The following is a 90,117-nucleotide window of genomic DNA, read 5'->3' as shown; positions in this document are numbered from 1 at the left end:
TTAAAAAATTAATAACCGAGCAACCAAGTAAAAGTCATTATTCGAGAGGAGTAAAAGTATTGGCTTGGGGAAAAACAAAACTGGCTGTCAGAAAGAGTTAAGTTAAACTAAAGTTCAAATAAACCATTGCCCAGCGTTACCTAAATCCACCTTTGAAATTGTCTCAATTTAGTTTCGCACATAAAAAGATATATAGATCATATGATCTTTTTTCATATGTTGTAGGTAATTCTAAATTTCCCTCTTGCCAATGAGATATTTTGAGTTGATTATAGTGTTACTTCTGCTGTCCATTAAGTCATATTCTCAAAAGCTAGATGACTTTCCGACAATACCAATTCAATCAAAATTTACTTTAAAGATTGTCCCTAACAACTCTGGAAGTTTCAATTATAACCTAAGGGAACTTGAATCCATAGATTCAGATTTAAACTTGGGAGAGGTTAACACATTGTTGAGTGATAGTTTACCAAAAGATGAAGTACAAGGTGTTTTTGGTTTAGGAGATTTTGGAAATACTAAAAGCACTCTATTAATTATTAAAACTGGGAATGAAAATTTTTTGGATTACGAACTATTCATTGACACCAAGAACAATGGAAAGTATAAACAAACTTCCACAGAACCCATTTACCACTTTCCTAGTATGGAAGTCTGGCAAAATCGGATTTATTCTATTAAAATCAAAAACATAAAAAAGTCCGACCAAGTTCTAATTGGAACAAACACAAAATTGGACACAATTTGTAAGGGTAAATATGACCTAACTGAAGGAAATAGAATATTTGAAAATCAAATTGATTATATTCTAAATCTTGTTTCAAAGGAAGAAAAGCGTAACTCTGAAATCGAAAGGATTATAAAAGTTGAAGATTCCATTCAGTCATCAATTTCATCTTCTTGGGGATGGGGAGATAAATTACTAATAAGTGTTGAAGGGCGATATATGGACGGCTACATAAACAGCAGAAAAGTAAAGCAACCTATGGTTTACGAATTTACTGAGTGCCCAAACCTTAAAAGATATATTGGCTATTACTATACTAAAAGCAAAAAAGACGTTAAAATGGTCGTACAAACTTGGAAACTAAGGAGAGTCAATGGCTGGTACTCCAGGGACTATGAAAGTGTTGCATCGGATTTTCGAGAGAAGCACAATTTTTTAAAGAATACTTTGAGCAGTAGAATGTCCATCGATAAAGGCGACCACCCCAATCACGAATCTGCGCTATATTCAATTGACTGGTTTAAAAAAGATAATACTACTGCTAAGCTGGCATTTTATATTGATGAGTCAGATAAAAGCTATAATTTGAATTTATACATTTTCAAAAATGACTGAAAATTACTTATAACAAAGAACTGAGTTAACAAAAGTTCAAATAAACGATGATAGAGCAAATACTTGATTTAATTATAGAGTTCATTAAGGGAAATACTAGGTTAGGAATAATACTTGCTGTCTTAATGATTGTTATAATTGTCAGTGTTTCAATTTATCTTAAAGTTCAGTAAAACGATAACCATTTGCAAATGAATAATATTCGAATAGTAACATTAATACAGCTCTACGTATAATGGATATATGATCAATGATCATATACAATTGTTACCCAACATTTGACATAACATTGAGCATAGTACTTCGAAATATAAATTGGACTAAAAAAAGTGGAATTCTAATTATAGTATTTTGCTTGATTACAATGCTATTGGCACAAATAGTAAAAGAATATCGAGGAACTTGGATTTATAGATATGGAGCACCTACACTATTATTCGCATTTTATGGAGGCGTTTTTCTCTCTTTTATAAATACAACATTCTTATTCATTAAGCACAAATCTAATCTTAAAGATAATCTGATTTGGATTTTTTTAAGTGCAATTCCATTTTTATATATCGGAATAATGATGACAATTGCAATGACAAGAACTATTGATTAAATGAATATAAGTTTTGACCTTGACAGTACATTAATTCCGAACGGAAAGGAATTTGAAACTGAAAATAGAAGCGGAATTGCTAAACTTTTCGGAATTGAGGAAATAAGAAGAGGAACACGTGAATTAATTTCCGATTTGCAGAATCAAGGACACAAAATTCACATTTATACCACATCGTTTCGTAGCAAAAGAAAAATAAGACAGACTTTAAAATATTATGGAATAAAAGTAAACAGAATCGTAAACGAAAAACAAAATCGGAAAATTTTAAAATCTCGGAACATTAACTCATCGAAATTTCCGCCAGCATTTGACTTTGATTTGCATATTGACGATTTAAAAGGAGTTGGAATTGAGAGTGAGAGATTTAATTTTAAAGTAATTATTGTCAAACCGACTGATAAAAATTGGATTGAAAAAATTAAAAACGGAATAAAAAACGTTGGGTAACAACGTGTATAAAACATAGCTAGTAAGTGCTAAACTGAAAGGTTTGTACTTATTTACAAAGACCGCCAAATTTTTAAATTTGGCTTTTAAAAAAGAAAAAGTAAAAACAAAACATAAAATTCGGCTCCGTGTTAATCCGAAAATTTAGCGTCTTTTTGCACGCTACGTTTCATACACAAGACCGTTGTAGCACATTCAGCTAAAGCTGACTTTTGTTGCTACGTGCCATGCACTCCCGCCCCAAAAGAAATGTCCTCCAACGACCCGCTAAACCAAATTACAGCCCTTAGCTGCCCATCGAGGGAAAACCAAGCACGGGGCAAACAATCCAAACCCCGTGGTGCACCAACAGGGGCTAAAAGTAATTTGGCCCCGATATTTTTGTTCCCAATACCGCAAAAACCGACAAGATACGGCCGACAAGCGGCCTCCTTGACAGCCCGTCAAGTGCGATACACCCCACACCAAGGAAACCTTCGCACATGACAGTCGAACGATTTTGCTATATTTCCACAAAAATCCCGGAACTACGTTTAGCGGGTCGTTGAAAGTTCAAATAAAGGATAACCATTTACAAATGAATAATATTCGAATAGTAACATTAATACAGCTCTACGTATAATGGATATATGATCAATGATCATATACAATTGTTGTAAGCAATTAAACCAAACCAGATAAAAAGAGTCTAAGCTGAAGATAAATTAATAAAATATGAGAAATCTATTTAAATTATTTACAGTAATCCTCTTGTTTTCATGTAGCAAAAATGAAGAACAGATTAACCCAGATACTCCTCAAGAACAGGTTAATCAAGATGCTCTTGTGTCAGCTTTTTTTGGACTTGATAATGCACTACCAAGTCTATTGTGTAATCAACTAGGAAGCCTGTTAGATGGTATGCCTGTTAATTTTAAATTTCCATTAGATGCATCCAGTTTATCGGAAACTGATTTTGAAGTTGTAGATAGCCTTGGAAATAAACACATCCCAATGTGTGCTCTTTTAGCACCAGCTAATGAAAATGGAGAAAATCGAACAGTGCTATTGATAGGTGAGTTTGGAACCGCTGTTACAAATCCACCCGTTGAGGTAAGAATTGTGGGGGATTTATTTACAACTGATACTTTTTCAGGAGAGTCCGCTTGTTCAGAAATCCTAAATCTAAATGGAATCATTACCACGAATGTTATTCCGCTCGCTGATGGCCCAAGTCTATTTTTTGCCCAAAAAATTGATGGTACTCTGAATGAATGTAGTTCAGGAACACAAACGATTCAAGTTGCATGGAATGGTGGCATTACACCGTTTATAAGTGGTGATACCGAATCTGACTTATTTCAATACTATATTGGTTATTCTGATAGTTCGGGAGTTCTAATTCCACATGTACCTATTTCGATAGCAGATATAAATGACAACGACAACTTTCATCAACTTTGTTTTTCTACAAGTGATGAAATTGTTAAAATTTCAATGATGGCTAACACGGTCGAAGACCCAAACCAAGACCCAAATTTATACAGTGAAATTGATGTTAGTTCCTGCACTCCTTAGACAAGAATTGAAGAGAGCCTTCAAGTTAATAAAATATAACTGCTTACAACAATGTATATGCGATAATGCTCCCTATCGGTCGCACTACGCATATACTAACCGTTGTAGCACATTCAGCTAAAGCTGACTTTTGTTGCTACGTGCCATGCACTCCCGCCCCAAAAGAAATGTCCTCCAACGACCCGCTAAACCAAATTACAGCCCTTAGCTGCCCATCGAGGGAAAACCAAGCACGGGGCAAACAATCCAAACCCCGTGGTGCACCAACAGGGGCTAAAAGTAATTTGGCCCCGATATTTTTGTTCCCAATACCGCAAAAACCGACAAGATACGGCCGACAAGCGGCCTCCTTGACAGCCCGTCAAGTGCGATACACCCCACACCAAGGAAACCTTCGCACATGACAGTCGAACGATTTTGCTATATTTCCACAAAAATCCCGGAACTACGTTTAGCGGGTCGTTGTACATAATTTAAAACCGATGCTTAGAAACTTAGTAGCTATAATATTGATTTCAATTTTCATCACCAGCTGTGGTGGTGACGACTACTATAACATTGCGACTTTTCACGCTAAGAGTGGTGATTACGAAAAGGCAATAGAATATTTTACAAAGGCGATTGACACTAACCCCAAAGACGGGGAAGCATATTACCAAAGAGCTTATTGTCGCCAGACCATAGGTGGAGATAACGAACTTATAATTGCTGACTATACCAAATCATTGGAATTTAAACCAAATGACCACGAAGCTTATATGAATCGTGGAGTAGCGAAAATGGCGATTGGTAAAAATTCGGAAGCTATTGTAGATTACATAAAGTCAATTGAAATCAATCCTAAATATTCAGTTGTCTATGCAAATCTTGGAAATGTGTATAAATTGAATTTCGACAATGATAAAGCTTGTGAAAATTGGAACAAGTCCCTTGAGCTTGGGAATGAAAATGTTAGGGAAAGAATCGAATTAAATTGTAAATAAAAACTGTGTACAACAACACCTAAACTGCATTAAAACGCAGCTTAGCCAAAACGTTGGAGCACATTCAGCTAAAGCTGACTTTTGTTGCTACGTGCCATGCACTCCCGCCCCAAAAGAAATGTCCTCCAACGACCCGCTAAACCAAATTACAGCCCTTAGCTGCCCATCGAGGGAAAACCAAGCACGGGGCAAACAATCCAAACCCCGTGGTGCACCAACAGGGGCTAAAAGTAATTTGGCCCCGATATTTTTGTTCCCAATACCGCAAAAACCGACAAGATACGGCCGACAAGCGGCCTCCTTGACAGCCCGTCAAGTGCGATACACCCCACACCAAGGAAACCTTCGCACATGACAGTCGAACGATTTTGCTATATTTCCACAAAAATCCCGGAACTACGTTTAGCGGGTCGTTGAAAGTTCAAATAAAGGATGACTCAAACATTGCTTTTTATTTTAGTTGTTGCCATTGGCCTTTTTTATGCTATTAAGCATGGAAAAAAGGCTAAAAAAGATATTGAAAAACATGACAAAGAGAAAAGAACAAGATAGTCTATTGAGCATCAGCTGGAGAACAGATTAACAATAGAATTGTTAAATATAAAGTTCAAATAAACGATAATTCTTAAGAATGAAATTTGAAGAGGAAAAAGAAAAGTTGCTTCTTAAATTGGATTCAGTTATTAAAAACCATCCAAATAATGAAGTGTTAGAATCTCTAAGAAGAATTTTAAATTCATACTATTCTGCCTCTCAATTAAATGGAGTTTTAGGCAGAATCGTTGTTGACAGCTTAGATTACAATATTGAAATTGGAGAAGATTTAATCAAATTCGAAGAATGGTTTTCAAACTAACTAATAGTTTAAAAAGAGGAATGAAAGCAATTAGAATTATCGAATGGAGAACTTAATTGGAGCTATAGTCTTGTTAATCGTTGGTGGTGTTGAAGGCTTCCCTGTTTTTCGGACAGTATAAAAATCAACTATTTTTATATCATGAAGAAGAGCAGATTTACAGAGACACAGATCGTTGCGATGTTGCAACAGTACGATTCGGGAATGAAGGTCACGGACATCTGTCGTGACAAGGGCATCACCACGGCCACTTTTTACAGTTGGAAGAAGAAGTACGGGGGCATGGACGCACAGCAGCTCAAGGAGCTAAAGTCGTTACAGGAAGAGAACAGGAGGCTCAAGGCGATGTACGCCGACCTGAGCCTGGACCACCGTATACTTAAGGACATCATCGAAAAAAAGCTCTAGGGCCTTGCTCGCGCAGGGAACTGGCGGAGGGTATCGTCAAGGAGGAGGGCCTGAGTATATCGAGGGCCTGCATGATAGTATGCCTCTGCCGGTCGATGTGGTACTACAGGAGCCGTCGCGACGATACCGAAGTGATCGACAAGCTGACCGAACTGGCCGAGGCCAAGCCCAACCGTGGCTTCGACTGGCTCTACAACCGCATCCGCAAGCAAGGCCATAAATGGAACCGCAAACGTGTACTGAGGGTCTACCGTCTGTTGGGCATGCAGCTCAGGAGAAAGACCAGGAAGCGCTTGCCCAAAAGGATAAAGGAGCCTCTGGAGGTGCCCGATGCACCGAGGGAGGTATGGAGCGCGGACTTCATGTCCGACAGCCTTGTAACGGGAAGGAGCTTCAGGGTATTCAACCTTATGGACGACTTCAACAGGGAGGCACTCTGCATGAAAGGGAACTTCTCCATGCCGGGGGTACGGGTCGTGGAGTACCTCAGGGAGGCCATAGAGGTATACGGCAAGCCTTTGGCCATCCGGGTGGACAACGGTCCGGAGTTCCTCTCCAGGGTGTTCGTGAACTATTGCGAAGTGGAGGACATCGAGATAAAATACATACAACCGGGGAAACCGAGCCAGAACGGGTATATCGAAAGGTTCAACAGGACCTATCGCGAGGACGTGCTGGACGCGCACCTGTTCAGGGACATCGCGGAAGTGAACATGGAGACCGAACGCTTCAGGGAGGAATACAACCGGTTCCATCCCCACAAGTCGCTGGGCAGGAGCAGCCCGAAAGAATTTTTAGAGGAATTTTCAAAGGGGCATGCCCCTTTGAAAGACCATTTTGTTTAATTTACCGCTGCACGAAAAGGGGTAAGTCTTCAGTGTGTTTTTATTCGTTGGAATTTACTTGCGCAATTTTAGTCATAGAATACAAACGAAGGGGATAAAAACAAAGGCTAAAATTGTAGATTTTGTTGAAGAAAAAATCAAGGATTCTGACGGTAACTCAAATATTTATCATTTCCCAATAGTAAGATTCACTGATAGAAACGGAATTGAAACCTCCCAAAAATTGGACTCAAGTGAAAAGCCACAGAAAATCAATGAGTCAATAGATATAATCTACTTGAAAAATGGCAATGAATATGAAGTAATGGTCAATAGTAAATTTTGGAAATCATATTTCCATTTGATTTTCATTCTTGGTGGGTTGTTGTTTTCTGGGATCGGTATAATATGGTTGATAAACAAAATATGAATTATGATTATCTTATCCATTTAAAGTTCAAATAAAGGATGGACAATTCACGATTAAGATACGGTAATGAATATTATTTTAAGAGTGGATATTTATCCAATGATGCCGGCTACTTGGATATTTGCAATCCTGCTTCTTGCTCATCACAAACACTTTATCAGGTAACTACAACAAGTAACCCTGAACGAGATAATTTCACAGGTCGTTGGCAAATACTTTCAACCACGAAGTTACCAACTGCTGCTTTTATTTCATTTGGTGATATAGTACACCTGAGGAATGGACATAACAATTGGCAGGGGGGATTCCTTGATATTTGTAATCCTGCAAAGTGTGCGTCTGACACATTGTATAATGCAACAACAGCTAGTACCACAACCAGAGGATATGGCACAGGTAATTGGGTTATAAATTCGGTTGATGGTAAACCCATTGGAACTCCTATTAGGCTTGGTGACCGGATTTACTTTGAAAGCCGATATGAATCGGCATTTGGTGGTTACTTAGATGTTTGTGGCCCGGCCAATTGTAGTAAAGAGTCAATATATAATGTCACAACTTCAAAAATATATAACAGGGATAATGGTTCGTCAATCTGGATACCATGCTTACCCGTTTATTCGTCATTCAGTTACGATGGTTTTGAGAATAGCCGAGCAGCATATCTAAGGAACTTAACCGATCCTAATACTATTTCAGCAAAAATCATTACATCTTTAAACAGCAATTCTAACACTATTGATCCTTCTTGGATAGAGGCTGTACACGCTCCAGGATACTATAGGGCTGAATTTGTTTTTGAACTTGGTTATGATATCTTCGATGCTTTTTTTAATAGTCCTGGAGGAGTTAGAGGCCAATTCTCTCTAGGTGTACAAAAGGGACGTAATTTCACTCATGGAATTATGTTAGGCGCATTTAATTCAATCAAGGCACGCTACGAGGAAAAATATCCGAAAGATTATTTTAAATGCATGGCTACCCTCATGCAGCCAAAAGCCAAAATTTGGATGGTTGAAGCTGAGGCGGGATTACCTGATCCAACTAAAGAGCAAATATTTAATGTCCCAAAATGGCTTGAGTATAAAAATACAGCTTCAAGCCATGACCCTATTTGTTCACAAGTCAAAATCTCTGACCCGACAGAAATACAGAATCTAGCTACATGGGGCATGGTAGCCCCAAAAAGAAAGAAAATAAGGTTCATGGGTGTTTTTATGAATAGTGAAGGGAAAACGTGGGAGCAGCCCTGGAAAGAGCGTCGAGGGTTACAAGTTTCACAATTCGGATTTAGTTAGGAAATAAAAATTGATAGAAAAGTTTAATAAAACCATTCATTAAATGTCCATATTTGCTAAATATGGATAAATTTTGTAGGTTTATGTCAAAATGGGTTTGTTATGAATATCAGTTTTACAAAAAAACAGGAAGAATATATTGCTAAGCAGGTGGCCACGGGCGAATATCAAAACAATAGTGAGGTTATTCGTGATGCCATTCGTCTGCATAGAATTTATCGGGACAAGGTCATCGAAGATCTTAGAAGGGAGATAGAAAAAGGTTGGAACGGGCCCGATAGCCCCAGAACAATGGATGATATTATATCCTCAAAGAAGAACGGGTGATAAAAGACTACGTTCTATCGCAGGAAGCGGACGATGACATTGAGGATATTTTCGAATACGGGCAATACAAATTTGGTGACTCCCAGGCAATCGAATACCTAGTCGGCCTGAACAATCATTTCAAAGCAATTGCCAAGAACCCTGATATCGGGAAGGAAAGAAAGGAGATTAAGGATGGGCTTTTCAGTTTTCCTTACATCTCTCATATAATTTTCTACCGTAAAATGAACGGATACATACGTATAGTAAGAGTACTCTACGGCGGAAGGGATTTGGTAAAGTTTCTAACTTAAAAGTTCAAATAAACGATTCAATAAATTGGACATCGTAGATGATCAGTTTGTTGCTACTAAAAATCCCAAATATTTATGAGATTGTCCAAAACAATCTTAATATGTTAGACACTCTAATCCCTAAGAAGCCCAAAACACTTGCACAAATTCAATCCAAATCTCAGGAGATTGGCTTTACCATGCCATCTGATGAGTTGACAGGAGCTCTTCTTAGGACACTTGTAGCTTCTAAGCTTAATGCAAATATCCTTGAGTTGGGTACCGGTGTGGGTCTATCTCTGTCATGGATAGTAGATGGGCTGGGTCAACATTCAAAGGTTACAAGTATTGATAATGACCCAAGTTTGGTGACCTTGGTGCAAGATTTTTTCAAAGAAGACGCTCGGGTAAAGATAATTTGCGATGATGGCGGTCAATGGATTAGAAACTATAGTGGGACAAAGTTCGATTTGATATTTGCTGATGCATGGCCCGGAAAGTATAGTGAATTGGAAGAAATCCTGGATTTGATAGTCCCTGGTGGATTTTATCTAATAGATGATATGGTTAGACAGCCTAACTGGCCTGATGGACATGATAAGATTGCCAATCAATTAATTAGTAAATTGGAAACTAGAGATGATTTCTTAATGACTAAAATGAACTGGTCCACTGGAATCATCATGATGACAAAGAAAGTAGACCCCTAAAAGTTCAAATAAAGGATGATAATGAAATTTCTTGTTTGTATAGTACTTGTTTTATGCCAAACAACTTTTGGCCAAAAATCAAATGTTGTTTACGGTGATGACTTCAGCTTTGAATTGATAAAGGCAAAAAAAGAACCAAAAATAACAACTAATTCCACGAACTACAATGTATATGCTAACAGCAATCAAAAAAAAGTAAGGTTGGTTTTTAAAGTAAATTCGAACTCCGGGAAAAGAGTACAGCTTGACCCAAATAAGTTTTATTTGCTTGATGAAAAACGTAGAGAAAGGCGTAGACCTATAGATGTAAGGCTTTTGAATTTATCGGAGTACCAAGGATTTCCCCGTCTTCTCCATGAACCCTTAATAGATAAAGATTATCAAATTTACCTACTTAAATACAAACCAGAAATAAGAGATACCTTCAAGGATTATAGCATATCAGGATATAAGGATTGTGAAGCAAAAATTTCCATTGCTCCAAATTCCACTATATTCAAAAAGCAAAAACCGAAAACTATCACATATTACTATGGATACAAAAAATTAAGTTCTAGAAGAGTAGGTTTGTCTTTTAATGTTGGAAAAGATTTTAAAAAAGGAAAAGTCTACTTTGGTGAACAGTTGTTATCCGAAATCCATATTGAATGAATTCTTAAATATGACCATTTCCATTAGAATCATTCTAAGTTCAAAAAAAGGATTCTCCTTGTGGAAAAAGAAGCCAACACATTTTCGTTGGAAAGGGTTGTAGCAATGGTCTTTACGCGGTCTGGTGAAGATGGATGCTAGCGGGATTCTGGTCCAAAACCGTAGACAGCACCACCCAACGAGGTCGAGCGTCCTAAGCCCTTGATTCCTTACAAGAAATAAAAGAAATCATTTGTCTAAAATTTGGGCTGCAGGATCCTGATCCGGAAACGGGCCATCAAAATTTGTAGATATTTTTGCTGCCGTCACGAGCTGCAGAACGTCCGGGGCAACTCTTTTGTAGATTTTTTAAAGCGAACGGAAAATTCTATAATCGAGCTGTGGTATCAACACCAATGTTCAAAGTTTCTTAAGGGAAAACCATAGAAAAATTAAGGGTTCCGTATAACTAATTTTGAGCAATTATCAGTATATTGGACTCTCCCCCAGTACTTTACTTCCCAAGTCATAATCCAGGTTCGTGGCTGTTTATTAATTGTTGAAATACAAAATAGTATACATTATGAAAACAAAACTTATTTAGTGGCTATTATGATTTTATGCTCCATTAATTGCAGAAAAAATATTCAAGACGAAGCCGACGATTATGTATGGGATGATGAAATAGAACTCGAAGAACTCTCAAACGCTTTGACTGCCTCATTTGTTACATTTGAAAGAGATTCAACTTGGGCAGAATTGGGAGACGAATTCAATGCAATGGATTCAATTTTGATTCAGAATGGGAAAATAGGTGATGCTGCTCCCCCTCCACCAGCGCCCCCAGTACCACCGGAAGTTTACACAATTCCTCAAATGCGTAAAGGGCTGGAAGCATTGAAAATGGTTGTCAAAATATATGATGGCAAAAATCATGCAGGTGTAAATATTCCTGGATTCGGAGGGTTGAAATTGGATAAGTCTCAATCTAATCTGAACATTTGCTATGTTGAAACAAAGGTGGTTGATATTACTGTTTATGGCATTGGGTATTCTATTCACTATCTATTTAACAAAGTAAAGCGGGGAATTGAAATTAAGAACTTGGCCAGTGTAGCGGCCTCGGCCCAATTACAAAACAATAAAACATCTGTATCTTACAGTTTACAATCTTTTGGAATAACAGGTAATGAGTTGGCCAAATTCTTTAAGCCGGAAGTAAATAGCAATTTCGATGTGGAGGGTTTTGCTTTGATACAATCAAAAATTGATGGCATTCATAATGTTATAACCGATACATTGCTGTCTGCCAGAACAAAGTTCACACCAGAAATTCTGGATTTCCTTGTACCGGATAATCTTTAATTTAAAGACCGATATCTAATGAAATACCCTAGCAACAACTTCATCCTTTTTACATCGTTTCTGTTAGCGGGCACTACTTTTCTTTTGGGTCAATCATTCAGTGGCCCGGGCTTTCATGTTGGATGTACACCCCATGCATTCACGGGCGCTCCATTACTTTCCGGATTTAAATTTGATTTTAATCATAGTGACCATCACTTGTTGTACATGGGCATAAGTCCAATGTACGAACATGTCAATTACTCAGTTGCGGGTGATACAAGAAATAATGTCTGTGCTAAATATTCTGACAATTTTGTAACGGATAATGATGATTTTACATTTATGGCCGACTATTATGAGGAAAGTAGGCAAGGAGTGATCGTCCAACATGTTGAAGGGGACTCTGATGGAGGTGCGTGCAGCTTTAATCTTAACGGGCCATCCAATGACCATACATTTGTGTTGATTGGTTTTGAATTCCATTTCACGGAAAGTCTCGGATCTATCCTTTCGTATTGGAGGCCTGCATATAAGGACCATCATTTGGGAACAGTTTCTATTCAGCCTGATCGTGCGCAAAATGAACTTACTGTCCGGTATACGGACAAGAATGTAGACGACCCGTATCACTTCGACATTTGGTATGCCTGGGTTCCAAATGAATATATTGAAACAATGGCAACAGTAAGTGATCAACGGGTGAAAGGCAATTCACAACGGGCCATTGATTCACAGGGGGTAGTAGTATTAAGAGGCTTTACGTTGACATTTGGAACCCTTGAAAACCCGGGAGGAAAAGACCACCACATCGATGAAGTAGGTGTAATGGCAAACCACACATTTGAACCCAACGAAAATCCTTCCAATATCACTGCTTTTTTTAATGATAAAAATGACGACGATAAGTTCGATTGGTCCGTGGATTATGCAATTATTGATGAAAACACTGTCCCGTCATTTCCTTGGACAATTGCCCCGATTGATGATATTGCAGTTGAAGCACTAAACATAAATTCAACTTTGCCTTTGGACGATTTGTTAAGTGATGATTTTAATATAAACATTGGAATGGATGAGGTTATAGGAAAGATTGATTTTATTCGTTCCATCAAGAAAAAGGATTTGAAATTATCGTTGAATAAATCTGATAGAACCAATACAAGTATTGTTCGTAAAACTGCTTATATCAATGGTGTTGGAACGATTGAAGAAATAGTTGAAGGAAAAAGAACTATAAATAAGATTAATTGCTTACGTATTTATGAACTACAACAAAATCAATGGAAACTGGCTAGTATAAGAATAACTAGAATATAGGCTTGAATTTACTTTTATTCAAGAATCTTAGCAAACTGTTGTGGTAATCTGTAAAGTTCAAGATTTTGCATGTCAATAGTTTCTCTATCGAGGTGTAGTGAAAATAATGATGAGCAAATCCAATAAATCCAACTTTTGATGCTCGACAAGAAAATCTATAGATATACCAATGTAGAGTTGGATTAAGTATATGAAGAATTGAAATATAAATGTGTAATATTTGACTGTGATGGAGTCCTCGTCGACAGCGAAACTATATCTGCATCCGTTTTGGTTAAAATGGCCAACAAATTAGGCGCAAAGATGAGTATAGGCTCTGTTCTTGAAAAGTTTGCCGGAAAATCGCTAAGAACTTGCCTTGGTTATGTCGAAGATAGGATTAACCATAAATTACCTGAAGGATTTGAACAAGAATTCCGTAAAAGAACTTTTGAAGAATTTAGTGCAGGTTTAAAACCAATTGATGGAATTCACAATTTATTGGAAAAGATTACTGTTCCCTATTGCGTTGCTTCTAGTGGTCCTCTTGAAAAAATCAGGCATAATTTAAGGTTGACTAATCTTATTGAAAAGTTCGACGGAAGAATTTTCAGTTCCTATGAAATTGGCAGTTGGAAACCCGACCCGGGCATTTTTCTTCACGCTGCTGGGAAAATGGGTTTTAATGTGGAACATTGTGCTGTAATTGAGGATAGTTTAGCTGGAATTAAAGCAGCAAGGAAAGGTGGATTTGATGTGTTTGGTTTTGTAACGAACGACAATATGGAAATCTTTCAGCAGGAAGGCGCCGTAGTCTTTTCAGAAATGAATAAGCTAGTTCGACTGCTTATGAAGGTTTAATTAATCAGAACAAAGTTCAAATAAAGGATTCAAAACCAATCAGCGACAATTTTAGATTGAATGAACAAATTAGATTACAGCATATCATTAAGAGCAAAAGGCCTTGGCTCAGAGGAAATAAAAAAGAGAATGGAAGAGAAGGGATTTGCTGATTCTGAAATACAGTATTATTCAAAAAAATCGGATGAAATATTTCTAAATCAGTCAATTCACTATAAAGGATTGAAGTCAAAAGGAAGCAACAAAAACACCCTTAATATGATATCTCTAGCCCTTACTCTTTTACTCTTATTTAGTGTGTTTTTTGGTTATATAAAGATAGGTTTGCTGGGGCTGGTTATTTTATGGAGTATAGTTGGATTTGTTACACGCAGAAAATAATAGAATAGTTCAAATAAAGGATCCGATACAAATGTAAAAATACCAGTATAGAGTTACCGTTAATTCAAAACGTTCCGAATCCAGCCTTAAACATTCTGTAGATGAACAAAAATGAGATTCCCACAGTGGACGACTGAGAGTCCATATTTTTTGAGGTTAAATCACATTTTGCCCGCTTGTTTCCATAATCAATTCTTTTTCAGAGTGTTGGTTGAAATTGCTTATTTTTAAAAGATAAACCGACCTCTATGAAATCCTCATCGCTCTATATAATATTTGCATTTCTCATGGCATCCATTGCCAATGCCCAACATACCAAAACACTTGATAGCTTACTCAAAGTATACCAAAGTCAAGCTGAAGACACATCCAAAATCGGCACCATTAAACTTCTTTTTGACAGTTACTTGAACAATAACCTAAATGAAGCAGAGAAGTACGTTATTGAAGAGCTGGAGTTATCCCAAAAACTCGATTACAAAAAAGGGGTGGGAATGGCCTACTTGCATTTTGGGGTATTAGACGAATATCGCTCCCACCTGGATTCGGCCAAAATAGATTACACCAAAGCCAGAATCATTTTTCGAGATGTTGGACACCATGGATTAGAAGCGGTAGCCATCAGAAATTTTGCAGGCGTAGAATACAATTTAGGCAATTATGATGAAGCGCTTAAGATTTTAGACGAGGGTATAGCTATCTTAAACAAACATAGCAGTGATAGCACAGCATTAATTCCATTTTACCATAATAAAGGGTTGATACATAAATTTAAAGGGAATTACAGAATTGCCACACAGCAGGTTATCAAAGAACTGCGGATTCTTGAAAAATTGAACAGGCCTATCCAAAAGGCCGATGCTCTGAATTTGCTGGCAAGCACAGAAAGCATTCAAGCCAATTACGAGAAAAGTATTGAGTATAACCTGGAGGCTCTAAAAGTATACCGAGAATTCAATGATAAATTATTCGAAGTCAATGTATTAAATGACATTGGTCTCAATTACTATTCGCTTGAAAATTATGAACAGGCTATTGCGTATTTGGGAAAAGCCCTAGAGGTAAACAAGGTCATTAAAAATCAAAGTCTCAAATCTACTGTTCTAACCAATTTGGGAAATGCGTATGCCAAATCGAATCGACCAAGTGAAGCCATAGACTATATCTCTAAAGGAATTGAAACTGCCGAAAAAATTGGAGCCAAAAACAAAATGGTGGAAGGGTATAATGCCTTGGCAGCAGTACATGCTGGGTTGAACAACAATAATTTGGGAATTTCTTATTATTCTAAGTCCATTGAACATATTAATAAAGGGGGGTCGAAAGTAAATCTGAGTAATGCTTATAAAGGGAGGTCAGAGCTCTACGCCAAGATAAATAACCACAAAATGGCCTATGATGACCATTTATACCACAAACAGTTAAGTGATTCCATATATAACAACACCAAATCACAGCAAATAGGGGAACTTAAGACGATATACGAAACAGAAAAAAAAGAGCAGCAAATTGCCATCCAAGAAAAGGACATCGCCGTTTTGGAGAAAGAAGCTCAAATAAGTTATCAGCAAAAATTACTCTTAGGAGGTGGATTGGGCCTTGCACTAATTGTACTGGGCCTGGGCTTCTATGGCTTTCATCAAAAGGTTAAAAGAAACAAGCTGGAAAAAGAAAAAGTTGATGCCCAATTGGCTTTTAAAAAGAAAGAACTTACCACCCACGCTCTTCATCTTGCGAAAAAGAACGAAGTGCTGGAAAACTTAAAGCAAAGGGTAACTGAGATACAAGAAAAAGAAACGTCAAGCGATTACCGAGAGCTTATCAGTACCATTACTTTTGACCAACAAGACGATAAACATTGGCAAAGCTTTACCCAATACTTTGAGGCGGTACATAAAGATTTCTCCAAAAATGCTGCAAAGACCTATCCCACCATCTCCAAAAGTGAACTGCGGCTCATGGCACTCATTAGAATGAATCTTTCTTCCAAAGAAATCGCCAATATTTTGAACATTTCCGGTGAGGGCATTAAAAAAGCCCGCCAACGCCTTCGCAAAAAAATGAATCTAGAACGTCAAGATTCTTTGGAAACCACTATTGCGGCGCTCTAATCACTAGAAGCTACCTCCCATTAACCCAATAAAATAAGGCTTTACGGGCTTGTCCCCTTTTTGTCCCCACAGCATTTTTTTATACTGAAAACCAGCGCTTTAAGTTTGAAATGTCATTGAAAACCAATCTAAGCAATGACAACCGTTTTGTGGTCTTGCTCGGTTAAGGGTTCCGGACAGTTGCCGAGCGAGTCACACAAAATCCAATCAAGTTTAACCCACAAAACAAAAGGATTATGAAAACCAAAAACGCTCTTTTTCAGAAATTAGGTCTTTTGCTCATACTTGTGTTAACCCTATCATGCGGTAGCGAAGATATTGAAGATGTTGTAGTGCCAGACCCAACTGACCCAATTGGAGTAGAACCATGTGATGACCCTTGCGCCAATCCCGACAAATGCCCTGACAAATGCGAAAACCCGGCCACGGGCCTTAACCAAGAATCATTTGTGACAGAGGGTACTGTAACCGAAACGGATGATGGTTATATGCTAGAGGGTAAATTGACCATTCCATTGGACTCCATCGGCGAAGTTGTATTCGAAAATGCCGATATCGATGTCTCGTTTAATGATGATGGTACATTAAAAGGTTTAACCGGAAATGTTGAAGTACCTCCGCTGGAAAACTTTTTTGAATTCGCACAACCGCTCCAGGCCGATATTGGATTCTACTCCGGGAAATATCTAAATGAAAACCGCAATTATGAAATTGTTCTCAAGGACGATAGATCGTATTTTGTTTTCAACATACAAGCCAATATTGAGCTTAAAATTGGAGTCAATGATGATCCCAACGCTACCAAACCCCTTTCAATAAGCCCGGGAAGTGCCGGTATAGCCCTTATAACGGATTATACAGATCCAATGTTCTTTTTCTCTATTGGAGGTGGAATTGCTGGCGGGGATGGAGAAGACAACAACAATAACGGTGGTGATAATAATGGAGGAGATAATGGTAATAGTAGTAATGATGGTAGATTGTTAGGTGTTAGTTTTGGGGGTTCTTTTGGGGGTAATATCGTTTACGAACCCACTAATCCGGTTGATGATGTGGTAAGCTTTGGTGCCAAAACCGTGGTGGGTGGTTCCGCCTCTCTCTTCAAAATAGTCGAGATGAGCGGACTCTTGTATGAGAACAAAGGTTTTAGCATTGATGCTGATTTACAAGACCCTTTGTCTTCTGATATTGGCGTTGGTTATCGCTCTGGTTTCAACGGAAAGATGGACCTAGCACTTGAAATTAATTCGTTCATCTCCTTTGGTTTTCCAATAGCCTCAGGAAGTGCAGCTGTGGTTGCCGAAGCTTCTACCAATAATGGCATTGAAGCTAGGGCATTTATTAACGGGGAAGTAGACCCGGATCTATCATGGTATCCGAGTTTTATCCCTATTAAACCCGATGGTAGTTTGAGTGCAGATGGTTATGTAAACCAAAATGGAGTTTTTGATATTGGTGTTCAGGGAACCTTTAGTATTGAAACGCCAAACAACCAACAGGGCATTGAAGGCTCCATGCGTTTCTCCAATCCTGCGTTTGAAATTGGTGGCAAGTACTTTAAAAACAACAAAGAATGGTCCGTAAATGCGGCCATAAAAAAGGAAGAAAGTGAAGTTGTGGTAAGCGCACCGACTGATTTTATTTCTGGCCTAGATGTGGAAATATCCCAAAGAATTGATTCGACTTTGACCGTTGCCCAAGATGCCCTTGCCAATTTGGAAAAAGCTGTCTCTGACTATGAATTTGAGTTGAGCCTACGAGGGTTACGACAAGTTTTACCAGGAGTAATCTCGACGGCTTTACAAACGATAGATGATAAAGTAGCTGAAGGGATTGCTGAAGGGCGCAGAAGGGCCGCAGAAGAAGTGTCCAGTAGAGGCGCTGTATATTGCAGTGATAATATTCCAAGTATTGTCAACGGTATTGTTAAGCCATACAGAGATGCCTTGATTCTCATGAGAAACGCCGTAAATAACCAAACTGACAATGACCAAACCAGGGTAGAATTGGAAGCATCATTAAGGCAATTAGCAAGTTTGGATCGTGTGAACAAAACGGTAACAGCTACCATTACTTGGGGCTTGCCTATTACTGCATGCGCGGTCCCGTTTACCAGCAACCGCAATGTTACCTTAGATTTTCAGGTATTGACCAATGAACAAGTCAACCAGTTGACCTTGGCTGCCGATAATGTGAAGTTCATTGCAGAAACCAGTGATATTATGATCAGTGCCCAGGCTATTTTTGATGCTGTGCCAACTCAAGAAATACTTGATCGTCTTGACAAGTTGAAACAAGATATTGCCAATCAGGTAAAATCGTATTCAGATTTTGCAGGGGTTGGATTCATTAAAAACCATAATAGCAACGAATTTATCTTCTTTATTGAACAAGGTGGGGAACGAACAAATGTGGCAAGTTTTAATCTTTTTGACCCCAAATCCATTGTCAAAATATTGGTTCCAGATTTATAGGCTAAAGTTTTTGAATATGTGGAGTCATACTAAACTAAATTCGCTTTGTTGTCTGATTGCTCACCAAAATCCAATAAAGACAATTATGGAAATGTTAAATTTTGTTAAAAGGTGAGCCGTGCGGTGAGTCCAAAAATGCACCCTCTGGCAACCCTTTAATACAAGGCATTTTCAAGAAAAGTTCGAGTCCCGTCCAGACCGCAAAAGCCTTCAACTTTGTTGAAGGCTTTTTTATTTGTAACTCTAAATGTTCCTTTTAATTATTCATCCAATAGTTCAAGGGTCACCAAATATGCACAATGGTCCGAGGCATAGGTATCTGCAATTACTTTCTTATCGACCACACGCCATCTATTTTTTGGATAGAACATAACATAATCAATTTTAACCTGTGGATTATCCGAAGGAAAGGTCGGTTCAGGGTTCTTTTTATCGTATGTAGCTTGCCACATTTCTTCCAAGGTGTTGATGGGACCACTGCCCGGCTTCGCATTTAGATCTCCAACCAAAATTGTTGGGTACTTATTCAAAGAAAATACTTTGTTGATTTTTTTAGCTTGTATTTCTCGGCCTTCATTGGTCTCATGGGCAAAATGCGTTCCTACAAATGCAATGGTATCCTTTGAAGGCAATTCCGCAACAACTTCAATTGCCGTTCTTGGCTCCTGTCCATCCAAATATGGTAATGCGACATTTCTAGTACTCAAAAAGGAATGTTTGGACAAAACTCCCTCCCCATATTCCCCGCCATCATAATACATGGCTCGGGCAAAAATTGGGGTCATTTTAGTCCTCCACCCCAATTCTGTAACCAAGTCATACTTTTTTGATCTATTCACTTTATAATCTACCTCTTGCATGGCCACAAAATCTGGATTCGCATCTTTTATAAGTTTTGCCAATGCATCCAAATTAAAATCCCCTTTTGTGGTCCTTCCTCCCAAAATATTAAATGACAATACTTTAACTCTCTTATCAGTATCCTCTTTTTTGGTTTGGGATTGTACCTGTAACAGCGTCAATCCCGCAAGGACAGCTACAGCTATCTTAAATTTCATTTGTTTCATTTATATAAAAACAATTATTTATTCGAACTATATTTTAAGATATCCATCAATCGCGAATCGATATTTTTTGATTCCGATATAGATGCAGCCTTGTTCAATTCCTTGTTATAGATAGCCAATACTAACGCGGCATTTGAGTTTTCTCCTGACATATTCTTGAGTTTCGACAACAATTCTTCTTTCTTGCTGTTCTTTTTCAATTTGTCAAGAGACAATAACTTGAAAAGCGTATTTGTGCTTGCCATATTGTTGTTTTTATAATTGGCTACAAGCTCAAAATGTGTGTTCGCTTCATTTTGTTTACCCAGTTTTTCATTACATAGTCCTAACAAGTAGTTTGACAATCTATCATCAGGATTATAGGGAGTTCCCACTCCCAAATTTTCTGGCCAAGCTTTTGATGCTTCTAGAAGTTTAGCCGCCTCGTCAAACTGATTTTTATCCATATACTGTTTTGCCAAATAAATATGGGCCGCATTATATATGTTTTTGCTTTCCGAAGCGTGTTCGAATGGAAGAATATTCAAACTCCCCAGCACAGCAATTGCTTTTGAGTAATTGCCCGTAGCAACCAAACCTTTGGTATAACTTAATCCAACATTATAGTTGCCATCAAATTTTTTAACCGCCTTTTTTCCAACTGCGGTCGCTTCTTGATTTTTATCATTTTCCAGATAAAATAGGATGAGATCATCCCAATTTTTCCAATAGTTTTTATTCAAATCCAAAGCGGTATTGTAATCCTTTAATTTACTTTCATAGGAAGCGTTGTTTAAAGCTTTCGCCCTAAATTTGTAAAAGGCGTCGTTGTCAGGTAGATCTCCACATTGCTTCAAAAGGGTCTTTGCTTTATTCTTTAGTCCTACTGCCAAATAGTTCTGCGCCAAATAATATTTAAACTTCCAATCCTTGTTTTTGGAAACGATCCACTCAAGAGTTGGCACCATTTCTTGACGGTACGGAAATACAAAATTGGGTGACCCCTTTGCCATTTCTTCAATCAAGGAAGCACTCTTGGCTACATTCTTCTTGTCTAATAAATGGGCTAAAAGCATTTTAGATTTGCTATCATCGGTGTTTACATTCAATAATTCAATTGCTGTCTCCTCTTGTCCCAAATTCAAATATGCCAACGCCAGTTCCAGTACCGACTCACTCCCAAATTCATTCTGAACCTGTTTTAAAATGGAATTTGGCGTTCCTCCATCAAATTGTATTTTCTCGAATGCAGCGAAATGGTTTATTGGGCTGATTTTGGAAACTTTTTCGAGTTGTTTGGTAAACGCCTCCTTATTATTTGTGTTTCTGAAAGCCACCAATAAAACCTGTCTTGCGTTTAGGTTAAATTTATTATAGGCCAAGGCTTTTTTGGCATATTCTGTGGCCTTTTTGACATTGTCCCCATGAAGATATATCTCTGCCATTTGCGCATAGGCAACGGAACGATATTGAATGGACCTTGCGGCCCAACCTAGGTGTTCCAGCGCATTAAGGGCATCGTTTTGAGCCCAATATGAGATACCCACCATATAATTGGCTGCGGGATTGTAAGTGTCGAGCTGCAATACGGTGTTGGCATGGCCCAATGCTTTTGCATATTGTGTTTTTCTGTATTCAGCTTCCGCCAAAAGTATCAAAGCTCTTGGATGAGTTGTATCCAGTTTCAACAATTCTGATAGTTTTTTATCAGCCAAATCATATTCGCGATATTTCATGGCCTCCGAAGCTTCATGGTACAGTTTTTCAATATCAGACGCCTTTATTTCCGGATTATACACGAAATCTCTTTTGAGTAAAGTCTTATTTACAGAAGTGTAGTGTAGTTTGTCCTTCCCTAAAAAGATTTCCAATTTATCGGCATCCTTACATGCAAAGGTTTTTTCAAAAACCTGCATGGGAACCATTTCTAAATTTTCAGTAGAAACTTCTTCTCCATTGATAACAACTTGTAATGGTTCATTAAATGCCTGAAGGGCATTGATTCCCAGAGTAGCATTGTCCCCATTACGCTCCACATTTAACACCCCATATTCAGATGCAGCCTCCATTCCACCAATTTCCTTAATGGGAAACCAGAGTTCTTGCCATGAATCCATTACATAGGGGTCAAAATTAGCTTGTGAAACTGGGTTTTCTGCCCCTGGAAAATATTGATTAAACAATCGTCCTGCTTGAAACTCGATATACTGACCGTCGGTATCCGTAAGCAAGTCTTCCCATATACCGCCAGATCTTGAGAGTGCCCAAAGCCATAACTTCTGCCCTGGCATTTCTTCGTAAGGCGATAAATGTCCAAATCCAACATTGCTATCATGGTAGTATCCACCAAAATAGTTTTTATAGTCTCCGACGATGTGATAGGATTTTGATGGACCAAAATTATTGTTCTTGTACATGGACAAGTCTCTTCCTTTGTCATCAATGGGCCATTTTTGCCATGTTCCGTTATGCTCCAAATACCCATTTCCGGGGATAAAGAATTCCAAATCATCGGTAGCAGGTGCTGCACCCGTCATCCAATTGTAGTACGATTGGTTTAAAGGTGTGCCATTATACCACGAAGCATTGGTTTCAAAATAGGCTTTGTCATTTTCAAGTCTGATCTCTACTTGCCAATAGGTTCTGCTTGGCAAATCTAGATTCCCCACTATACAACTTACACTGCCGTCGTCATTTGTTTTTGTAGCGTAATCAACTGGAGTTGCCGTTGAAGGGTGGTGGCCTATTATTCCGAAATTGAATTCTATCCCACCAGAAGTCCAAGGTCCCCTCATCGAGATATTTCGGAATTTGACTACCTCGTTGCGATACAAAAATTCGTTGCCGGTGCTTTTCTCGATTGCCCCCCATACTTTACCTCCAATCTCAGGTAATACATACACCTCAATGTAATCGTTCTCCAGCTTGACAACCTTCCAACCTTTTTTTTGGGCGGTATGAGAATATCCTTCAAACTTAAAGTATGGGAATATTTTTGGGTTCTCTGTCAAAATCGGCACTGGATTTGGGGTTCCAAAGCCATAAGTGTCCAACTGTCTTACTTCTTCGGTAATGGTAGCTGACTGTGACAGTAATAAACAAGGCAAAAAAAGTAGTATTGCCAGTACACTGTACATTTTTGAGGTTAACAAACCCATGGTCTGTTCTAATTGCGTTCTCATTTAATAATTGGTTTAAATTGTCATTTTGTTGAAATCAATTCCAAACTCATCAGTAGAGGCAGATGGTCCGAAGCCACGGATTCTTGTACGGCACGGACATCGACAACCTTCCATCTATTTTTTGGTCTTGGAAGTATGTAATCAATTTGTATTCTGGGTTCTGTTACTGGAACTGTAAATAGATCCTTGCCCAAACTTTCATAGCTCCAACCTTTTTCTTCAAGAAGCTGGATAGGTTCGGACTTTGGGGTTACATTTAAGTCACCTGTTAAAATAGCCAGGGGTACCTGCTCAGTGAAAAAAGCCTGTTCTATAACTTCAACACTTGCCTTTCTCGCTACTTTGGAACCAATGGTCTCCAAATAGTCAAAGTGTGTGTTTACAAACCTTATTTTTTCTTCTTTTCCGGATTGTTGTGATATATCTATATCGACACACATGGCCTCGTATCTACTGCTACTCGCACTTGGAATGGAGATATTTCCCATATATTTCATAGGATGTTTGGATAGAATGGCATCGCCATAAAACAACTGGGATTCTGGAACGGGAATTCCCAACAACCGATAGAGGTTTGGTGGTTCTATTTCGGTGGAAGCGCCAAAGACACCTTCCATACCCGTCAAGGCTGCAAGTTCGGCCACCATGGTTGAATCACTCACTTCTTGCAGTCCAACAATATCAGGTTGAAGTTTATTAATTACACTGGCTATACGCTGAATGTCTTTGGCCGAATCCATTCCCACACCATAATGAATGTTGTAGCTGAGCACTTTGATGATTGTTTTTTCTCCTTTTCCGGATTGGCCACAGGAGAACATAAATACACTCATCAAAACCAGCATTAGCATCAGCTTTCTGCGTTTTTGATTTTCCATCAAAACAAAATTCATTTCGTATTGGTTTTCAGTTCTGAACGAACTTTCTGGTTGTTATTATACTGCTGAGCAGTGGGTTATTTATGCAAAGTATAGACTTCAACTGGGGCATTATTTTTGACGAAAACCACAATTTTGTTATCGCCCTCCAAACTCAAAAGAGCCAAATCACGGACTTCACCGTCAACATTTAACCCGCTCCCTGCTGCATCCGTACCCGTGAAACTTCCTTTTCCATCACCCAAAAGTAAAGTTCCCTTACTGGCATCATACCTTCCATATTTTACCCTTGTACCAAAAAAGTTTCCTCCTAAAAGAACATCTTTGTGACCATCTCCATTGAAATCTTCGGAAAGAATTCCATAAACTGGGGATAATTGTGCTTCCTTAGGCAATTCGGTTAACTGAAATTGATTATTACCTAAATTTTCCAAGTACCCGCTTTTGAAATTCTTTGCCTGTAACATTATGCTATTTTCCAATTCTTGGGCCGAAAAAATATCTGTGATCTTTTCGTTTGCATAATCTTCGTAGCTCACATATTTATTTTTTAGTCCATTCAATTGGTCGACCAAATCATCTTTAGAGAAAACTGGAAATTCTTCTCCCATAGTATAGGCACAGAGTATAGGGTCCAATGACCCATTATTGTCAAAATCTTTTACGTACAATGAAACGGGTTCTGAAATTGAAGCTTTTAGCTGTGAGTTCAAACCAAAATTTCCGAGAACAAAATCCATGTCGCCATCGGCATCAAAATCGTCGGCTATGATACTATTCCAAAGTCCTTCTGAATTTTTGGTGCCACTTGCTTCACTTATTTCGTTCAGTTTGTTTTCAGAATTGATGAATATTCTGATAGGCATCCATTCACCCACTACTATAAGATCTAGCTGATCATCTGAATTAAAATCTGTCCAAACAGCATCTGTAACCAGTCCAGGGTTCTCCAAATCTGGATTTATCTCACTGGTTTTATCTTCAAAATTGCCATGGCCATCATTAATCAAAATGTAACTTCTTGGTGATGTCGGGTATTCTCCCGGAACCAGCCTTCCTCCAACAAACAAGTCTAAATTTCCATCATTATCAAAATCGCCAGAAAGTACGCATGAACCACTGGTCAACATTTGTGGCAGTGCATCAGCCTTTTTTCTAAAATTACCTTTCCCGTTATTAATATAAATCCTGTCTTGTAGTTCAGTGTCGTTTTTGTCAAAGGCATTACCTCCACTTACAACATAAAGATCAAGGTCTCCGTCTTTATCTGCATCAAAAAATTCTGCTCCAATGTCCTCTGAATTGATATCTTCTGATAGGAAATTGTTGTTCTGAGCTACAAAATCACCACTCTTGTTTTGCAGGAATATTTGTCCCAGACTTCCTTTTGCCCCTCCAATAAAAATATCATCAAGTCCATCGCCATTGATATCTCCTTGGGTGATTTTTGGTCCCTGCGTTGACAATTGATGAGGCAACAAACGTTCTCTTTTAAAATCATTATACTCATTTTCAACATGTTGATAGGGTATAAGACTATCTGTTACGGAAGCAAAGAAAGAACCTGATTCTTCACTTATTTTACTTTGCAGAATTGTAACAGCGTCACTGTTTGAAAGCTCTTGTATAGTATTTGCTTTAATGTTTTGCAACACCTGAACCTTACCATCGGGCCAATTGATTTTCAATTTTTGTATCACCGTGTCTTTTCCAAGTCCAAAAATGAGATTATAGGGCATTGAGGATTGGTATCCTCTGCTAGGCATCATTTCTTGGACCATGGTATTCCCATTATGTTCTAATTTTATTTTGGCACCAATTCCAAATTTGTTTCGCTCACTACCCTTAAGTTTTATTTTCAGGTAGTTGTTATTCTTGATCAGTTCACTGTTATTTCTATATACAAATGCTTTTTCATCAATATTGTTCACGATAAGGTCAAGGTCACCATCATTATCTAAATCGCCATATGCCGCACCATTTGAAAGTGATTTTTGGTCCAATCCCCATTCAGTGTTCATTTTGTCAAAGGTCAAATCGCCATTGTTGTGGTACATATAGTTTTCCACAACTGCGGATGGTATATTTTCCAATAGTTCGGAAATAGCCGTGCGCTGACCGGTCTTGTTTTCATTCAATTTTTCTTGGACCGCGTAGTTGATGAAGTCCATATTGGTATAGTCACGTTTATACCCATTGGTAATGTAGACGTCTTTATATCCATCATTGTCAAAATCGGCAATCAACGAGGCCCAGCTCCAATCGGTATTTGAAATACCTGAAAGCTGCCCTATCTCAGAGAATGAATTACCCTGATTGTTCAGTTGCATCATGTTCCGCATGGTTTGATTGTGGAAACCCGATTTCTCCAAAAGACTATGTTTCTCGTAATTGTCCGGTCCGGAAACCATTTTTTGCCTGTAGTTATCTTCGGGCAACATATCCAAAGTGATGATATCGGTATAGCCATCATTATTGACGTCAGCGATATCACTTCCCATGGAAAAAAGTGATGTGTGACCCAAATAGTTTTCCAAACTTTCGGTAAACGTTCCATCTTGATTGTTTAGATAGAGATAATCTTGTTCGTTGTAGTCATTGGACACATACATGTCCAACCATCCATCATTGTTCAGGTCGGAAACGGAGATACCCAATCCAAATCCTAGCACATTAGAGATAAGTCCAACTTCTTCGCTCACATCTTCAAAGTATCCGTTCTCGTTTTTATAGAGTTTATCGGAATATGCGCTGTTCTTGCGATTTTTCAATTTGTATGTGATACGATCAAATCCGGCATATTCTTGGGTAGAATGGTTCAATACATAAAGATCCAGGTCACCATCGTTATCATAGTCAAAAAATGAAGCTTGTGTGGTATATCCTGAATCGTCTACACCAAACTCCCTGGACTTCTCGGTAAAAGTTAAATCGCCGTTGTTGATAAATAGTAGGTTCTTTCTCTTGTTTGGATCCTTGGCAGCAGACCGGCATACATAAATGTCCAATAGTCCATCGGCATTTACATCGGCCATGGCCGTACCGGTATTCCATAATCCTTCAGCAAATACTCCCGCCTTTTTTGCAATTTCCTTAAATTTAAAATTACCTTGATTGAGATAAAGGTGACTCCCCACCATATTGCCGGTAAAATAAATATCCAACAACCCATCGTTATTGATATCGCCAATGGCAACGCCTCCTCCATTGTAGAGATAACCGTACTCCAACACATTGAACTGCTCCGTTTCTTGAAGCCTATTCATGAAATTAATACCAGTGGCATTAGAATCTAGTTGTGTGAACATAGTATCGGGTTGACTATTTTCACAGGACAGCTGGATAACCACCAGCAATAGCAATACAAACGCTTTAACAAGGGTATTTTTCATATCTATAAATAGGGTAATACTATGTTATCCCAGCAGTTGAATCTTTGTTGGGCAAGAACAATACAAGAGAAAAAAAATACCAATGCTAAAAATCACATTGGTATTTTCACTACTTAAACCTAACTCAAACTATTTATTTTTTATCCCACCATACTTTGGTGTTGTTTTTATCGCCTCCTGACATTTCAGGAAGAGCAATAGCAGCACTAACAGCATCGCCATTGGTATCGAACTCACTTTGAACATAGACCATTCTTCTCATGATCTCATCTACCCCAACATCGGGGTTTTGTGATTCAACTCTAGCGTATTGTTTTGGATAACCTGTTCTTCTAAGTTCAGCCCAAGCTTCCCATCCGTTAGGATATATAGCAATCCATTTCTGGGTAATAATTTGCTCCAGTTGTCTTTCTGCTCCACCACCTGCGTCAAATGCAATAGGAATATCAGTAACAGGTGTAGTACCTGCATCATAAAGTACTGGAACATTTGCACTGGTGATGTATGCATCAATAGCTGCGCCATCGGCCCCAGTTTTCTGGGTCATGGAAGCTCTGATACCATCTTCATAAAGACTTTGAGCTGTTCCACCCATTGACCATCCTGCAAGAGCACCTTCAGCTCTTAAAAAGAACATTTCGGCGGCATTCATGATTTCATACGGTGGATTTTCACCTCCTTTAGCCACATCGATAAACTTGGTAGCCAAATCGGAATGTCCTGCATTCTTACTAGTTTCCAAAGAAACTCTGGTCTGGCCATTTAAAAGGCCTTCATAAGGAATACCATCTCCATCAGAATCTCCATCAACGGCAGGTGCAAAGTACTCAGGCATACGTGGATCATCATATCCTTTAAGGATACTTTCCATGGTAGCACTCATACGGAATTCACCCCAATCTGTAATGGTTTCCAATGGATTTCTATTGGTATCATCAACAGATACGAAAGCATTATCCGCATTGTCAGTAATTACTCCCGCATTTATAGCTTTTTCAGCTTCAGCCTGCGCTCTTCCAGGATCAGCAAACCTGATTCGCATAGCCAATCGTAAACGAAGACTATTGGCAAATTTCAACCATTGAGCAGCACTACCTCCATATATCCTATCTCCTGATGTGTATGATGATCCGCCTGCATTTGCTTGCAGCTTAGCGACCGCGTCATCCAAAGTCACAAAAAAGTCATTGTACATAGATTCTTGAGAGTCATAAGGAACCGAAAGTTCTCCATTACCAAAAGCGGAGTAAGGAACAGGGCCCCAATAATCGGTTATCCTATGATAGGCATGAACCCTCCATATCTTTGCCAAGGCATTGCCAACATCATTACCATCCGCTTCAGATAAATCTTCCACTAGTTTAATTTGAGGTGCTGCTTGGCCGTAAAAAGAACCCCAGGCCAAATCTGCCCATCTACCTACTTGTACGTAACGATCAGAATCGAATCCAGAGGCAGTTGTAGCAAAATACTGGCACCAGATATCAGAAAACAAATTCTGTGAGATCTGGAAACGCCAATGCAAACCATTAACCGATACATACTGTGCTTGCGCAAAAACCTGTCCCTGTAAAAGATTATTTCCTGGGAGCGCATCTTGAGTTAAATCGAGAGGGTTAGTATTGGTGTCCGCAAAATCACTGGTACAGCCCGCAAGCAGTATACTCAATGAACTTAAATAACAAATTTTTCTAATTAATTTTTTCATGTCTTTTTCTTTTAAATTTACAACTTTTTTAATTTAGAATCCTACTTTTAGGTTAAGACCTAAACTTCTTGTAGCCGGAGGGGCAAATGAACTGAATCCATCAACATTAACACCCGTCCCAGTTGTTATTTCCGGATCGACAGTTGCATTATTTGAAAAGAAAAACAAGTTTCTTCCCACTAAGGATATTTTTGCAGATTTAATTGGAGTTTTATCCAAGAAAGTTTGTGGAAGTTTATATCCAAAGGTCATCTCTCGCATTCTAATATTGGATGCGTCCTCAACAAAGGCCTCACCTGCTGGGGAATTTCTTCCGCCAATTTGCCCCCAAAATGCTTCTGCAGTAACCTGAGTGGTATTCGGCGTGCCATCGGCATTCACCACTTCAAAATTCGGGAATACGTTTTGGCCAAATACCAGGGAACCATCTCTGCCCGGTAAGGTTCTAGCCAAGGCTCCATCGGAAGCCAAAATGGCATTGGTAAATGTACCTACAGACCCCCCCTGACGAATATCAACCAAGAAACTAAAGCTAAAGTTTTTGTAGTCAAAACTATTAAAAATCCCTCCGAGCCAATCTGGGTTAAAGTTACCAATCAAAACGCTTTGTCCCGTAGTAACTTGAGGTAAACCATCAGCGGTAACCAATACTCGGCCCTGGGCATCACGCTCAAAACCTCTGGAATAAACATTTCCCCAAGGATCTCCCACATTCAGTTCAAACCTTCTAAAGAAATCACCTCCAAAACTTAAGGTTTCCAATCCTTCGGCTAACTCAAGTACCTCACTGTCATTTTTGGTGAAGTTAGCAGTAATGTTCCAATTGAAATCTGCGGTACGTATTGGATTTGCGGTAATAATAATCTCAACACCTTTGTTTTGAATATCAGCACCATTGACAAATCTAGTCACAGAACCTGAGGCCTGAGGAACCTGCTGTCCGAACAACTGATCAATACTATTCGACTTATAATAGTTGAAGTCAATACCTAATCGGCTATCCAAGAATCGTGCATCAAACCCAAGTTCAATTGATTCTGTTCTTTCTGGGCGCAAGTCTGCATTAGGAAGTTGAGGAGAAAGCTGTATGAACCCTCCAGGTTGAAGCAAAGCTCCTCTTACCAACTGAAATGGATTTGTGTCATTACCAACCTCCGCATAGTTTGCCTTCAACTTTAAGAAGGAAATAGCTTCTGGCAAGTCCATCAAATCAGAAAGTACGGCACTTACTCCAACAGAATAATAATCAAACCTATTTTCATCTACAGGAAGCGTAGAGCTCCAATCACTTCTATATGTCAAGTCCAAAAACAATGCGTCCTTATAAGAACCCTGACCATTAGCATATAATGAGTTGACCTCTAACTGCTGTAAAAGTTGACTTGCTGTTAAATTTTGAGCATTGCTGATGGCAAAAATATTGGGTGCATTTAACCCTCCATTGCTAGTCGCAACGGACTTACTATTGGCCTGCCTATGGTTTCCTCCAAGGTTTACGTTAAAGGCAAAGTCATCATTGATTTGTTTATTATAACTTAAAAGAAAATCAGTATTCCATTCTAACGAATTAGAATTATTTGTCTGATATTGACCATTATCTGCTATGATATAGGAATCATTAAAATCCCTATCTTCTCTAGAGGCGGAAGTTTGATCAACAGCAGTTCTTACCAACAGATCCAAATCATCTGTCAAGTGATAGGTCAAGTTTAAGTATCCCAAGACTCTGTTGGTAATAATCTCGTTTAAGTTTCTATTGATTGTCCAATACGGATTCGCTCCTCCATTATTCCCCGGATCCCAATAGTTCTGTCTTGCATTGCCATTAGCATCCACATATTCAAAAACCTGAAGATCCTGTGTTCTAACATTACGAGGTATTCTATACGCATGTCTTAATGGATTGGCGAAGGATTCACCAGTGTCCAATTGATTGTCAACATTGGTCCTTATGTAATTGATTCTAGCACTTAAATCCAATTTACCTTCAATAATCTCATTGTCAATTTTGAAGTTGGCATTATGCCTATTCAATTCATTTCCTTTAACTATACCTTTTCTGTCATCGTAGGTATATCCAAAGAATGTCCGCACCCTTTCATTACCTGAACGTACGGAAACATTATAAGCTTGGTTAAATCCTGTTTCAAAGAAATCTTCTACATTATCTGGCTGTGCATTAAATGGCAATTGACCTGTGATATCTGGACTTGGAGACCAGTTTGCTACTGAGCCACCACCAAGGGCTGGACCGAATGATAACAGTGAAGCAGGATTATATGTGCCACTGCTACCTTGACCAAATTGGTTTTGGTAATCAAACATAACGTTTGCAGTCTCGGCTGTAGTTGTTGCACTAAAGTCTATTGAAAAACCACCTGCAGTTCCTGATTTTGTAGTAATGATAATAACACCGTTGTTTGCACGAGCTCCGTAAAGTGCTGCAGCATTTGCACCTTTAAGAACGTTTATAGAGGCTACATCATCTGGGCTGATATCTGCGATATCTCCACCTAATGGCACACCATCTACAACATACAAGGCCTGGCTACTTCCTGCAATGGAACGGTTACCTCTTAACACTACTTTTGAAGCACCACTTACACCATTACCTGACCTTTGAATGGAAAGTCCTGCAACTCTACCTGAAAGGCTATTTACCAAGTTTTGCTGTGGTCTTGCTTCATCAATACCATCGGTTTCAACAGTTTGGGTGGCATAGGTAAGTGACTTTTTTTCTCGCTTAATACCTAACGCTGTAACCACAACTTCGTCCAATTGACTTGCATCTTCTTGCAATACAACATCAATAGTGCTAGAAGCTCCAACAGTAATGCTTTGTGATAACATTCCTAAATAAGAGAATACTAAAACGGAGCCTTCGGATACTTCAATAGTATAATTTCCATCAAAATCTGTTTGTGTACCATTACTAGTTCCTTGTTCTAAAATACTTACTCCTGGTAATGGTCCGCCATCTGAGGCAGCGGTCACTGTTCCCGTAACTGTTTTTTGTACTACTTCTTTTTCCACGATTGCCGGAATTTCTTTTTCCGGTCTTGGAGTAACAGCAATTGTACTGTTTATTCTCCTAAAGTTTAAAGAAGTTTCTTTACTTATTTGCTCCAACAAGTCATACACAGAGTGTGACCCTTGGGCAATAAGAAATTTTGTTTTTCTGTTCACGTCTTTCTCATCATAATTGAATTTGAAAGCTGACTGGTTCTCGATTTCTTCAAAGACATCCAAGACCTTTACTTGCCGAACGGATTCCCACTCGAGGTAGATGTCTTTCATACTTTGCGTATACCCTTCGTTTGCCATGGCAAAGTAGCAGAATATTACTTGCAAAATAAATATCCTAGAGAGCATAGCGATTGTTTTAGATAGTTTAAATTTCATACTTTTACATCGGTTTAGTTGATATTCTTTAATTGAACTTTTGATGATAAGTTTGTCTCCATCGAAAGTGCCATTTTCTTTGGAGCAAACTTGTTTTTTACGGGTAATTCTTCATTTTCATATGTTTAAGTGTTAGTAGTTTTTATTTAAAAATTATTTTTACTGCTCTTTCGTTTTCCTCATCAATTTCAAACGAGAACTTTTCAACGAATGCTATTCTTTCCAAGACGCTTTCCAAACTTTCACTAGGAAATTCTCCAGTATATGTTATTGGTCTGTTCAAATTTTTGACGGTAATGTCCACATCATACCAGTTCTCCAAAGCTTCCTCTATCTCATCAAAGCCGGCAGCTTTGAATACCAGAATCCTTTTGGTCCACTTATAAAAATCCATATCATCATACGCTGATATGTCCAACTGCCCATCCGCAGCATCATATACTGCCCTACCCCCTGTATCATTTATGATTTCAACGTCTTCGTTCTTAGAAACCGCTGTCACAGAGATTTTACCAGTCACCAGTCCAACCTCAACCTTCTTTCCTTTGTGGGCTTTGATATTAAATGAGGTTCCCAGAGCTTTGGTCACCAATCCATTCGAGTTTACTAGGAAGGGTTTTGTGGAATCTTTCTTCACTTCAAAAAAAGCTTCCCCATTCAAAAAGATTTCTCGTACTCCGGTAAATTGTGATGCGTAGGATACGCTACTGTTGTTATTTAAAAATACGGTTGACCCATCTGGTAATGTAATTCTGGATTTTTGTCCTTTGAAGTTTTCTTTTACAATATATCTGATGGAACTAAAAACGGGTTCCAGCTCAGTGGAAGTTGAAGCGCGGTGTCCAAAAGATAAGGCTATCATCAATAATGCACAGGCCGCTGCTTGAAATGCGATGGTATGCAATCCCATCTTTTTAATCCCAGAAACAGGCTTTCTTTTTCCAAGAATGGATTTTAATAGTTCTCCTTGGTCTTTATCATCGACCTCATTGTTAGAATGAAATTTAAGGGAGAGTATGATCTCCTTAGCTGCCAATACAGTATTTCTTTTCGTAGGATTCGCGGCAAGCCATTTTTTCCAAAAAAAGTGGGAAGCCGGGTTTGGTTTCAACACCCAGTTTCTAAACTCTGGGTCTGTTAGAAAATCTTCCAATTCATATTCGTGGTAATCCATACGTCGGCCTCTGTTATACATAAGACATTAAAAATTGATAAATGACATCAAAAAAAATTGCTTTTCTTCTAAAAAAGTAAAATCTACATTGATGTATCCGTTATGATAGCTGCAAAAATCGGAATAATTGGCAATTCATGAATATGAATTCTATTCCTTTTTTTCTAATATGGTTGTCTTGAGAAAAAATGGTGGTGTGGTATACAGATTAAAACAATACGCCTAAAAAGTGTTGGGGACATTCGTATCGTCTATGTTACGATATCTGTGCTTTCTTTTTTAACTCGGAAAGTGATCTATAAATAAGATTTCTTGCGGCTCGCACACTCGAAAATCCCATTACATCCTTAATTTGTGCATACGAAAGTCCGTTGTAGTAGAAGTAGTAAATGGCCTCTCGCTGTCTTCTCGTTAATTTATTTAAAGCTTCCTGCATCAACTTAATCTGATCTTGACGAAATTGCCGGCTAATTAAAACACTCTCATGAGAAGGGGTCAAAAGAAATCCATGTGAGTTTGAAGAGTAGTTCAACCTCATATTTTTCTTCTGTTTCTTTTGTTCTGTAATTATTTTATTTCGATAACATTTAATAAGAAAAGCCTTAACCGAAATTACCTTATGTAGCTTATTGCGTTTCTTTCTAATGTTTATAAAAGTCTCTTGAAGTGTATCTTTCAATAAGTCTTGATCACCTGAAAATTGTCTTCCAAGATTGTACAAGGTCTGAAAATAGTGATTGTAGATTTTAACAAATGCAGATTCGCTCCCATCGCAGAACAACTTCCATTCCGAGGCAGGGTCGAACTCAAACGATTTCGTGATTTTTCCTAAATCGCCCCTCTCGTCATCCTTATTAATATCTGATAAAAGCTCAGTAAATGATGACATTATCGCAAAAATTAGTTTAGTTAGTTAATCACAATATATAAAAAATTTCTTATGATCGTATTTTTTTCAATTGGAAGAACTCTCAATTTGTTTCATTTTGAAGAATACTATCTGTCAAATATTCAACTTGTTTCTTCAGCTAATAATTGTTATTCTAATGCAAAAAAGCTCGACTTATAGTTAAGTTTTTATAATCACTCGCATTTTGCCATTAATGACCTCATATCAACCCTTCTGTCCAACCGATTACTTTTCCGGTATAAATTGCATCAAGACCCATTTGCACACAAATAGCTGCTTTTGCCCCACTAATAACATTAGATTTTGGCATTGTGCTGCTCAAAATACTGTCTCTGAAATCCAGCAGTGCCTGTTTACTAGGATCCAAATGTTCCACTTCAATGGGAACGCCCTTATCTTGATCCCATTTGATGGTGGCGCCAGAAACCCCATCAACCTCGCCCAACTCTTTTGATTTTTCCTTTTTTTCCGGATAGAACCAGGCCTTTGTATAGTCAACAGTAATAGTTCCCTTATCTCCTAGCACCTTAATTTGGTAATCGTCTTTTGAGTTACTGGTCAAACAAGTGAATTTTGCTCTAACCCCATTGGGATAGGTATAGATCATATGGACGTTGTCGAAGGTTTCACGACCATCTTTCCAGTAATCAATACCTCCATCTCCAACCACTTTGGTTGGAACTGCATCCAACATCCAATTGCAAAAATCCAGTTGATGGGAACAAAGCTCGGCTAGCAAACCTCCTGAGAATTCCTTGTACATACGCCAATTGATAGCCCTCTCAAGTTCTGGACTTGGAACTGGTCTTCGCCAATTCCCATTTCGGTTCCATTGGCATTCAATAGCGGTTATCTTGCCTATTTTTCCATTTTGGATTAAATCAACTACATGTGTGTACAACCTAGAACTATGGTATTGGTGTCCAGTTTGGAAAATATTTTTTGAGTTTGAAGCTTTTTCGACCATACTTTTAATGGCAGCATATCCCTTTACCATAGTCTTTTCGCAATACACATGTTTCCCAGAATTAAGGGCGTCAAGGGCGATGTGCGAATGCTCGCTAAATGGCGTGGCAATCAGAACAGCATCTACATTTTTATCAGCCAAAAGGGCTTTATAGTCTGAATATTCCCTTGCTTTGCCCTCAACCTTCTCCATTGCATTTTCCAATCTGAAGGGCAACACATCGCAACAGGCCGTCACCTCTAATCCTTCTATTTTATTGATTATTGGAATAAGTCCCCCACCACGGTCACCTGTGCCGATAACACCAATGGTAATCGTTTTGCTCTTTGAAGGATATAACACTCCCGCATTCATTGCAGATACTCCTGCAACAGCCATCCCAGTTCTAGCAACAAAATCTCTTCGTTTCATTTTTTATAGTTTAGGCTCCCAACCTTTTGCATATTCCCTTTTCCAATTCTTCTTCATAACGGCATCGTCATTGAGCACTTTTCCTGTTTTAGAATCAATTTCCAAAGAGTGTCCCGCATCTTGGGCCATATTACCCAAATGGCACAACATGGTAGAAATGCTGGCATCGTTAATATCAGATTTTAAAGATTCATCTTTTCTAATGGCATTGAAAAAATTACCCACGTGATCTACGTCCAATCCACCAATTCCTTGAGTGTTGGTTGTGGCACTTTGGGTTTTTTCAAATTCCAATTTAATCGGATTACCTGCAAGGTCATATAATTTATAAAAATTTCTACTGAGTTCGATACTCCCTTTGCTTCCGTAAATGGTCACTCCCCTGCCTGGGCGTTCTGGCTTCATGATGCCTCTACTATGCCCGGACCAAGTGATGAACTTATTTCCTGGAAAGAAATAGGTAACTTGTTGATTGTCTACAAATTCCCAATCATCATTATACGTATATTTTCCTCCAAAAGAAGTAACAGTTGCTGGTAGATCCACTCCTAGTGCCCAACGACAAATGTCAATTTCGTGGGTGCCATTGTTATGAATCTCCCCTGTTCCCCAAGTGCGGAACCAATGCCAATTATAGGGATGGACATTATCACGATAATTTTCCCGTGGTGCCGGTCCCTGCCAAAGATCCCAATCCAAGGTTTTGGGTATACTAATCTCATTTCCTTTTCCAATGGAACCTCTATTATTGGAATAATAAGCCTCTCCTTTGTACACTTCTCCTATAACTCCATTTCGAATATCCTCAATCGCTTGAGCGGAGGTTCTAGCCGAACGTTGTTGATTACCCATCTGCACTTTTTTGCCATACTTATTCTGGGCCGCAACAAGTAATTCGTTTTCATGAGGGTTGTGGCTACATGGTTTTTCAACATACACGTGTTTTCCCGCCTGCATGGCCATAATGGACATAGGGGCATGCCAGTGCTCTGGCGTGGCTATAAAAACCGCATCCACATCTTTATCCTCCAAAATTTTTCGGAAATCTTTTTCAACTTTAGGTACATATCCAATGTTTTCTTGACACCATGTGTTGTGCTCTTCAATAATGGTATCATCTACATCGCAGCTATATAAAATCTTGGCATTGAGGTCTTGATGGATTGCAATACAATGCGCCTTGGCACGACTTCGCACTCCAATCACAGCTACCCCTAAACGGTCGTTTGCTCCTAAAAGGCTGGAATATCCGGTATTGGGCATCAGTATGCCCCCCACTGTCAAACCTGCTGCTCCAGCAGTTGTTTTTTTGATAAAATTTCTTCTTGTACCCATTATATTTAGGTTTAAAGTTGTTTGATTTTAATATTTCTGAACGCTACTCTATCTCCGTGATCTTGTAACAAAATGTTTCCCTTATCCGCTTCACCAAACTTCGGCCAAGTCACATATTTACTCTCAGAAACCAATTTTCTATATGCTTCACTTTTGCGTTCATATTCCAATACTTTGATTCCATTCAGCCAATGTTCCACATGATTATTGTTCGAAATAATATGGGCCGTATTCCATTCACCAATCGGTTTTACATATTTGGTAGTGTCAGCTTGAATGAGGTCATAAAGTGATGCAAGCGTTCTACTTCCCTCATGGTTGCCCAGTTTGGCATCGGGATGGCGCTCATCGTCCAAAATTTGGAATTCGAGCCCGATGGATGAACCTGCTCCTTTGTTCAAGTCGGTATTCACATAATATTTGATTCCACTGTTAGCACCTTCGGTAATCTTGAATTCCAATTTTAATTCAAAATTGTCATATTGATCTTGTGTAACGATATCGCCACCAGCTTCTGATTCTCCACCCCCAGAAGCGAGAACGGTCAATTCTCCGTTTTCAACCTTCCATCCTGTTTCTGGAAAATGATCCAATTTTGCACCTCGCCATCCTTGCGTTGTCTCTCCGTCCCAAAGCATTTTCCAACCAGCTTTTTCCTCATGTTCGGTAAGTCTGTTTTTAGTGATTACGGGTTGCAATGGTGATTTAATGCTGTACTTTTCCAAATCCTCAGTAAGCATTCGGATGTTCTTCCAGCGTATCTCGGTTCCCGCTTTTTGCTTTTCACCTATGCTGTGCACCTGTAATCCAATAAATCCTGAAACCGTGGCATCATCAATAAGATAGGCCGCCGGAATCCCATTTATCCAAGTTTTAATGGTGTCGCCGATAGCTTCGATGCGGTAGTGATTCCATTCATTTTGTTTGAATGCTTTTTGACCAGCTTCATTCTTGGACAGTGGATTCAACCAACCTCTACGCCCTTCATCATAGATGCCAGCACTCCAAGCACGGTCAGATGGGTCAATCTCCACTTGATAACCGTGTACGCGCCCGTTATGATAGCCAGGAATACTATTGCTTCGAATTTGTATGCCTGAGTTCATCGTGGAATCCACCAAATACTCCAAATCCAAAATAAAATCACTATACATTTTATCTGAAGTCAGGAACGTGTTCGGAGTGTTATGCACTGTTTTGCCCACTATAGCTTCATCATCCACTACGTATTCGGCATTACCTCCTTTTATCGTCCATCCATTAAGGGTTTCTCCATCAAAAATGGAGACCCATGGGGTATTATCCTTTGGTTTTTGGTTGCAACCGACTGTAATGGCCAAAACCAAAATTATGGATCCCCTACAAAGGGCTTTTTGTTTATTCTTCACTTTTCTACAGTTTAAATTATTCATGTTCTTTTCGTTATAAATCGAATAAATTGGGTAACCACATTGTCAGCTGTGGGATATAGGTTATTAAAAATAAGGCCACAATCATGGCCAGAAATAAAGGCAACAACGGTTTTATTACTTTTTGAATTGAGGTTTTTGCCACTCCGACCCCTACAAAAAGTACAGATCCCACCGGAGGGGTACATAGTCCAATGCAGAGATTCAAAATCATTATGATTCCAAAATGAACGGGGTCTATTCCGAGTTTGGCAACCACAGGTAAAAAAATTGGTGTGAATATGAGGACAGCAGGGGTAATATCCATAAAGATTCCCACAAAAAGCAGTATGGCATTGATGATCAATAGGACCACAAATTTGTTGTCGCTAATTCCCAACAAAACATCACTAGTAGCTTGAGGTATATTTTCATAGGACATAGCCCATGACATACTGATAGATGCTGCAATCAACAACATTACAATCGCTGTGGTAAGTGACGACTCCAATAGGATGTTGGGTAAGTTTTTAAATGAAATTTCTCTATACACAAAGCCTAAAAGCAAGGAATAGAGAACCGCGATAGCTGAAGCTTCTGTGGCTGTAAATATGCCCGCGACGATTCCACCAATGACAATAAATAGCAATAACAAACTAGGAAATGCACTAATAAAAGTCTTTATTATCTCAGAAATCCCAATACTTCCTTTTTGGGTTTTGCTGGCATACCCTTTTCTTTTTGCCCATATCAAAGCCACAATCATTAAAAAGAGTCCGGTAAGAATTCCTGGAATGTATCCGGCCAGAAACAGCGCTGCAATGGAAACACCTCCACTTGCCAATGAATAGACAATTAGGATATTGCTAGGCGGAATAACCAAACCGGTAGTTGCTGATGTAATGTTTACCGCAGCACCGAATTCTTTTGAATATCCTTCTTTTTCCATTTCCGGTCCCAGGATACTTCCCATAGCTGATGCCGATGCCATAGCTGATCCTGCAATGGCCCCCATCAACATAGCGGCAACAATATTGATCAGTGCAAGACCTCCCGGAAGTGCACCCACCAAAGTTTTGGCAAAAGCGATTAGTCTATGTGCCATTCCGCCCTTGTTCATCAAGTTTCCTGCTAGAATGAAAAAAGGAATCGCTAGGAGCGCAAAACTGTCCAAACCGGCTCCCATTCTTTGTGCGATTGTTGTTGTTGCCGATAAAAAGGGAATGCTCACCAACATCGTCAACAAAGCCGAAACAGCAATGCTCCAAGCGACTGGTGTACCAATTGCTAGCAAGCCCAGAAAACTTATTATCAATACTAAAACCGGAATGTATTCCATTAGGCCATAGGTTTTAAAATATCTGAAACCTTGTAGTACACTATCAACAGCCCACTTATCGGAATTACAAAGTAAACGTATGCTAATGGTATTTGGAGGGCTGGCGATAGTTGTTCCAAAACATAGGTGACATATACCAACCTACTACCACCAACGATCATTGCTGTCAAAGCAAATAATATCACAACCAGTTTAACCGTAATCGATAATTTTCTCTGAGTTTCCTTACTGAATTTCTGCGGCAGCACATCAATGGCCACATGCATGTCCTTGCCAGCCGCATATGCAGCTCCAAGAATTCCCACCCAAATCATCAGGTAGCGAGCCAGCTCATCGGTAAACGAGCTTGGTGTGCCAATAACGAATCGTGTGAATACCTGCCATAACACATTCAAAACCATTGCAGACATAATGATGATCAATGCGATACCCAACACTTTATCTATTGTTTTTCTAATTTCCATTCTCAGTTCACAGCTCTTATTTGTTGAATCATGGCATATAGTTTTTCGTCACTTTGGTATTTCGCATACAATTTGTCCGTTCGTTCAGAAAAAGGAATTTTATCTGGTCGTATAATTTGTACTCCCGATTTCTGAATGGCATCTAATGCTTCGGTCTCGGCTTCTGCCCATAATTCTCTTTGGTAGATAACCGATGCATCCACTGCTTGTTGAAGCCAGTTTTGCTCTTCTTTGGTAAGCCTATCCCAAAATTGGGTGCCAACAATCACCACATCCGGAGAAAAAGTATGTTCATTGAGTGAATAATACTTGCAGATTTCGTAGTGTTTGGATAGATAAAAACTTGGTGGATTGTTCTCAGCTCCATCTACCACGCCTTGTTGTAGTGAGGTATATAATTCCCCCCATGAAATAGGTGTGGGCGAACCGCCAAAACCTCGTACCATTTCCATGGCGGTAACACTGGGCATTACCCTAATTTTTTGTCCTTTTAGATCATCAGGATGTTCCACCATTTTTTCTTTGGTGTAGAAGCTTCGACTGCCAGCGTCGTAAAATCCAAGGCCTTTTAACCAATATTTTTTACCATCATTCAATAGTTCCTGTCCGATAGGCCCATCAAATACCTTGAAAGAATGCGCTCTATCTCTAAAGAGATAGGGAAGTCCCAAAACCTTCGTCTTTGGCGCAAAATTTTCAAGTGTAGCTGCTGAAACCTTGGTCATGTCCAAGCTACCAATCTGCAACAATTCCATAATTTGCCGTTCGGTACCCAATTGTTGGTTGGGGTATATCTCAACAGAAAGTTTTCCGTTAGAAAGTTGGACCAAATCTTCTCCCATTTTTACCAAAGCCTTATGCACAGAATGGTTTACATCCAGACCATGGGCCAATTTAATGGTCTTTGAAGTCCCAATGTTTTTGCATCCCCATAGAAGGAACGCAAAAGTTATAAGAAATAGGTATTTAGTCTTCTTCTCAATCATCTTATTCCCTCAATTTCTTTATAAGGTCAAGTGTTTCCTTAACCTTTTTTTGAAGGCCTTTATAATCTTCATTGGCAATAATCTCTTTTGAAATCAACTTTGAACCCATTCCTACGCAGGTTACCCCAGCATCAAACCAAGCTTTTAGATTATCTTCATCGGTACTTACTCCTCCCGTTGGCATAATATTCGTCCAAGGTTGTGGCGCTCTTACAGCCTTTACAAATCCAGGTCCATAGATTGAACCAGGAAAAAGTTTGACAATCTCACATCCCAACTCTTCAGCCTGTGCAATCTCTGTTAGTGAACCACAACCCGGCGACCACAATACTTTTCTTCGGTTACAAACCTTGGCAATATCTTCTCTGAATACCGGTGTAACCACAAAATTGGCTCCCAATTGCATATATAAAGAGGCTGCGCCTGCATCGGTGATGGAACCCACACCCAAAATCATTCCCTGCAGCTCACTATGTGCATACTTGACCAACTCTCCGAAAATCTCGAAGGCAAAATCCCCGCGCGCTGTAAATTCCATCAACCTTGCCCCTCCGTCATAACATGCTTTGAGCACTTTTTTTGCAACGGAGACATCGGAATGATAAAATAGTGGTACCATCCCTGTTTCTTTCATTGCGCTTGCTACTTCCAATCGTGAAAACTGTGCCATTTTTATCTTATTTATCTGGAGACTCTGCCCGAGGCATCTCCACCCATTAATTTTTCAACTTCTTCAACAGTAACCAAGTTTGCATCTCCTTTTATAGTATGTTTTAAACAGGATGCAGCCACTGCAAAATCCAATGCATTTTGATCATCACCAGGATAAGTCAACAATCCATAGATCAATCCTCCCATAAAGGAATCCCCTCCACCTACGCGGTCTACAATGTGCGTAATCTGATATTGACGAGTGTCGTACATTTTCTTGCCATCATAAAGTACTCCCGCCCATGTGTTGTGTGATGCAGAAATGGAACCCCTTAAGGTGGTAATCACTTTTTTTGCGTTGGGGAACTTTTCCATCATCTGTTTGCATACCGACAAAAAGGCTTCAGCTTTTACCTCATGTCCCTGGGTAGTAATATCTAATCCTTTTGGTTTTATGCCAAAGTGCATCTCGGCATCTTCTTCATTGCCCAAAATGATATCGCAATAGGATGTAAGTTCGGTCATTATCTTTTCTCGATCACCACCATATTTCCAAAGCTTTTTACGGTAATTCAGGTCAGTGGAAATAGTAATTCCCATTTTTTTTGCCGTTTTTACAGCTTCGAGACAGGCATCGGCAGCACCTTGAGAAATTGCAGGGGTAATTCCCGTCCAATGAAACCACTGCGCTCCGCTGAACACCTTTTCCCAATCAATCATTCCGGGTTCTATTTCTGCTATTGCAGAATGCGCCCTATCGTACACTACTTTGCTACCTCGGCTAACGGCTCCGGTCTCCAGAAAATAGATTCCCAACCTGTCGCCACCATAAATAATATTGTCTGTGTTGACCCCACGTTTGCGCATTTCCATTTTTGCGCATTCTCCCAAATCATTTTTGGGTAATCGGGTAACAAAATCAACAGGGATGCCATAATTGGCCAAAGAAACGGCCACATTGGATTCCCCTCCTCCATATACAACATCGAATTGGCTGGCCTGAGAGAATCTTAAGAATCCTGGAGGGGATAATCGCAACATAATTTCACCGAAGGTGACTACTTTTTTCATTTTTTATCAGTTTTTAAAGTCGAAATATTCCTTTGCGTTAAAGTAACAAATATCTCGAATGGTCTTGCCGATCAGATCCATATCATTGGGCAATTCACCATTTTTTATTTCTTCCCCGAATAGATTACACAGTACACGCCTAAAATATTCATGCCGTGGAAATGACAAAAAGCTACGTGAGTCAGTCAGCATTCCAACAAAACAGCTAATCAGTCCTGCATTGGACAAGGCATTCAACTGTTGGGTGATGCCATCTTTCTGATCCAAAAACCACCATCCAGAACCGTATTGTACCTTCCCTTTGACGGAGCCATCATTAAAATTGCCTGTCATGGCTGCAAAGACCTCGTTATCCGCTGGATTGGAATTGTATAAAATAGTCTTGGTCAATTTGTTTTTTGAATCCAACGCATCCAAAAAACGGGATAGGTTTCTAGCTTGTGAAAAATCACCGATGGAATCCCAACCCGTGTCGGGACCCAAGGTCTTCAACATTCGCGTATTGTTGTTTCGCAAAGGGCCTAAATGAAATTGTTGCACCCATCCATATTCGTTATAGGTTTCGCAAAGGAACAACAACAGTGAGGTCTCAAATTGCTTGACTTCTTTTTGATCAAGCTGTTTTCCGCTTCTTTTTTTTGCAAAAACGTTCGAAACCTGAGTTGATGTTGTAGGTTCGAAAGGAATGTTTTCCAAACCATGATCTGATAAAGCGCAGCCATTTGCATCAAAATAAGCAATTCGTTTAGCCAACGCCTCACACAAATCATCATATGAGTTTATTTGCACGTCAGCCACTTCGGCCAACGAATCTATGTACGCATTGTAATCCTCGGAGCCTATCAGTATGGCTTTATCAGGTCTAAAAGATGTCCCCATTAGTAAATCAGTTCCTTCGGATGCCATTTTTTGATGGTGCTCCAATGTATCTGTGGGGTCTTCTGTGGTGCAAACCACTTCCACTTTCATTTTGGAAAGCAATGACCTGCATGAAAAACTTCTTGATCTTAATTGTTTGCTGGTCAAATCATATACCTCTTGCGCGTTATTTTCATTCAATAGGTCGAATACATCAAAATATCGGGCCAGTTCTAAGTGGGTCCAGTGGTACAATGGATTTCTGATTGTTTGTGGAACCGTTCTGGCCCAAGCTTGGAATTTCTCTTCGTCCGAAGCGGTTCCAGTAATAAATTTCTCTTGGACACCAACGGTTCGCATCGCTCTCCATTTATAATGATCTCCTTCAATCCATGCTTCAGTAATATTGCTGAAAACACGATCGGTTGCAATGTCTTTTGGTGAAAGATGGCAGTGATAATCTATTATAGGTAGTTCTTTGGCATAGTTATGATAGAGTTCTTCCGCAAAGTTATTTTGCAATAAAAAATCCTTATGTATAAATGATTTTCCCATCTATCTTTTCTCGATTCTTATTTTTCCAACTCTTCTTTCCATCATGCCAATAACACATAAATCAAAATGGTAGCTACAGTTAGTGCAATCCCGAAGGCATTTACAAAACGCCAAGGCTTCTCTTCTCTTCCTTTTGTTTCAACATATGCAGCTTCAGGATACATTTGTGATACCAAAAACATGATGATAAAATTCAACACAAATTCTATTCCCCAGAGGTGAACAAAATGAATGTCGACATCTAAAATGAAGGTTGTCAAAATGTAAAAAGCAAAGCCAAAGAACAGTCCCGCTTTCGCTCCTGTTTTGTTTATATTCTTAAAGAATATTCCAGCGATGATCACCGATGAAATTGGAATGAAAAAGATACCGTTAAGCTCTTGTAGCAAAAAGTACAATCCATCCGGGGCATATGCAACCAAAGGGGCTATACCAATAGCCAAAACAGCAAGGATAACCGAAGTGATTTTTCCGTAATGAACCAATCTTGCATCGGAAACTTCTTTATTGATCAGTTTTTTATAAATATCGTAGCAAAAAATAGTGCTCGCTGAATTTAGCACACTATTAAAGGTGCTCAACACCGCTCCCAATACCACGGCAGCAAAAAACCCAAAAAGGTAAGTTGGCAACACTTTTTTAACCAACAGGGGATATATTAAGTCTGGTGTGTCAATATATTGGTCTTGAAAATAATAATACGCGATGAGGCCTGGCAATACTATGATCAAGGGGACAAATAGTTTGAGTATCCCTGTGTAAATCAATCCTTTTTGGGCCTCCACTAAATTCTTGGCACCGAAAGCTCTTTGTATGATGGCTTGATTCATTCCCCAGAAGTATAATTGGTTAATCATTAAACCCGTAAAAAGCACGGAAAAGGGCATCACCGAATCCTCGCTTCCAACAATATCAAATTTATCTGGTGCAAAGTCATATACCGTTCCCAATCCACTGAGGATATTTCCATCTCCTATTTGATACAACGCAATCGCAGGAATCAACAATCCTCCAAGCAAAAGTCCAATACCATTTAAACTGTCAGAATAGGCTACTGCTTTCAATCCGCCAAAAATGGCATACATAGATCCAATAAGGCCAATCACAAATACGGTAAAGAGCATAGCTCTTTCCTTGCCAATTCCGAACATTGTTGAGAAATCAAAAACACTTTCAATATTGATGGCCCCAGAATACAATACAATGGGCAAAAGGGTTATGACAAAGGATAGCATCAACAAGAATGCAACTATTGACCGTGTAAGCCCATCGTACCTTTCCTCCAAAAATTGGGGAATAGTGGCCAATCCCATTTTGATGAATTTGGGAATAAAAAATATGGCCGCAATCACTAAGGCAATAGCGGATGTTACCTCCCAAGCAATTACAATTATTCCATTCTTGTATGAACTGCCATTCATCCCAATCAAATGCTCTGTGGAGATATTAGTCAGAATCATAGATCCTGCTATTATGGGACCTGTAAGACTTTTACCGGCCAAAAAGTATCCTTTGGCAGATTTAAAGTTGTCTTTGCGTAACCTATATGCGGTGTATAGAATCACAAAAAGGGTAAATCCAAAAAAGCCTATATAGGTGGCCAGCATTTGGTTGGATGGTTAGGTTAAAAGGATTAAAATTTTAATTTTTCTGGTAAAAATTTTGCTACTAAATCTTCGTAATAAGGCTTGAGAGCTTTAGCATCTGGTGGCACAGGTGCCTTGGAATATAAATCGTATGGATTGAATTTTTTGACCCATTCGAACATCTTATGGTCATGGTCGCTCATCAAATGGTCGTATGCATTTTCACGATGCTGTGCATAAAAGGAATGGTATCGAATCATGTACAGGGCTGGTTCTGGCAAGTAATCCTTCATGATTTGGTAGAGGTACTCATCGTGACCCCAACTCATTTTTACATTGTCCAAACCACAATTTTCTTTATAAACCCCATATTTATTATTGTATCGTTCATTATTTGAATCTGTGTTGGTCTCGAAAAATTCTGGATACACAATTTTATCGGAGAACTTACATCCAACGGGGAAGGTATCCCCAACTACCGCCCATTGCGGTTCTCCGAACAAACATAAAACCTTGCCCACATCATGTAGGAAACCAGTCAACACAAACCAATCTGGATGACCATCGGCTCGAATGGCCTCACTGGTTTGTAAAAGGTGTTGCAATTGATCTAAGTCAATGTCCGGATCGCTATCATCCACTAAAGTGTTTAGGAAATCCACTGCTTCCCATAGGGACATTTCTTTTTTGTCAAACTTTAAAAACTCTTCTTCTTTCTTGTTTACAAAATCGTATGTCTGATGTTGATGGTTAAGTTTGTAAAATTCACGAACAGTGTCGACCCTCTCCGAATTTTGATAATCCCTGAATTCTTCCTCTTGTTTTTTGGGAGTTTCTGGATCTGGGTAGCGTTGTAAAACATCATCTTCCCAATGTTCCAAAGACTCCAAGGGGTTGTTTTTATCAATCTTTTTCATGTTCTGTTGTTTTTTGAATTCTCATTGATTCATGAGGGATTTAGCAATTCCCATTTCCAATCCTCTTAACTCCGCCAATCCTCTTAATCTTCCAATACAGGAATATCCAGGATTCGTTTTTTTCTTAAGGTCATCTATCATTTGGTGCCCATGATCTGGTCTCATAGGTATTTCTGTGTCTTTCCGACCTTCATTCAAACGTCTTTGTTGTTCTAAAAGCACTAATTTTATCATTTCATACATGTCTGTATCGCCACCCAAATGGTCCGTTTCGTAAAAATCTCCTTTTTCCGTGCGTTTTGTGTTTCTAAAATGCAGAAAATGAACACGATGCGCAAATTTTTTAAAGATTTCTGACAAATTATTGTCCGTTCTAACTCCTAAAGATCCTGTACAGAAAGTTATTCCATTATGTATGGATGGAACCTTATCGAACATATATTGGTAGTCTTCAGCAGTACTCAAAATTCTTGGCAAGCCCAAAATTGGAAATGGTGGATCATCAGGATGTGCACACAATAGTACCCCAACCTCCTCAGCAACCGGAACGATTTCTGAAAGGAAATAAACCAAATGCTCTTGCAACTTAGTTTTTGAAAGTCCTTTATACGTATCTAAAATGCCTTGAAAGCTTTCCAACGAATATTCCTCTTCTGCACCGGGTAATCCTGCAAGAATGTTTTTGGTCAATTTGGCAATATCTTTTCTGCTCATTAATTCGCATGTAGATTTTGCCTTTACTCGTTCTTCTTTCGAATATTCTTTACTAGCTTCCGGTCTTTGCAACACATATAAATCAAATGCAGCAAAAACATTCTTTTCAAAGAGTAGGGCTTTGGACCCATCTGGCATTTCATAATCCAATGAGGTGCGGGTCCAATCCAAAACGGGCATAAAATTATAGCAGATTATCTTGATACCACAACCTGCCAAATTTCTAATACTCCCCTTATAGTTTTCTATGTACTGTTGAAAGTTTCCTTTTTGAGTTTTGATGTCTTCGTGAACAGGCACTGATTCAACAACAGTCCATTCCAATCCTTGAGATTCAATGGTATCTTTCCGTTTCATGATTTCATCAACAGGCCACACTTCCCCATTAGGAATATGATGCAGAGCCGTTACAATTCCCATGGCTCCAGTTTGCTTGATATCCAACAAAGAAACCGGGTCATTTGGACCGTACCACCTCCAGGTTTGTTTCATGCGCAACTCCTTCATACACCACTAAAAATATTGAACCCTCCATCTATTGGAATCACCGCTCCGGTCATAAATTTTGATGCATCACTGCATAGAAAATGCAATGCTCCGTTAAGTTCGTCCGGCTCCCCAAATCTACCCATAGGTGTATTTCTGATGATATCTGCGCCTCGCTCCGTATAAGAGCCATCTTCATTAAGAAGTAAGTTTCTGTTTTGGTTTCCAATAAAAAAGCCAGGTGCTATGGCATTGACCCTAATCTTATCACTAAATTTTGTTGCCATCTCGACTGCCATCCACTTGGTGAAATTCTCCATTGCGGCTTTAGAAGCGGAATATCCCGCAACTCTGGTGAGTACCCTTGGAACTGCCATCGAGGAATAGTTGATAATTGTTCCCGACCCTTGATCTGCCATCACCTTGCCAAATACCAATGAAGGAATCACTGTGCCATTCAGATTCAATTCAGTCACTTTGTTGAAATCGTTCAATTCCAAATCAAAAATGGTTTGGTCTGGACCAATGGTAGCTCCGGGCATGTTCCCTCCAGCAACGTTAAGAAGAATATCCAATCTTCCAAACTTTTCCAAAACAACATCCCGAACCTCTTCCATAGAAGCTTTGGACAATACATTTCCTTCTAACAATATTACTTCTCCCCCATTATCCCTAATGGTCTTCTCCAGTTCTGCGCCTTTTTGCTTGCTTGTTGTGAGTACAACCAATTTAACACCAGCTCCTGACAGACTCAAAGCTGCAGAGCTACCCAAAACTCCGGTGCCTCCTGTTATTACGGCAACCTTATTTGTTATGTCGAAAATTGATTTCACAAACTTATTGTTTTGCGTATTTTGATTGATTTCGTGTGCGCACACGATAAAAATATAAATTCATCTCACATAATACAAGTTCAGAGGGCAAAAAATTATTGAAGGTTGTATATTAACGGCTTTATTCAGCACATGATCACTATTAAAGAAATAGCCAAACTTGCCAATGTATCTCCCGGAACTGTGGACCGGGTCATACATAACAGAAAAGGTGTTTCTGAAAAAACAGCGCAACGGATACGTCAAATTTTAAAGGAGCATGATTTCAAGGTCAACCGTATTGCCCAATCCTTGGCCATGAAAAAGAAGTATACTATCGCTGTTTTGTTACCAAATCATGATGAGGAAAACCAATTTTGGAAAAACCCGCTGGAAGGTATTCAAAAAGCTAAGGAAGAAGTGATGAGTTTTGGGGTGGATGTCAAAACGTTTTCTTTTGACCAAAAAAGCCCAAAATCATATGTAGCTTCTTTTGAATTATTGTTAAAAACCAATCCACAAGGAGTTGTTCTTGTTCCCACTTTTAAAAAGGAAACCAAAGAACTTACCAAGGTACTTTTGAAGAAGGAAATTCCTTTCATCTTTTTGAATATCGCATTGACTGGTCATGAAAATCTTTGTTTTGTTGGGCAAGATTCGTTTAAAAGTGGCTATCTTGCGGCCAAGCTTATGCAACTTTGCCTAAATGAGAATGATCATATCCTGACTGTCCACTCAAGACCCAACCTTTCCAACGTCAACAATATATCGCAAAGGATAGAGGGGTTTGACCATTATTTCAAAGAACAAAAGTTAAACAACACCAACCACAAAATTGAAGTAGAGGATTTTTGGGATGCCGAAAAGTTTACCGAGAAAATTGCTTCACTATTACAGAAACAAACCAAAATCAAAGGAATTTTTGTGCCCAATAGTCGAGCACATATTATTGCCAAGCACATTGAAGGTATGAGAGGAAGAATTCCATATCTGATTGGGTTTGACATTACCGATCATAATTCCAGAGCGCTTATCGATGGCAAAATCACTTTTTTGATTTCACAAAAACCATTTCAACAAGGGTATCGTTCGGTGAGCAGTCTTTCGAAGTTTCTGTTGTATAAAACTCCACCTCAATCGGAGATTTTATCACCAATAGAGATTATTACCAAGGAAAATCTGCCCAATGGACAACAGAAGGAGTATGCTATATTTCCGTAATATTTAATTAAACACCAGCTCGTCCAAGAAAATAAAGCTATTTCCCCCAGGAACTGCATGCCAATCCGGATTCTTCAATGGACTTTCCACCAAAAGTCGCACCTTTTTTAGAGGTCTTGGGTCAAAATCAATATTGTACGCCTTTCGTTCTATGATTACCGACGGCTTTTGAATGCCCACTTTTACTGTTTTAATCTTGCTAAAGGTATTTCCATCTTCAGAGCCCCAAACGGTATAGCCCACAGGAAAGAATATCCAATTATTGGGAATGGAGAGACTGCCCACTGAAACATTTGAGACCACGGTTTGTTCCTTAAATTCTATGGTCGCCGTCATATGTTGGGCCTCGAAGCCCAACCAGTTTCCATCCACAAAGTTGGTTGTGCCCCGTCTTAAATCCATTAAAGTTTTTCCACCTTTTGCTGCATATTTCGGGTGTGGTGCCCTCACTAGTGACACCTCGCTAATTTGTGCCTTGCTCTTCAGGAAATTGGCAAAACTTGGTTCACTGGGTTCCCAATCTTCCAAAGTGGCATATGCCTTTAAAGTAGTTGTTTCATTAAGATAAAATGGTCCGGCATATTCTTTCGGAAGGGTGTCATTTTTTGCATTTTCAGCAACATAATACACTTTTGCGCCTTCAAAAAATTGCTCAATAGATACCTCAACCGAATCTTTGAATATTTCATTATCTGCCAATATGGTAGGTGGTGAAAGCGAGCTAGCAGCAAAAACACTGTCGGCAATCTGGCCCTGAACCCTTACATTATCACTTTGACCTTTGAATGCCAATATCCCTTCTTCGGTCATTTTGGTTCTCCAAATAAAGAGTGTTTTCAGATTTGGGTATTTTGCCAATGTCTCTAATGCCGAATCATCTAGCTCTGTCCCAAAAAGGTTTATAAATTCCAAATTATCAAACTTCGCAAGTTGTTCAACCGTTTCATTGCTTATATCAGTTTGCTGCAATTGAAGTTTGGTGAGATTTTTAAACGGTTTAAGTTGTTTTACAAGTGTGTCATTAAAATTGGTGTACCCCAAGTTCATTCCCACAACGTTTTTTTTATACTTTTTCAAGAGATCAAAGTCAGCTTCGGAAACATCTTTGCGTTTCATGAAATTCACGGAAATCAAGGGCATATTTTCAGCAACAAGTTGTGCTGACATTTTATTTTGGGCAAGCAGAGCAATAAATTCCAAGGGAACCTCATCAACATTTTCGGCAATCAACGCCCTCGTGGAAGTATCTTTTTCTAAAGAAGCTAAAATAGCATCCAATTTTGCTGTTCGTGGTAAATCTTTGGTCACGCAATCGAAACAATTCTGATTCTGAACCCACCATTCAAGCAATTGCATTTCATCTGAAGTTAGTTGCACTTTCCCTTTGGGAGGCATATGGGCCTCATCTTCTATTGGCAGTTTAAGATGGTGCATAAAGCGAGATGTTTGTTGCACCTCCAGTGAATCAAATAGTGAACCCGATTCTCCTCCTGCAAGCAACTCCTTTTTTGAGGTTAGAAGTAATTCTCCTTTTGATTTCCCTTGATTATGACAACTAACACACTTTTGTTGGAGCACAGGTTGTACGATTTCCGAAAAAACCATGGCTTTGCCCACATCTTCAATTACAGGTTTTTCATATTCTTCTTGAAATAGAAAGTCTTCTCCATGTGTGAGGCTACCACCATAGTGCCCTGTCAATGTCAAAAGCACCAAAACCACTATGAAAGCAGGAAAATAAGCGCGTTGAGCTTGTTTTCCATTCGATTTCTTAAGAAAATAGAGCAATAAACTTCCCACCGCAAAAGCTACGGCAATCCATCTGTGATTGAACAACAAGGTTTCATCATATCCTCCGCCATCACCTAAAAACCATCCAGATGCAACAGAAAACAATGCACTTAACGAACCTATTCCCAATGCAAACAAAACCGTTCCGTTATCCTTTGGGTCAGGTCTATTTTTATAATAGAGCTCCATAAGAAAGGCCAGAATCAAAATACCAATAGGTAAATGGACAAATAAGGGGTGTAAATTGCCTAACTGCATGTTTCGTTTTTCGGTTGGTTATTCAATCAAAATTTCATCTACAAATGTCCACGGCAGGGTTCCGTTGCCGGGATGCCATTCCGGAATTTCATTTAAAGCATGGATGGTTATGGTTATTTCGTCGTATTCTCCTTTTTCCACAGGAATTTCCGTAAAACCCATTTTCTTGCTATCGCCATTTTTGAAGGGTTTAAGCTTCAATCTCCCAATAGATTTGTTTGATGCCTTTATTTCAATGGCATCTGGAAGAAAAATCCACGACCCGTGATCTTGCAACATTCCAACCAATATTTTTTCCATGGATATGGCTTCTGAAAATTCAAGATTGACCACTGTTTCATTGGTTTGAAATCCCAGCCATCTATCTCCGCTTCTAAAGTTAAATTCTCCTTTTCGGCCATCAATAAGCGTGTTGGGGCCAGCCGCTTTATAGCTTTCATGAGCCTCTGGTTGTATTGAAATAGTTGACCCTGAAATATCGTTGGCCATCTTAATGATAGTTCGCTCTTCTATTTCACTGGTATTAAAATCTGGATGAAATGCTTTTACTTTCAAATGTGTGGTTGCTGAAACTGTTACTGGTGCAGTATAGCTAGTTGAATTTGAAGTGACATCGCTACCATCCAAAGTGAATCTTATATCAGCTTCATCACTTCCTCTAAATAATTTTATATGTGCCGTTTCATTAAACAGTAAGGAGTCCACGCTAATCATTGGCGGTGCCAGTTGTATCTCCTCCGCCTTTAAAAATTCCACCTTTTTTGATTGACAGGCACCAATTAAGATTAAAAAAAATCCCATCAAAATAAAACTGCGGATTTGTGGCCTCAAAAAAATCAAACTAACCAATGTATTGATCATACCCGATATAGTTTTATGGGATATGTGTTCCAAGAATTCCACTGGGCAACATAGATATTTTCATCTTCATCGATGCACACATCATGTGGATGCCTAAATATTTTCAGCGATTGGTGCATGGGTTCTAAATTTCCATTTTGATAGGTTGGCGTACTTCCTCCCGGAGCGGAAACCAGCTTGTTGTTGTCATCCAGAATGGAAATGAATCCGGTTCCTTCTGAACCATCCCCCGACCAAATAGTTGCCAAATACACCTGTTTGTTATGAATTACTGGCCTGCAAATATAGGCTCCGGGTAAATCGATGGTTTCCAAATATTCTCCCGCCAAGGAAAATCGTTTTAGCTTGTTTTGCTGGCGAGCGGTAATCAAAAGTGTGGGGTTGGCAGCATCTCGGTCATCAATGCAAATACCATGGGCATTATTAAAAAGATGATCTTCATCTCCTGGACCGCCAAACACATTTTTGACATTGCCCTTGGCATCGTAATGTGTAATGTACTGGGCTCCGTATCCATCTGCTACGTAAATATCTCCGTTGTCGGCTATAGTGGTTTCGGTAGGAATGTATTCTTCCTTCTTCTGATATTTTCCAGTTTCCTTTGGAAATGGCAATACCTGCATCACTTTTCCATCCAAGGTGGTTTTTATGACTTCGTGCCGATTATTGTCACAGATATACAAAAATTCCGTTCCGTTTTCGTCATGCAAAGTGAGTCCATGAGCCCCTGGGTAATTAGTTCCCCAAGAATCCAGAAGCTTTCCTGATTTATCATAAATGAGCACATTGTTTTGGGTATGATTCGTCAACAAAATGATTCGACCCTTAGCGTCCTGAACCATTTCATGGCAGTCCTGAACCGGAAAACGTTCACTGTTGAGTTTCCCCCAATTCAGGTCAACTTTATATTTATAATCCCCATGCCCAATTATGGCATCTTTTAGAGAATCAGAAGAAAAAGACATGGTTCCAATTGAAGCGAGACCTATTCCCGCCAAGCTACTTTGCTCGATAAATTTTCTGCGTTTCATCATGCCAAAATATCTTTTACGATATGTCCTTCCACATCAGTGAGTCTAAACCTTCGGCCTTGATATTTGTAGGTTAACCTTTCATGATCAATTCCCAACAAGTGCAATAAGGTTGCCTGAAAATCGTGCACATGAACAGGGTTTTCGGTAATGTTATATCCAAAATCATCGGTCTCACCATAGACAATTCCGGGTTTGATACCGCCACCAGCCAACCAAATGGAGAAACATCTTGGATGATGATCTCTTCCGTAGCTTTCGTCCGTCAAAACTCCTTGGGAGTAATTGGTCCTGCCAAATTCTCCTCCCCAAATGACCAGAGTATCTTCTAACATTCCCCGTTGTTTGAGGTCTGCCACCAAGGCTGCGGATGCTTGATCTGTATCTTTTGCTTGTTTCTCAATTGCCCCCGGTAAATTATCGTGCTGATCCCAACCCATATGGTACAATTGAATAAAACGTACATCTTGTTCGGCCAATCTTCTTGCTAAAAGACAATTCGCAGCATAGGTTCCTGGAATCTTCGCCTCTGCTCCATACATCTTATAAATGTAATCTGGCTCCTTTTCAGTATTCATTACGTCAGGTACAGATGTTTGCATACGATAGGCCATTTCATACTGAGCGATTCGACTCTGAATTTCCTCATCGCCAAATTCTTGATACTGCTTTTCATTGAGTTCAGCCAGATTGTCAAGAATACTTCTTTTGGTTTCTTTGGAAATACCTTTGGGATCATTCAAATAAAGAACAGGGTCTTTTGCAGCCCTAAATTGAACCCCTTGGTGCAATGAATGTAAGAAACCGTTGCCCCAAAGTCGGGTGTACAAAGGTTGTCCGTTTGGTCTACCTGTTCCTCTTGATAGTAATACTGTAAACGAGGGAAGGTTTTCATTTTCACTTCCCAGTCCATAACTCAGCCATGACCCAATACTTGGTCGGCCAGGTTGTTGCGAACCTGTCTGAAAAAAGGTTACTGCTGGATCATGGTTAATAGCTTCTGTGAACATCGATTTTACAATGCATATATCGTCTGCCATTTTGGCCGTATATGGCAACAGATCGCTTATCCATGTTCCATTTTTTCCATGTTGCTTAAATTCAAAGTTAGATCCGACCAATGGAAAACTATCTTGTCCAGATGTCATTCCCGTTAATCGTTGCCCATTTCTAATCGATTCAGGTAAATCTTCTCCCCTTCTTTGGTTCAACAGTGGATTGTAGTCAAACAACTCATGTTGTGAAGGTCCCCCACTTTGGAATAAGTAAATCACCCGTTTTATTTTTGCAGGATGATGGGGTGAGGTAAGGATCCCTTTTATTCCCATCGGATTGTCTGCCTTCACCATCAACTCCCCTTCTTTCCGATAAAAATTACAACCTAGCAGCGTTCCCAGAGCGGCCCCCCCGATTCCAAGGGCAGATTTTCCTAAAAATGCACGTCGGTTCAGGTTGAGGGCATTGTCGGCTAATATTTTCTTTTCTCCCATGTTATCCTCTTGATATGGTTTCGTCCAAATTTAAAATGGTGTGGGCTGTCAAAGCCAAAGCCGCCAACTGATCGGCCGGAATATCTTCTGAACTTACAGACTCACCAATAGAAAGATATTCTTCTGGAATTACCTCGCCAGTTTTAATTCTGTCTAAAGATGCGTTATATAGGTCATTCAGAATAGTGAGTTCTTCTTCTTTAGGTTTTCTAGAGGTTGCACTCTGGAAAATAAAACTTATTTGATCATTGACATCTTGCCCTGTGGCGCCCATTGTTTTTATGGCCAGTGCCCTCGCTGCTTCAATAAGCTGTGGGTCGTTCAACAGTACTAAAGCTTGAAGTGGGGTATTGGTCTCTTGTCGCTGTACGGTGCATAAATCTCTTGATGATGTATCAAATGTCATCATGCTCGGTGGGGGTACGGTTCTTTTCCAAAACGTGTACAGACTCTTTCGATAAAGATCTTTTCCTGAGCTTTGAACATAGGTTGCCGTACTGCCTCCACCTCCTCCAGTGGTTTCTTCCCAGATGCCTTCAGGTTGGTATGGTTTTACGCTTGGTCCACCTACTTCGGCATTTAAAAGTCCACTTATTTTCAGCGCTTGGTCTCGAATCATTTCGGCACTTAATCGCAGACGGGGAGCTCTAGCCAAATAGGTGTTCTCAGGGTCTCTTTCGTTCATTTCCTTGGAAATTTCTGTGCTTTGTTGATAGGTAGCGGACAAGGCCATGTATTTCATCATCTGTTTAATGTCCCAACCTTCTGTTCGAAACTTGATGGCCAAGAAATCCAATAACTCAGGGTGCGAAGGTAGCGCACCTTGGTTACCGAAATCATACGAGCTTTCCACCAAACCCTTTCCGAACATACGTTGCCAAATGCGGTTTACGGCCACTCTAGCGGTTAGCGGATTTTTTTCGTGAAATAGCCATTGTGAAAGTCCCAATCTGTTCCTTGGAAGTTCTTCTGGAAAGGGTAATATATCATCTGGTGTTCCTGGAAATACTTGATCTGTTGGTTGATCGTAAACGCCTCGATTCAAAACAAACGTCTCTCTTGGGTTTGGCATATCTTGCATGACCATAACATCAATTTTAGGTTTTGAAACATTGGTCATGTTTACAAAATTTAAAATTCCCTCAGCATCTTGTTTGGTTACCGCCATATATGGTTTCGGAATGGCCTGTGCACTAGGCATAAGTCCATCTTCATCCAAATTATTGAAGAATCCGAATAATTGAAAATGGTCTTTTTGACTTACCGGATCATATTTATGGTCGTGGCAGCGTGCACATTCCATTGTGATTCCCAAAAAAGCGGTACCAAAGGTATTGGTGCGATCTTCTACGTATTCAATGCGATATTCTTCTGGAATGACGCCACCCTCAGCAGTAATTTTATGGTTTCTGTTAAAGCCTGTTGCCAGTATTGATTCTTTAGTGGCATTAGGCAACATATCTCCCGCGAGTTGATAGGTTACAAATTCATCATACGCCATGTTTTTATCAAATGCATGTATGACCCAATCGCGCCAAGGCCACATAATCCGTTCAAAATCATCTTGATAACCATGAGTATCGGCATACCTGGCTACTTCCATCCAATCGGCTGCCATATTTTCGGCGTAAGCTTTTGTGTTCAGCAAAGAATCGATAATCTTTTCATATGCCTCTTCGGAATTGTTCTGCAAAAAGGAATTCACTTGCTCAACAGCCGGAGGTAAACCCGTTATACTAAAAAAGGCCCGTCGTATCAAATGCTCTTTCGCTGCCTTGTTAGAAGGCGAAAATCCTTTAAGTTTTAATTTATCCAGAATGAACTTATCAATCTCATTTTCACTCCAATCATCCCCTTCAACATCGGGAATTTTGGGTTCAACCGGTGGAACAAATGCCCAATGCTTTTTAAAAACCGCTCCTTGGGCCACCCATTTTTTCAATAATTCCTTCTCATAATCGGATAAGCTAAGGTTGGACTCCGGTGGCGGCATCATTAGGTTGGGGTCCTCTTGGAAAATACGTTTAACCAATTCACTCTTTTCCAAATTCCCTGGAACAATGGCATATCTATCTTTGTTTTCACCAATTGCTGTATATGCATCTTCAGGTTTGTTCAATGATAGTCCGCCCTCAATTGCATTTTTATCGGGACCATGACATGCAAAACATCGGTCGGAAAGGATGGGTTTAATATGGAAAGAAAAGTCTACACTGTCCGGGAGTTGACCTCTGGAACCGGTCTCGGACATGGCCACATATTTTTCCTTTCCATCCTTGCATCCTACCACGGCAGCAATAAGGAAAACCAGAAAAACAATGCTGACTATTTTTTTTCTTGAAAATGGAATGGCAAACATGTCAAGATGTATTAAGCGAATTCGTCCTTTAAACTACCCAGATAAACTTCTACAAGTTAAAATTTTTCGACCAACAGCGAGGCAGCAAAGACTAATGAAGGAATTGATAACTATATAGTTATGCCATTATCAATTCAACCGGAGAACAAACAAGTCTTAATTTGCTCCATCTTTTAAAATTCGGCCTTTCGCCTCATTTAAATAACTTCTTCCAATAATGTACCTAATACCGTCTATTTCCAAACTATTGCCTTCAATGGCTTCAACCTTGTCAATGGCGATGGTATAGGACCTGTGGATACGAATAAATTTATCCGAAGGCAACTCATCTGTAAAGCTTCCCAGGGTTCTATGAATTATATATTTTGCTGATGTAGTCTTAATTCGAATATAATCTTTAAGGCTTTCAACCACAACAATCTCATCGATGAAAATCTTTTGCAATTTCTTTTTATCCACCTTTACAAATATGCTTGGGTGTTCGTTGGCTGACCCTCCCGATTTTATAGCATCTTGCTTTAAGCTGATAATTCGATTGACTGCTTTCAGGAAACGAGGAAATGGTATTGGTTTTACCAAGTAATCAATGGCTTCTAGCTCAAAACTCTTCAGGGCGTATTCTTCGTGTGCTGTGGTAATTACCACCATAGGCATCACATGTAGCGATTTCAAGAACTCCATCCCATCTAAAATGGGCATGTTGATGTCCAAAAAAATAATGTCCACTTCATTTTCCTGTAAAAAGGATGAGGCGTCAATGGCGTTTGAAAAAGTTTGCACAAGTTGAAGTTGATTCACCTGTTCCACATAGTTTTTCAGCACATTAATAGCCAAAGGTTCGTCATCCACAATAATTACCCGTAACTCCATCACACTTTAAGTTTTAAATCAACATGGAACATCTTATCTTTTTCAAAGATAGAAAGATCGTAGTCCTCTGGACCATAGCCCAACTCCAATCTTTTTTTTACGTTAGACAACCCAATGCCCCCACTACTGGTTTCTGCTTTGCTTTTATTATCTTTTTTAGGAATTGTATTGGATACTTTAAAATATAATAATTCGTCCGTTACGCTCACATCTACCGAGATATGCATATCGCCAATATTTTTACTGGCCCCGTGTTTAAAGCAGTTTTCAATTAATGGAACCAGCAACATCGGAGCTATGACCTTATTGTCCATATCGCCAGAGATTCCGACGTCTATTTGCAGGGTATCGTTAAAACGTATTCGCTCTAGGTCAATATAATTCTGAATGCAGTCGATTTCGCTTCTTAAATCCTGTTTACGTTTTCGGGTAGCGTACAATAAATATCGCATCATTTCAGAAAGTTTAAGAATAACTTCCGGTGCCTTATTTGATTTCTCAAGCGTCAGGGAATAAATGTTGTTCAGCGTATTAAAGAAAAAATGTGGCGAAACTTGAGACCTTAAAAACTTCAACTCGGTCAACAATTGCCTTTTCTCCAAATCGTGTAGTTTACTATTTTCCCTTAACCAATCCACCGTTACCTTTATCGCGGTTGCAAAAGCAACCACATAAAGTTCTCCGATCATTGTGGTAATAGCATAGTTAAAAGTTATGCTATCTGTTACTCCCGAACCTTCGGGCATTACGTTGGTGCTTATCAGGTAATAGGTAAGGTTAAATTTCACCAAAAGCATTATAAAAAGAGAAATAATAACCAAAGCGGCATAGGTCACATATTTTCTTGCATACACATATTTGGGCATCAAAAAATAGATATTGAAATAAGATAGTGCAATGTGGATAGGAAAACCTATCAGGTTTGTTTTCAAGGACAGGGAAAAATCGTTGTGCACACTTCCCCATCGCAGTGTATTGATAGCAAAATAAATAAACCAAAAAACAATATGATGCTTATATGTAATGCGATATTGTCGAGGTACTTCGGCATTTAAAAGCCCATCCAATTTGTCATTTATGTACATGGAATTTCGGGTGTTTTTTTGTGCGGTTTTTCTGTTGTTTAGCTTTTAGGGCTGGTTATTGGTCTAATTTTATTCTTCTATGGGATAAAATTATAAATATTTAGGAATACAATAGATTCAGCCCTTTTAAGGGTAGTGGCTGTTCGTAGTTATTACCTAGCTAATTCAATCAAATCAAACGCTTTTTGTGGAAAAGTATAAAAAATACCAATACTGAGAGCAGATGGATAAATTCTTTTACATCCTGGCGCTATCGGTATTATTTATGGGCTCTTCCTGTGAACAAAAAAAGCAATCTGATATACCAAACCGCTTGATATCCTACGTGGACCCATTTATCGGGACCGGAGGCCACGGACATACTTTTCCTGGTCCTACCGCCCCTTTTGGAATGGTACAGCCCAGCCCTGATAATGGTACTGGGGGATGGGATTGGTGTTCTGGCTATCATATTACAGATTCCATCATCTCTGGATTTGGACAGCTCCACTTAAGCGGTACGGGAATTGGTGATTTGGCCGACATTCTGCTAATGCCAACGAACAATACTGTGGATGTGTCCCGATTTGGAACCCCAAAGGACAGCCTTCCCTATACCTCTCAATTCTCACATACTTCGGAGATGGCCTCACCAGGCTATTACAAAGTAAACTTGGACGACCCGAACATTAAAGTTGAGCTGACCGCGAATTCATATGTGGCCTTTCATAAATATACCTATCAAACCGAAGGTGCTCCTTCATTTATTCTTGATTTGGGATACGCCGTTAACTGGGACAAACCAACGGAAAGTTCTATTCATCTGGAAAACGAAACCCTTTTAACGGGGTATCGCCACAGTACAGGATGGGCCAAAAATCAAAAAGTATTCTTCGCCATTCAGTCTTCCGAACCTATTACAAATTCAGTTTTTGTTTCGGATCAAGAAGTTTTGGACAATAGCAAAGAGGTGTCAGCAACAAAAACTGGAGGGCAATTCTTTTTTAACCAAGATTCTTTAAAAACTGTTGAACTCAAGATTGCGGTTTCTTCGGTTAGTATTGCCAATGCCAAACAAAATTTGAAATTGTATGGAGCATCATTTTCTTTTGATGATGCAAAAAAGAGTTCTGGTGAGCAATGGGAAACCTTGCTTTCCAAAATCCATATAGAAACCCCACAAGATTCTTTAAAAACCATTTTCTACACAGCACTTTATCATACACAAATTGCCCCTGTTCTTTTTAGCGATGCCAACGGGGAATTTCGATTGCAGAACGATAGCATTGTAAAAGCTAACAATTGGCAGGCTTTCTCTACACTGTCCCTATGGGACACCTTTAGAGCGGAAAATCCATTGTTGAACATTCTTCAACCCGAAAAAGTCAATAGCATTATCCAATCTATGCTGATCTATTATGAAGAACAAGGTCGACTTCCTGTTTGGACATTGTATGCCAACGAAACCAATACTATGACCGGCAACCATGGAGTTTCCATGCTTGCTGAAGCTTTTTTAAAGGGGATTCGAAATTATGATGTGGATAAAGCATACGAAGCAGTTCGCAATACCATGATGGGCGATATTCGAGGATTGAAACCGTACAAAGAATATGGCTTCATTCCCTATACTGAACTAGATGAATCCGTTACAATCAGTTTGGAGTTTGCCTATAACGATTGGTGTGTAGCCCAAATGGCCAAAGCTTTAGGAAAAGATGATGACTATGCCTATTTCATGAAGCGTTCTGAGGCGTTCAAACATTTGTTCAATGCTGAAACTGGATTTATGAGAGGTAGGTCTGCTGATAAAAGAAGTTGGAGAGAGCCTTTTGACCCAAAATATTCCAATCACAGGTTTCATACCGACTATACCGAGGGAAATGCGTGGCAGCATAGCTGGTTTGTGCTTCACGATGTTCCCGGTTTTATCGAATTGCATGGCGGAGATGAGCCTTTCACAAAAAAATTGGAGCAGCTTTTCACGGAAACATCGGAAATTTCAGGTGATCATATTTCTGCAGATATTTCAGGATTGGTCGGGCAATACGCCCACGGAAATGAACCCAGTCACCATATTGCATATTTGTTCAACAAGGCTAAAAAACCGTGGCGAACTCAATATTGGGTTCGTGAAATTCTGGACACCCAATACAGCACGCAACCCGATGGTTTGAGCGGCAATGAAGATTGCGGACAAATGTCGGCTTGGTATATATTCAGTGCTATTGGATTCTATCCGATGAATCCGGCTTCAGGTCAATACGAATTGGGAAGTCCGCTGTTTAAAAAAACGACCATAGCATTATCGGAGAAAAGAAATTTTGAAATTCTAGCAAAAAATACCTCATCGATCAACAAATACATTCAATCAGTAAAACTAAATGGAAAGTCATTGCAACGCACCTATATCACCCATGATGAAATCTTGGCTGGCGGTACGTTGGAATTTGAAATGGGTTCAGACCCGAATAAAAATTGGGGCCTTTAGCTAAGGCCTGTACGAACATATGGATGTAATTGACATTTCAATCATAGCAATCTATGTATTGCTGACGCTCTTTATCGGAATTTGGGTTTCTAAAAAAGCATCAAAAGGCCTCGAATCCTATTTCTTGGGCGGAAACAATATTAAATGGTATTATCTGGGTCTAAGTAATGGGTCGGGTATGTTCGATATCTCGGGCACGGCTTGGATGGTCGGTATCTTATTCCTATATGGCGTAAAAAGCTTCATGTTCATGTGGCTCTGGCCGGTTTGGAACCAGATTTTTGTTATGATGTTCTTGGCCGTTTGGATCAGGCGTTCCAATATTATGACAGGTTCGGAATGGATTCTCACTCGCTTTGGTGATGGCAAAGCTGGTAGGGCCTCACACAGTATTGTTGCGGTATTCGCGATTATTTCAGTAGTTGGTTTCATTGCCTATTTCTTTGAAGGTATCGGTAAATTTTTGACCATTATATTGCCTTGGAATATTCCTTTGGAGTTTGGTGACGTTCTCTTGCTTACCTCCGAACAATCCTATGCGCTCATCATTATATTTTTGACCACCATTTATACCATCAAAGGAGGTATGTTCTCAGTTGTAGCTACTGAGGTGCTTCAATACATTATTATGGTAATTGCTGGTATCCTTGTCGCAGGATATACTTTTTTTGCCATTTCTGATGTTGAAATCAATGCCATCATATCTGAAGAATGGAGGAATGTTTTCTTTGGCAATGAATTAAACATGATTTGGAGTGATAAATTCCAAGCGTTCAACGATCTTATCGACTCCGAAGGCTATAAAATGTTCGGAGCTTTCATAGGAATGACCCTTTTTAAAGGTTTCTTCGCTAGCATTGCCGGACCGGTCCCAAGCTATGACTTTCAACGAATTCTTTCTACAAGAACCGTAAAAGAGGCCGCCTATATGAGTGGTTTCACCAATTTGGTCCTTTATATTCCCAGATATTTATTGATTGCCGGAATCGTCGTTATCGCCTTAGTGGTTTTAGCTCCCAGCATGAGCGCAAACCCCGGGCTTGTTGGTGGTGATTTGGAGGTAATTCTCCCCAAAGTCATCAACTTTCATGTTCCGGTAGGCATCAAAGGTTTGTTATTGGCTGGCCTTTTGGCCGCTTTTATGTCGACCTTCTCCGCATTCGTAAACTCGGGTCCGGCGTATATTGTCAATGACATTTATAAAAAATACTTCAAGCCTCACGCTTCCAACAAGCACTACATTAAGGCAAGTCATATTGCTTCTTTCTTTGTGGTTGGTCTTGGCGTATGTATGGGCTTCTTTGCTGATTCCATCAATTCGCTCACCCTTTGGATCACCAGTGCGCTTTATGGTGGATATGTTGCTGCCAATTTCTTAAAATGGGTATGGTGGCGATTCAACGGCTGGGGATATTTCTGGGGAATGGTAGCAGGACTGGTTGTTGCAACACTTCAATTTATTCTAGATCAAAATAAAGTCCATATTATGGAAGGGGATTTGCTGTATAACATCGCACATATGCATGCCATTTACCTTTTTCCGGTCATTTTTGGGTTTTCTTTATTAGGCTCCTATTTAGGAACCTATTTGACCAAACCCACAGATATTTCTGTGCTGAAATCGTTTTACAAAGAAGTTAAGCCCTGGGGATTGTGGAAACCTGTGGTCAATCAGTTGAAATCGGAAGATTCAGGATTTGAAAAGAACAATGATTTCTGGATGGACATGGCCAACTGCTTGGTGGGGATCATCTGGCAATCCAGCATGATTTTGTTACCTATCTATTTGGTGATTAGGGATTACCCAAAAACCCTTGTTGCTTTGATCGTATTTATTATAACTTCCATAATTTTAAAGTACACTTGGTTGAACAAGGTTCAAAAAATTCCGAATTAAGTTCTAACCATCGTTTATAGACTATGAACAATCAAGTTTCAACAAAAACAAACGCAATTCCTTGGCAAGAGAGACCTGCAAACATTTCAGATGTTGTTTGGAGGTATTCTGATAATCCTATTATTCAAAGAGATGCAATTCCAACCTCCAATAGTGTTTTCAATAGCGCCGTTGTTCCTTTTGAAGATGGTTTTGCAGGAGTTTTTAGGTGTGACAATAAAGCAGTGCAGATGAACATTTTTGCTGGCTTCAGTAAAGATGGAATTCATTGGGACATCAACCATAAACCAATAGAATTTGAGGCTGGAAACACCCAAATGATCGATTCCGATTACAAATATGACCCCCGTGTCACCTTTTTGGAAGATCGATATTGGATTACCTGGTGCAATGGATATCATGGTCCAACCATTGGTATTGGGTACACTTTTGATTTCAAGGAATTCTTTCAATGTGAAAATGCCTTTTTGCCCTTCAATAGAAACGGAGTGCTTTTTCCGGAAAAAATCAACGGAAAATATGCCATGTTGAGCAGACCTAGCGATAATGGACATACCCCTTTTGGAGACATCTATATTAGCTACAGTCCAGATATGAAATATTGGGGCGAACATCGTTGCGTAATGAAAGCTTCACCTTTTGAGGATAGTGCCTGGCAATGTACCAAAATCGGGGCGGGCTCTGTTCCCATTTTGGTAGACGAAGGTTGGCTGATGATCTATCATGGAGTAATCAATACCTGTAATGGTTTCAGATATTCTATGGGTGCAGCCATTTTAGACAAGGACAACCCAGACCAGGTGAAATACAGAACACAACCCTATCTTTTATCTCCGCAGACTTCATACGAATGTACGGGCGACGTGCCCAATGTGGTTTTCCCTTGTGCCACTTTGCACTCTATAGAAGAGGACAAAATAGCCATTTACTACGGAGCAGCTGATACAGTAGTTGGTTTAGCTTTCGGACATATATCCGAAATATTGAAGTTTACTAAAGAAAATAGTTTATAAAATGAAAAGATGGATAATGTGGGAAAACATAAAAAATTAATAAGTCTAGTTCTTTTTTTAGTCTACGTGGGTTGCATAATGTTATGTGCACAAGAAAAACCAAGAAACTATGTGGCATATAAGGCCACAGACTCAATTTTGATTGACGGAAAGGCTAACGAGTCCTCATGGGTGAAAGCTCCATGGTCAGATTTGTTTATTGATATTGAAGGAATGAAAAAACCTACATATGATACCCGCATGAAAATGCTTTGGGACGAAAATAATGTCTACTTCTTTGCGCAATTGAACGAACCACATGTGTGGGGAGACATTACCGAGCATGATGCTATTATCTTTCATAACAATGATTTTGAAGTTTTTCTTGACCCAGAAGCAGATGTACATGGGTATTATGAGTTGGAGTGGAATGTCTTAAATACGGTTTGGGACCAATATTTGACAGCTCCATACCGCACTGGTAACGAAACCATAAACGGATGGGAAGCTTTGGGGCTTAAATCTGCAGTGTCGGTCCAAGGCACCCTAAATGACCCTTCAGATATTGATCAGGGATGGTCTATAGAAATTGCCATTCCATTTAGTGATTTACGATCAGGGTACTATCAAAACAATGTACCGAAAAATAAATTTTGGAGAGTTGGTTTTTCCAGGGTGAATTGGGATTTTGATGTCACGGACGGCAAATATTCAAGAAAGAAAGACCCAAAAACTGGTGATTTTCTACATGAAAATAATTGGGTTTGGTCACCACAATATGTTATTAATATGCACGAGCCAGAAAAGTGGGGTTATGTTTATTTTTCAGAAAATGAAGCAGGCGGTGCGCCATTCAATTTTGAGATACCAAAGGATGAGCATATCAAATGGTATCTCTATGAACTTTACCGCGACTTGATTTCTGAAAATCAACAAAAAATAGAATGGGACAAAGTTGATGGTCGATTTCAAGGGCCTTCGAAACAACTTTTCAGTAAAAACATAGCTCCGATTCTCGAAAAGTATACAAAAGGGTTCATTCTTTCGGTAAAAAGTCCTTTTACCAACAAACTCTTGACCATAACCAAAGATGGTAAGTTTGAAAGCTATGAAAACTAGCTATCATACGTCTCAAACTGTCAACAAGCGCTGTGAATTAATTGTATAAATCGATAATATGAAGCTGAGTTTCGCATGTATGGGATTATTGATTTTAGCATTAGGTTGTTCACCTCAACCTCAAAAAGCTAATGCAGTTAAAAAAATAACTGATTTTGTAAATCCATTTATTGGCACAGATGGTCCTGGCAACACTTATCCTGGTGCCACTACCCCATTTGGGATGGTACAACTGAGTCCCGATATTGGTATTCCAGGTTGGGACCGAATTGCTGGATATTACTATCAAGATTCGATCATATCTGGATTTTCCCATACCCATCTGACGGGGACAGGAGCTGGTGATTTATACGACATTTTAGTGATGCCAACCAACAGTCGTTTTTCGGATAGTATTCCAGAGAATAACTATAAACCATACTCAAAATTTAATCATGAAAAAGAAGGAGCCTCACCAGGTTATTATTGGGTAGATTTGTTGGATTATGGCATTAAAGCCGAGATGACCGCAACCAATCGAGTCGGAGTCCATAGATACACATTTCCAGAAGATAGGCATACACAAATTCATATCGATTTAGGGTATTCCCTCAACTGGGACAAACCCACAGACACTTTCATTGAAGTAATCAATGACTCTACTTTACAAGGGTATCGAATGTCAACTGGATGGGCCAGAAACCAGCGTCTATTTTTTGAAATGCAGTTTTCAAAATCCTTCAAATCCAATGAAATTATTTTAGATTCAGAAGGTAACTCTTCAAAAATTATCTTGGATTATAGCACTACGGAGGGAGAACAAATTCAGATCAAAACAGGTTTGTCGTCCGTAAGTTCAAAAGCTGCAGGTAAGGCCATTCGAGTTGAAGCGCAAGGAGATTTTGAAACTATCAAACAAAATGCAGAGCATATTTGGGAAAAGGAGCTGCAAAAAATCAAAATAACATCTCAGGACACCAACAAAGAGATCATTTTTTATACCATGCTCTATCAATCCATGCTGGCTCCAACGTTGTACAGTGATAGCAACGGTGAATACAAGGCAGCAAATGACGCTAATGGAAAGCTTAAAGATGGGACGGATTCCATTGCAAAAGCAGTCGACTATAATCGTTATGACACTTTTTCACTTTGGGACACTTTTAGGGCTGCCCATCCACTTTATACCATAATTCAACCTGAAAAAGTGCCTGATATGGTCAAATCACTTTTGGCCCATTATACTGAAACTGGAATTCTTCCCATATGGTCCATGCAGGGCAGTGAAACCAATATGATGATCGGTTACCATGCCGTTCCCGTAATTGTTGATGCCTATTTTAAAGGATTCGACTTTGATGTGCAACTTGCTTATAAAGCTTGCAAAGAAAGTGCCATGGTCGATGATCGTCAAATTGATATTTATAAAGAAAAAGGGTTTATTCCTGTTGATGAAGGTCATGAAAATTGGTCCGTTTCCAAAACCATGGAATATGCTTATGACGACTGGTGCATTGCCATGTTTGCCAAGGATTTGGGAAAAATGGATGACTATACGTATTTTTTGCAACGGTCTGAAAATTGGAAAAACCTGTACAACACCAAAAGGTCTTGGCTTCAGCCCAAAGACCCTGAGGGTGATTTTATTGAACCGTTTATTCCGAAGGAATATTCACCCTATTTCTGTGAAAGTAACGCCTGGCATTACTACTGGTTTGTTCCTCAAGATACAGAAGGACTTATTTCCAAAACAGGCGGAAAAGAACGTTTTGTGCAAAAATTGGATTCCATGTTCAGCTATGCCCCAAGTTCTAAAGACAAATTGCCCTTGTTCAGTACGGGAATGATCGGTCAATATGCCCATGGAAATGAACCCAGTCATCATGTGGCCTATTTATACAATTATGTGGGTCAGCCTTCCAAAGCTCAAAAACTCATTAGCAATATTTTGGAAAATCAATACAAAAATGAACCCAACGGGCATTGTGGCAATGAAGATTGCGGACAAATGTCTTCATGGTATATTTTAAGTTCCCTGGGACTTTATCCCGTAAATCCTGCTCAGGGAGTTTATGATATTGGCCTTCCGTTATTTGAAAAGGCAGAAATTGAATTAGGAAATAACAAAACATTCACCGTAAAAAAGAAAGAGGACAGCACCGGTGAATTTGTTGAAGCAGTTTTCCTGAATGGAAAAAAATTGGATAGAAGTTTCATTTCCCACAAAGAAATTGTCCATGGAGGAGAACTGGTTTTTGTTATGACTTCAGACTCTAAGCTGGCAGATAAAAATCAAACAAAACATTCTGAAACAAATAAAATTTACTAAAACTTGAAAGCGATGAAAACATATTACTTAAGAATGAACTTCTGGGTTTTGGCAACAACTACGATTTTGCTTTCATGCCAAAAAACACAGGACAAGACTGTAGCAATGGAACAAGCTCAAGAAGAAAGTTCCTTGCTTCAATACGTAAATCCACTAATGGGAACCGATTCCGATTTCAGTTTGTCCAACGGAAACACCTATCCCGCCATTGCCACTCCGTGGGGCATGAACTTCTGGACCCCGATGACCTCAAAAATGGGAGATGGCTGGACTTATAAATATGACGAAAAAACCATTCGCGGAATCAAGCAGACCCATCAACCCAGTCCATGGATCAACGATTATGCCGCATTTTCATTAATGGCGGTGACAGGAGATTTAAAATACAAAGAGGACGAACGTGCTTCGTACTTCTCCCACAAAGCGGAAACCGTGAAACCAGATTATTATGGGGTTTATTTGGCCGATTATGATGTCCTTGCGGAAGTAACCCCCACGGAGCGTTCGGCACATTTCCGGTTTACCTTTCCGGAAACTGACGAGGCCTATATTATGCTTGATGCCTTTTTCAAAGGTTCAATGGTAAAGGTTTTACCAGCTGAACGAAAAATAATAGGCTATTGCAGAAATAATAGTGGAGGTGTTCCTGAAAATTTCCACAATTATTTTGTGGCAGAATTCGACAAGGACTTTGAACTTACCCATACTTGGGGCGATAACTGGGAGTTGCAAAAAAATTCAACCGAAAATCAAGGAGAACATGTTGGAGCAATCATTGGTTTCAAGACCAAAAAAGGCGAAAAGATAAATGTGAAAGTGGCTTCCTCGTTCATCAGTCCCGAACAAGCCCAAATAAATCTAGAAAGGGAAATTGGAAATCAAAATTTTGAAGAAACAAGTGCCAAAGCAACCGAAGCATGGGAAAAAGAATTGGGAAGAATACAGGTGACTTCACAAAATATTGATCATCTCCGCACTTTTTATTCCTGTTTATATCGGGTTTTGCTCTTCCCCAGAAAATTTTATGAATACAATGAAGCTAACGAAGTAGTTCATTACAGTCCATACAACGGGCAAGTTTTACCGGGCTATATGTTCACGGATAATGGCTTTTGGGACACCTTCCGAGCTGTTTTTCCCTTTTTTAATATGATGTATCCAGAACTAAATGGCCACATCATGGAAGGATTGGTTAATACCTATAACGAATCAGGGTGGCTGCCCGAATGGGCCAGTCCTGGACATCGTGATTGTATGATCGGTTCCAATTCCGCTCCGATAATTGCCGATGCCCATCTCATGGGAGTTGAAGGATTCGATAAAGAAAAGCTTTTGGAGGCGATGCTCAAAAATGCCACTGTCTCCGATGGAAGACCTGTGAACAGTGTTGGCAGAGCTGGTTTGGATTACTACAACGATTTGGGATATGTACCCTATGACGTGGACATCCATGAAAATGCCGCCAGAACTTTGGAATACGCTTATGCTGATTTCACCATTGCCCAAATGGCCAAATCATTGGGTGAAGATGAATTGGCAAAAACCTATTATGAAAAATCCCTTAACTATAAAAAGTTATTCGACCCGACCACTAAGCTAATGCGAGGAAAAAATAAAAATGGAGAGTTTCAATCCCCGTTTAATCCATTGAAATGGGGCGATGCCTTTACAGAAGGTAACAGCCTGCATTACACATGGTCTGTTTTTCATGATGTGCAAGGACTTATCGATTTAATGGGCGGAGATAATGAATTTATTGGTATGCTGGACGGTGTTTTCAATATGCCCCCCGATTTTGATGACTCTTACTACGGATTTACCATACATGAAATCCGTGAGATGCAGATTATGAATATGGGAAACTACGCCCATGGCAATCAACCCATTCAACATATGATCTATCTATATAATTATGCCAAACAACCATGGAAGGCCCAAAACAAGATAAGAGAGGTTTTGACTAAACTCTATACCCCTGCACCAGATGGTTATTGTGGGGATGAGGATAATGGACAAACATCAGCTTGGTATGTTTTCAGTTCTCTTGGATTCTATCCCGTAGCTCCTGCCACAAATCAATATGTTATCGGCAGCCCTTTATTTGACAAGGCAGTTTTACATCTAGAAAATGGGAATGCCTTTACCATTACTTCAGATGGGAATGGAAATAAAAACCCATTTATACAAAACGCCAGCTTGAACGGTAAATCATTCAACAATACCTGGATTTCTACTGAGACAGTCCAAAATGGAGGTAACCTTGAATTTACTCTAAGCTCGGAACCAAACAAAAATTGGGGTGTTTCCGAAGCATCAGCGCCTTACTCACTTTCTAACCACTAAGATTAACGAGAAAATGAAAATGAAAAACCTAATTATCACTTTATGTGTCCTTTTCGGAGCTGGAATAAATGCCCAAACCGCGGATGTTGAAGTAGATTCCCGTTTGGATTGGTTCAAAGATGCCAAACTAGGTGTCTTTATCCATTGGGGGTATTATGGAGTAAATGGCATTACTGAATCCTGGTCACTCTATCACAAAAAAATATCCTACGAAGATTATATGCAACAGGGTAAAAAGTTTACTGCAGCGAACTATGATCCAGAGGAATGGGCCGAACTATTCAATAAAATTGGAGCCCAATATGCAATAATGACTACCAAGCATCATGATGGTGTTGCTCTTTGGGATACACAATTGAGTCACCTGAATGTGGTTGACAAAACTCCAGCCAAAAGAGATTTGGTTACCCCATATGTAAATGCACTCAGAAACAAAGGTCTAAAAGTGGGACTTTATTATTCGCTCTGCGATTGGTCGCATCCAGACTATGAAGTGGTTTTCCCAAGACCAAATACAAAAAAAGATTATCCGCAAAAAGGTCAAAAACAAATGGATACGTGGGAACGGTTCGTTCTGTTTTACCAAGGACAATTGAAAGAGTTGAGTTCACAATTCAATCCAGACCTATATTGGTTTGATGGGGATTGGGAAAAATCTGCCGAGCAATGGCGTTCAAAAGCCCTAAAAGATTCGCTGCTGTCATGGAATCCCAATCTCATCGTCAATTCAAGGTTGAATCAATATGGAGACTATAGAACCCCAGAGCAAGGAATTCCTGTGGTAAGACCAGATGGCCCTTGGGAATTTTGTATGACCATGAACGATAATTGGGGGTATTATCCTTCGGATAAAAACTACAAACCAATCTCGCAAATCATTAGAACTTTTGTTGAGGTGATTTCCAATGGAGGTAATTTATTGTTGAATATAGGCCCCAAACCAGATGGCACAATTGCAAAAGAGCAACTGGAACGTCTGGAAAGTCTCGGTACTTGGATCAACAAACACAGCGATGCAGTTTTTGATACCACCGCCGGATTACCTTATGGACATTTTTATGGTCCATCCTTGATATCAAAGGATAAAAAGAAAATTTACCTCTGCCTCTTTAACAATCCAAAAAATTATATTTCACTAAAAGGGCTACAGAATAAAGTTACCTCTATAAAAGTATTGGGAACTGATGAGGAATTGTCCTTTGAAAGAAATGGAGGCGCCTCTTGGAAAAACATTCCGGGAGTTTTGCGTATTTCCATTCCAAAAGATAAGAATCTTGACAAATATGTGACCGTGCTAGAAGTTTCCCTAGAAAATGATTTAGAGCTGTACCGTGGCCAAGGTCATGTATTCCGAATGGAAAAAGAAGCTATGTCAGACTTTGGAAATTTGACTCAGCTGGACAATGGATTTAAGGGTACACCTAATTCTTTTACAAAACTTAGCAACTAAATAAATGGCCATGAAACTGAATTCCCTATTGGCATTTCTGTTGATTTCCTTGCTTTGCAACGCACAGGAAAGACCTATCGACTTTGTGAACCCATTTATTGGCACTTCCAACTTTGGGACGACCAATCCTGGACCAATAGCTGTAAGAGGAATGACCAACGTTTCACCCTTTAATGTGGCCGGACCTCAAAATCTCCCATTTGAAAAAGACAGCCGTTGGTGGTCTACCCCATATACTTCGGATAACAGTTTTTTGACAGGATTCAGTCATATCAATCTTAGTGGTGTTGGTTGCCCGGAATTGGGGGTTATTTTGGCTATGCCCACAACCGGAGAGGTCATAACCAATCATGTTGATTACGGTTCTAGTTATTCTGATGAGATTGCCAAAGTGGGTTACTATTCCAATACATTGGATAAATATAATATCAAGGTCGAAGCAACAGCAACCACTCGGGTAGGAATAAGCAGATACACTTTTCCCAAAGGGAAATCCAACATTTTGTTGAATTTAGGATTGGGACTGACCAATGAACAAGGAGCACAAATAAAAGTGGTTTCACCAACAGAAATTGAAGGAATCAGAAGTGTAGGTTCATTCTGTTACTACAAACCGGAAGAAGCCTATCCCGTTTATTTTGTTGCCCAATTTTCTAAACCTGCTGAAGAATTCGGCACCTGGAAAAAACCAACCACCTATAAAGGCGAGGAGGCGCAGTGGATGGGTTACAATGGAAAAATCCGTTTAATGAAAGGATATACCAAAGAGGTGGTCGGGGATAGTATTGGAGCTTATGTGCGATATAATTTTAAGAAGCCTACCCAGGTAGAATTGAAAATTGGTGTTTCATACATCAGTATTGAAAATGCCAGAGAGAACTTAGAAAAAGAAACATCTGGAAGAACATTTGATCAAATTCTCGAAGCAACCAGAAAGGATTGGAATGAGCATTTGTCTAGAATAGAGGTTGAAGGTGGGTCTGATGACGACAAGACCGTCTTTTACACGGCACTATATCATACCTTGATTCATCCGAGCACGCTAAATGACGCAAATGGAGAATACCCAAAAATGAAAACACGGGAAACTCTAAAAACCGAAGGTACACGATACACCGTCTTTTCACTTTGGGATACCTACAGAAATTTACATCAGTTGATGAGTCTGGTCTATCCCGAACAGCAGTCAAATATGGTCAAAAGTATGTTGCAGATTTATGATGAATCCGGCTGGCTGCCCAAATGGGAGTTAAATGCTACAGAAACAACAACCATGGTAGGTGATCCTGCAGGAATAGTTATTGCCGATACCTATTTGAAGGGCATTCAGGATTTTGATGTGGAAAAAGCTTATGAAGCCATGTTAAAGAGTGCTGACCAATTGGAAGGCAACCCGTTGCGTCCGGGAATCAAAGATTACATTTCCAAAGGATATTTGACCACAAAAACAACCAAGAGCGGTTCCGTCTCCACCACGCAAGAATATAACATTTCAGATTTTGCCATAGCCCAATTGGCAAAAGCTTTAGGCAAAAAAGAAGATTATAAGCGTTTTTCGAAGCGTTCCGTGTCTTATCGAAATCTTTTCGATAAAGAATTCAACCTACTTCGACCTAAAAATGACGATGGCAGTTGGCTAACTCCGTATAATCCTGAAACCGGTGCAAACTTTGTAAAGAATCTAGGTTTTATTGAAGGGAATGCATGGCAATACACTTTTATGGTTTCCCACGACGTAAAAGGGCTTATTAAACTAATGGGTGGTCCAAAACCTTTTACCAATAAATTACAGCAAGTATTTGACAAAAACCAATTTGATATGGCCAATGAACCCGATATTGGCTACCCCTATTTGTTCAATTATGTGAAAGATGAAGCATGGCGCACTCAAAAAACGGTTTCAGAATTGCTTTCAACCTATTTCAAAAATGCTCCAGACGGACTTCCCGGAAATGATGATACAGGTACCATGAGTGCTTGGGCGGTCTTCTCTATGATGGGAATTTATCCAATAAGTCCCGCAAATCCTGTTTATGCGGTTTCCATACCCACTTTCGATAAGATTACCATTCATTTGAATCCAAAATATTATAACAATACCTCTATTCAGATAACCAAGGAAGGAGTTCAAGGTAAACTTTTGAACATGCAGCTAGATGGAAAAAAAATAAATGCACATTTTATCTCACATCAAAAATTGACCAACGCAAGTCGTTTACACTTTATTTTGGACTAAAGTTAGTTCAGAATCAACCTACTATAGAATTACCAGAAGCCTTGATTTTCTGAGGAATGAGACAATTTTCACATCAACCCCAAATTTCAAACGTTATAGTAACTATGCCCTTTAGCTTTTCAATTTCGTTATTAGTCGAAATTATTTCTTATATCCTAAAGGAATTCAAACTTTTATAAATCAAACATTTTAAGCTAACTTAAGGCTTATTAACAATAACCTAACTCTAACAGTATGATCAAAAGACTTCATTACTTTTTAATGATTGTGTCGCTTTTTTGCCTTCAAGGCATATCGGCACAGGGAAAAACCGTTTCAGGAACGGTTTCTGATTCGAGTACCGGAACTCCGCTTCCTGGTATTACCGTAGTCGAAAAGGGTACCTCAAATGGTACTTCGACCGATTTCGATGGAAATTACACTATCAATGTTGCGGGTGATGCTGCCATATTGGTATTTTCGGCCATTGGCTATACCTCAAGAGAGGTGGCTGTTGGCGGACAGTCTGTTGTTAACACTACCCTAGGAGAAAGCACAGAGGCTTTGGACGAAGTAGTTGTGACAGCATTAGGACTTACTAGAGAAAGGAAATCTCTAGGATACTCCGTGACCGAATTGGACGGCGATGCGGTTTCCTTAATAAAGGATTCCAACGTTGCCAGTACATTAGCCGGTAAGGTTGCAGGTGTTGTGGTATCAAAATCCACTTCAGGTGTTGGTGGGGGTACACGTGTTATTATTCGTGGTAACAACTCATTGAATGGAAACAACCAACCGCTATATATTGTAGATGGTGTTCCGATTGACAACGGCACCAACGCTACAGCAGGAGCCGGAGAATTTAATGTTCCCGATTTAGGAAACGGTATTTCGGATATCAATTCAGATGATATCGAATCCATATCTGTTTTGAAAGGACCAAACGCTGCCGCCCTTTATGGGTCCAGAGCTGCAAATGGTGCGATTATCATCACCACGAAAAAAGGAACTACCGGCAGAGGTTTAGGGGTAAACTATACCGCTAGTGTTACTTTTGAAGATCCTTTGGTAATTCCAGAATACCAAAATGAATTTGGCCGTGGTACCGATGGCAATTTTGTGACCATTAATCCATCCGATCCATTATCTACTCAAGTAAACGCGGTTAGAGGAGCCGGTTCTTGGGGACCAAGATTTGATGGTTCACAGCAATTGGCCTACAATGGGCAACAAAGAGCTTACTCTGCACAACCTAACAATGTAAAAGATTTCTTTAGAACAGGCACTAGTTTGGTTAACACCATAGCTTTGAGCGGGGGTAACGAGAAAGCATCCGTAAGATTTTCATATACCAATTCTGATTTGGAATCCATGCTTCCAAACTCCAATGTAAAGCGTAACAACTTTAACATTCGTGGATTTGCGCAATTGAGCGACAGACTTACCTTGGACGCTAAAGCCACATACTTCATCCAAGAGGCTAAAAACAGACCTAATCAGGGAACTGAGGGGGTTATGGCATATTTATGGCCTATTGCACGAAATGTGAGCAATGCAGATATGCGGGTATTTCAAAATACCGAAAATCCAATTGATCCCAATGACCCTTTTGCAGTTATTGGCCCTGTAGGCATAGGCGCAAACCCTTACTGGATTTTGGAAAACGATTTCAACGGGGACAAAAGAAAGCGATTTATAGGCTTGGTTAAGCTGGACTATAAGTTCACAGACTGGCTATCTGCTTTGGCAAGAGTTGGTACTGACCAAGTTACGCAAGATACAGAGGCTTATACCGCTGTAGGACATCATTTTTTCCCTAGAGGACGAATTTCATTTGGTAAAAATGATGATACAGAGACCAATTACGATTTCTTGTTAATGTTTAATAAAGATGTTAGCGATAAGTTGAATATTACTGCCAACGCTGGTGGAAACCTTAGACATTCCACTGGGATAAATTCACGTACTAGTGGTGAAGATTTCAAAATTCCAGGTCGCTATTTCTTAAACAATACGGATGGAAGTTTGATTACTGCAAGTCAAAGTGATTTAGTGGAAAAAAGAGTGAATTCACTATATGGTCAAGTTTCTTTTGGCTATGATGATGCAGTTTATTTAGATCTTACCGCTAGAAATGACTGGTCATCTGCGTTAGCTGAAGAAAATAGATCTTTCTTCTACAGTTCCGCCAACGTAAGTATTTTGTTGGATCAAGTTTTCAATCTTCAAGGTACTGCGGTTGATATGCTTAAACTAAGAGCAAGTGTTGCTAGTGTAGGTAATGATACCGATCCAAGACAAATTACAAACTTGTTTACGGTTGCCGGAAACGGTTTTCTTGGGAATACGCAGATCAATAGACCAAACATTAGGTTTAGCGAGAGTCTACGTCCGGAAGATATTACTACAACAACCATTGGTGCTGAATTCAGATTATTCGGCAATAGGTTATACGGAGATATTTCCTACTATGATATTTCAACCAAGGATTTGATTTTCGATGTTCCGGTTGATCCAGGTACGGGTTTTAGTGCTTTCAGGGAAAATGTTGGAGAAATCTCTAATAAGGGTATTGAGATCTTAATAGGAGGTACACCAATCCAAACCGACAATTTCACATGGGACATCTCTGCCAATATTTCTAGAAATAAAAACAAATTGGTTGATTTAATAGAAGGTCAAGAAAACTTCCAGTTCAGTAGTAGTAATGGTGGTATAGTTGATGTTCGTGCCCAAGTTGGTGATGGTTTTGGGGATATTTATACAACCACTTGGTTAAGAAATGATGCAGGCCAGCTAGTTGTTTCTGCCGAAGGGCGTCCAAGAGCTACTGCAGAGCGTGAAAAATTTGGAAACTACCAACCCGACTACTCTGGTGGTATTACAAATACCTTTAGGTATAAAAATTTCACATTGAACACTTTGGTTGATTTTAGAGTAGGCGGAGAAGTATTCTCTTTCACAGATTCAGCCTTAGACGGTTCGGGTGTTTCCGAAAGATCGTTGGAATTCCGAGATGGAGGTGTTTTGGTAGAAGGTGTTGTGGATGATGGTAATGGCAACTTTACTCCCAACACTACCACAATTAGTGCACAAGATTACTGGGGTGCAGTAAGCGGTATTGGCTCGGAGTATGTTTTTGACCAGACTAACTTCAGACTCAGGGAGTTAAGTGTAAGTTACCAATTTCCTAATAAATTGTTAAAAGATACGTTTGTACAAAATGCATCGCTTAGCTTTATTGGTAGAAACTTGTTCTTTATTTACAAAAAAGCCGATAACTTTGACCCAGAGTCAAGTTATTCTACATCAAACTTTGGCCAAGGAGTTCTGTTCTATGCTTTGCCAACATCCAGAAGTTTAGGCTTAAGTTTAAATGTTAACTTCTAAAAATTGCAATTATGAAAAACAACACATTAAAATTATTGGGTCTTGCCGTACTAATGTTCGCTGCGAACAGTTGTACCAAAGACTTTGATGAGATCAATACCGATTCGCAGGGTTTTACCGCGGATGAGGTAAGTGCCAAGTTCTTTTTGACCAGTTCACAGGTAGGGCTTTATGCCCCAGATAGATTTGTATACTGGAGAGCTCAACTAATCCATTCTGATAGATTTGCAGGTCACTTTACCTTTGGACACAACTCCTCTTGGTGGAGCGACGGTTTGGCCTATGACTTCAACGGAAGTTATACAGATGCCACTTATGGCTGGCTGGCCGGTTATTTCGGTAACATTAAATCTTTCGGCGACCTTACTATAGAAGGCGGGGAGTTCGAAAATGAGTTTATGTTTGCCATGTCGTTGATTATGAAAGGATTATACTATCAAATGTACACCGATACCTTTGGCATGGTTCCCTATACTGAAGCTGGTGTTGATGGTATTTTGACCCCAAAATATGATGACCAAAAGACCATTTACAAAGGTATCATTGCGGACTTAGATCAGGCAATGGCAATAATCGGAGACACCGAAAGAACAGGTATAGGTGTTGACGATGCTGGTTCAAATGACATTTATTGTGGTGGAGATTTGCAGCAATGGAAGCGATTGGCCAATACATTAAAACTAAGAATTGCCATGAGAGGCTATGGTGCGCCAGGTGACGACTTTGCTGCCGCAGCGATTACTTCCGCAATGAGTGCTCCTTTATTGGACGCAGCTTCTGGAAGTGTGACCATGCGTAAAGATTTTGAAATTAGCAAATGGTCTTCTGCTGCATATGGTGATGTATGGAATGATTTTGGCGGTGGTTCGGACTGGACAGTTTCCAGTACTTTGGTAAACCTTCTAAAGGACAACAATGATCCACGATTAACAGTTTATGTAAAACCTGCTAAAGGAGGTACATTCATTTATGACTCCGCTGCTTCCGATCCACCAGATCCAAATTTCCAAAATCGTCTTGACTTTATAGTTGCTGCTCTTGATGCTGCTGGGGCAAATTACACTATATCAACAGCTGGAACTGAGACAACTATTGAACTAGGTTCTGGCCAGTTTGTAGGCCAGCCTGTGCGTATCAATGGAGATACCTATCCTTTTGTACGATATGACTTGTTCTCTACGCCTGCAGATGATATCATTCAGTCGAGAGGAAAAGAAGCTGATGGATATCCAGAAATTATCCTATCTAGTGCAGAAGCATATTTCTTACAAGCAGAGGCCATAGTAAGAGGTCTTGCTGCAGGAGATGCACAAGCCATGATGAATGCTGGTATAGAGGAAGCCATGAAACTATGGGGAATTTCTGGTGGTGATGCTGCCAATTATGCTTCCCAACCTATTGCTGATATAACTGGCGGAACAGATGATGAAAAGATTGAAAAAATCGCTACGCAACGCTGGTTGGCAGGTTATACTGATGGATTTGAAGCTTGGGCCGTTGTAAGGGACATGGGCTATCCAGCAGAACTAGCCAATGGGGTTTCTGATCCCGTGATATTTGCTTTAGGTGATGATTTAAACGGAGTGTACCCACAACGTATGCGTTATGGCTCTGGTGCTCAGGAAAATCCAAACTTTGATGCCGCACTTAGCGCGCAAGGTCCAAATGAGCAAGGTGTCACGCTGTGGTTCGCTCAATAACAATCTTGCTATAAAGTAATCCATTAAGTAGATTAATTTGTAGTTTGAGTTAGTTTTATTCATAGTTAATTAAGTAAAGGAAGAGCAATCTTCCTTTACTTTTTTATAAATTTCCCTCAACTTTCACCACCCATGCCGTTCATTAGGGTTTTAAATTTTTGTTGATGAAAAAGAAGGCAGCTAAAAAAATTCAACCGCTACTCATTTTATGTTTGGTGTGCTTAGCTTCATGTAGCTCTGAACAGGGTGACCCAGCATTTCTTTTCGAAGAATTGGATAATGACGATACCAATATTCACTTTGTGAATATTAATGTGGAAAATGAACTTACCAATTCCTTTTTATATGAGTATGTGTACAATGGCGCAGGGGTAGCCGTTGGCGACGTCAACAATGACGGTTTGGAAGATATCTATTTTACTTCCAATTTGGAAAACAATATACTTTACTTAAATGAGGGAAATCTTGAATTTAAAGACATAAGCAAGATTTCAAAAACCACAGGCAAGAGAGGATGGTCAACAGGCACAAATATGGTGGACATCAATAATGATGGCCTGCTGGACATCTATGTTTGTAAATCCGGTCCTTATGAAAGAAAATCAATGCTTCAAAATGAGCTTTTTATAAATAAAGGACTCAATGAAAAAGGAATTCCAGTCTTTCAAGAGTCTGCAGCCCAATTTGGTTTGAATGATACCGGTAATTCCATACAGTCCGCATTTATTGATTATGATCTGGATGGTGATTTGGACATGTACCTGATGAACCATAATCCCCAGACCTTTACCCTGGGCAATACCGAATCTTTTTCACCGCTTGGTGATCGTTTTTATGAAAATCAGAATGGAAAATATGTAAATGTGACCAAAGAAGTCGGTATCTATTCCAATGCTGTTTCTTATGGGCTCGGTGTAGGTGTTAGCGATATGAATAATGACGGTTGGCCCGATATTTATATTTCCAATGATTACGATGAACCAGATTATTTCTATATCAACCAACAAAACGGCACTTTCAAAGAGGTTATAAAAAACGCGACCAATCATATCTCCAATTTCGCTATGGGGAATGACATTGCCGATTTTGATAATGATGGTTTTGTTGACATAATTACCCTTGATATGGTTTCTGAGGACAATTATGGTATGAAAACAAGCATGGCAAGCATGAATCCACAGAAATTCAACAATAATGTGAACGCTGGCAAGCATTATCAGTATATGTATAACACCCTACAAAAAAATAGCGGTCATATTGATTCTGCTGGGATTCCATTTTTTTCAGAAGTGGGGCAAATGGCCGGGATTTCGAATACCGATTGGAGTTGGGCGCCACTTTTAGCCGATTTTGACAATGATGGTGATAAGGACATCTTCATTTCCAATGGAATAAAAAGAGATTTCCGTAACAAGGATTATTTCAACAATCTCCAAAAATATCTTCGAGAGCATCATGATGCACTTACCAATCCAAAAAAAATAAACCACCTCATAGAGACCACACCACACCGTCCACACGTCAACTATTTTTATAAAAATAACGGAGGCCTTGCCTTCGAGAACACCTCAGAAGTTTGGTTAAAAAACCCCGAAAGCACCTATTCTAATGGAGCCGCTTATGCCGATTTGGACAATGACGGTGATTTGGACATGGTTGTTAATAATGTTGACGCCAAAGCAACCATACTTAGAAATAATTCAAACTTGCTGAGACCTAATTATTTAAAACTTCAATTCAAAGGGCCTGAGCAAAATTCAATGGGTATAGGTGCCAGAGTAAAAATATACACACAAGGCAAAGAACAAGTTTATGAGAACTACAGTGTAAGGGGCTATCAATCTTCGGTCCCTCCAAAAATAATAGCAGGTCTTGGAACTGAAAATTCTGTCGACTCACTGGTAATTACCTGGCCTGGAAATAAGATACAACGGTTGAACAATCCAGATATAAATACAGTGATAACGGTTTCGTATAATCCTGAAGAAAATCAAGGTAATAACAGTCAGGAGGCAACAGTAAAGACATTTGAGTCTTTATCAATTTCTCCGGAACTTAGACATACCGAAAACGAATTCGATGATTATAAATTTCAAGTATTGCTACCGCATAAAATGTCAAACTTTGGTCCGGCCGTTGCTGTGGCTGATGTAAATGGCGATAAAAGGGACGACCTGTTTTTAGGACAAAGTACCGGTACACCTTCTGTTTTATATGTTCAAAATTCAGATGGAACCTTTAAGCAACACCAAGCATTCGAAAAGGGTGCAATTTATGAAGATGTAGATGCCCAATTCTTTGATTTTGACAATGACGGTGACAATGATCTTTTGGTAGCATCTGGCGGTAATGAATTTCAAGTAAACTCATCCAACTACGCTGACAGATTATACGAAAATCGAAATGGAAAATTTGTGCTTAGAAAAGACCTATTTCCACAAATTTCTGTAAGCAGCTCAAAAATTAAGATTGCCGATTATGACAATGATGGGTTTCAAGATGTTTTTATTGGAGGTAGGTTTATTCCCCAAGACTACCCCTCCCCTGCAAACAGTTATCTTTTCAAAAATGAAAACGGCAAGTTTATCGATGTAACAGAAAATGCTGCCCCAGAACTTATAAATATTGGACTTGTTACTGATGCCTCTTGGACCGATTATGATCAGGATGGTGATTTTGATCTAAGTGTTGTAGGCGAATGGATGGAACCAACGTTTTTCACAAACAATAACGGAAACTTTAGCAAAGCGGATTTCAGCTCCTTAAACGGTCTATCTGGATGGTATTTTTCCATAAAATCTGTCGATTTGGACAATGATGGTGACCAAGACTACGTATTGGGCAATCTTGGACAGAATTACAAGTACAAGGCCGATGAAAAAAATCCTTTTGAAGTCTACTATAACGATTTTGACGACAATGGAAAAAAAGATTTGGTACTTGGCTATTACAATTTTGGTGAGCTTTATCCGGTCAGAGGTCGTGAGTGTTCTTCACAACAAATGCCCTCCATCAAAGAAATAACCCCTTCCTACGACCTTTTTGGAAAATCAACCATTGCTGATATCTATGGACCTGAAAAGCTGTCCAAAGCGCTTCATCTAGTCTCATACAATTTCAAAAGTGGAGTATTACTAAACAATGGTAACGGTAATTTCGATTTTATGGAATTCCCGGAAATGGCACAAATTTCATCCATAAATGCCATTTTAGATTATGATATTGATAAGGATGGTTTGAAAGATATGATCATTGCTGGAAATTTGTTCGCCTCCGAAATTGAAACGCCCAGAAACGATGCGGGATACGGAATGGTTCTTAAAAATAGCGGAGAAGGGCAATTTGAAGCAATTAATGCGGACAAAACAGGCTTGTTTTTATCCCAAGATGTCAAGAACATGAATTTTATTGACATTTTAGGAGAGCTACATATATTGGCTGGAAACAATAATGAAGAACTGAAATTGGTGAAACTATCCACAAATCCAACTCCCTGATTTTGGAAAAAGAAACCTATATAATTGGTGTCGATGTTGGTGGAACCCATATTTCCTCGGCCATTGTCGCATTGAATCAGAAGAAGTTGTTAGAAAACACGTATGCGACCAGTCATGTTGCCAACATGGAATCACAAGAGACAATCTTGGACACCTGGGCCAACTGTTTGAACAAAACCTTGAAAAAAGCAAATGGATTACCATTAACAGGCATCGCTTTTGCCATGCCTGGGCCTTTTGATTACAACATGGGTGTGGCAAAATATCCTGAAGGTTTTAAGTATGGCGGATTGTTTGGAACCGATATCGAAAAAAGTTTGAATCCATTATTAGCACATAACAAGGTTTTGCCCGTCCGTTTTTTGAACGATGCCACTTCTTTTGCCGTTGGCGAAGCATGGTTGGCAGAAAGCGAAGGGTATAAAAAACAGTTATGTATTACCCTTGGCACAGGTTTGGGTGCCGGTTTTATTGATAACGGAATTCCGGTTACGTCAGGAGGCACAGTTCCTCCCAATGGAATTCTTTGGAACATTCCCTACAAAGATGGCATCGCGGACGACTACTTTTCAACAAGGGGATGCATCAACGGCTATGCAGAAGCAACTGGCAGAACCGTTAAAGGGGTTAAACAACTTGCCGATGCTTACGACAACGACTTTAATGCCAAACAAGTATTGGAGAACTTTGGCGGTGATTTGGGGCGTTTTCTTTCTCCATGGCTTACAAATTTCGATGCCGATGTCTTGGTCCTGGGCGGCAATATCTCCAAAGCGTATGGTTGTTTTGGCAATACATTGCAACAAGTTTTTAATGCAAACGCATTGTCTATAACCATCAGAATATCCAAACACATGGAAAAGGGTGCAATTATCGGTTGTACTCGACTGTTCGATGACACCTTTTGGCAATCAGTTAAAAATGATTTGCCGAGTATTTAGAAGCTCAAGCTCATATTTTCCAGCTGAGCTTATAACGAACGGCTAGTCCAAACCCCCTATTCATAAAATGAAACAGGCCATCCATAAGGTGGGAGCATTTTATTATGTTGCTTCACTGTATGTTTGTTTCAGATAGCGTTTAAACAATCCTACACAATTTTAGGACTTAAGTTACAAACTGGTTTAGCGCTAATCCATATAGCAATGCACTTTTTAAGGCTATTGGTCATAAAAGTGTTTAGTTTAGTTGAGGTTTCCATTGCACCAGGGAATTACGCCCTAATTCTCTGGTTGTAATGGATAAACAAAAAAGTGCATACTCCATTTATTTAATCTATATGCTTAAAAGAGCCGCATTCAATAGCGGCTCTTTTTATTATAAGGCAATCTTCTGATTTACAATCATATAACAAAATCCAATCTGTTATTCCTGTCGCTATAAATTCAATTTGCTCATTTATCAATTGAAATGGCCCTTTCATTCATTGGGCATCAAACATGTCATTCCATTATACTCTCTTTGTCACCAAATAATAACACCAAGAAAATTTATCAACCTTTAAACCCCAATCCCATGTATTTTAGAAAATTATTGTTGGGCATTATGTTCACATGCGCTCTGGGCTTTGTCCAAGCACAATCTTATTCAGGATTCTTAATGGATAATTATAGTGGAGTCCACAGCATTATCTCAAATCCAGCAAATATTGCCGATTCAAGACTTAAGTTAGATATCAATCTAATCGGCATAAGTGCATTCTTTGGAAATGACTATATCGGTTTCAAACTCAAAGATGCCTTTGCCGATTATAGTAAAGTTTTCGATGAAGCCAGAACTTTTCCATCATCCAACAACTCCATGGGTTGGAACATAGATGTTTTAGGACCATCAGCCATGTTCAACATCAATGAAAAATCAGCCTTGGCTTTCTTCACTAGAGGTCGTGCCTTTTTTAATGTAAACGACGTGGATGGCTCATTGTTAGAAAAAGAAGGAGGTTTTGATGAAAGTCAAGATTTTAATATCAGTGAGGGAGTAATTTCAGGAGCCACAAATGTATGGGCAGAAATCGGCCTTACCTATGCCAGAGTGCTCCTTGATAATAATGAACACTTTATTAAAGGTGGACTTTCTTTAAAATACCTCCAAAGTGCTGGGCACGCCTACTTTTATAGCACTAATGTTGGTCTTTTTTATACCGCTGCAACCCGGAACATAGAAACCACAGGAGAGCTCCTTTTTGCTAATTCTTCCACATCGGATGACGGTGGCAATTTTGAAATAAACAATGGCAGTGGATTTGGTGCAGACTTGGGCCTTGTATATGAATGGCGGCCCGATTATGCCAGTTATACTAAAATTGATAAAAACGGAAATACCATAGCGGATGCAGGCAAAAATAAGTACAAACTAAAACTTGGTGTTTCCATAACGGATATCGGCCAAATTAAAAACTCTGCGGGAAGGGAGTTCACCTATAATCTTAACACAAACCAAGATATTGACAATTTTGATGGAGCCTCTTTGGAAGATGCCTTGGAAAACAATTTTGAAATTACAAGGGTAATCAATTCCCAAAATTCCATATTACCTAAAGCATTGCACACCAACGCCGATTGGAATATTAATTCCAAATTCTACTTAAATCTTAATGCAGATATGCCATTGAACACCAAGAACACTGCAAACGCCAATAATATATTGAGTGAAGTTTCATTGACCCCTAGATATGAAAGCGCTTGGCTAAGTATCTATTCCCCATTTCGTGTTGTACAATATGCAGGGCTACAATGGGGTGCAGGGCTTAGAATGGGACCAGTGTATTTGGGGTCAGGTTCCATTATATCCGTAGTATTCGGAGATACTTCAAAATCTTTTGACCTGTATGCCGGCATCAAAATTCCGTTTTACCAAAGTAAATTAAAGGATAAGGACAATGATGGCATCGAAGATATTTCTGATGATTGCCCAGAAACCCCTGGCCCAATAGAAAATAATGGCTGCCCATGGGAAGATACCGACGGTGATGGAATACTTGACAAAGACGATGATTGTCCACAAATAGCAGGTCCTAAAGAAAATATAGGCTGTCCTTGGAAAGATTCGGATAATGATGGGGTTTTCGATAAAGACGACGATTGTCCGACCGAACCAGGTCCAAAAGAATACAATGGCTGCCCAGATACCGATAGTGATGGCCTGATTGATAAAGATGATAGGTGTCCTAAAATTGCTGGAGAGATTGAAAACAAGGGATGTCCGGACACAGATAAGGATACTCTGGTGGATATCGATGATCAATGTCCCAATGTTCATGGACCACTCAGTAACAATGGCTGCCCTGAAGTTACCCAAGAAGTCCAAAAACAATTGAACGATTATGCAAAGACCATTCTGTTCGATACCGGTAAAGCAACCATTAAAACAGAATCTGTTTCTACCATGGTCGATATCATCCAGATCTTGAACGAATATCCAAATGCCAAATTCACGGTAGAAGGCCATACCGATAGCGTAGGTAGTGCCTCCAGCAATCAAAGATTGTCCGAGGCTCGAGCAAACTCGGTTAGGGATTTCTTGATCAATGAAGGTATAACCCCAGATAGATTGTCCGCCATCGGATTTGGAGAAGAAAAACCAATTGCTTCAAACACCACCAGAATAGGAAGAAAACAAAATAGAAGAGTAGAAATTAACTTAATAAAATAGCTGTCCTTGTTCCATAATCAATTATTAATTAAGAATGTAAGGTTTGGTGTAACTCGTGTATTCTTAAAACAAGGATGGTTGACCGCCAAGTAGTTTTCTTGGCGGTTTTTAATAGAAGGTTAGTCAATTTAATACGAAAAATCGCAATTATCTATTTTTATTTTCTTGAATAAAAAGATGTAAAAGAATAAACAAATATCATAAAATCATCAGATTAAGTCTTTGTTGGTATACCCATTTGGGCTTTTCATCAATTGTAAGCACCCATAGATAAATTGTCCTCCCAAAGGTGGCTTTCAAGTTCGTTATTTTAATATATAATCCATCTTGTTTTTTTCTTCAGTGGAAAGACATGAGTAAAACCTACTTGCGCATGATCAAATTTCTACCCTCTCATCCAACTTGCTATCCAAGAGCAAAAATTGAGCTGAATCAGCATACCCTCAAAAGGATATTACAAATTTCACCGGTCTTGTTACTGTTGTTTTCTTCAATCGGCACATTTGGCCAAGAAATCGACGTGGACACTTGGTTTAGGGCAGACAAAGCCGTAAATGCAGACCCAGCGGCATTCTCATTCTGGCAACCAGAACCAGGAGTTCCTGGTACTTTTGGAGTTCCAGGTGGTGATGGCACTTCTGTCATAAGATGGTACGATATAGTTGATTTCACCTCCCAAGATGCAATAGAGCATCCTGTTCCAGCAGATTATCCGTTAGATTGGACACTTGGTGGTTTTGATTATCCTTTTGGGGCACCAGGCTTCCTAACTCCAACAGGAACAATCCCCGATGTTCCAGTGTTCCGCAGAAACCCTACCGACAACATTAATTTTAATCCCGTAGTACAATTTGATGGAAGTGGAGATGGCCAAGCATTGCATTTCCGAAGCCATTCACGTGACAGCATTACGCTTTTTATTGTCTTCAAAGCTTTGGGGGCAGGAAATAGTGCGGAAACCCAACGCTTATTATTTGGCGGTGACATTAGTGTTCACCATAGTTCTACCACCAATCTCTCCCTTGGTATCTCAAATGGGAACCGCTTTTCTATAGGTAGAACATGGTTGAATGATTTTGGAGGTTATTTTCAAAGCGGAGGTATTGACTTGCTTGGCGAACCTACAATTGGAGTTTTTTCCAGGGAATACGATTTCCGCCCAATGACACTAAACCCTTTTGAAACCCTAACCACTTATGTAAATGGTATTGAGGATATTTCAGTTCAACGAGACCACTCAAGAGCCGATAATGGGCTTCATATTTTTAATAGATTAGGCAAACATTTTAATAGCAGTCTTTCCAATCGAAACTTGAGTGGCGATATTGCCGAAATCTTATTGGCCGATGGTTTGCTAACTGACAACCATAGACGAAGAGTAGAAAGCTATCTTGCCATTAAATATGGTGTAACCCTATTTGATGGAAATCAATTGGGCAGCATTGTTGGAAACGATAGCTACAACTATTTGGCAGCCGATGGCACCATAATTTGGCAATCCGAACCTACCTATAAACATGATATAGCAGGAATTGGTGTGGATAGATACCAAGATGGAGGAACAATAGAGTTGCGCTATATCATAGATCAACGCATCTCCAAGAGTGTCAATTCTGATGCTATTGTCACCATGTCCACCAACACGGATTTCAGCACCGATAATCTTGACCTTACAAGAACAAGGATTGATGGTGACAGATTCTCATATGACCATAACTATTTGCTTTGGGCCAATGACGATGCGAGTATAAACCAAACCAATGTAGAATTACCTCCTACCCTACTTGTTATAAACTCAAGAATAGCCCGAGAATGGAGGGTACAAAAGACAACTTCTGCTGGAAGAACTCCAATTTCAGGAGTGAGTGTCCGTGTGGACCTTTCCGGTTCGAACATAGCAAAAGTTGCCTGTGCTCTAAAATTATTGATTGATATCGATGGAGATGGAGATTTCACCACGGGTGACATAACCATGATCGACGCCACAAGTGTAGATGGATTTGGCAATGTCTATTTTGACGATATAACCTTTTTGCATAATGAGGTTTTTACCATAGGGTTTGGCGACACCACACCTGATATTACTAGTAATCCAGGCAATCAAGATGTTTGTGATGAATATGTACTCCCAAATATTGTTGGTACAAATCTCACAGGTAATGAAGCTTATTATGATGCCTCTGGCGGCCCAACTGGTGGAGGGAATCAGTATGCTCCGGGAGATGTGATTACAGCATCCGGCACCTACTATATTTATGACACCACAGGCGCACCACTTAACTGTTTTGATGAGGAATTTTTTACAGTCAACATTGATATTTCACCAATTGTAAACGCCGGTAGTGATGAAGAAATTTGTGCTACAGAAATTTTTGATCTGGGTCTTTCATCTATTGTTCCTACCGCCAACAATCACAGTAGCATCCTATGGAATACTTCAGGTGATGGTGGTTTCAATAATCCTATCTTGTTTGATCCATTTTATACCCCTGGGCCAAATGATATTGTCAATGGCAGTGTAACGCTCACGCTTACAGCAAATGGAAATGGTAGCTGCCCAGCTACAAATGATGATATGATACTGACCATAAACAGCACACCCCTGGCCGATGCCGGCAGCGGGGGCGACGTCTGCGACATCGCCAATGCCTTTGTCACCAGTGCCTCCGCATCCAACGGCACCGGCACATGGACCAACCAGACCCCCATGGTCGGCAACGCCACCT

The 90,117-nt window shown here is 39.5% G+C and carries 65 protein-coding genes; 37 read left to right on the top strand and 28 right to left on the bottom strand.

Features of this window, described 5'->3' with window-relative positions:
- Positions 1–250: 250 nt before the first annotated feature.
- The 22 genes from IAG46_RS13320 (at position 251) to IAG46_RS13225 (ending at position 19,161) form a co-directional block, all read left to right on the top strand.
- A complete protein-coding gene (locus IAG46_RS13320; protein ID WP_190810834.1) occupies positions 251–1,342 on the top strand; it encodes a hypothetical protein in 1,092 nt (363 codons plus the stop codon).
- Positions 1,343–1,946: 604 nt separating this feature from the next.
- Complete coding sequence (locus IAG46_RS13315; protein ID WP_138660180.1) at positions 1,947–2,396, top strand: HAD family hydrolase; 450 nt, start codon at positions 1,947–1,949, stop codon at positions 2,394–2,396.
- A 249-nt stretch (positions 2,397–2,645) separates the two neighbouring features.
- Positions 2,646–2,882 (top strand): hypothetical protein, encoded by a 237-nt coding sequence (locus tag IAG46_RS13310; protein WP_190810831.1) that lies wholly within the window; start codon positions 2,646–2,648, stop codon positions 2,880–2,882.
- A gap of 228 nt (positions 2,883–3,110) precedes the next feature.
- A complete protein-coding gene (locus IAG46_RS13305) occupies positions 3,111–3,953 on the top strand; it encodes a hypothetical protein (protein WP_190810833.1) in 843 nt (280 codons plus the stop codon).
- 167 nt (positions 3,954–4,120) lie between these two features.
- Positions 4,121–4,357, top strand: coding sequence for a hypothetical protein (locus tag IAG46_RS13300; RefSeq protein WP_190810831.1), 237 nt, complete (start codon positions 4,121–4,123; stop codon positions 4,355–4,357).
- A 78-nt stretch (positions 4,358–4,435) separates the two neighbouring features.
- Positions 4,436–4,936 carry a tetratricopeptide repeat protein gene (locus IAG46_RS13295; RefSeq protein WP_190810832.1) on the top strand — a complete coding sequence of 167 codons (501 nt, stop codon included), beginning with the start codon at positions 4,436–4,438 and terminating at the stop codon, positions 4,934–4,936.
- Positions 4,937–5,054: 118 nt separating this feature from the next.
- Positions 5,055–5,291 carry a hypothetical protein gene (locus IAG46_RS13290; protein ID WP_190810831.1) on the top strand — a complete coding sequence of 79 codons (237 nt, stop codon included), beginning with the start codon at positions 5,055–5,057 and terminating at the stop codon, positions 5,289–5,291.
- A gap of 276 nt (positions 5,292–5,567) precedes the next feature.
- Positions 5,568–5,792 carry a hypothetical protein gene (locus IAG46_RS13285; RefSeq protein ID WP_190810830.1) on the top strand — a complete coding sequence of 75 codons (225 nt, stop codon included), beginning with the start codon at positions 5,568–5,570 and terminating at the stop codon, positions 5,790–5,792.
- Between the two features lie 141 nt (positions 5,793–5,933).
- Positions 5,934–6,200 carry a transposase gene (locus IAG46_RS17690; protein ID WP_223826683.1) on the top strand — a complete coding sequence of 89 codons (267 nt, stop codon included), beginning with the start codon at positions 5,934–5,936 and terminating at the stop codon, positions 6,198–6,200.
- Positions 6,201–6,271: 71 nt separating this feature from the next.
- On the top strand, positions 6,272–7,045 hold the full coding sequence (locus IAG46_RS13280) for an IS3 family transposase (protein WP_255512539.1): 774 nt from the start codon (positions 6,272–6,274) through the stop codon (positions 7,043–7,045).
- A 34-nt stretch (positions 7,046–7,079) separates the two neighbouring features.
- Positions 7,080–7,454, top strand: coding sequence for a hypothetical protein (locus tag IAG46_RS17855; RefSeq protein WP_368668183.1), 375 nt, complete (start codon positions 7,080–7,082; stop codon positions 7,452–7,454).
- 38 nt (positions 7,455–7,492) lie between these two features.
- Positions 7,493–8,752: a hypothetical protein gene (locus IAG46_RS13275; protein ID WP_190810828.1), complete on the top strand. Its 1,260-nt coding sequence runs from the start codon at positions 7,493–7,495 to the stop codon at positions 8,750–8,752.
- A 102-nt stretch (positions 8,753–8,854) separates the two neighbouring features.
- The gene (locus IAG46_RS13270) at positions 8,855–9,079 is read left to right on the top strand and encodes a type II toxin-antitoxin system ParD family antitoxin (protein ID WP_190810827.1); all 225 of its coding nucleotides are present in this window, start codon (positions 8,855–8,857) and stop codon (positions 9,077–9,079) included.
- Positions 9,076–9,372: a type II toxin-antitoxin system RelE/ParE family toxin gene (locus IAG46_RS13265; protein ID WP_190810826.1), complete on the top strand. Its 297-nt coding sequence runs from the start codon at positions 9,076–9,078 to the stop codon at positions 9,370–9,372. The genes IAG46_RS13270 and IAG46_RS13265 overlap by 4 nt, the downstream gene beginning before the upstream one ends.
- 101 nt (positions 9,373–9,473) lie before the next feature.
- Positions 9,474–10,061, top strand: a complete 588-nt coding sequence (locus tag IAG46_RS13260; RefSeq protein ID WP_190810825.1) for an O-methyltransferase — start codon at positions 9,474–9,476, stop codon at positions 10,059–10,061.
- 114 nt (positions 10,062–10,175) lie between these two features.
- Complete coding sequence (locus tag IAG46_RS13255) at positions 10,176–10,712, top strand: hypothetical protein (RefSeq protein ID WP_190810824.1); 537 nt, start codon at positions 10,176–10,178, stop codon at positions 10,710–10,712.
- Positions 10,713–11,294: 582 nt separating this feature from the next.
- Positions 11,295–12,056, top strand: a complete 762-nt coding sequence (locus IAG46_RS13250; RefSeq protein WP_190810823.1) for a hypothetical protein — start codon at positions 11,295–11,297, stop codon at positions 12,054–12,056.
- A gap of 18 nt (positions 12,057–12,074) precedes the next feature.
- Positions 12,075–13,355: a hypothetical protein gene (locus IAG46_RS13245; RefSeq protein ID WP_190810822.1), complete on the top strand. Its 1,281-nt coding sequence runs from the start codon at positions 12,075–12,077 to the stop codon at positions 13,353–13,355.
- A 198-nt stretch (positions 13,356–13,553) separates the two neighbouring features.
- Complete coding sequence (locus tag IAG46_RS13240; RefSeq protein ID WP_190810821.1) at positions 13,554–14,195, top strand: HAD family hydrolase; 642 nt, start codon at positions 13,554–13,556, stop codon at positions 14,193–14,195.
- A 60-nt stretch (positions 14,196–14,255) separates the two neighbouring features.
- Positions 14,256–14,576, top strand: coding sequence for a hypothetical protein (locus IAG46_RS13235; protein WP_190810820.1), 321 nt, complete (start codon positions 14,256–14,258; stop codon positions 14,574–14,576).
- 248 nt (positions 14,577–14,824) lie between these two features.
- Positions 14,825–16,687 (top strand): transcriptional regulator, encoded by a 1,863-nt coding sequence (locus IAG46_RS13230; protein WP_190810819.1) that lies wholly within the window; start codon positions 14,825–14,827, stop codon positions 16,685–16,687.
- 236 nt (positions 16,688–16,923) lie between these two features.
- Positions 16,924–19,161 carry a hypothetical protein gene (locus IAG46_RS13225; RefSeq protein ID WP_190810818.1) on the top strand — a complete coding sequence of 746 codons (2,238 nt, stop codon included), beginning with the start codon at positions 16,924–16,926 and terminating at the stop codon, positions 19,159–19,161.
- A gap of 260 nt (positions 19,162–19,421) precedes the next feature.
- Here the strand turns inward: IAG46_RS13225 and IAG46_RS13220 are convergent, their stop codons facing one another.
- The 21 genes from IAG46_RS13220 to IAG46_RS13120 all read right to left on the bottom strand — a co-directional run bounded on the left by IAG46_RS13220 (position 19,422) and on the right by IAG46_RS13120 (position 49,414).
- Complete coding sequence (locus IAG46_RS13220; RefSeq protein WP_190810817.1) at positions 19,422–20,219, bottom strand: endonuclease/exonuclease/phosphatase family protein; 798 nt, start codon at positions 20,217–20,219, stop codon at positions 19,422–19,424.
- Between the two features lie 23 nt (positions 20,220–20,242).
- Positions 20,243–23,389: a DUF5107 domain-containing protein gene (locus IAG46_RS13215; RefSeq protein ID WP_190810816.1), complete on the bottom strand. Its 3,147-nt coding sequence runs from the start codon at positions 23,387–23,389 to the stop codon at positions 20,243–20,245.
- Positions 23,390–23,409: 20 nt separating this feature from the next.
- Entirely contained in the window at positions 23,410–24,282 is an 873-nt protein-coding gene (locus IAG46_RS13210) for an endonuclease/exonuclease/phosphatase family protein (RefSeq protein ID WP_190810815.1), read from the bottom strand.
- Between the two features lie 62 nt (positions 24,283–24,344).
- Positions 24,345–27,659 (bottom strand): VCBS repeat-containing protein, encoded by a 3,315-nt coding sequence (locus tag IAG46_RS13205; RefSeq protein WP_223826682.1) that lies wholly within the window; start codon positions 27,657–27,659, stop codon positions 24,345–24,347.
- A 133-nt stretch (positions 27,660–27,792) separates the two neighbouring features.
- The gene (locus IAG46_RS13200) at positions 27,793–29,367 is read right to left on the bottom strand and encodes a SusD/RagB family nutrient-binding outer membrane lipoprotein (RefSeq protein WP_190810814.1); all 1,575 of its coding nucleotides are present in this window, start codon (positions 29,365–29,367) and stop codon (positions 27,793–27,795) included.
- Between the two features lie 33 nt (positions 29,368–29,400).
- A complete protein-coding gene (locus IAG46_RS13195) occupies positions 29,401–32,769 on the bottom strand; it encodes a SusC/RagA family TonB-linked outer membrane protein (RefSeq protein WP_223826681.1) in 3,369 nt (1,122 codons plus the stop codon).
- A 142-nt stretch (positions 32,770–32,911) separates the two neighbouring features.
- Positions 32,912–33,943 carry a FecR family protein gene (locus IAG46_RS13190; RefSeq protein ID WP_190810813.1) on the bottom strand — a complete coding sequence of 344 codons (1,032 nt, stop codon included), beginning with the start codon at positions 33,941–33,943 and terminating at the stop codon, positions 32,912–32,914.
- A gap of 256 nt (positions 33,944–34,199) precedes the next feature.
- The gene (locus IAG46_RS13185; protein WP_190810812.1) at positions 34,200–34,832 is read right to left on the bottom strand and encodes an RNA polymerase sigma factor; all 633 of its coding nucleotides are present in this window, start codon (positions 34,830–34,832) and stop codon (positions 34,200–34,202) included.
- Positions 34,833–35,052: 220 nt separating this feature from the next.
- Entirely contained in the window at positions 35,053–36,231 is a 1,179-nt protein-coding gene (locus tag IAG46_RS13180; RefSeq protein WP_190810811.1) for a Gfo/Idh/MocA family protein, read from the bottom strand.
- 3 nt (positions 36,232–36,234) lie between these two features.
- Positions 36,235–37,566, bottom strand: a complete 1,332-nt coding sequence (locus IAG46_RS13175) for a Gfo/Idh/MocA family protein (RefSeq protein WP_190810810.1) — start codon at positions 37,564–37,566, stop codon at positions 36,235–36,237.
- Positions 37,567–37,577: 11 nt separating this feature from the next.
- On the bottom strand, positions 37,578–38,912 hold the full coding sequence (locus IAG46_RS13170; RefSeq protein ID WP_223826707.1) for a DUF1080 domain-containing protein: 1,335 nt from the start codon (positions 38,910–38,912) through the stop codon (positions 37,578–37,580).
- 76 nt (positions 38,913–38,988) lie between these two features.
- Positions 38,989–40,293 carry a TRAP transporter large permease gene (locus tag IAG46_RS13165; RefSeq protein ID WP_190810808.1) on the bottom strand — a complete coding sequence of 435 codons (1,305 nt, stop codon included), beginning with the start codon at positions 40,291–40,293 and terminating at the stop codon, positions 38,989–38,991.
- The gene (locus IAG46_RS13160) at positions 40,293–40,757 is read right to left on the bottom strand and encodes a TRAP transporter small permease (protein WP_190810807.1); all 465 of its coding nucleotides are present in this window, start codon (positions 40,755–40,757) and stop codon (positions 40,293–40,295) included. Before IAG46_RS13160 ends, IAG46_RS13165 begins: the two co-directional genes overlap by 1 nt.
- Before the next feature lie 2 nt (positions 40,758–40,759).
- The gene (locus tag IAG46_RS13155; protein ID WP_190810806.1) at positions 40,760–41,743 is read right to left on the bottom strand and encodes a TRAP transporter substrate-binding protein; all 984 of its coding nucleotides are present in this window, start codon (positions 41,741–41,743) and stop codon (positions 40,760–40,762) included.
- 1 nt (position 41,744) lies between these two features.
- Positions 41,745–42,413 carry a bifunctional 4-hydroxy-2-oxoglutarate aldolase/2-dehydro-3-deoxy-phosphogluconate aldolase gene (locus tag IAG46_RS13150; RefSeq protein ID WP_190810805.1) on the bottom strand — a complete coding sequence of 223 codons (669 nt, stop codon included), beginning with the start codon at positions 42,411–42,413 and terminating at the stop codon, positions 41,745–41,747.
- A gap of 11 nt (positions 42,414–42,424) precedes the next feature.
- Positions 42,425–43,465 carry a sugar kinase gene (locus IAG46_RS13145; protein ID WP_190810804.1) on the bottom strand — a complete coding sequence of 347 codons (1,041 nt, stop codon included), beginning with the start codon at positions 43,463–43,465 and terminating at the stop codon, positions 42,425–42,427.
- A gap of 6 nt (positions 43,466–43,471) precedes the next feature.
- Positions 43,472–44,878: a glucuronate isomerase gene (gene uxaC, locus IAG46_RS13140; protein WP_190810803.1), complete on the bottom strand. Its 1,407-nt coding sequence runs from the start codon at positions 44,876–44,878 to the stop codon at positions 43,472–43,474.
- A 41-nt stretch (positions 44,879–44,919) separates the two neighbouring features.
- Entirely contained in the window at positions 44,920–46,485 is a 1,566-nt protein-coding gene (locus IAG46_RS13135; protein ID WP_190810802.1) for a solute:sodium symporter family transporter, read from the bottom strand.
- 26 nt (positions 46,486–46,511) lie between these two features.
- The gene (locus IAG46_RS13130; protein ID WP_190810801.1) at positions 46,512–47,381 is read right to left on the bottom strand and encodes an inositol oxygenase family protein; all 870 of its coding nucleotides are present in this window, start codon (positions 47,379–47,381) and stop codon (positions 46,512–46,514) included.
- Between the two features lie 21 nt (positions 47,382–47,402).
- Entirely contained in the window at positions 47,403–48,587 is a 1,185-nt protein-coding gene (uxuA, locus tag IAG46_RS13125; RefSeq protein ID WP_190810883.1) for a mannonate dehydratase, read from the bottom strand.
- Positions 48,588–48,598: 11 nt separating this feature from the next.
- A complete protein-coding gene (locus IAG46_RS13120) occupies positions 48,599–49,414 on the bottom strand; it encodes an SDR family oxidoreductase (RefSeq protein ID WP_190810800.1) in 816 nt (271 codons plus the stop codon).
- Positions 49,415–49,546: 132 nt separating this feature from the next.
- Here IAG46_RS13120 and IAG46_RS13115 point away from each other — a divergent pair, with 132 nt between their 5' ends.
- Entirely contained in the window at positions 49,547–50,614 is a 1,068-nt protein-coding gene (locus IAG46_RS13115) for a LacI family DNA-binding transcriptional regulator (RefSeq protein ID WP_190810799.1), read from the top strand.
- Between the two features lie 3 nt (positions 50,615–50,617).
- Here the strand turns inward: IAG46_RS13115 and IAG46_RS13110 are convergent, their stop codons facing one another.
- The 7 genes from IAG46_RS13110 to IAG46_RS13080 form a co-directional block, all read right to left on the bottom strand.
- Positions 50,618–52,663, bottom strand: coding sequence for a DUF2231 domain-containing protein (locus IAG46_RS13110; RefSeq protein ID WP_190810798.1), 2,046 nt, complete (start codon positions 52,661–52,663; stop codon positions 50,618–50,620).
- 18 nt (positions 52,664–52,681) lie between these two features.
- Positions 52,682–53,419 carry a chitobiase/beta-hexosaminidase C-terminal domain-containing protein gene (locus tag IAG46_RS13105; protein WP_190810797.1) on the bottom strand — a complete coding sequence of 246 codons (738 nt, stop codon included), beginning with the start codon at positions 53,417–53,419 and terminating at the stop codon, positions 52,682–52,684.
- Between the two features lie 101 nt (positions 53,420–53,520).
- Entirely contained in the window at positions 53,521–54,558 is a 1,038-nt protein-coding gene (locus IAG46_RS13100) for a 6-bladed beta-propeller (protein WP_223826680.1), read from the bottom strand.
- Positions 54,555–56,045, bottom strand: coding sequence for a DUF1501 domain-containing protein (locus IAG46_RS13095; protein ID WP_190810796.1), 1,491 nt, complete (start codon positions 56,043–56,045; stop codon positions 54,555–54,557). Before IAG46_RS13095 ends, IAG46_RS13100 begins: the two co-directional genes overlap by 4 nt.
- Before the next feature lies 1 nt (position 56,046).
- Complete coding sequence (locus IAG46_RS13090; RefSeq protein WP_190810795.1) at positions 56,047–58,404, bottom strand: PSD1 and planctomycete cytochrome C domain-containing protein; 2,358 nt, start codon at positions 58,402–58,404, stop codon at positions 56,047–56,049.
- A 156-nt stretch (positions 58,405–58,560) separates the two neighbouring features.
- Positions 58,561–59,274 (bottom strand): LytTR family DNA-binding domain-containing protein, encoded by a 714-nt coding sequence (locus IAG46_RS13085; protein ID WP_190810794.1) that lies wholly within the window; start codon positions 59,272–59,274, stop codon positions 58,561–58,563.
- On the bottom strand, positions 59,274–60,359 hold the full coding sequence (locus tag IAG46_RS13080) for a sensor histidine kinase (protein ID WP_190810793.1): 1,086 nt from the start codon (positions 60,357–60,359) through the stop codon (positions 59,274–59,276). The genes IAG46_RS13085 and IAG46_RS13080 overlap by 1 nt, the downstream gene beginning before the upstream one ends.
- 223 nt (positions 60,360–60,582) lie before the next feature.
- On the opposite strand from IAG46_RS13080, the gene IAG46_RS13075 reads away from it, so the two are divergent.
- From IAG46_RS13075 to IAG46_RS13010, 14 genes are all read left to right on the top strand, one after another.
- Positions 60,583–62,829 carry a GH92 family glycosyl hydrolase gene (locus IAG46_RS13075; protein ID WP_190810792.1) on the top strand — a complete coding sequence of 749 codons (2,247 nt, stop codon included), beginning with the start codon at positions 60,583–60,585 and terminating at the stop codon, positions 62,827–62,829.
- Between the two features lie 19 nt (positions 62,830–62,848).
- On the top strand, positions 62,849–64,726 hold the full coding sequence (locus IAG46_RS13070) for a sodium:solute symporter family protein (RefSeq protein ID WP_190810791.1): 1,878 nt from the start codon (positions 62,849–62,851) through the stop codon (positions 64,724–64,726).
- Positions 64,727–64,749: 23 nt separating this feature from the next.
- Positions 64,750–65,739, top strand: coding sequence for a glycoside hydrolase family 130 protein (locus IAG46_RS13065; protein ID WP_190810790.1), 990 nt, complete (start codon positions 64,750–64,752; stop codon positions 65,737–65,739).
- A 9-nt stretch (positions 65,740–65,748) separates the two neighbouring features.
- Positions 65,749–66,837: a carbohydrate-binding family 9-like protein gene (locus tag IAG46_RS13060; RefSeq protein ID WP_190810789.1), complete on the top strand. Its 1,089-nt coding sequence runs from the start codon at positions 65,749–65,751 to the stop codon at positions 66,835–66,837.
- Between the two features lie 79 nt (positions 66,838–66,916).
- A complete protein-coding gene (locus tag IAG46_RS13055) occupies positions 66,917–69,145 on the top strand; it encodes a GH92 family glycosyl hydrolase (RefSeq protein WP_223826704.1) in 2,229 nt (742 codons plus the stop codon).
- A gap of 12 nt (positions 69,146–69,157) precedes the next feature.
- The gene (locus tag IAG46_RS13050; RefSeq protein ID WP_190810787.1) at positions 69,158–71,488 is read left to right on the top strand and encodes a GH92 family glycosyl hydrolase; all 2,331 of its coding nucleotides are present in this window, start codon (positions 69,158–69,160) and stop codon (positions 71,486–71,488) included.
- Between the two features lie 19 nt (positions 71,489–71,507).
- The gene (locus IAG46_RS13045) at positions 71,508–72,938 is read left to right on the top strand and encodes an alpha-L-fucosidase (protein WP_223826679.1); all 1,431 of its coding nucleotides are present in this window, start codon (positions 71,508–71,510) and stop codon (positions 72,936–72,938) included.
- 10 nt (positions 72,939–72,948) lie between these two features.
- Entirely contained in the window at positions 72,949–75,174 is a 2,226-nt protein-coding gene (locus tag IAG46_RS13040; RefSeq protein ID WP_223826678.1) for a GH92 family glycosyl hydrolase, read from the top strand.
- A gap of 234 nt (positions 75,175–75,408) precedes the next feature.
- On the top strand, positions 75,409–78,543 hold the full coding sequence (locus tag IAG46_RS13035) for a SusC/RagA family TonB-linked outer membrane protein (RefSeq protein ID WP_190810784.1): 3,135 nt from the start codon (positions 75,409–75,411) through the stop codon (positions 78,541–78,543).
- Positions 78,544–78,554: 11 nt separating this feature from the next.
- Positions 78,555–80,243, top strand: coding sequence for a SusD/RagB family nutrient-binding outer membrane lipoprotein (locus tag IAG46_RS13030; protein ID WP_190810783.1), 1,689 nt, complete (start codon positions 78,555–78,557; stop codon positions 80,241–80,243).
- A 164-nt stretch (positions 80,244–80,407) separates the two neighbouring features.
- Positions 80,408–83,740 carry a VCBS repeat-containing protein gene (locus IAG46_RS13025; protein ID WP_190810782.1) on the top strand — a complete coding sequence of 1,111 codons (3,333 nt, stop codon included), beginning with the start codon at positions 80,408–80,410 and terminating at the stop codon, positions 83,738–83,740.
- Positions 83,741–83,742: 2 nt separating this feature from the next.
- Positions 83,743–84,681 carry an ROK family protein gene (locus IAG46_RS13020; protein ID WP_190810781.1) on the top strand — a complete coding sequence of 313 codons (939 nt, stop codon included), beginning with the start codon at positions 83,743–83,745 and terminating at the stop codon, positions 84,679–84,681.
- Between the two features lie 574 nt (positions 84,682–85,255).
- Complete coding sequence (locus tag IAG46_RS13015; RefSeq protein WP_190810780.1) at positions 85,256–87,391, top strand: OmpA family protein; 2,136 nt, start codon at positions 85,256–85,258, stop codon at positions 87,389–87,391.
- Positions 87,392–87,764: 373 nt separating this feature from the next.
- On the top strand, positions 87,765–90,117 hold a 2,353-nt coding region (locus IAG46_RS13010; protein WP_190810779.1), incomplete at its 3' end, for a hypothetical protein.

It is taken from the genome of Flagellimonas sp. S3867 (assembly GCF_014698935.1).
Classification (GTDB): Bacteria; Bacteroidota; Bacteroidia; order Flavobacteriales; family Flavobacteriaceae; genus Flagellimonas.
The sequence above is the reverse complement of the archived record's forward strand: the minus strand, read 5'-3'. Positions and strand labels throughout refer to the sequence as shown.

What these genes read in the sequence shown, in the direction of transcription:
- IAG46_RS13180 (WP_190810811.1), bottom strand. Translation starts at nt 36,231, where the DNA reads ATGAAACGAAGAGATTTTGTTGCTAGAACTGGGATGGCTGTTGCAGGA.
- IAG46_RS13215 (WP_190810816.1), bottom strand. Translation starts at nt 23,389, where the DNA reads ATGAGAACGCAATTAGAACAGACCATGGGTTTGTTAACCTCAAAAATG.
- IAG46_RS13205 (WP_223826682.1), bottom strand. Translation starts at nt 27,659, where the DNA reads ATGAAAAATACCCTTGTTAAAGCGTTTGTATTGCTATTGCTGGTGGTT.
- IAG46_RS13225 (WP_190810818.1), top strand. Translation starts at nt 16,924, where the DNA reads ATGAAAACCAAAAACGCTCTTTTTCAGAAATTAGGTCTTTTGCTCATA.
- IAG46_RS13035 (WP_190810784.1), top strand. Translation starts at nt 75,409, where the DNA reads ATGATCAAAAGACTTCATTACTTTTTAATGATTGTGTCGCTTTTTTGC.
- IAG46_RS13025 (WP_190810782.1), top strand. Translation starts at nt 80,408, where the DNA reads ATGAAAAAGAAGGCAGCTAAAAAAATTCAACCGCTACTCATTTTATGT.
- IAG46_RS13070 (WP_190810791.1), top strand. Translation starts at nt 62,849, where the DNA reads ATGGATGTAATTGACATTTCAATCATAGCAATCTATGTATTGCTGACG.
- IAG46_RS13160 (WP_190810807.1), bottom strand. Translation starts at nt 40,757, where the DNA reads ATGGAAATTAGAAAAACAATAGATAAAGTGTTGGGTATCGCATTGATC.
- uxaC (WP_190810803.1), bottom strand. Translation starts at nt 44,878, where the DNA reads ATGGGAAAATCATTTATACATAAGGATTTTTTATTGCAAAATAACTTT.
- IAG46_RS13260 (WP_190810825.1), top strand. Translation starts at nt 9,474, where the DNA reads ATGTTAGACACTCTAATCCCTAAGAAGCCCAAAACACTTGCACAAATT.
- IAG46_RS13175 (WP_190810810.1), bottom strand. Translation starts at nt 37,566, where the DNA reads ATGGGTACAAGAAGAAATTTTATCAAAAAAACAACTGCTGGAGCAGCA.
- IAG46_RS13115 (WP_190810799.1), top strand. Translation starts at nt 49,547, where the DNA reads ATGATCACTATTAAAGAAATAGCCAAACTTGCCAATGTATCTCCCGGA.
- IAG46_RS13015 (WP_190810780.1), top strand. Translation starts at nt 85,256, where the DNA reads ATGTATTTTAGAAAATTATTGTTGGGCATTATGTTCACATGCGCTCTG.
- IAG46_RS13045 (WP_223826679.1), top strand. Translation starts at nt 71,508, where the DNA reads ATGAAAAACCTAATTATCACTTTATGTGTCCTTTTCGGAGCTGGAATA.
- IAG46_RS13210 (WP_190810815.1), bottom strand. Translation starts at nt 24,282, where the DNA reads ATGAATTTTGTTTTGATGGAAAATCAAAAACGCAGAAAGCTGATGCTA.
- IAG46_RS13085 (WP_190810794.1), bottom strand. Translation starts at nt 59,274, where the DNA reads ATGGAGTTACGGGTAATTATTGTGGATGACGAACCTTTGGCTATTAAT.
- IAG46_RS13270 (WP_190810827.1), top strand. Translation starts at nt 8,855, where the DNA reads ATGAATATCAGTTTTACAAAAAAACAGGAAGAATATATTGCTAAGCAG.
- IAG46_RS13150 (WP_190810805.1), bottom strand. Translation starts at nt 42,413, where the DNA reads ATGGCACAGTTTTCACGATTGGAAGTAGCAAGCGCAATGAAAGAAACA.
- IAG46_RS13040 (WP_223826678.1), top strand. Translation starts at nt 72,949, where the DNA reads ATGAAACTGAATTCCCTATTGGCATTTCTGTTGATTTCCTTGCTTTGC.
- IAG46_RS13305 (WP_190810833.1), top strand. Translation starts at nt 3,111, where the DNA reads ATGAGAAATCTATTTAAATTATTTACAGTAATCCTCTTGTTTTCATGT.
- IAG46_RS13050 (WP_190810787.1), top strand. Translation starts at nt 69,158, where the DNA reads ATGAAAACATATTACTTAAGAATGAACTTCTGGGTTTTGGCAACAACT.
- IAG46_RS13280 (WP_255512539.1), top strand. Translation starts at nt 6,272, where the DNA reads ATGATAGTATGCCTCTGCCGGTCGATGTGGTACTACAGGAGCCGTCGC.
- IAG46_RS13320 (WP_190810834.1), top strand. Translation starts at nt 251, where the DNA reads ATGAGATATTTTGAGTTGATTATAGTGTTACTTCTGCTGTCCATTAAG.
- IAG46_RS13145 (WP_190810804.1), bottom strand. Translation starts at nt 43,465, where the DNA reads ATGAAAAAAGTAGTCACCTTCGGTGAAATTATGTTGCGATTATCCCCT.
- IAG46_RS13130 (WP_190810801.1), bottom strand. Translation starts at nt 47,381, where the DNA reads ATGAAAAAGATTGATAAAAACAACCCCTTGGAGTCTTTGGAACATTGG.
- uxuA (WP_190810883.1), bottom strand. Translation starts at nt 48,587, where the DNA reads ATGAAACAAACCTGGAGGTGGTACGGTCCAAATGACCCGGTTTCTTTG.
- IAG46_RS17690 (WP_223826683.1), top strand. Translation starts at nt 5,934, where the DNA reads ATGAAGAAGAGCAGATTTACAGAGACACAGATCGTTGCGATGTTGCAA.
- IAG46_RS13235 (WP_190810820.1), top strand. Translation starts at nt 14,256, where the DNA reads ATGAACAAATTAGATTACAGCATATCATTAAGAGCAAAAGGCCTTGGC.
- IAG46_RS13315 (WP_138660180.1), top strand. Translation starts at nt 1,947, where the DNA reads ATGAATATAAGTTTTGACCTTGACAGTACATTAATTCCGAACGGAAAG.
- IAG46_RS13310 (WP_190810831.1), top strand. Translation starts at nt 2,646, where the DNA reads ATGTCCTCCAACGACCCGCTAAACCAAATTACAGCCCTTAGCTGCCCA.
- IAG46_RS13195 (WP_223826681.1), bottom strand. Translation starts at nt 32,769, where the DNA reads ATGAAATTTAAACTATCTAAAACAATCGCTATGCTCTCTAGGATATTT.
- IAG46_RS13200 (WP_190810814.1), bottom strand. Translation starts at nt 29,367, where the DNA reads ATGAAAAAATTAATTAGAAAAATTTGTTATTTAAGTTCATTGAGTATA.
- IAG46_RS13285 (WP_190810830.1), top strand. Translation starts at nt 5,568, where the DNA reads ATGAAATTTGAAGAGGAAAAAGAAAAGTTGCTTCTTAAATTGGATTCA.
- IAG46_RS13075 (WP_190810792.1), top strand. Translation starts at nt 60,583, where the DNA reads ATGGATAAATTCTTTTACATCCTGGCGCTATCGGTATTATTTATGGGC.
- IAG46_RS13190 (WP_190810813.1), bottom strand. Translation starts at nt 33,943, where the DNA reads ATGGATTACCACGAATATGAATTGGAAGATTTTCTAACAGACCCAGAG.
- IAG46_RS13155 (WP_190810806.1), bottom strand. Translation starts at nt 41,743, where the DNA reads ATGATTGAGAAGAAGACTAAATACCTATTTCTTATAACTTTTGCGTTC.
- IAG46_RS13165 (WP_190810808.1), bottom strand. Translation starts at nt 40,293, where the DNA reads ATGGAATACATTCCGGTTTTAGTATTGATAATAAGTTTTCTGGGCTTG.
- IAG46_RS13245 (WP_190810822.1), top strand. Translation starts at nt 12,075, where the DNA reads ATGAAATACCCTAGCAACAACTTCATCCTTTTTACATCGTTTCTGTTA.
- IAG46_RS13230 (WP_190810819.1), top strand. Translation starts at nt 14,825, where the DNA reads ATGAAATCCTCATCGCTCTATATAATATTTGCATTTCTCATGGCATCC.
- IAG46_RS13080 (WP_190810793.1), bottom strand. Translation starts at nt 60,359, where the DNA reads ATGTACATAAATGACAAATTGGATGGGCTTTTAAATGCCGAAGTACCT.
- IAG46_RS13060 (WP_190810789.1), top strand. Translation starts at nt 65,749, where the DNA reads ATGGATAATGTGGGAAAACATAAAAAATTAATAAGTCTAGTTCTTTTT.
- IAG46_RS13090 (WP_190810795.1), bottom strand. Translation starts at nt 58,404, where the DNA reads ATGTTTGCCATTCCATTTTCAAGAAAAAAAATAGTCAGCATTGTTTTT.
- IAG46_RS13110 (WP_190810798.1), bottom strand. Translation starts at nt 52,663, where the DNA reads ATGCAGTTAGGCAATTTACACCCCTTATTTGTCCATTTACCTATTGGT.
- IAG46_RS13220 (WP_190810817.1), bottom strand. Translation starts at nt 20,219, where the DNA reads ATGAAATTTAAGATAGCTGTAGCTGTCCTTGCGGGATTGACGCTGTTA.
- IAG46_RS13290 (WP_190810831.1), top strand. Translation starts at nt 5,055, where the DNA reads ATGTCCTCCAACGACCCGCTAAACCAAATTACAGCCCTTAGCTGCCCA.
- IAG46_RS13135 (WP_190810802.1), bottom strand. Translation starts at nt 46,485, where the DNA reads ATGCTGGCCACCTATATAGGCTTTTTTGGATTTACCCTTTTTGTGATT.
- IAG46_RS13055 (WP_223826704.1), top strand. Translation starts at nt 66,917, where the DNA reads ATGGGATTATTGATTTTAGCATTAGGTTGTTCACCTCAACCTCAAAAA.
- IAG46_RS13065 (WP_190810790.1), top strand. Translation starts at nt 64,750, where the DNA reads ATGAACAATCAAGTTTCAACAAAAACAAACGCAATTCCTTGGCAAGAG.
- IAG46_RS13100 (WP_223826680.1), bottom strand. Translation starts at nt 54,558, where the DNA reads ATGATGAAACGCAGAAAATTTATCGAGCAAAGTAGCTTGGCGGGAATA.
- IAG46_RS13030 (WP_190810783.1), top strand. Translation starts at nt 78,555, where the DNA reads ATGAAAAACAACACATTAAAATTATTGGGTCTTGCCGTACTAATGTTC.
- IAG46_RS13275 (WP_190810828.1), top strand. Translation starts at nt 7,493, where the DNA reads ATGGACAATTCACGATTAAGATACGGTAATGAATATTATTTTAAGAGT.
- IAG46_RS13295 (WP_190810832.1), top strand. Translation starts at nt 4,436, where the DNA reads ATGCTTAGAAACTTAGTAGCTATAATATTGATTTCAATTTTCATCACC.
- IAG46_RS13185 (WP_190810812.1), bottom strand. Translation starts at nt 34,832, where the DNA reads ATGTCATCATTTACTGAGCTTTTATCAGATATTAATAAGGATGACGAG.
- IAG46_RS13095 (WP_190810796.1), bottom strand. Translation starts at nt 56,045, where the DNA reads ATGGGAGAAAAGAAAATATTAGCCGACAATGCCCTCAACCTGAACCGA.
- IAG46_RS13300 (WP_190810831.1), top strand. Translation starts at nt 4,121, where the DNA reads ATGTCCTCCAACGACCCGCTAAACCAAATTACAGCCCTTAGCTGCCCA.